Genomic DNA, 113782 nt, shown 5'->3' with positions numbered 1-113782 from the left:
GTGGTCACCCACGTAGACCGCCGCCCCGTGCGCGCGCAGCGCCTCCGCCTTGGCCTCCGCCCACAGCGACCCGACGACGTCGTCCGGCTCGATGCCGAGATGGGCGAGGTGGAGCTTGGCGTTCGGTTCGAACTTCGCGGTGACGACGATCGCCCGGCCGCCCGACGCCTGAACGGCGGCGACGGCCTCCCGCGCGCCCGGCAGGGCCGTCGAGGGGGTGATGGCGAAAGCGGGATAGATCTCCCGGTAACGGTCCCCCACTTCGGCGATCCGGTCCTCGGGGAACCAGTGCGCCAACTCCAGTTCGAGCGGCGGCCCGAGGCGGGTGACCGCGAGGTCGGCGTCGATCGGTACGCCGGTCTCGGCGGAGAGCGCCAGGAACGCGGCGCGGATGCCGGGGCGTGAGTCGACCAGGGTCATGTCGAGGTCGAAGCCGACGGTGAGCGCGGGCGGCGGGGTGAGGGAGGCCATGGGTGCCATTGTGCCCGGCGGTGGATGGCCGGAAAGGGCTGCTTAGACTTAGCCAAGCCTAACCATCCCCAAGCCTCACCCCAGCCCCCTGACCTCAGCCCCGATTGGTTCCGATGCCGGCCGCCGCCCCGCCGACCCCCCGTACCGGACATGCCCTGGTCACCCGCCGTATCGGCTGGACGGCCGCCGCCGTCGTCGCGCTCCTCCTCGCGGTCCTGCTGAGCCTCGCGGTCGGCGCCCGCGCCATCGCCCCCTCCACCGTCCTCGACGCGCTGCTGCACGGCGGGCACAGCGACGACGCCGAGGTCGTACGGCACCTGCGCGTGCCGCGCACGCTGATCGGGCTGATGGTGGGCGCCGCGCTCGCCCTCGCGGGCACCGTCCTCCAGGGCATCACCCGCAACCCCATCGCCGACCCGGGCATCCTCGGGATCAGCCAGGGCTCGTCGGTGGGTGTGGTCCTGGCCATCTCGGTCGTCGGCGTGCACACCCTCTCGGGGTACGTGTGGTTCGCCTTCGCGGGCGCGGCGCTGGCGTCGGTCGCGGTGTACGCGATCGCGTCCAGCGGCCGGGGCGGCGCCACGCCCGTCAAGCTCGCCCTCGGGGGCGCCGCCATCAACGCGCTGCTGGTGTCGGTGACCCAGGGGGTGCTGACGACGGACGCGGCGACGCTGGACGAGTTCCGCTTCTGGCAGGTCGGGTCGCTCGCCGGACGGGACACCGGCGTGGTGAACCAGATCTGGCCGTTCCTGCTGCTCGGCGCCGTGCTGGTGGTGTCCGTGGCCCGTGGCCTGGACGCGCTCGCGTTGGGCGAGGACGTGGCGAAGGGCCTGGGCCAGAACGTCGCGGCGGTACGGGTCCTGGGCGGGCTCGGCGCGACCGTGCTCACCGGCGCGGGGGTGGCGGCGGCAGGACCGATCGCGTTCGTCGGGCTCGCCGTGCCGCACATCGCCCGTGCGATCGTCGGGACGGACCACCGCTGGCTGCTGCCGATGGCCGCGCTGATCGGCCCGGTGATGCTGCTGGTGTCGGACGTGATCGGGCGGATCGTCTTCCCGCCGGGCGAGGTCCCGGCGGGGGTGATGACGGCGCTGCTCGGCGTGCCGTTCCTGGTCGCTCTCGTACGCCGGAAGGCGGTGCCGGCATGACGGCGGTCGTGGAGAAGGCCGGCCCTCGGGTCAGCCCGGCGGGGTACGTGGTCGTACGGGCCGGCCGCGGCTCGTTCCTGCTGCACCGGCGGGCGGCCGGGGCGGCCGTGGGGCTGGCCGTGCTGCTGGCGGTCGTCTGCGTGACGTATCTGAGCGTGGGCGAGAGCTTCGTACCGCCGTCCGAAGTCCTGAAGGTGGTCCTCGGGCAGCCGTCGCCGGACGAACTGGTCGTCGGGACGCTGCGGTTGCCGCGCATGGTGACGGGGCTGTTCGTGGGGCTGGCGTTCGGGGTCGCCGGCGCGCTGATCCAGACCGTCGCGCGCAATCCGCTGGCCAGTCCGGACATCATCGGCATCAGCCAGGGCGCGGGCGCGCTCACGGTCGGGGCGATGACGTTCGGCGTGACGTCGTACGCAGCTCTCCCCTACCTGTCGGTCGTCGGCGGGATCGCGGCGGCGGCGCTGGTGTACGTCTTCGCGTGGCGCGGCGGTCTGCACGCGACGCGCTTCGTTCTGATCGGCATCGGGTTCGCGATCGCGCTGCGGTCGGTGACGACGCTGTTCCTGACGAAGGGCGACTATCTGGTCGCCCAGCAGGCGCAGGTGTGGATGACCGGTTCGCTCAACGGCCGGGGCTGGGAGGAGGCCACGCCGCTCGGCTGGGTGCTGCTGGCACTGCTGCCGGCGGTGGCGTGGGCGGCATACGTGCAGCGGTCGGTGTCCTTGGACGACGACACGGCGTCGGCGCTGGGGGTACGGCTCGGGGGCACCCGGCTCGGCCTGGTGCTGCTGGGCGTGGTCCTGGCGTCGGTGGCGACGGGGGCGGCGGGGCCGGTGGACTTCGTGGCGCTGCTGGCGCCGCAGATCGCGCGGCGGACGACCCGTACCGCGCAGATCCCGCTGGTGTGCTCGGCGCTGACGGGCGCGGTGATCGTCGTCCTGGCGGATCTGCTGGCCCGCAAGCTGTTCTCGCCGACGGAGCTGCCGGTGGGGGTGCTGACGGCGGCGGTGGGGGCGCCGTACTTGATCTGGTTGATCGTTCGAAGCCGTACCGCAGGAGGCACCGCATGAGCAGGCTCGTCGCCCGGGATCTGACACTCGCGTACGAGGACCGTACGGTCGTCCACGAGCTGGAACTGGCCGTCCCCGACGGGCGGGTGACGGTGATCGTCGGCCCGAACGCGTGCGGCAAGTCCACCACGCTGCGGGCGCTGGGGCGGCTGTTGAAGCCCCGGGGCGGGGCGGTGCTGCTGGACGGCGAGGAGCTGTCCCGTATCCCGACGAAGCGGATCGCGCAGTCGATCGGCCTGCTGCCGCAGTCACCGGTCGCGCCGGAGGCGATCACGGTCGCGGACCTGGTGTCGCGCGGCCGGCAGCCGCACCAGGCGTGGTGGCGGCAGTGGTCGGACGCGGACGAGCGCGCGGTGACGGACGCGATGGAACGTACGGACGTGACGGCGCTCGCGGACCGGTCGGTGGACGAACTGTCGGGCGGCCAGCGGCAGCGGGTGTGGATCGCGATGGCGCTGGCGCAGGAGACGGACCTGCTGCTCCTGGACGAACCGACGACGTTCCTGGACATCGCGCACCAGGTGGAGGTCCTGGACCTGGTACGCCGCCTCAACCACGAACAGGGCCGCACGGTGGTGATCGTCCTGCACGACCTGAACCAGGCGGCCCGGTACGCGGACCACCTGGTGGCGATGAAGGAGGGCCGCGTGGTGGCGGAGGGCGAGCCCGGCGCGGTGGTGACGGCGGAGCTGGTACGGGAGGTCTTCGGCCTGGAGTCGGTGGTGGTCCCGGACCCGGTGACGGGTTCGCCGCTGGTGGTGCCGGGGGCGCCGTACCGGCCGGAGGGTCCGGACCGGACGGAGGGTCCGGACCGGGCGGAAGCTCAGGGTCGGGCGGACACCCCCTAGGACAGTCCGGGCGTCATCCGGGGGAAGGCCCGGCGGTAGTCGCTCGGCGACACCCCGATCTGTTTGAGGAAGTGGTGGCGGAGGTTGTTGGCCGTGCCCAGGCCGCTCAGCTCCCCCACCTTCTCGACCGGGAGGTCCGTCGACTCCAGCAGGCCCTGGGCCCGCGCCAGGCGCTGGTTGAGGAGCCACTGAAGGGGAGTTGTCCCGGTGGCCGCCTGGATCCGCCGGTAGAACGTCCGCCGGCTCATCGCGGCCCGCTGCGCCAGGTTCTCGACGGTCAGAGGCTGGTCCAGGCGGGCCCGCGCCCAGTCCAGTACGTGGCCCAGGCCCTTGTCGTCGCTGGGGGGAACGGACAGGTCGATGAACTGGGCCTGACCGCCGGTCCGGTGGGCCGGCACCACCATCCGGCGGGCCAGCTGGTTGGCGACGTGCGCGCCGAGGTCACGGCGTACCAGATGGAGACAGAGGTCGAGCCCGGCGCTCAGCCCGGCACTCGTGAGCACGTCGCCGTCGTCCACGTACAGCACCGAGTCGTCGACGCGTACCTTCGGGTAGCGCTCGGCCAGTTGGGCCGTGTGCATCCAATGGGCCGTGGCCCGGCGTCCGTCGAGCAGCCCCGCCTCGGCGAGGGCGAAGGCGCCGGTGCACAGGGAGACCATGCGGGCACCCGCGTCGGAGGCGTCGCGCAGGGCCGCGATCAGCGCCGGGGACAGCGGTTCGCCCTCCTCCACGCAGGAGTCGGGCACCGACGGCACGATGACCGTGTCGGCGCCGACGAGGTCCGCGAGCCCGTAGCGGGTCCGCAGCGCGATCCCGGCGTCGGCCGGTACGCCGTCCTCCGTTCGTTCCCCGATTCCGCACAGCCGCAGGTCGTACCAGGTGTCGGCCAGGTCGGGCTGCGGCTTCCCGAAGACGGTGCAGGCGATGCTCAACTCGTACAGGTCCCAGGACGGAACCCTGATGTCCTCGATCACGATTACTGCAACAGAACCGGCGGTCACGCTCCGGAGTCTGGCATGAATTTGGCGGCGGGCGTCATCGGTGTCACTGTTTCCGGCCGCCGCACCCTGCCAATGTGGCTCGTACGTGATCAAGCGTCACGGACAGTACATACAAGGGAGTTAGGCATGAACGCTGATCGCCAAGCCGTGAGCGTGGTCGGACTGGGCTCGATGGGCTCGGCGCTGGCCGCCGCGTTACTGGACCACGGCCACCCGACCACCGTGTGGAACCGGTCGGCGGAGAAGGCCCGGCCGCTGGTCGGCCGGGGGGCCGTCCTCGCCGCGACACCCCAGGAGGCGGTCGCGGCGAGCCCGCTCACCGTCGCCTGCGTACTGGATTGCCAGGCGCTGCGCGCCGTCCTCGACCCCGTGGCCGGCTCCCTCCGCGGCAAGGCGCTGGTCAACCTCACCTCCGGCACCCCGGAGCAGGCCGACGAGACCCTCACGTGGGCCCGGTCCCACGGCGCCGACTACCTCGACGGCGCCGTCATGACCACCCCGCCGGGCGTCGGCAGCCCGGAGGTGATGTTCCTGTACAGCGGTTCGCGCGCCGTCTTCGACACCTACCGTCCGGCCCTGGCGGCCTTGGGTGATCCGCTGTACCTGGGTGCCGACGCCGGTACGGCCTCCCTCCACGACGCCGCTCTGCTCGGCCTCATGTGGTCCACCATGACCGGCTGGCTGCACGGCACCGCGCTGGTGGGCGCGGAGAAGACCCCGGCCACCGCCTTCACCCCGCTCGCGCTGCGCTGGCTGAGCACGGTGTCCGGTTTCCTGAGCACGTACGCGTCCCAGGTGGACGCGGGCCACTACCCGGGGGACGACGCAACCGTCGACGTACAGATCGCGGCCGTCGACCACCTCATCCACGCAGCGGCCGCCCGCGGCCTCGACAACGGCCTGCCGGAACTCCTGAAGGCCACCATGGAGCGGGCCAGGGCCGCGGGCCACAGGTCCGACAGCTACGCAAGCGTGATCGAGGTGCTGAGGAACCCGGCGGACGACAGGTAACCACCGGGCCGCCGGCGGGGATCGCGGCGGGCGGGGGTGCCGCGCCCCTCACAGCTGTCTGCGGGAGCGCCACAGCAGGTAGAGCGCCGAGGCGATCGCCGCCGTGCGTATGACCACCGGGGTCGCGTCCGAGATCGCGGCGTTCCAGCCGCCCTCCGGGATCGCCTCGCCCCAGCGGCCGTTCGCGCGGCCCCAGAGCCAGAGCAGGCCGCCGGCCACCGAGATGCCCGGGAGGCCGAAGACCGCCCACTTCGCCGCCGCCCGGGAGAGCGCGCGGGAGGCGTACGCCAGGAGCCAGCCGCCGGCCAGGGCCAGCCAGGAGCCGAGGAACGCGCCCACGAGCAGAAGTCCGGCGGCGAGAAGCAGCAAGGGGTGGGAGAGGCGGACGGGCCTGCCGGTCGTCTCGGGTTCGGCCGCCTCCACGGCGGCCTCGGCGCCGGTCTTGGCGCCGGTCTTGGCGCCGGTCTTGGCGCCGGCCCCTCGCCTCAGCAGTGCCCGCCACGCGCGGCCGCCCTTGGTCTCCGTCTCGGTCGCGTCACCGGCCTCGTCGTCCGCCTCGTCCTCCGGCTTCGGCGGCGGGACCAGTATCTCGGGGATCTCCACCCCGCCCACAAAACCCGGCACGCCGATCCCGCCGCCCGTCGGGCCGTTGCCCATAGGTCCCGGTTCGATCCGCCACCAGTCGGTCCTGCCGTTCGAGGACCCCACCTCGTCCATCCCCGCCAGGTGCGGTCCCCGGGATCCGGAGGAGGCGGGGGATGCGGGTGGGCCGGACGACTGGGTCGGGATCTGGGCGCCCGGACCAGGACCCGTACCCGTATCCGAGTCCGCGCCCTTGCCGCCCCGGCCACCCGCCTTGCTCAGCCACCCGCCGCCACGCCGCGTCCGCTGCTCCGGCACGACCGGTGCCGGGGGCGGCGGCGCGTACCCACCACCCGTGTCGCCGGACCCGGCCCCCGCCCCGCTCGACGCCGCCCGCACCACCGCGTTCGGCTCCCCCATGCGCCCGAGGATGCGCCGTACCGCCGCCGGGCTGTCGCCGCCGAACTTCCCGCGCTGCCGGTCGATCTCGTTGCGCAGCGTCGAGACCAGCCTCATCCGGTCCCCGGACGCCAGCTGCTGCTGCCGCGCCGCGTCGCCGACCCGGCTCAGGTAGTCGTAGACGAGCTGATCGCTCTCGATCCCCACACGTTCCTCCCACAGGTACACGCAGGTGCACGCACGCGATGGTGTCGGAGTCATACCCGTACGTCCAGTACGGACAAGCCAGCCCGGCGGCCCCGCGCCCGCTGCGCGGGCGGTACGCGACGGTCCGCCCGTATCGTCCGGAACAGGCCGCCCGCACGGGCCGAACACGTCCGCCGGGACCGTACGAACGAGCCCGCGCACCCCGTACGAACAAGGCGCGCACCCCGTACGAACAAGCCGCACACCCGGTACGAAGAAAGCCTCCCCCGCCCCTCCCCGCCCGCCCTCCTCCGCCCGGGGGCGCGGCAGACCGCTCCTCAGGGGCTAACGTGGGACGGATGGGGACCCGCGAAGCCTGAGCAGGAGGCGCACGTGCCAGATGGAACCGGCGGTACGCCACCGCGCACACTCGCGGAGGCCCTGCGCACCCGGGGCGACGACTCCCTCACCGCGCTGCTCCGCGCCCGACCCGATCTGCTCAACCCCGTACCCAACGACCTCTCGCAGCTCGCGACCCGCGCGGGCACCCGCGCCTCTGTCGTCCGGGCGCTGGAGCGGCTCGACCGCTTCACGCTCCAGACGGCGGAAGCGCTCGCTGTCGCCCCCGAGCCCGCGCCGTACGACGCGCTCCGCGCGCTCCTCACCGGCGACGAGGGCGACCCGCGCATCGAGCGCGCCCTGCCCGGCGCCGTGGGACGGCTGCGCGACCAGGCGCTGATCTGGGGCAGTGACACCCGGCTGCGGCTGGTCCGTACCGCCCGCGAGCTGCTCGCGCCCTCGCCGACCCACCCGTCCCCCACCGGCCTCGGCCCGACCGTCGCCGAGGCCACCGCCGGGATGTCGCCGGGCCGGATCCAGGAGATCCTGACGGCCGCCTGGCTGCCGTCCACCCACGACCCGGTCTCCGCCGTCGCGTCCCTGACCGAGCTGTTCACGGACCGCACCCGCATGGCCGCCCTGCTGGACACCGCCCCCATGGAGGCGCTGTCCGTGCTGGACCGGCTGGTGTGGGGGCCGCCGTACGGCGAGGTCACCTCCAGCCCCACCCCGCCCGTGCAGTGGCTGCGCGACCGGGGCCTGCTGCTGCCCGCGACGACGCGCACGGTCGTCCTGCCCCGCGAGGTGGCTCTCCATCTGCGCGCGGGGCGGGCGCACCGCGTGATCGAGCCGGTCGCTCCGCCCGTCGCGCCCCGGACGAGCGAGCCGGGTTCCGGTTCCCGTCCACAGCTTGTGGACAGTACGGCGGCCGGGCAGGCGTACACCGCCCTCGCCACCGTCGAGGAGCTGGCCAAGGACTGGAACGAGGGCGGCCCGAGCGTCCTGCGGGCCGGCGGTCTGTCCGTACGGGACCTGAAGCGCACCGCCGCCGCCCTCGGCGTCACCGAGCCGATCGCCGCCTTCTGGGTCGAACTGGCCTACGCGGCGGGGCTGTTGGCGGCGGACGGCGAGGCCGACGAACGGTACGCGCCGACCCCCGCGTACGACGAGTGGGAGGAGCTGTCCTCCCCCGAGCGCTGGGCACGGCTCGCCGTCGCGTGGCTGACCGCGACCCGTACGGCCGGTCTGGTCGGCGGCCAGGACGCCAAGGGCCGTACGCTCGCGGCCCTCGGCCCGGACCTGGACCGGGGCCCCGCGCCCGAGGTCCGCCGCCGCATCCTGGACCTCCTCGCCACGCTGCCCGAGGGCACCCCGCCCGACCCCGAGTCGCTGATGGCCCGGCTGCGCTGGGAGCGCCCGCTGCGCGGCGCCTCGGCCGCCGGCCGCCCCGACGACCTGCGCGGGCGGCTCGCTGCCTGGACGCTGAACGAGGCGGAGATGCTCGGCCTCACCGGCCGGGGCGCGCTCTCCACGCACGGCCGGGCGCTGCTCGACGCGCTGGGCGACCCCGCCGAGGGGATCACCACCACCCCCGCCGAACTGGCCGCCGCCGGTCTGCGCGCGGCGGAGGCCCTCAGGCCGCTGCTGCCCGAGCCGCTGGACCACGTACTGCTCCAGGCGGACCTCACGGCCGTGGCCCCGGGCCCGCTCCTGCGGCCGCTCGCCGAACTGCTCTCCGTCGCCGCCGAGGTGGAGTCGACGGGCGGGGCGACGGTCTACCGCTTCACCCCCGCTTCCGTACGGCGGGCCCTGGACGCCGGGCAGTCGGCCACCGGGCTGCACGACTTCCTCAGGGCCCACAGCCGTACGCCGGTGCCGCAGCCGCTCACGTACCTGGTGGACGACGTGGCCCGCAAGCACGGTCATCTGCGGGTCGGTTCCGCCAACGCGTACGTGCGCTGCGACGACGAGGCGGTGCTGGACGAGATCGTCGCCGACCGGCGGTCGCAGGGCATGCGGCTGCGGCGGCTGGCGCCCACGGTCCTGGCGGCCCAGGCCGACCCGTCGTCGCTGCTGGAGGGGTTGCGGGCGATGGGCTTCGCGCCGGCGGCGGAGTCCGCCGACGGAGACGTCCTGATCACCCGGGCCCACGCGCACCGGACCCCTCCCCGTACGGCGCCCGCGCCGGTGCCGGACGGTCCGCCGGTGCCGGATACGACGCTGCTGGGGGCGGCGGTACGGGCGATCCGGGCGGGGGACCTGGCGGCGACCGTCGTACACAAGACCGTGCCGGAGCCGGCGGGTTCACGGTCGCGGGCGCGGGCGGTGTCGGCATCGGCATCGGCATCGACGGAGGCGTCCAGATCATCCGGGCCTTCACGATCGGGTGACCTGCCGCGTACGACGTCGGCGGAGACCCTGGCCACGGTCCAGGCGGCCGCCATGACCGGTTCGGCGCTCTGGATCGGGTACGTCAACGCGGAGGGCGCGGCGAGTCAGCGGGTGATCGCGCCGGTGCGGGTCGAGGGGGGCTTCGTGACCGCGTACGACCACACGGCGGACGAGGTCCGTACGTACCCGCTGCACCGGATCACGGGTGTGGCGGAACTGGCGGACGACACCGCGTGACGGACACGGCATGAGGGACTCGGCATGACAAGGCGCCGGGCGGGCCGCGAAGCCCGTCCGGCGAAAACCCGTCCCGCGATGGGGACCAACCGGTCCGTGCCAGCGCTACTGGCTCCGACGCCCGAGCCGCACCAGCCGCTCGCTCCAGTTGGCCCGGGGCTTCTCCTGCGACCTGGCCATGGGCGTCAGCTTCGTCCTGTTCACCTTCGGCTTGGTCAGCGTCCGCTTCTTCACCAAGGGGCGGGTCTTCGTCGTCCGCGCGGGGGCCGGCTCGGCCACCACGGGCGCGGGCTCGGACGACACCGGCACCGGCTGCGGTACTCCCAGCGCGTGGAACCGTCGACCGATCCGCCGACCCAGCAGCAGGTAACCGAGCAGCGCGCCCGACGTGTTCAGGATCACATCGTCCACGTCGAAGGCACGGCCCTGGACGATCGAACCCTGCGCCAGCTCCACCAGCGCCATGACCACGGCGGTCAGCACGACAACCCGCAACATCGGCAGCCGGCGCGGCATGAGCACCGGCAGGATCAGCCCGAACGGCATCCCCATCACGATGTTCCCGCCGATCTGCTTGCACGCGGCGAGGAACGTGTAGTCCTCCGCGTACTGCCGCAGCGAGTGCCCCGGCCGCAGGTTGGACCCGGCTATCTCCGCCGAGGCCGGGGAGGGTGTCAGCGTCAGGTCGGCGAGGACCGCCGAGAAGGCCACCAGGGCCAGGAAGGCGACCACCAGAATGATCACCCGCAACAGGGCCCGGCCCCAGGAAATCCGTCGCGGGGCGGCTCTGCCCGGTTCTGCCTTGCGCGTCTCAGCGGTCATAGGAGCCAGGTGCCCAGCCCCGGCCAGGACAGTCCCCCCAGGACCCTCCGGATCGTCCCGCCCCACCGGACCGACCCCGCCCCGCCCCCGCATCAGCCCGATATGAGCGACACTGGTCGTTTGGCACAACGAGTGACGGCCCAAGGAAAGACCGAAAGGGCGCAGCTGTGAACGGACCCCTCATCGTCCAGAGCGACAAGACCTTGCTGCTCGAAGTCGACCACGAACAGGCCGGAGCCTGCCGGCGGGCCATCGCGCCCTTCGCCGAACTGGAGCGCGCGCCCGAGCACATCCACACGTACCGGCTGACCCCGCTCGGCCTGTGGAACGCGCGCGCCGCCGGGCATGACGCCGAGCAGGTGGTCGACGCGCTGGTGGAGTTCTCCCGCTACCCCGTGCCGCACGCCCTGCTCGTCGACGTCGCCGAGACGATGGCCCGGTACGGGCGTCTCACGCTGTCCAAGCACCCCACCCATGGTCTGGTCCTGACCTCCACGGACCGTCCCGTCCTGGAGGAGATCCTCCGGTCGAAGAAGGTCGCCCCGCTGGTGGGCGCGCGGCTCGACCCGGACACCGTCGCCGTGCACCCCTCCGAGCGCGGCCAGATCAAGCAGACGCTCCTCAAGCTCGGCTGGCCGGCCGAGGATCTCGCCGGGTACGTGGACGGCGAGGCGCACGCCATCGAGCTGGTGGAGGACGGCTGGGCCCTGCGCCCGTACCAGAAGCAGGCCGTCGAGGGCTTCTGGCACGGCGGCTCGGGGGTTGTCGTGCTGCCCTGCGGCGCGGGCAAGACCCTGGTCGGCGCGGGGGCGATGGCGCAGGCCAAGGCGACCACGCTGATCCTCGTCACGAACACCGTCTCCGCCCGCCAGTGGAAGCACGAGCTGGTGAAGCGCACGACGCTGACCGAGGAGGAGATCGGCGAGTACAGCGGTACGCGCAAGGAGATCCGCCCGGTCACGATCGCCACGTACCAGGTGCTCACCACCCGCCGTAAGGGCGTCTATCCGCACCTGGAGCTGTTCGACTCCCGCGACTGGGGGCTGATCCTCTACGACGAGGTGCACCTGCTGCCCGCGCCCGTCTTCAAGTTCACCGCCGACCTCCAGGCGCGCCGCCGCCTCGGGTTGACCGCGACGCTCGTACGGGAGGACGGCCGCGAGTCGGACGTCTTCTCGCTGATCGGGCCGAAGCGGTTCGACGCGCCCTGGAAGGAGATCGAGGCGCAGGGGTACATCGCGCCGGCGGACTGTGTGGAGGTACGGGTCAACCTCACCGACAGCGAGCGGCTCGCGTACGCCACCGCCGAGACGGAGGAGAAGTACCGGTTCTGCGCGACGACCGCCACGAAGCGGAAGGTGACGGAGGCGCTCGTACGGAAGCACAAGGGCGAACAGACCCTCGTCATCGGCCAGTACATCGACCAGCTCGACGAGCTGGGCGAGCACCTGAACGCGCCGGTCATCAAGGGCGAGACCAGCAACGCGCAGCGCGAGAAGCTCTTCGAGTCGTTCCGGCAGGGCGAGATCTCGGTGCTCGTGGTGTCGAAGGTGGCGAACTTCTCGATCGACCTGCCGGAGGCGACGGTCGCGATCCAGGTGTCGGGGACGTTCGGGTCACGCCAGGAGGAGGCGCAGCGGCTCGGGCGGGTGCTGCGGCCGAAGGCGGACGGGCACGAGGCGCGCTTCTACTCGGTGGTCGCGCGGGACACGATCGACCAGGACTTCGCGGCGCACCGGCAGCGGTTCCTGGCGGAGCAGGGGTACGCGTACCGGATCGTGGACGCGGACGAGCTGCTGGCGGAGAGCTGACACGGGGCGGCCGTGGATCAGAGGCGTCGCCTGACGACGCCCGCCTCCTCCCAGTACTCACCGAGGACGGCGACGCCGAACGCGGTCGTCACGTACACCTTGGCCGCGCGCAGGGCGTTGCCCAGGTGGTGAGCGGGGTGGGGCACGGCGCCGGTGGCGGTCGCGCCGGAAAGTGGGGCGCCGTGTGGGGCGCGGGGTGGGATGAAGGTCGCTGTACTCATATGTCCATGGTTGCGCGCCGGCCCTCCGAAGCGCGTCGCTCTCCGGAGGGAATCCTGAGCGATGCCTCGTACGACTCGGGATATAGGGGATCCCCTACGGGGGACTACTGGGGGACTACCCTGCGTGCCCCCCGGAGCCGCCCCGTGCCCCCGCTGTACCCACCCCGCGCCCCACGCCCGGGATAAAAGCATTCGCCCCGCCGCCACCCGCTGGCTACACTCTCCCCTCTTGCCCGCCTCCGCCTCCCTCGCGGAGCGCCGCCACCCGGACGGAAACCGGGCGGCTGCCATGACGTGATCCACGCCGACCGGACACCGCCGCCCCGTGCGACCCAGGGCCTGCGGCCCGTCGGCCTGCGTACAGCCCGGAGGCAACACCGTGTCCGCGCACGACCCCGAACCCGACAGCACCCTCACCGCCGTCACCGCCGTCACCGCACACGACGCCGACCGCACCGACCCTGCGGACTCCGGCTCCCCCTCCGACCCGCTGGGGCGCGAGCGGGCCCACCTCAGCTCCTCGCGGGCCGCCCTGCGCGCCATGCGCGAGGACGTCCAGTCGCTCGACATCCGCGACGTCACCGCGAACTGGGTCAACGCCGCCGTCCTGGAGGCCCAGATCCAGGACCGCATCAAGTCGCTCGCCGACCTCTCCCACACCCCGCTCTTCTTCGGCCGGCTCGACTACCTGCACGTCGTCGGCGCGGACCAGGCCGAGGGCGCCGAGGGCGAGCGCTTCTACATCGGCCGCCGCCACGTCCACGACGCCGACGGCGACCCGATGGTCGTCGACTGGCGCGCGCCCGTCTCCCAGCCGTTCTACCGGGCGTCCAAAAAAGACCCTCACGACGTCGGACTGCGCCGCCGGTTCGGTTACACGGCCGGCGAGCTCACCGCGTACGAGGACGAACACCTCTCCGACCCCACCGAGGCCGCGAAGACCAGCAAGCTGCTCCAGACCGAGATCGAGCGTCCGCGCGTCGGCCCGATGCGCGACATCGTGGCGACGATCCAGCCGGAGCAGGACGAGATCGTACGGAGCGGGCTCGGCGGCACGGTGTGTGTGCAGGGCGGCCCCGGCACCGGGAAGACCGCCGTCGGCCTGCACCGGGTCGCGTACCTCCTCTACGCGCACCGGGAGCGGCTCGCCCGCACCGGCACGCTGGTCATCGGGCCGAACGCGTCCTTCCTCCACTACATCGAGCAGGTGCTGCCCGCGCTGGGCGAGCTGGAGGTGAAGCAGGCGACGGTGGAGAGCCTGGTCACCTCGGCCACGGTGGAGGTACGGGGCACGGACCCGGCCGCCGCCGCCGTCATCAAGGGCGACGCGCGGATGGCGGAGGTGCTGCGGCGGGCCGTCCGCTCCCACGTGACGCTGCCGACCGAGCCGGTGGTGGTCGTGCGCGGTTCGCGGCGGTGGCGGGTGCCGGCGTACGAACTGGAGGAGCTGGTACGGCAGTTGCTGGAGCGCGACATGCGGTACGGCGCCGCGCACGAGGCGTTGCCGCAGCGGATCGCGCACGCCGTGCTCGTACGGATGGAGGAGGCGGGCGAGGCGCCCGACGACCGGGTGCAGGACGCGGTCGCCCGTACCCCCGCCGTGAAGGCGGCCGTGAAGGCGATGTGGCCGCTGGTCGACCCGGCGAAGCTGGTGCTGCGGCTGCTGTCGGACGCGGGGTTCCTCGCGGCGCACGCGGAGGGCCTCCTCACGCCGGAGGAGCAGGCGACGATCCTGTGGGCGAAGCCGGCGCGGAGCGTGAAGTCGGTCAAGTGGTCGGCGGCGGACGCGGTGTTGATCGACGAGGCGGGCGATCTCGTGGCCCGCACACACTCGTTGGGGCACGTGGTGCTCGACGAGGCGCAGGACCTCTCGCCCATGCAGTACCGGGCGGTGGGCCGGCGCTGCTCGACGGGTTCTGCGACGGTGCTGGGCGATCTGGCGCAGGGCACGACCCCATGGGCGACGGGGAGTTGGGCGGACGCGCTCCACCACCTGGGCAAGCCGGACGCGGTGGTGGAGGAGCTGACGGCCGGTTTCCGCGTACCGCGCGAGGTGATCGCGTACGCGTCGCGGCTGCTGCCGCTGATCTCGCCGGGGCTGGCGGAGGTGGAATCGGTACGGGAGTCGCCGGGGTCCCTGTCGGTACGGCGCGTCTCCGACGAGGTGTTGTCGGCGGCGGTGGTCTCGGCGTGCGAGGAGTCGTTGGCGCACGAGGGGTCGACGGGCCTGATCGCGGCGGACGCGCGGATTCCGTTGCTGGCGTCCGCGTTGTCCGCGGCGGGGTTGCGTTTCCTCTCGCCGGGCGAGGAGACGACGGCGGAGGCGCGCCTCACGCTGGTGCCGGCGTCGCTGGCGAAGGGCTTGGAGTACGACTACGTGGTGCTGGACGAGCCGTCGGCGGTGGTGTCGGGGGAGCCGGATGAGCGTACGGGGTTGCGGCGTCTGTACGTGTCGCTGACGCGAGCGGTCTCGGGCCTTTCGGTACTGCACGCGCTGCCCCTGCCGACCGCGCTGGCCTGAGGCCCTGGTCCTTGGCCTGGCGGCCGCGCTTTTGTCCTCAATCGCCGGACGGCTTTGTTCGTGCGTCTGCCCGGTGCGCGGGTGCGGGTTACTGATTGTCCTCAATCGCCGGACGGGCTTGGTTGTGCCCGCTGCGGGCCGGTTGCGTATGCGCGGGTTGTTGCCGGGGGCCGGGCAGGGGTCGTGTCCTGCACTGCATGTTTTACGTCGCGTTCGGGACCTTGTTTGGTTCGGGTTCGCCACGCGACACAAAACACGCTCTACGTTCCGGACACGACCCCTGCCCGTCCCCCTTCCACGCCCGCGTCAAGGCAAATCAAGCCCGTCCGGCGTTTGAGGACGCGGTAACCCGCACCCGTCACCGGGCAGAGGCCAAATCCAGCCTGTCCGGCGTTTGAGGACATCGGTAAGCCGCGCTCGCGCACCGCGCAGGGGCACACTCCAGCCCGTCCGGCGTTTGAGGACGTTGGTAAGCGGCACTGTCCACCGGGTGGAGGCGAGGCTCCCCGGACCGGCGGGGTCGTTCAGCTCACCCTCGGCGTGAGGGGGGTGGGGTCGGAGGAGGTGCGTGTGTCCGGACGTAAAGCGTGTTTTGTGGCGCATGACTACCGGTGAACCAAACGAGCCCCTGAGGCGCCGTAAAACATGCAGTCCGGACATACGTACCTCCGCAGGCCCCACCCCCCGCCACCACGACAAACCCAGCCCGTCCGGCGATTGAGGACATCAGTAACCCGCGCCCGCGCACCGGGCAGACGCCACAAACCAGCCCGTCCGGCGCTTGAGGACAAACAGATAGGCGCAACGCACACCGGGGAAGACGCTACGCGTCAAGCGCGGCGCGCCACGCCCTCACCGCCGAAGGCGAAACCGCCCCCGCCCACCCGAAGGGCCTCGCCGCCCCGCCAATGTGAAACGCGTCCAGGCCGCCCGCCCGCAGCGCAGGCACGTGATCCAGACGCAGGCCGCCGCCCACCAGCAGGCACGCCCCGTAGCCGGGCTCCCCGCGCCCGGAAGCGGAAGACTCGGCCAGGAGCGTCGGCAGGCCGCTGTCCACGCCGTCCGGCGACCCCGCCGTGAGGAACGTGTCCAGCCCCGGCAGGTCCGCTAGCTGCTTACGGAGCGCGTCGCGATCCGCCGCGCGGTCGATCGCGCGGTGGAACGTCCACCGGCACCCGTCCAGCTCCGCCACCAGCCGTTCGAGGGTCACCAGGTCCGGCGTCCCGTCCGCGTCGAGGAAGCCGAAGACGAACTCGTCCGCGCCCTCGGCCCGCAGCCCCCGCGCCGCGTCCACGAGCGCGTCCACCCCGTCCGCGCCGCCCGCCGAGAAGCCGTCGGACAGCCGCAGCATCACCCGGAGGGGGATGTCGACGGCGTCCCGGATCTTCGCGAAGGTCTCCCGGGGCGGGGTCAGGCCGTCGGCCGCCATGTCGGTGACGAGTTCGAGCCGGTCCGCGCCCCCGCTCCGCGCGGCGACCGCGTCCTCCGCGTCGAGAGCGATCACCTCCAGGACTGCACGCTTGCTCATCAGGCCCCATTCCTAGATAGGTGGATAGGTCTAGTCCAATCTCCAGCCTAAGGGGCGGCCCCTCCTCCGCGCATCACCGCATCACGCCATCCGCACCCGTATCTCCCGCATCGTGGCCCCCATGCGGAGCGGGCTCGTGCGATTCCCGCGCCCCACCCTCCAGCGGCCCCACCGCCGCGCCGACCCCGTACGCGACCCCGAACGACGCCGCCAGCGCCAGCGCGAACGCGGCCACCCTCACCTTGGTACTCATCGTGATGTTCATGACCGAGAAAATACCCCTCAGGGGTATCCCCTGGATAGGGGTAGGGGGTATACATGAAGAGAGATACGCGTCCGCCGACGACCAAGGAGCCGCCCTCATGAACCTCGCCCAGGGCAGGAACCCGGACACGGCGACCGACACAAACACCGCCGCCCCCACGCCTGCACCCTCCTCCGTCGAACTCCTCATCGGCGGCATGACCTGCGCCTCCTGCGCCGCCCGCGTCGAGAAGAAGCTCAACCGCATGGACGGCGTCGAGGCCACGGTGAACTACGCCACCGAAAAGGCCAAGGTCAGCTACCGGGGCGCCGGCCTCTCCGTACGCGATCTCATCGCCACCGTCGAGGCCACCGGCTACACCGCCCAGGAGCCCGCCCCCGAGCCGCCAGCCGACACCGGAGGACGGGAGGACGGACCGGAGGACGGACCGGAGGACAGCGCGGCGGAAAGCACCAGGGACGCCGAGGACAACGCCCTGCGCCCCCTCCGCGCCCGCCTGATCACCGCCGTCGTCCTCTCCCTCCCCGTCATCGCCATGGCGATGATCCCCGCGCTCCAGTTCACCAACTGGCAGTGGCTCTCCCTCACCCTCACCGCCCCCGTCGTCACCTACGCCGCCTGGCCCTTCCACCGCGCCGCGTGGACCAACGCCCGGCACGGCGCCGCCACGATGGACACGCTCATCTCCCTCGGCACGTCGGCGGCGTTCCTCTGGTCGGTGTGGGCCCTGTTCTTCGGTACGGCGGGCATGCCGGGGATGACCCATGCCTTCGAGTTCACCATCTCCCGCTCCGACGGCGCCGGGAACATCTATCTCGAAGCCGCCGCCGGTGTCACCGCGTTCCTGCTGGCCGGCCGCTACTTCGAGGCCCGCGCCAAGCGCAAGGCCGGGGCCGCCCTCCGTACGCTGCTGGAACTGGGCGCCAAGGAAGTCACCGTCCTGCGCGAAGGCCGCGAAAGTGTCATCCCCACCCGGCAGTTGAGGGTCGGCGACCACTTCCTCGTACGGCCCGGCGAGAAGATCGCCACCGACGGCACAGTGGTCGAGGGCTCCTCGGCCGTGGACGCCTCGATGCTGACCGGCGAGTCCGTCCCGGTGGAGGTCTCCGCCGGCGACCCCGTCACCGGCGCGACCCTCAACGCCGGGGGACGCCTGGTCGTGGAGGCCACGAAGGTCGGCTCCGACACCCAACTCGCCCGTATGGCACGGATGGTGGAGGACGCCCAGAACGGCAAGGCCGCCGCCCAGCGCCTCGCCGACAAGATCTCCGCCGTGTTCGTCCCGGTCGTCATGGGGCTCGCGCTCGCCACGCTCGGCTTCTGGCTCGGCGCGGGAGCCGGCGCGACCGCCGCCTTCACCGCCGCCGTCGCCGTGCTGATCATCGCCTGCCCCTGCGCGCTGGGCCTGGCCACCCCGACCGCCCTCATGGTCGGTACGGGACGCGGCGCCCAGCTCGGCATCCTCATCAAGGGCCCCGAGGTGCTGGAGTCGACGCGCCGCGTCGACACGATCGTGCTCGACAAGACGGGCACGGTCACCACCGGCCGGATGACCCTCCTCGCCACCCACGCGGCGGACGGTACGGACGAGCGCGACGTCCTGCGTCTGGCGGGCGCGCTGGAGCACGCCTCCGAGCACCCCCTCGCCCGCGCCGTCGCCGAGGCCGCCACCGCACGCGCCGGTACGCTGCCCACCCCCGAGGACTTCGCGAACCTCCCCGGCCTCGGCGTCCAGGGTGTCGTCGAGGGCCACGCCGTCCTCGTGGGCCGGGTGAAGCTCCTCGCCGAGTGGGAGATCCACCTCCCCGAGGCGCTCGACGCGGCCAGGAAATCGGCCGAGGCGGCGGGCCGTACGGCGATCGCGGTGGCCTGGGACGGCGAGGCGCGCGGCCTCCTGGAGATCGCCGACGCGGTCAAGGAGACCAGCCCCGAGGCCGTACGGCAGCTCCGCGCCCTCGGCCTGACACCGATCCTGCTCACCGGCGACAACCAGGCCGTCGCGGAATCCGTCGCCGCCCAGGTGGGCATCGACCAGGTCATCGCCGAGGTGATGCCCGAGGACAAGGTCGACGTCGTCAAGCGGCTCCAGGCGGAGGGCAGGACCGTCGCCATGGCCGGCGACGGGGTCAACGACGCCGCCGCGCTCGCCCAGGCCGACCTCGGCCTCGCCATGGGCACGGGCACCGACGCGGCCATCGAGGCCGCCGACCTCACTCTCGTACGCGGCGACCTGCGGGCCACCGCCGACGCCGTCCGCCTCGCCCGCCGCACCCTCGGCACGATCAAGGGCAACCTGTTCTGGGCCTTCGCCTACAACCTCGCCGCGCTGCCGCTGGCCGCCGCCGGACTCCTCAGCCCGATGATCGCGGGCGCGGCGATGGCGTTCTCGTCGGTCTTCGTCGTCGGCAACAGCCTGCGGCTGCGCAACTTCAAGACCCTGTCACGCACCTCGTAACAGACGCGCGGCGCCCGGGCCCGTATCGTCGCCCCATGCCCGACCTCGACCACGGCCCGGACTCCGCGCCGGGCCCCGCCCTCCGCGACCGCTTCGCCACCGCCCTGCGCGACGCGGCGCGGGAGGCGGAGATCCGCGACCCGTACCCCTACGCCGACCAGCTGCTCACCCGCTGGTCGGAGCCCCAGCGGCGCTACCACACCGTCGACCACCTCCGCGCGGTCCTGGACCACATCGACACACTGGTGCGGTACGCCGACGATCCGGACCTCGTCCGCCTCGCCGCCTGGTTCCACGACGCCGTCTACCGCCCCGACCGCTCCGAGAACGAGGAGCGCTCCGCCCGCCTCGCCGAACTCGCCCTCCCCGAGGCCGGGTTGAGCCAGGAGGGTACGGACGAGGTCGCCCGGCTCGTCCGCCTCACCACCACCCACGCAGCCACCGACGACGACCGCAACGGCGCCGTCCTGTGCGACGCCGACCTCGCCGTCCTGGGCTCGGCCCCGGAGGAGTACGACGCGTACGCCGCCGCGGTGCGCGAGGAGTACGGCTTTGTCCCCGAGGACGGCTTCCGGGCGGGCCGGGCCGCGATCCTGGAGCAACTCCTGGACCTGCCACGCCTGTTCCGTACCCCCCACGGCGAACTGGAGTGGGAGGCCCGCGCCCGCAGGAACCTGGCGGCGGAGCTGCGCACCCTGACCTCGTAGGTCCCGTCCGCCGCGCGGAGGACCGCCCGGGAATGCGACGGACCGTCCCCGCGTTGGCACCTGCCGTGCCCAAGCCCCGTATGCCGATAGCCGTCCACACCCTGGGGCTGTCCGTCTTCGCCCTCGGGACGAGCGAGTTCATGCTCTCCGGCCTCCTGCCGGACCTCGCCGACGACATGGACGTGTCCATCCCCACGGCGGGACTCCTCATCTCCGCCTTCGCGATCGGCATGGTCGTCGGCGCGCCCCTGCTCGCCGTGGCGACCCTCCGGCTGCCGCGCCGCGCCACCCTCGTCGCCCTGATCTCGGTCTTCGGCCTCGGCCAGGTCGCCGGAGCCGTGGCCCCGACGTACGAGATCCTCTTCGCGTCGCGCGTCGTGAGCGCCCTCGCCTGCGCCGGGTTCTGGGCGGTCGGCGCCGGGGTGGCCATCGCGATGGTCCCGGTCACCGCACGCGCCCGCGCCATGTCGGTGATGATCGGCGGGCTCTCCATCGCCAACGTGCTCGGCGTCCCCGCCGGCGCGTTCCTCGGCGAACACCTGGGCTGGCGCTCGGCGTTCTGGGCGGTCGCCGCGGCCTCCGCCGTCGCGCTCGTCGGCGTCCTGACCCTGATCCCCCGCATCCCCCTCCCCGCGGAGAAGCCCCTGGTCCGGCGCGAACTGTCCCTCTACGCCGACCGCCAGATCTGGCTGGCGATCGTCCTGACGGCGCTCGCGGGCGGGGGCATCTTCTGTACGTTCTCGTACCTCGCCCCGCTCCTCACCGACGTCTCCGGCCTGGACAGCGGCTGGGTCCCGACCGTGCTGGCCCTCTTCGGCATCGGCGCACTGGCCGGTACGACGTCCGGCGGCCGCCTGGCCGACGCCCACCCCTTCGGTGTCCTCCTGGGCGGCATAGGCACATCGACGATCCTCCTCATCACCCTGGCCCTCACCGCCTCGCACCCCGCCGTCGTGGTCCCCCTGGCCTTCTTCCTCGGCTTCTCGGCCTTCATCACGGCCCCGGCCCTCAGCGCCCGCATGTTCAACCTCGCGGCAGCGGCCCCCACCCTGGCCAGCGCCACCTCCACGGCCGCCTTCAACCTGGGCAACACCAGCGGCCCCTGGCTCGGCGGCCGAGTGATCGACGCGGACCTGGGCTACGCCGCGACAGCCTGGGCGGGCGCCTCCATGACCGCCCTGGCGGCGGCCCTGACCGTCGTGTCCCTGCGCCACCACCGCCGTACGACCAGCAAGGTCGTCGCAGGCTCGCGTCCGACTGCGGCCGAAGAGAGCGCGCGTACGAACCTCGCCACCTGACCGACGGAAACCGGTGTTCCGGTTCTTGTTGTCGGGGTGGGGGTTCGGGCCGTCTCCGATACGGGGGGTCCGTCGGGGCCCCCGTATCGGCGAGTGGTGGAAGGTACGGCGATGGCGAGAACGCGGCACCGGGCGAAGCGGACCCGGGGCGGGCGGGGCTGGTGGGCGGGGGCCGGGGTTGTCGCGGCGGGGGTCGCCGTCGTGGCGCTGGTGTGGCCCTCACTCTTCGGGGCCGCGGCGGACGTGGACTCCGTACGGACCGCCGGTGTGCCCGAGGTGTCCCCGACGGTCGTTCTGCCCTCTGTCCCGCCCCCCGCTCCCTCCGTCTCGGCCAGTCCCTCCGCGTCCGCGTCCAGCAAGCCGAAGCCCAAGAAGAAGCGGGCCGCTGTCCGGAAGAGTCGGGGCGCCGCCCCTACCCCGGCCCGGGGTGGGAGTGCGGCGGGCGTCACCGACCGGCGCGGCACCGCCGACACCCGGATCGTCTCCTTCGTCAACAACGAGAGCCGGACCGTCTGGGTCGCCGCCCTCGGCAGCCCCGAGCACCCCCTCGCCGCCACCGGCTGGAAGCTCACCCCCGGGCAGCGGGTCGCGGTCGAGGTGCCGAGTGGCTGGATCGGGCGGTTCTGGGGCCGTACCGGCTGTTCCTTCGACTCCGCCGGGAACGGGCACTGCGAGACCGGCGACTGCGCGGGCGGCTTCCAGTGCACCGGGAGCGGCGCGACCCCCGCCACGCTCGCCGAGTTCGCGCTCAGCGCGCCCAAGCCCGGGGCCATGGACTTCTACGACGTGAGCATGGTCGACGGCTCCAACCTGCCGATGTACATCAACATCACCCGCGGCGACACCACCGACCCCGTCAGCGCCTCCGGATGCTCGGCCGGCGGCTGTACGAAGCGGGTCGCGTGCCCGGACAAGATGCGGTTCACGGCCGGCGGGCGGGTGGTCGGCTGCACGAACCCGTGCACGGCGTTCGGCGGCAAGACGTACTGCTGCGAGGACGAGTGGGCGGGGCGCGAGAACTGCGTACCCTCGCGCTGGCCCGTCGACTACACGCAGGTGTTCAAGCGGGCCGAGCCGTACGCGTACTCCTACGCCTTCGACGACTCCGCGACCATGCCGTGCAAGGGGGCCTGCGACTACCGCGTGACCTTCGGCGTCACCGCCTGAGGTGGCCTCCTGGTGCCCGCTGTCCGCGCGACGCCCGGTGAGGGGCGGGCTAGCGTGGGAGGGGTACGTACGAGGACGGGGGCCCGCGTCACCGGGAAGGGTGCTGGTGCCCCATGCGTCTGCTCTTCACCTCCGTACCGGTCCAGAGCCACCTCGCACCCCTGCTCCCCCTGGTGACGGCCGCGCGGGACCGGGGGCACGAGGTGCTCTTCGTGACCGGTCCCGACGGGGTGCGGCATCCGGAGGCGCTCGGCCTGCCCGCCGTCGCCGCGGGGCCGCCCTTCGCCGAGTCGGCCGGGCGCTACCGGCGCGCGTACCCGGCCGACGTGCTCTCGGGGCTGTCGGCGGAGGAGCGGGTACGGCATCTCCTCGTCCACGGCCTGATCGAGATCGCGGCGGCCGAGATGGCCGAGGACGTGGCGGAGGTGGTACGCGCCTGGCGCCCCGACCTGGTGGTCGCGGGCCCCGCGGAGCGGGCGGGGGTGATCGCCGCCGCGTCGGCCGGTGTCCCGTACGTACTGGAGGACTTCGGACCGCCCCGCTCCGCCGCGTTCGCGGAGCCGGGCTGGCGGGCGGTGGAGGAGGTGGTGGGCCGCGGGGGGCCGGGTCGTGGCCGCCGCCTTGACCGTGTGCCCTGCTTGGAGATCTGGCCCGCGAGCATGCGCCCCGACGGCACGGTGGCGGGTGGCGCGGGCGAGTGGGAGTTCACCGAGCGCTGGCCCCTGCGGGCCGATCACGTCACGCCGGAGCCGGCGCAGGACGCCCAGCCCGCGTTGCTCGACGGGCTGCCGTTCGAGAAGACGGTGTACGTCACCCTCGGGACCGGCCACGGCAACCTGCCGGGCGTCCTGGAGACGATGATCCGGGCGCTGCACGGCGAACGGGTCAACGTCGTGGTGACGCTCGGCACGAACGGCGATCCGGCGCGCTTCGCGGGGCAGCCGCCGTACGTACGGATCGAGCGGTACGTACCGCAGAAGCAGCTGCTCCCCTACGTGGACATGGTGATCTGCCACGCGGGCGCGGGGACGGTCCTCGGGGCGCTCGCCCATGGGGTGCCGCTGGTGGTGGCGCCGCTCGCGGCGGACCAGTACGACATCGCGGCGCAGGTCGTCCGCGCGCGGGTCGGGCTGCTGGCGGATCCGGGGGAGGCGGCGAGCGGGGGCGGGCTGTCCGCGGATGCCGTGCGCCACGCGTTTCGTACGGTCGCGGGGGACGAGGGGTTTCGCGAGCGCGGTGTGGTGGTGGCCGGGGAGATCGCGGCGATGCCTTCGCCTGGGCGGGTGGTTGACCGGCTGGTGGCGTACGCGGCGCGCTAGCTTCTGCCCCGGTGTTCGTTGCGCTTACTGCTTGTCCTCAATCGCCGGACGGGCTGGGTTTGTCGTGGTGACGGGGGGCGGGGCCTCCGGAGGTACGTATGTCCGGACTGCATGTTTTACGGCGCCTCAGGAACTCGTCCAGTTCACCGGTAGCCACGCGCCACAAAACACGCTTTACGTCCGGACACACGCACCTCCTCCGACCCCACCCCCCTCACGCCGAGGGAGAGCCGAACGACCCCGCCGGCCCGGGGCGCCTCCCCTCTGCCCGGTGGACGGTGCCGCTTACTGATGTCCTCAAACGCCGGACGGGCTGGAGTGTGCCCCTGCCCGGTACGCGAGCGCGGCTTACCAATGTCCTCAAACGCCGGACAGGCTGGATTTGGCCTCTGCCCGGTGACGGGTGCGGGTTACCGCGTCCTCAAACGCCGGACGGGCTTGATTTGCCTTGACGCGGGCGTGAAAGGGGGACGGGCAGGGGTCGTGTCCGGAACGTAAAGCGTGTTTTGTGTCGCGTGACTACCGGTGAACCAAACAAGTCCCCGAACGCGACGTAAAACATGCAGTGCAGGACACGACCCCTGCCCGGCCCCCGGCAACAACCCGCGCATACGCAACCGGCCCGCAGCGGGCACAACCAAGCCCGTCCGGCGATTGAGGACAATCAGTAACCCGCACCCGCCCGCACCGGGCAGACGCACAACCAAGCCCGTCCGGCGATTGAGGACAAAAGCCCGGTCAGGAGGACGCGCGGCCCTTTGGGCGTCGGAGGCCCGCCTCTGTGATCCGGCGTACCAGCTCCTTCGAGCCCACCCGCACCGCCCCCGCCCCCACCGCGTCCTCGTACCGACTCGCGGGCACGTCGTAATGGTCCCGTTCGAACGCCCGCGCCGGGCACCCGATCGACGCCGCGAACGCGTGCAGCTCCTCGAACGACACATCGCTGACCAGGTGCGACCACATCCGCCCGTGCCCGGGCCACGTGGGCGGGTCGATGTAGACGGTCACGGGGTGTCGCCCCCGTCGGCGGGGCCGCCGAACGGCTCGTCGAACGGCTCCTCGAAGGCGCCGCCCAAACGCCCGCCGAAAGGCCCCCCGCCCGCGCCAGCCGGCAGCCCTCCCACCGGCGCCACCACCACCGCCTCCTTCGCGCACACCCAGTGCGGATCCGCCCCCAGCTCCGGCTCCACCTCCAGGGCGTGCGGCTCGACCGTCACGCAGACCGGGCAGAGCGGCCAGCGGCCGTACCGTTCCAGCAGGGCGTCCTGGACGTCCTGCGCCACCAGCCCGGCCACGAACCCCACGCCCGCCGGCCACTGCTCGACCCACCAGCGGCGGTGCGACACCGCGTCCTCCACCAGCGACACGATCTCGGCCTCCGCGACACCGGACGCGACGAGGTCCGCCAGGACCAGGGCCCTGGCACCGTGCAGCGCCTGCTCCAACGCGTTGTCGTTGTTCACTTCGTCCATCCCCACATTGTCCCTCCCCGGGCTTGACCGCCGACAGCGTCCGAAAATATCTTTCAGCCATGACCCAGGACGTGAAGGAAAGTTTCAGCGCGGCCACAGGAACGAGCGCCCCGCCCGCACCCGCGGCCCTGGCCGCCAAGGTACGGACCCTCGCGCCCTCCATGACCCGGTCCATGCAGCTCGTCGCCGAGGCCGTGGCCGGCGACCCGGCCGGCTGCGCGGCGCTGACCGTCACCGGTCTCGCGGAGCTGACCGGCACGAGCGAGGCGACCGTCGTCCGCACCGCCCGTCTCCTCGGCTACCCCGGCTACCGCGACCTGCGCCTCGCGCTCGCCGGCCTCGCCGCCCAGCAGCAGTCGGGCCGGGCGCCCGCCGTCACCGCCGACATAGCCGTGGACGATCCCCTCGCGGACGTCGTCGCCAAGCTCGCGTACGACGAACAGCAGACCCTCGCGGACACCGCCGCCGCCCTCGACACCGTCCAGCTCGGGGCCGTCGTCACAGCGGCCGCCGCCGCCCGCCGGATCGACATCTACGGTGTCGGCGCCTCCGCGCTCGTCGGCATGGACCTCGCGCAGAAGCTCTCCCGTATCGGCGTGATCGCCCAGGCGCACAGCGATCCACACCTCGCCGTCACCCACGCCGTCCAGCTCCGCGCCGGTGACGTGGCGATCGCGATCACCCACTCGGGCTCCACCTGGGACGCGATCGAACCGCTGCGGGTCGCCTTCGACCGCGGCGCGACGACGGTCGCGATCACCGGCCGCCCGGACGGCCCCGTCTCGCAGTACGCCGACCACGTCCTGACCACCTCCACGGCCCGCGAGAGCGAGCTGCGCCCGGCGGCGATGTCCAGCCGTACAAGCCAACTGCTCGTTGTCGACTGCCTGTTCATAGGCGTGGCGCAGCGTACGTACGAAACGGCGGCGCCCGCGCTGTCCGCGTCGTACGAAGCCCTCGCCCACCGCCACAGCCCGCGCACCGCCCGCTGACCGCTGCGGGGAAGCCTCCCGGCCCCGCACTCCCCCTCCCGTACTCCTCCACCCGAAGAAAGCCGCTTCTTCATGACCTCGACCCCCGGCACGCACGGCATGTACGGCGAACTCCGCGCGCAGCTCGACGCCCTCACCACCGAGGCGTTCCGCCCCGAGCTGGCCGAGATCGACCAGCTGCCCACGCTCGACATCGCCCGGATCATGAACCGCGAGGACAGCACCGTCCCCGACGCCGTCGCCACCCAACTGCCCCTGATCGCCGCCGCGGTGGACGCGGTGGCCGAGCGCGCCGCGCGCGGCGGCCGGCTGATCTACGCGGGTGCGGGCACGGCGGGACGGCTGGGTGTCCTGGACGCCAGCGAGTGCCCGCCCACGTTCAACACCGCCCCGGAGCAGGTCGTCGGCCTGATCGCGGGCGGGCCCGGCGCGATGGTGACGTCCGTCGAAGGCGCGGAGGACTCCAAGGAGTTGGCCGCCGCCGACCTGACCGCGCTCAAGCTCACCGCGGACGACACGGTGGTGGGTGTCTCCGCGTCGGGCCGGACCCCGTACGCCGTCGGAGCCGTGGAGTACGCGCGCGGTCTCGGCGCCCTCACCGTCGGCCTGTCGTGCAACGCGGACAGCGCGCTGGCGGCCGCCGCCGAACACGGCATCGAGGTGGTCGTCGGTCCCGAACTGCTCACGGGGTCGACCCGCCTCAAGGCCGGTACGGCGCAGAAGCTCGTCCTCAACATGATCTCGACGATCACGATGATCCGGCTCGGCAAGACGTACGGGAATCTGATGGTCGACGTCCGCGCCTCGAACGAGAAGCTGCGGGCCCGCTCGCGGCGGATCGTCTCCCTGGCCACGGGTGCGTCCGACCCGGAGATCGAGGCGGCGCTCGCCGCCACGGACGGTGAGGTGAAGCCCGCCATCCTCACCATCCTGGGCGAGGTGGACGGCCCCCGGGCCGGGTCGCTCCTCGCGGAGTCGGGGGGGCATCTGCGCGCGGCTCTGAAGGCGGCCCGCGCCACCTGAGGCCCCGCCCGGACGCCCCCACCGGACGCCCGCCCCCGCACGGGGAAGTATGAAACCATGCCATAAGAGACATGTGCGGGCGGATGGGATCTCACTGATGGTCGATGCCGAGGGCGATGCCGGAGCAGCGGTGCCCGGTGCCGACGGCCGCCCGGTGGCGTCCGGTCCTACGCGGGGCGGCCCCGCAGGTCCCGCCCAGGCCGCCCTCGACATGGCCGGGGCGGCCGTGGCCGTGATCGACGCGCGCGGGACCGTCATCGGCTGGACCCGGACCGCGGAGGAGCTGCTCGGCTACCGGGCCGCGGACGTGGTGGACCGTTCCGCCACCCGTCTGCTCCACTCCCCCGAAGCAACGGGCCCCAGCACAGCCACCCCCGCCACCTCCCCCCTCGTCCCCGCCTGGCCCGCCCGTGTCCGGGCCGGCGAACCCTGGTCGGAGCTGGCCGAGCTGCGCCACCAGGAGGGGCACGGCGTCCACGTCACCCTCCAGGCCTCCCCGCTGGCCGGCCCTGACGGCCGTACCGACTGGTTCCTCTCCGCCGCCCCGCTCTCCGAGTCCTCCGTACGGCCCACCATGAACGGCGTGGTGGTCAGGTCACTCCTGGAGGGCGCCCCCATCGGCCTGTCCATCTGGGACGTCGACCTGCGCTGCGTCTGGCTCAACAGCACGGTCGAGCGCCAGAGCGGCGCCCTGCGCCACGAGCGCCTCGGCCTCCGGGTGACCGAGTCGCTGCCGGGGTTCGACACGGACGCGGTCGAAGCGGCGATGCTCCAGGTCCTCAGGACCGGCACCCCCGTGATCGACCACGAGTTCCGCTGGATCGCCCAGGACCTCCACCAGGAGCGGGTCTTCTCGTCCTCCTTCTTCCGCCTCGACGGGATGGACGGCAGGCCGCTGGGGGTCTGTTCCATCGCGGTGGACATCACGAGCAGTTGGGCGCGCGAGCGGCTCTCCGTCCTCAGCGAGGCGGGTACGCGGATCGGCACGACGCTCGACGTCATGCACACCGCCCAGGAGCTGGCCGACGTCGCCGTGCCGCTCCTCGCCGACTACACCAGCGTCGATCTCGCCGAGGCCCTGCCGCTCGGCGGGGAGCCCCTCGAACGGCTGGAGTCCGAGGACGGCACGATCCCGGTCTTCCGGCGCGGCGGGGTGGCGTCCATCCACGAGGGCAACCCCGAGTCCCTGTGGTCCATCGGGGAGGCCGTGTACGTCCCCAGGGTCTCGCCCTTCATGTCCGCCATGACCACGGGGAAGTCCCAGTTCGAGCCGGTCATCAGGACGGGACCCGGCACCTGGGTCGACAACGACCCCGGCCGGCGCAGGGTCATCGAGGAGACCGGGGTCCACTCGATCATCGTGGTCCCGCTGCGGGCGCGCGGCGCGATCCTGGGCGTCGCCGTCTTCACCCGTAACGACACCAAGGCGCCGTTCAGCAGGGACGACCTCCTGCTGGCGGAGGAACTCGCGGCGCGGGCGTCCCTCAGCCTGGACAACGCCCTGCGCTACACCCGCGAGCGCACGGCGTCCCTCGCCCTCCAGCGCAACCTGCTCCCCCGCCACCTGTCGGGCGGCCACGCCGTGGACGTCGCCTCCCAGTACCTCCCGGCGGACCTGCACGACGGGGTCGGCGGCGACTGGTTCGACGTGATCCCGCTGTCCGGCGGGCGGGTCGCCCTGGTGGTGGGTGACGTGGTCGGGCACGGCATCAACGCGGCGGCGACGATGGGGCAGCTCCACACGGCCGTCCACACCCTGGCGGACATGGACCTGCCGCCGGACGAACTGCTCGCCCACCTCGACGACCTGGTCGTACGCCTCACCGAGGAGGACGCGGAGCCCGACGCCGAGGACTACAGCACGCCCGTGATGGGCGCGACCTGCGTGTACGCGGTGTACGACCCCGTCACGCGGCGCTGCACCATGGCGCGCGCCGGCCACCCGCCCCCCGCGATCGTCTTCCCGGACGGCACGGTCACCTTCCCGGAGCTGCCGGCCGGGTCGCCGATCGGCCTCGGGCTGCTGTCCTTCCAGTCGGTCGAGATGGAGCTGCCGGAGGGGAGTGTCATCGCCCTCTACACGGACGGCCTGGTCGAGACCCGCGAGGCGGACATCGACGTCGGGCTGGGGCGGCTGGGCGAGGCCCTGGCCAGGATCGGTGGTAGGGGCGGTCCGCTGGAGGAGGTGTGCGCGGGAGTGGTCGACACGATGGTGTCGACGGCCGCGTCCCAGGACGACGTGGCGCTGCTGCTGGCCCGTACCCGCTCACTGCCCCCGGACCACGTGGTCACCTGGGTGCTGCCCACCGACCCCGCCCTGGTGGCGAACGCCCGCGCCCTGGCTGTCGCCAAGCTCTCGTCGTGGGGCCTGGACCAGCTGGCCGCCACGGTGGAACTCATCGTCAGCGAACTGGTCACGAACGCCATCCGGTACGGCGCCGGCCCCATCCGCCTCCGCCTGATCCGCCACGGCGCCCTGGTCTGCGAGGTCTTCGACTCGGACGACCGCTCCCCGCGCCTGCGCCACGCCCGCGCGGAGGACGAGAAGGGCTGGGGCCTGTTCCTGGTAGCCAAACTCTCCCACCGCTGGGGCACCCGCACGGCCCCCGGCGGCAAGATCGTCTGGGCGGAACTGGAACTCCCGCTGGGCACGGCCGGGGCGTAGCGGGAAAGGCCCTCCCCACCTGGCCAGTTGCGGCCCGGAATCAGACAGACGTTCACCCGCCGTGACCGGATTGCCGCGCACGGTGATCTCGATCTAGCGTGTGACAAACCGCCCACCTGAAAGGACGCCCGTATGACACTTCAGTCCATCCGCCGACACCGGACCGGGGCACCATGGAGGGGAGGAGGCGACGCCATGACCACCAGCCCCGAGGCAGAGCCGCAGATGTCCATCGACGACTTCGAGGAACTCGCCCGCAAGGCCCCGGAGAGCGTCACGCTCGAATTCATCGACGGAAAACTAGAGGTCAAGCCGTTGCCGGATCAGCTCCACGGGGCCATCGTCATGTGGCTGCTGGAGCGTTGCCTCCAACAGCGCCCCGACCTGCGTCTGTACCCGGAGCAGGGCTTGAAGGTGGAGAGCTACCGCAAGGGCCGCGCCCGGGCGGACGGGGCGCTCGCGCCGCTCGACCATTTCGTGCGGCAGGAAGGCGAGTGGGCCGATCCCGACGGTGTCCTCATGACCGTCGAGGTCACCTCGCACGACTTCGACACCGGCCTGCGCGACCACGTCCACAAGCGGGACGGCTACGCGGCGGCCGACATCCCGGTCTACCTCCTGATCGACCGGAACGCGGAGAAGGTCGTGGTCTACACCGACCCCCGCGAGGGCGAGTACCAGACCCGTACGTCCTTTCCGTACGGCGCCACCGTGAAGGTGCCCGACCCGGTCGCCATCACCCTGGAGACGGAAAAGCTCAAGGACTACACCCGCTGACACCGGACCCCGCTCCGGAAACGCCCGAAGGCGGCACCCCCCGGAAGGGGTACCGCCCTCGGTTCAGGAACGCTCCGAGCCGGTGCCGTACAGCCGTACGGCGGCGGGCTCAGAAGTCCATGTCGCCGCCCGGCATGCCGCCCGGGGCGCCGGCGGCGCCGGCCTTCTCCGGCTTGTCGGCGATGACGGCCTCGGTGGTGAGGAACAGCGCCGCGATGGAGGCCGCGTTCTGGAGAGCGGAACGGGTGACCTTCGCGGGGTCGATGATGCCCTCGGCGATCATGTCCACGTACTCGCCGGTCGCGGCGTTGAGGCCGTGACCGATCGGCAGGTTGCGGACCTTCTCGACGATGACGCCGCCTTCGAGACCACCGTTGACGGCGATCTGCTTGAGCGGAGCCTCCAGCGCGAGCTTGACGATGTTCGCGCCCGTCGCCTCGTCACCTTCGAGTTCGAGCTTCTCGAACACCGAGGAAGCCTGGAGCAGAGCCACGCCACCACCGGCGACGATGCCCTCCTCGACGGCGGCCTTGGCGTTGCGCACCGCGTCCTCGATGCGGTGCTTGCGCTCCTTGAGTTCGACCTCGGTCGCGGCGCCGGCCTTGATGACGGCCACGCCGCCGGCCAGCTTCGCGAGGCGCTCCTGGAGCTTCTCGCGGTCGTAGTCCGAGTCGCTGTTCTCGATCTCGGCGCGGATCTGGTTCACACGGCCGGCGACCTGGTCGCTCTCGCCCGAACCGTCGACGATGGTGGTCTCGTCCTTGGTGATGACGACCTTGCGGGCGCGGCCCAGCAGGTCGAGACCGGCGTTCTCCAGCTTGAGGCCGACCTCTTCGGAGATGACCGTGCCGCCCGTGAGGATGGCGATGTCGTTCAGCATCGCCTTGCGGCGGTCACCGAAGCCCGGGGCCTTGACGGCGACGGACTTGAAGGTGCCACGGATCTTGTTGACGACCAGGGTCGACAGCGCCTCGCCCTCGACGTCCTCCGCGATGATCAGCAGGGGCTTGCCCGACTGCATGACCTTCTCCAGCAGCGGAAGGAGGTCCTTCACGTTGCCGATCTTGGAGTTGACGATCAGGATGTACGGGTCGTCCAGGGACGACTCCATGCGCTCCATGTCGGTGGCGAAGTACGCCGAGATGTAGCCCTTGTCGAAGCGCATGCCCTCGGTGAGCTCAAGCTCCAGACCGAAGGTCTGCGACTCCTCGACGGTGATGACGCCTTCCTTGCCGACCTTGTCCATCGCCTCGGCGATGAGCTCGCCGATCTGGGTGTCGGCGGCGGAGATGGAGGCCGTCGAAGCGATCTGCTCCTTGGTCTCCACGTCCTTGGCCTGCTCCAGCAGGGCACCGGAGACGGCCTCGACGGCCTTCTCGATCCCGCGCTTGAGGGCCATCGGGTTGGCGCCGGCCGCCACGTTGCGCAGGCCCTCGCGGACGAGTGCCTGGGCGAGGACGGTCGCGGTGGTCGTACCGTCACCGGCGACGTCGTCCGTCTTCTTGGCGACTTCCTTGACCAGCTCTGCGCCGATCTTTTCGTACGGGTCCTCGAGCTCGATCTCCTTGGCGATGGAAACACCATCGTTGGTGATCGTGGGGGCGCCCCACTTCTTCTCGAGGACGACGTTGCGACCCTTGGGACCAAGGGTGACCTTGACGGCGTCGGCGAGCTGGTTCATCCCGCGCTCGAGACCGCGCCGTGCCTCCTCGTCGAACGCGATGATCTTGGCCATGTGAAGTGGTCCTCCCGGACTGGGGTGGATTGCTCCGGACCGCGCCCGCGCCCGCGACGGACGGCCTGAGAGCCCGGCGGTTCCTTGCTCCACCGGTCCCTCCGGGCCTCACTGACCCGGTCCATAAGTTGTCACTCTCACTTGCAGAGTGCTAACGCCAATGATTAGCACTCGACCCCCGAGAGTGCAAGCTCCTCCCCCGGCCCGGCACCCTCGCGCGGGGGTCCCGTACACGCACGAGGGGCCCGTATCCCTGTATGGGATACGGGCCCCTCGGCGTGAGTGCGTCGGTGGCCGATCGCGCCGGGATCAGACGGCGAGCTTGACCATGTCCGCCTGCGGACCCTTCTGGCCCTGCGAGATCTCGAACTCAACTCGCTGACCTTCTTCAAGGGTGCGGTAGCCGTCCATCTGGATCGCGCTGTAGTGGACGAAAACATCCGCACCACCGTCGACCGCGATGAAGCCGTAGCCCTTCTCCGCGTTGAACCATTTGACGGTGCCCTGAGCCATGCCTTACTCCCCTATTACTGCCGGAACGCTTCGACCGCGGCTGAATGTATCTGCCCAACTGCCCTCTGCAACAGGTCAATCGGACGAGAAATCTGGGCACGACCGAACACACATAGCGACGGATTGACTGCGTTCCGGGGCAAGTCGGGCCGGGCAAAACACACATGTGCCCGCAAAAGTCACCGAGAGTTTGACCCCAGGTTGTCGCGTTCTCGTATGCGCTCGGCACCGGCCGCGAGGGGGTGTTCCCAACTCTACCGCGCTCAACCATAAAGAACGGCCCCCTCCGCTTCCCGTGCGGAGGGGGCCGACTCTTGTACGGACGGGGCCAAGGACACGCGTCAAGCGTCCCCGTGATCCGGCGTCAGCAGCCGCCGGCGACCGCCGGGATGATCGAGATGCCGGCGCCCGCGGGCGTCGCCGTCTGGAGGCCCTGCTCGAACCGGACGTCGTCGTCGTTCACGTACACGTTGACGAAGCGGCGCAGCTTGCCCTCGTCGTCCAGGACGCGCGCGGCGATGCCGGGGTGGCTGGCCTCCAGCGACTGGATGACCTCGGAGAGGGTCTCGCCCTCCGCCGGAACCTCGGCCTGGCCACCGGTGTACGTACGGAGGATGGTGGGGATGCGGACCTTGACGCTCATGGTGGGGTGCCTTCCTTCAGTGATGGGCGGGACGCGGGGACGCGACGCGTGGCTCAGTGGGCCAGGCCGGCGGCGCGGAACGCGTCGAGGCTCGGGCGGATCGTGGCGGTGGGTCCTGTGGTCGGGGCCACGGCGTCCAGCGTCTTGAGACCGTCGCCCGTGTTGAGCACGACCGTCGTCAGCGTCGGGTCGAGCAGGCCGGCGTCGATGAGCTTCTTCGTCACGCCGACGGTCACCCCGCCCGCGGTCTCCGCGAAGATCCCCTCGGTACGGGCAAGCAGCTTGATCGCGTCCACGATCTGCTCGTCGTTCACGTCGTCCACGGCGCCGCCGGTGCGGCGGGCGATGTCGAGGACGTACGGGCCGTCGGCCGGGTTGCCGATCGCCAGGGACTTGGCGATGGTGTTCGGCTTCTGGGGCCGTACGACGTCGTGGCCCGCCTTGAAGGCGGCGGAGACCGGGGAGCAGCCCTCGGCCTGGGCGCCGAAGATCTTGTACGGCTTGTCCGCGACGAGGCCCAGCTTGATGAGCTCCTGGAGACCCTTGTCGATCTTCGTGAGCTGCGATCCCGAGGCGATCGGGATGACGAGCTGGTCGGGCAGCTCCCAGCCGAGCTGCTCGCAGATCTCGTACGCGAGTGTCTTGGAGCCCTCGCCGTAGTACGGGCGGAGGTTGACGTTCACGAAGCCCCAGCCCTCGCCGAGCGGGTCGCCGATCAGTTCGGAGCAGAAGCGGTTGACGTCGTCGTAGTTGCCCTCGATGCCGACGAGTTCACCGCCGTACACCGCGGCCATGACGACCTTGCCCTGCTCCAGGTCGCTCGGGATGAACACGCAGGAGCGGAAGCCGGCGCGGGCGGCGGCGGCGCCGACGGCGCCGGCCAGGTTGCCGGTGGAGGAGCAGGAGAGCGTCGTGAAGCCGAAGGCGCGGGCGGCCTCGACGGCGATGGCGACGACGCGGTCCTTGAAGGAGTGCGTCGGGTTCCCGGAGTCGTCCTTCACGTACAGGCCGCCGGTGACGCCCAGTTCGCGGGCGAGGTTGTCGGCCTTGACGAGCTTGGTGAAGCCGGGGTTGATGTTGGGCTTGCTCGCCACGTCGGCGGGGACGGGCAGCAGCGGCGCGTAGCGCCAGATGTTGTCGGGGCCCTCGGCGATGCGCTTCTTCAGCTCTTCGGGGGTGCCGCTCGGCAGGTCGTACGCCACTTCGAGCGGCCCGAAACAGGACGCGCAGGCGAAGATCGGGCCGAGGTCGAAGCGCTCGCCGCATTCGCGGCACGAGAGGGCGGCGGCGGGTCCGAGATCGACGGCACCGGGGGTGACACCGGGCGTGGGGACGGTCTGCACAGACATGGAGGCGAGGCCCTTTCCTCATCTTCCTCACGACGTACTTCGCCGCAAGACGGAATTGGCACCTTCCCCACCATGACCTCGCGGTCGGCGGGAGGGTTGCCGGGGCTTCAACGGGCCGTTCCCTCTGCCCCTCTGGATGAGCGGTATGGCATCGGATCCGGGGTCGGTCCCGCGATCCGAGCGTTTGTCCACCGGATGACCCCCGACATGCGGTGGTCATTCGTGTTGTTCAAGACTGTAACCGAAGGAGCGGACCGTGGAGATAGTGGTCCGCACCGCGAGATGGATCACTTTCAGGGAGAACCGACCGTGCTGGAAGAGGTGGAACGCTGGCTGACCAGGCGTTCCTGGTCCGTGGCCGACCGTACGCCCGACCGGCTCCTGGCGGCGAAGGCCGCGCGTGGCACGACCGTCAGCGTGGTGCTGCCGGCGCTGGACGAGGAGGAGACGGTCGGCGGGATCGTGTCGGTGATCCGGCGCGAGCTGATGGAGAAGGCGCAGCTGGTCGACGAGCTGGTGGTGATTGATTCCGGTTCGTCCGACGCGACGGCGAAGGTGGCGGCGGAGGCGGGCGCGCGGGTGGTGCGCCGGGACGACATCCTGCCGCGGCTGCCCGCGCTGCCCGGCAAAGGCGAGGTGCTGTGGCGGTCGCTGCTGGTGACGGGCGGGGACGTGGTGTGCTTCGTGGACGCGGATCTGCGGGAGTTCTCGGCGGACTTCGTGACGGGGATCGTGGGGCCGCTGCTGACGGAGCCCGACGTACAGCTGGTGAAGGCGATGTACGACAGGCCGCTGGGGGCGCGGGGGGCCGCCGTGGGCCAGGGCGGGCGGGTCACGGAGCTGGTGGCCCGGCCGCTGCTGAATCTGCACTGGCCGCGCCTGGCGGGGTTCGTCCAGCCGCTCGGCGGGGAGTACGCGGCCCGGCGCACCCTGCTGGAGCGGCTGCCGTTCCCCGTCGGGTACGGCGTGGAGCTGGGGCTGCTGGTGGACGCGCTGCACAGTGTGGGGCTGGACGCGCTGGGCCAGGTCGACGTGGGCACGCGGCTGCACCGGCACCAGGACGACCGGGCGCTGGGGCGGATGGCGGCGGCGATCTACCGTACGGCGCAGCTGCGCCTGTCGCGGTCGCAGCTGGGGGCGCATCTGGTACGGCCCGAGCTGACGCAGTTCGAGCGGGGCGAGAACGGCTTTGAACCGCGTACGTACGACGTGGACACGGAGGAGCGGCCGCCGATGCGGGAGATCGCGGAGTACACGGCCGGCCGCGCGGCGTAACCACCCCCTCTGGTCCTATTTACCTATATTGCGTGCTTATGGAGACTCCTCTGAACTTGTGGTTCCTCGCGGCGGCGGCCACCGGCGTCACGGCCGAGCGGCTGTGGCTGCTGGGCGGGATGGCGGTCGCGCTGACGGGGGCGGGAGTGGTGGCGCTGGCGGCGGCACGGGGACGCAGGGGCGACTGATCCCCGCACGGCTCTCCGTAAGGCTCTCCGTAAGGCTGCTCTCGGTACGGCTCTCCGTACGGCTGCTCTCACTACGGCTGCTCTCCGTACGTTTGAGCGTTTCCCGTACGGGCTAGATTTCGGCACATGGTTTCCGAGCAGGCCGCCCAGGTCCTCGTCGCGTCCAACCGCGGCCCCGTCTCGTACACGCTCCGCGACGACGGAGCGCTGGAGGCCCGGCGCGGCGGCGGCGGGCTGGTGTCCGGCCTGTCGGCCATCGGCCCCGACACGGACGCGGTGTGGGTGTGCGCGGCGCTCGGCGACGGCGACCGCGAGGCGGTACGGCGTACCGGCGGCCGGCTGGACCCGGAGGACACGGGCGGGCAGCGCGTACGGATGCTGGGCATCGCCCCCGACGTCTACGCGGACGCGTACAACGGGGTGGCCAACTCCACGCTCTGGTTCGTCCACCACCTGCTCTACCAGACCCCGCTGGAGCCGTCCTTCGGCGCGGAGTTCCGGGCGCAGTGGGCGTCGTACGAGGCGTACAACCGCGCGTTCGCCGAGGCGCTGGCGGACGAGGCGGGCGACGGCGCGTCCGTGCTGGTGCAGGACTACCACCTGGCGCTGGTGCCCGGCATGCTCCGGGCGCTGCGCCCCGACCTGCGGATCGGCCACTTCTCGCACACCCCCTGGGCCCCGGTGGACTACTTCCGGCTGCTCCCCGACGACATCGCGCGCCAGCTGCTCCGGGGCATCCTGGGCGCGGACCGCGCGGCGTTCCTGACCCACCGCTGGGCGGACGCCTTCACGGCCTGCTGTACGGAGCTGCTGGGCGGCACCGGCAACACCAGGATCGGCGTGCACGGCCTGGGCGCGGACGCGGACTTCCTGCGCGAACGGGCGCACCGCCCCGACGTGGACGATCGGACCGTGTCCCTGCGCGAGGAGATCGGCGGGACCGACCGGCGGACGATCGTCCGGGTGGACCGTACGGAACTGTCCAAGAACATCGTCCGCGGCCTGCTCGCGTACCGGCAGCTGCTGACCGACCGCCCGGAGTGGCGCGAACGGGTGGTCCACGTGGCCTTCGCGTACCCCTCCCGCCAGGACCTGTCGGTCTACCGCGACTACACGGCCGAGGTCCAGCGCGTGGCGGACGCGATCAACCTGGACTTCGGCACGTACGGCTGGCTCCCGGTCGTCCTCCACGTCAAGGACGACTTCGCCCGCTCCCTGGCGGCGTACCGCCTGGCGGACGTGGCCCTGGTCAACCCGATCCGCGACGGCATGAACCTGGTCGCGAAGGAGATCCCGGTGGTCTCGGAGAACGGCTGCGTCCTGGTCCTGTCCCGCGAGGCGGGCGCGTACGAGGAGCTGGGCGAGGACGCGCTGGTGGTGAACCCGTACGACATCACGGCGACGGCCACGGCCCTCCACGAGGCCCTGACGATGCCCCAGGACGAACGCGCGGAACGCACCAAACGCCTGGCGGCGGCGGCCACGGCCCTCCCCCCGTCCCAGTGGTTCCTGGACCAACTGGAGGCGTTGCGCGCCTGATGGCGCGGTGTCAGGCGCGGGCGGGTGGCCGTATCAGGCGCCGGCCACCGCTTGCGCCAGGGCTGCCAGGAAGTCGGCGACCGCGGCGGGGCCCGGGAGGGTGAGGTCGGATCTGGTGGACAGTTCCGGGACCTCCGTGCCGCTGCACACCAGGAGGCCCGGGTGGCCCTTCGCGCGGAGGGTGTCGACCGCCGCGTAGGCGGGGAGGTCGCCCAGGTCGTCGCCCGCGTACAGGACGGTCTCGGCGCCTGATTCCTCTACGTACTTCGTCAGCGCCACGCCCTTGTCCACGCCGGGCGGCCGGAGTTCCAGGACCATGCGGCCCGGTTCCAGGACCAGGCCGTGGCGGGTGGCCAGGGCGGCGAGGGGGGTGCGCAGGGTGTCGAAGGCGGCCTGGGGGTCGGCGGCCCTGCGGGTGTGGACCGCGAACGCCTGGCCCTTCTCCTCGATCCACGTGCCTTGCGCGGTGCCTTGCGCGGCGGATCCGTCTCCGCCGAGGAGGGCGGGGAGTTCGGCGCGGGCCGCCGACACGCCCGGGTGCGGGGCGGGGGCGCGTACGGTGCCGGTGGCCGCGTCCCAGCGCTCGGCGCCGTAGTGGCCGAGCACGACGAGGTGCTCCAGGCCCGGCACCCCCGCGAAGCCGCCGAACCGGACGGCGAGTTCGGCGGGGCGGCCGGTGATCACCACGACGGAGGCGACGTGCGGCGCGAGGGCGGCGAGCGCCGGGACGGCGCGGGGGTGGGCACGGGCCTGTTGGGGGTCGGGGACGATGTCGGCGAGGGTGCCGTCGAAGTCGAGCGCGATGATGGCGTCGGCGGGGCGCGCGAGGAGCGCGGCGAGGCCGTGGGTGCCGGCGGGGGTGGAGGGACTCGGCAGGGGGATCTCGGGGCTGCCCATGTCTCCGACCTTATCGGTTACTGATTGTCCTCAATCGCCGGACGGGCGTTCTGGGGCCGGGGGGCCGCGGGTCTGCCCGGTGCGGGCGGGTGCGGCTTACTGATTGTCCTCAATCGCCGGACGGGCTTGATTGTGCCGCTGCGGCCCGGTGGGCTGGGTGCGGGTTGTTGCCGGGGGCCGGGCAGGGGTCGTGTCCTGCACTGCATGTTTTACGTCGCGTTCGGGGTCTTGTTTGGTTTACCGGTAGTCACGCGACACAAAACACGCTTTACGTTCCGGACACGACCCCTGCCCGTCCCCCTTCCACGCCCGCGTTCAAGACAACCCCCGGCCCGTCCGGCCTTGGGGGCAGTGGGGGGGGGCACACTCCAGCCCGTCCGGCGTTTGAGGACATCAGTAACCCGCGCCCACCACGCTCAACGGCCCTCCCGGCGCGCGGCCCTGACCCGGCGTAGGCGGTTTACCGTGACCGGGTCGTGGGCCAGGGCCCGGGGGTCGTCCAGCAGGGCGCCCAGCACCTGGTAGTACCGGGTCGGCGAGATCCCCAGGTCCTCCCGGATCGCCCGCTCCTTCGCCCCCGGCCCCGGCCAGCCGCGCCGCTCCATCGCCAGCACCGCCCTGTCCCGATCTGAAAGATCGGACACGGGCGGCGCGGGCTCTTCGGGCTCGGGATCCGGCACGCTACTCCGCGGCTTCCGCCGTGACCGCGTCCCGCGCGATCTCCCCCAGCACCGTCGACGGGTTCACACCCGGCTCCACGGCCTTGCCGATGTTCTTCTTGATGCTCTCGCTGACCTTCGCCCACGACGTCTTGCCGACGGGCGGCAGCTGCGACGTCGGCAGCGCCTCCTGGAACTTGCTCAGGGCCGCGTACTCCGGATCCGCGGCCATCGCCTCGTTCGCGCTGTAGGTGACGGGCAGCAGGTCGTACTGGCCCACGAAGTCCAGCACGTTCTTGTCGCTGAACACGAAGTCCAGGAACTTGCCCGCCGCCTCGCGGTGGCCGGGCTGCTTGAAGGCCATCATCCAGTCGGCGACACCCATCGACGACTTGGACGTGCCGTTGATGCCCGGCAGCGGCACCATCCCGACCTTGATGCCGGCCTTCTCGGCCTCCTGCATCAGCGTCGGGTGGCCGTTCAGCATGCCGACCTTGCCCGCGTTGAACGCCGTGAACGCGGCCGCGCGGTCCAGCTTCTCCGGCGCCACGGGCCCGGTCAGCCCGGCCTCGACCATGTTCTTCTGGAGCCACCTGAAGGTGGCCACGTTCTGCGCCGAGTCGATGCTGTACGAGTCGTCGGCGGTCTCCGTGTAGCCGCCCCCGCCGCTCAGCAGCCACATCATCGTCTCGGCCTGCGCCTCCTCGGTCCCCAGCGGCAGCGCGAACGGCGTGGTGACGCCCTTCTCCTTCAGCGCCTTGGAGTCCGACTCGATGTCGGCCCAGGTCTTCGGAGCGCTCAGCCCGGCCTCGTCGAAGAGCTTCTCGTTGTAGAACAGCAGCCGGGTGGACGCGACGAACGGCAGCCCGTACTGGACGCGGTTGACCTTCCCCGCGTCCGACAGCTGCGTCAGGAAGTTCGCCTGGGTGGGGATGTTGAGGAGTTCGTCCGCACTGTAGAGAGCGTCCTGCTTGACGTAGTCGGCGTAGGCGCCGATCTGCGCGATGTCGGGGGCCTCCCCCCGCTTGACCATCGAGGCGACGTCCGCGTCGACGGTCTTCCAGGAGCGGACGTCGACGTCGATCTTGATGCCGGGATTCTTGGTCTCGAAGTCCTTGGCCAGCGCGGACCAGTACTTCTCGGAGCTGTTGGCCGGGCTGTTCCCGTAGTCGGCCGCGACGAGTTTGAGGGTGACGTCGCCCGACGACCCGGTGGCACCGCAACCCGCCAGCGCCATTGTCATGCCCATCGCGGCTATCGCCGCGGTCACTGCCAGGTAGCGCTGCTGCACAGCTCTGTCCCCACCCTTGTTCTTCCGGTGTACGTAAGGTCCCAGTCGGTCCCCAGTGGCGCCCTGTTACAAGGCAGTGATTTTCCCCTATCCGGAGGTTTAAGGTCCACAACTGCGGGGTTTCGCTTCGGCAACGTCTCAACCGGGCATCTCTCAAAGCCGGGACCACGTCAGGGCTTTGTATGGACACGCAACAATCCAGGCCAGTGGACTAGACCTTTCAAGGGTCTACGCGCGAGACTGTTCTTTGTGAGACACGTCATCGCCCTCGATGTGGGCGGCACCGGTATGAAAGCCGCCCTGGTCGGGGCGGACGGCGCGCTGCTGTACGAAGCGCGGCGGGCCACCGACCGGGAGCGCGGGCCCGACGCGGTCGTCGGGACCATTCTCGACTTCGCGGCCGACCTGCGCGCGTACGGCGTCGAGCACTTCGGCGGGAGCGCCGTGGCGGCCGGTGTCGCCGTCCCCGGCATCGTGGACGCCGAAAGCGGAACCGCCGTGTACGCCGCGAACCTCGGCTGGCGGGACGTACCGCTGCGCGATCTGCTCGGCGAGCGCCTCGGAGGCGTACCGGTCGCGCTCGGCCACGACGTACGCACCGGCGGCCTCGCCGAGGGGCGGCTGGGCGCGGGCAAGGGCGCGGACCGGTTCTTCTTCGTGGGGCTGGGCACCGGCATCGCCGGCGCGATCGGCATCGAGGGCACCATCGAGGCCGGGGCGCACGGGTACGCGGGCGAGATCGGCCATGTCGTGGTCCGCCCCGACGGGCCCGAGTGCGGCTGCGGCCAGCGCGGCTGCATGGAGGCGATCGCCTCCGCCGCCGCCGTGACGCGCGCCTGGGCGGCCGCGAGCGGCGACCCGGCGGCCGACGCCGCGGACTGCGCGCGGGCCGTGGACGCGGGCGATGAGGCGGCGGTACGGGTGTGGCTGGACGCGGTCGACGCGCTCGCCGCCGGGCTGGTCACCGCGCTGACCCTGCTCGACCCGCGCACGCTCATCGTCGGCGGGGGGCTGGCCGAGGCCGGGGAGACCCTGTTCGCCCCGCTACGGGACGCGGTGGAGCGGCGCGTGACGTTCCAGAAGGTCCCCGAGATCGTGCCGGCGGCCCTCGGGGACACCGCGGGCTGCCTGGGCGCGGGGCTGCTCGCGTGGGACCTGCTGGCGGGTTCCGGCGGCGGGCAGGACGCGAAGGCAGGCACAGAGACAGGCTCCGCCTCCGGCAACGGCGCCGGCATCGATCATTCCGACGGCTCCGGCCGATCCGACCGTCTCTCCACGGAGGTATCCGCCTGATGGCCGCACGCGCCAAGAGCACCGTTCTGACCGGGGGCAGAGTGGTGCTGCCCACCGGCACCGTGGACGGCGGCCGGGTGATCGTCGAGGGCGGCCGGATCACCGGCGCCGCCCCCGCCGACGCCGTAACGCTTGATCTGTCGGGCCACTGGGTCGTGCCGGGCTTCGTGGACATGCACAACCACGGCGGCGGCGGTGCCTCGTTCACCTCCGGTTCCGTGGACGAGGTCCTCAAGGGCGTCCGTACGCACCTGGAGCACGGCACCACGACCCTCGTCGCCTCCCTCGTGACGGGCGAGGCGGACTTCCTCGCCCAGCGCGCCGGGATCCTCTCCGAGCTGGTCGAGCAGGGCGATCTGGCCGGGATCCACTTCGAGGGCCCGTTCATCTCGCCGTGCCGCAAGGGCGCGCACAGCGAGGAGCTGCTGCGCGACCCCGACCCGGCGGAGGTACGGAAGCTGGTCGACGCGGGGCGCGGCACGGTCAGGATGGTGACGCTCGCGACCGAACTGCCGGGCGGCATCGACTCCGTACGGCTGCTGGCCGAGCTGGGCGTCATCGCCGCGATCGGGCACACGGACGCGACGTACGAGCAGACCGTCGAGGCCATCGGCGCGGGCGCGACCGTGGCCACGCACCTCTTCAACGCGATGCCCCCGATCGGCCACCGGGCGCCGGGGCCGATCGCCGCGCTGCTGGAGGACGAGCGGGTCACCGTCGAGCTGATCAACGACGGGACCCATCTGCACCCGGCCGCGCTGGAGCTGGCGTTCCACCGCGCGGGCGCGGGCCGCGTCGCCTTCATCACGGACGCGATGGACGCGGCGGGCTTCGGCGACGGGCTGTACCAGCTCGGCCCGCTGGCCGTGGAGGTCAAGGAAGGTGTCGCGCGCCTGGTGGAGGGCGGCTCGATCGCCGGGTCCACGCTGACCCTGGACACGGCCTTCAGACGGGCCGCGACGGTGGACCGGCTGCCCGTCGGGGACATCGTCCGGGCGATCTCCGCCAACCCGGCGAAGCTGCTGGGCCTGTACGACCGGGTCGGCTCGCTGGAGCCGGGCAAGGACGCGGACCTGGTCGTCCTGGACGCGGAATTCTCGGTCAAGGGCGTGTTGCACCGAGGCGAATGGGTAATTGAGCCCCAACTGGGCTGATTTAGCGATAAGTCATTACGCGTCATGAGGGAGGCGGTCGGCCCGGGGTCTGGGCCTTCCGCCTTCTTTTTGACATGATCACCCCGGCAATCGACCGGACAGGCGCGTTCTCGGGGGGTATGACAGGTGATTCTGACCGTCACGCTCAACACCGCGCTCGACATCACGTACCGCACGCCCCGGCTGGTCCCGCACGCCACGCACCGCGTGAGCGAGGTGATCGAGCGGCCGGGCGGCAAGGGGCTGAACGTCGCGCGGGTGCTGGCGGCGCTCGGCCACGAGACGGTGGTGACGGGGTTCGCGGGCGGCAGGACGGGCGACGTCCTGCGCGAACTGCTGCCGACCGCTCCCGACCCCCGCGGGCCCGCCTCCGCCGCGTTCGTGTCCGTGGACGCGCCCGGGTCCTTCTCCCCGCCCGTGGACGCGCTCGTGCCGATCGCCGGTGCCACCCGCCGTACGATCGCGGTCGTCGACGAGACGACCGGCGACACCACCCAGCTCAACGAACCGGGCCCGGTCGTCTCGCCCGCCGAGTGGGCCGCCTTCCTGGCCCGCTACGAGGAGTTGCTCGCCGTCGCGGACGCGGTGGCCCTCTGCGGCAGCCTGCCGCCCGGCATCCACGTCGGCGCGTACGCCGACCTGGTGCGCGCGGCGCGGGGCGCGGGGGTGCCCGTCCTGCTCGACACCAGCGGCGAACCGCTGCGGCGGGGCATCGCCGCCCGCCCCGACCTGGTGAAGCCGAACGCCGACGAACTCGCCCGCCTGACCGGCTCCCGCGAGCCCCTGCGCGCCAGCCGCGACGCCCGGCGCCGGGGCGCCCACGCGGTGGTGGCCTCGCTCGGCCCGGACGGCGTGCTGGCGGCGACGGCGGACGGCGTCTGGCGGGCCAGTCCGCCGGCCCCGGCGAAGGGCAACCCGACGGGCGCGGGCGACTCGGCCGTGGCGGGCCTGCTCTCCGCGCTGGTGGAGCGTCTCCCGTGGCCGGCCCGCCTCACGCGCGCGGTGGCCCTGTCCACGGCGACGGTCCTGTCCCCGGTGGCGGGCGAGTTCGACGCGGTGGCGTACGACGAACTGCTCTCGCGGGTACGGGTGACGGAACAGCCCGCGCAGTGAGCCCCCGCACGCGACCCGACAGCTAGGCAGCACCACGTACGACGGGCCCCCGGCCCGGGAAACCGAGGCCCTGTGCCACTCGTCACCACCGGTGAGCTGATCACCGCCGCCGCGACCGCCGGACACGGCGTCGCCGCCTTCAACGTCATCACCCTGGAGCACGCCGAGGCGATCGCCGCCGGGGCCGAGCGGGCCGGGGTCCCCGCGATCCTCCAGATCTCGGAGAACGCGGTGGCGTTCCACGGCGGCCGCCTCGGCGCCGTCGCCGCCGCCGCGACCGCCGTCGCCCGCGCCGCCTCCGTACCGCTGTCGCTGCACCTCGACCACGTCGAGTCGGCGGACCTGCTGCGGTCCGCGCCGGTCGAGGGGTTCAGCTCGGTGATGTTCGACGCCTCGAAGCTGCCGTACGCGGAGAACCTCAAGGCCACCGCCGAGGCGGTGCGGTGGGGTCACGACCACGGCGTCTGGGTGGAGGCCGAGCTGGGCGCGGTGGGCGGCAAGGACGGCGAACCGCCGCGCGGCGCGCACGCCCCGGGTGTCCGTACGGACCCGGCGGAGGCGGTCGTCTTCGTCGCCGAGACGGGCGTGGACGCGCTGGCCGTCGCGGTCGGTTCGTCGCACGCGATGACGGCGCGCACCGCCGCCCTCGACCACACGCTGATCGCCACCCTGCGCGAGGCCGTATCCGTACCGCTGGTCCTGCACGGCTCGTCCGGCGTCCCCGACGACGAGATCCGCCGGGCGATCGCCGCCGGGATGGTCAAGATCAATGTCGGTACGGCGCTCAACTCGGCGTTCACCGCCGCCGTACGGGATCACCTGACGGCTCATCCGGCGACCGTGGACCCCCGGAAATACCTCGCCCCGGCTCGCGAGGCGATGACCGGGACGGTGGCGGGGTTCCTGCGGGTGATCGGCGCGTGACGTCACGTCCGCGCTTGGCGCCGCGTCAGCGGTCGACCTGACCCGCCTTCAGTTCGAGCTGGTCGAGGACGGTCTCGCACTGGTCGCCCTGCTCACAGGAGATCTTGAACGTGTTCGATCCCTTGTCGAGGTCGACGTACGCGTAGGTGACCGTCCAGCCCTTGTCCCAGGCGCCCTCGGGCGCCTTCGCGAAGTTCTTCATGTTGATGTCGCGACGCTCGTCACTGTTGACGAACAGTGAGGTCTTGGCGTCCTTGCCCGGCACGCCGTACGTCACGAAAAGGGTGTACGCCCCCGCCTTGGGCACGTCCACCTTCCACGTCGCCGCCGCGCCGGCGCCGTTCAGCGACACGTACGCGCCGTTCGTTCCCTTCGCGCCGGGGATGTCGGACGCCACCGCCGCCGGAGGGGTGAGCTGGAGGGTCGCGGCGTCCTGCTTGGGCAGTTCCTTCGGCTTGTCCCCCGCCTCCTGGCTGGGCTTCTCGCTGGGCTGCTCCGACTCGCCGACGCTCGGGGCGGCCGTCGGGGCCGCGTCGTTGTTCTTGTCCTCGTCGCCGCCGCTCGACACGAGGGCCGCTGTGATTCCGATCACGACCACCGCGACGACCGCCACGGCGCCTATGAGCAGGCCCTTGGTGTTGGGGCCGTTGGGGCCGCGGCCCCGCCCGCCGGCGCGCTGGAGCGGTACGCGGCTGGTGGATTCGGAGGCGTGCGGAGCCGCCGGGGCGCCGTAGGGGCCGGCCGGCGCGGGGCCGTTCGGCTGCTGGCCGTAACCGGCGTAGGGGGCCTGGCCGTACTGCTGCTGCTGGCCGTACCCCTGCTGCTGAGGGACCTGCGACTGCTGGCCGTACTGGCGCTCGCCCACGGCTCTGACCTGGTTGTACGACGTCCGCGGTACACCTGGCTGGGCTGCGGGACCGGGGTATCCGTACCCCCCCTGGCGTCGCTGATTGGCGGCCGCCGCCTGTCCGTCCTCGTACAGATAGCCGAACGGATCGTCGTCCTCGGGTGTGCTCGCGCCGTTGTTCCCGGCCGTCATCCCTGGGTCACTCCTCACCATCTCGCCAGCGTCGCCGACCGACCGAGCCTACCTCGAATGAACGGGCCCCCCGACGGCGCTCGGCCCGGCGCCAAGCCTTCCGGGCCCGGGTGAACAAAGCATCGCGAAGATGTCCCGGCCTTGTCCCGAACGGCGTCCGGCCACGTGGCGGACCGTGGCACGCGCTCCTCAGCCCGCCCTGCGGTGCACCTTGTTCCGGGACCGCTTCTCGATGTACATGCGCTGGTCCGCCGACTGGAGGACCTCCTCGACCGACATCCCGCAACTCGCCCAGCTGATACCGAAGCTGGCGCCCACCCGGACCGCCCGGCCGTCCACCCGGATCGGCGGGATGATCGCGTTGCGCAGCCGGACGGCGAGGTCGGCGGCGTCGGCGGCGCCCAGGCCGTCGGCGAGGACCACGAACTCGTCACCGCCGAGCCGGGCGACCGTGTCCCCGTCCCGTACGCCCGTGGTCAGCCGGCGCGCGACCTCGATCAGCACGGCGTCCCCGGTGTTGTGGCCGAACCGGTCGTTGATCGACTTGAAGCCGTCGAGGTCGCAGAAGAGGACCGCGAGGCCCTTCGTGCCGTCGTCGGTGCCGTCACCCGCCACATCGCCCGGCGCGATCATGTGCACGTGGTGGTCGAGGGGCGATCCTGGCGGCGCGAAGCCGCCGGCCCGCAGGCCGCCGCGCTCGCCCGCCGTCTCGCTGTAGCCGTCGTACCCCTCGTAGCTCTCGTACGTCTCGTACGGCTCGTACGTGTCCCGCGTGTCCCGGCCGTCGTACCCGTCACTCGCCTCGTAACTGGGCTCGTACCGGACCATGCCGTCGTACCCGCCGTACGCCTTGTCCAGCGCTTCCACCGCGGTCTCGCGCATCGCGTGGGGCCGCGAACAGAGCCGGGCGCTGAGGCGCGCGCGCAGCTCCGCGCTGTTGGGCAGGCCGGTCAGGGAGTCGTGCGAGGCGCGGTGGGCGAGCTGGAGCTCGCGGCTCTTGCGCTCCTCTATGTCCTCGACGTGGGTGAGGAGGAAGCGGGGGCCGTCGGTGGTGTCGGCGACGACGGAGTTGCGCAGCGAGACCCAGACGTACGAGCCGTCGCGGCGCGCCAGGCGCAGCTCGGCGCGGCCGCCCTCGGCGGAGGTACGGAGGAGGGTGCCGATGTCCTCGGGGTGGACCATGTCGGAGAAGGAGTAGCGGCGCATCGCGGAGGCGGGGCGGCCGAGCAGCCGGCACAGCGCGTCGTTGGTCCGCAGCAGCCGGCCGTGCTGGTCCCCGCCCATCTCGGCGATGGCCATCCCGCTGGGCGCGTACTCGAAGGCCTGGCGGAAGGACTCCTCGCTGGCCCGCAGGGCGGCCTGTTCACGCTCCAGGCGGACCAGGGCGCGCTGCATGTTTGCTCGCAGGCGAGCGTTGCTGATCGCAATGGCGGCCTGGGACGCGTACATCTGGAGCGCTTCGCGGCCCCAGGCGCCCGGACGGCGTCCGCCGCGCGGCCGGTCGACGGATATGACGCCGAGGAGGTCGTTGCCGCTGCCCGACGCGTACATCGGCGCGTAGAGCCGGTCGGCGGGGTGCCACTCGTCCTCGAAGCGCGGGTCGGGGCCCTCGGTGTGCCACTGGGGGACGTCGTCCTCCAGCAGGACCCAGCCCTCGGTGTGCGGGATGTACCGCAGGGAGCCCCAGGGCTCGCCCATCACGAGTCGGCGCTCCCAGGAGGCGCGGGAGCCGACGCGGCCGGTGATCAGCGCCTCGGCGGCGGCGCTCCCGGCGAAGGCGGCGACGACGAGGTCACCGTCGGCCTGGACCACGTTCACGCAGGCGAGTTCGTAGCCGAGCCCCTTGACGATGCCGTCGGCGACGGTCTGCAAGGTGTCCGCCAGGCTTCGGGCCGTGTTGAGTTCGGCGACAGCCTGATGCAGCTGACGCAGGGTCGCAAGGCGGACATACGGCTCCGACTCGGTCTCCATCGTTCGCTCTCCCCGAGACCTCGACAGCAACTCCAGGATTCTCATCGGCTCTCGTGTTGCACGGTCCCCAGTCACTGAATCACAGCGAGCTGTGCACCCGGTACACAGGGTCAACAAATACTCACCACTGTGACCCAAGTCACATCATATGACGAACCGGGCGGAGTGCCTGGTAGGGGCGCTCCACTCTTTTCTGATAGCAAATCGCGAGGGTATCCCGACGATCGCGGCGGCCGGGTCCCGATCCTGTCCCGGGCCCGTCACGACGGCAGGTCCGACGACAGGTCCTAGGACCTGGCTGGTCCCCTGGCCCGATGCGGCGGGGGGAGAGCCGAGATTAGCGTCTTCCGCGTGTCCCAGACGACCCCTGCTACGACGCCTCCTGCGGCGGGGCCCGATTCCCGGGCTTCCCGAGCCGTTCCCATCCCCCATCCTGAGGGGGTGAGCAACGACGAGTTCCGCGCCGCCCTGTCCCGGCTCGCGGCGGGGGTGGTGCTGGTGACGGCACACGAGGAAGCACTGAGCGCGGACGGCCCCGGCGGCCAGGACGCGGGGATGACGGCGACCGCGTTCCTGTCCGTGTCCCTGGACCCGCCACTCGTGCTCGTGAGCGTACGGAACGGCTCCCGGATGGACGATCTGCTGGACGAGCAGCCGCTGTGGGGCGTGTCCCTTCTCACGGAGAGCCAGCGGCACATCGCGGGTCGCTTCGCGATGAAGGGGCGGATCAGCGACCGGCTGCTGTTCGAGGACATCCCGTACCGGCGGGGCGAGGTGAGCGGGGCGCCGCTGGTGGGCGGGGCGCTGGCGGTCCTGGAGTGCCGTACGGAACAACGGGTGGTCGCGGGGGACCACACGCTGGTGATCGGGCGGGTGCTGACGGCGGAACTGCCGAGCGTGGAGGGCGGGCCGCTGACGTACTTCCAGGGGAAGTACCGGACGCTGGGGAGGGGGTGAGGGCGGGGTCGGCTGTCGGGTCCGGCTCGGACCACAGGCCCGGCTCGGACCGTCAGGTCCAGTCGCGGCCCGTGCGGCCGCGCTTCGTCTCCGCCCGCTGCTTCTTCTCCCGGAGCCTGCGCTCGTTGAGCCCGCGCGGGATCTTGCCCTTGCGGCGCGCCCGGGGCGGCGGGGCCGTGGCCTCGGCCAGCAGGGCCGTGAGCCGGACGGCCGCCGTCTCGCGGTTGCGCCACTGTGAGCGGTGCTCCGACGAGCGTACGGTGATCACGCCTCCGACCAGCCGGCTCTCCAGCCGCTCCAGCGCCCGCTCCTTCCAGACCGGCGGCAGCGCCTCCGTCTTCGCGAGGTCGAAGCGCAGCTCCACCTGGGAGTCGCTGGTGTTCACGTGCTGGCCGCCGGGGCCCGAGGAGCGCGAGAAACGCCACATGAGCTCGGCCTCCGGCAGGGAGACCGAACCGCGGATGACGTACGAGGGCCCGGACATGCCCCCATGGTCCCGTGTCCGCGGTGGTTCCGTCACCCTCTTTTCGGCGCGGGAACGGGCGGAGGCCCCTCCCAGGGACCCTCCTGGGGACCTTTCGGGTAAAGAAAGTAAAGAGGTGTGGAACCTCCCGGTCCTCTGCCTGCGTTATGCCGGGTGACGGTAACTTCGGGACAGCTCGAAGCCCGCACACGACAACGAAAGGGACATCCCATGGCTGTAAGCCTGTCCAAGGGCGGCAACGTCTCGCTCACCAAGGAGGCACCGGGCCTGACCGCTGTCACCGTCGGCCTCGGCTGGGACGTCCGTACCACCACCGGCACCGACTTCGACCTCGACGCCTCGGCGATCGCCGTCACCGCGGCCGGGAAGGTCGTCTCCGACGGCCACTTCGTCTTCTTCAACAACAAGTCGACGCCGGACCAGACGATCGTCCACACGGGTGACAACCGTACGGGCGAAGGCGACGGCGACGACGAGGCGATCAACGTCAACCTGGCGGGCCTGCCCGCCGAGGTCGACAAGATCGTCTTCCCGGTCTCCATCTACGACGCCGAGACCCGCAGCCAGAACTTCGGCCAGGTGCGGAACGCGTACATCCGCATCGTCAACCAGGCCGGCGGCGCGGAGCTGGCGCGCTACGACCTGAGCGAGGACGCCGCCACCGAGACCGCGATGGTCTTCGGCGAGCTGTACCGCAACGGCGCGGAGTGGAAGTTCCGCGCGGTGGGCCAGGGGTACGCCTCGGGCCTGGTCGGTATCGCCACGGACTTCGGCGTCAACCTCTGACCCGTCTCTCCGTCACGCCCCGGTGGGCCCCCGGCTTCGGCCGGGGGCCCACCGGCGTCGGGGCCACCATGTCCTCGTGCCCGCGCGTGCGTCCGTACGTCCCCGTGGCGGTGGCCGCCGGTAGCCTGCCCGCATGATCGTCGACGTGGTGACGGCCGGTGAGGCCCGCGCCCTGCCCGGGGAGCTGCTGACGGAGCTGGCGGGCTTCTACGCCTCGGACCGCGCGTTCCAGCAGCTCGGCGGGGACTTCCCGGACCCGGCGCGCATCCGCCCCGAGGACGTCGCGGTCTCGCTCGCCGACGATCTTGCGCACCCGGACGCGGAGGTGCTGCTGGCCCGTTCGGCGGGGCGGCTCGTGGCGGTCGCGGTGGTCCTGGCCCACGACCCGGACCAGGTGTCCGGGCCCTCCGGGGCCGGCGCCGTACCGGACCCCGACCCGTGGATCGCCCTGCTGATGGTGCACGGCCGCGAGCGGCGCTCCGGGTACGGGCGGGGGCTGGCCGGACGCGTCGAGGACCGGTTCCGCACGGCGGGGCACAGCGGTGTCAGGCTCTCGGTCGCGGAGGCGAACACCGGGGCCGTCGCCTTCTGGACGGCGCTCGGGTACGAGGAGACGGGCCGCCGCCCGGACCGGAGGCGGGGCCACCGGTGCCGGCTCCTGCGCAAGGCGTTGTGAGCGTCCGCCTTCTACAGGTCGGGCCTGCCGTCCCCGTACAGCCAGCTGTCCCAGACCTCCGACAGCTCCCGTCCGGACTCCTTCTCCACGTACGCCGTGAAGTCGGCGGTGGAGGCGTTGCCATGACGGTGCGTCCGCGCCCAGCCCCGTACGATCCGGAAGAACGTGGCGTCGCCCACCGCGTCCCGTACCCGCTGGAGGACCATCGCGCCGCGCCCGTACACCGGCGGCTCGGAGAGGTCGGCGGCGGTGGGCGGATCGGCGGGCGGGAAGGCCCAGTTCTCCTCGTCGTCGTACGCCTCGGTGAAACTCTCCGCCACCGGCATACCCCCGTGGTCCGCCGCCCAGAGCCACTCCGCGTAGGTCGCGAAGCCCTCGTTGAGCCACATGTCCTGCCAGGACTCGGGCGTCACGGAGTCGCCGAACCACTGGTGGGCCAGCTCGTGGACCAGCGTGCTGACGTCGGTCGGGCCGGGGAGGAAGGGGCGGGTCTGGGTCTCCAGGGCGTATCCGGCGTCGGCCTTGCGCCCGATGATCACACCGGCGGAGGAGAAGGGGTAGGGGCCGAAGGTCTTCTCCTCCCACGTCAAAATCCCGGGCAGCGCGGCGACCAGATCGGCCCCGGCCTTGCCCGCGCCGGGATCGACGGCGGTGTAGAGCGGCAGGGGGCCCTTCACCTCGTGCACGCGGTACGGGCCGATGGCGAGGGTGGCGAGGTAACTGGCCATCGGCTCGGTGCTCCGCCAGCGGAACGCGGTCCGGCCGCCGCTGGTCCGCCGGCCGACCGGCTCCCCGTTGGAGACGGCCTCGGTGCCGGCGGGCACGGTGATGTCGACGTCGTAGGACGCCTTGTCGCCGGGGTGGTGGTTGCCGGGGAACCATGTCATCGACCCGGTCGGCTCCCCCAGCGCGACCACCCGCCGCCCGGAGGCGAGCCAGCCCTCGGCGGACCCGTCGGGGTCGGTGATGCGGCGCGGGACGCCGGAGTACCTGACGACGGTACGGAAGGTCTCCCCGCGCTCCAGTGCCTCACGCGGCCGCACGATCAGCTCCGTACCGTCACGGCCGACGACGGCCCGCCGCCCGTCCACGGTCACGGACGCGACGTCCATCCCGGCGAGGTCGAGGTGGAAGCCGGTGAGGTCCTGTGTGGCCCGCGCGGTGATGACGGCGGTGCCGTCGAGGTGCCGGGTGGCAGGGACGTAGTCAAGCGTGAGCCCATAGTGCGAGACGTCGTACCCCCCATTCCCGAGCCCGGGAAAATACGGATCCCCCACCCCACCGCTCCCGGACACGTCCGGCGCCGCGCTCCCGTTCCCGCCGCCCGCCCCACCACACCCACCGACCACCCCGAACAGGGCGACCGCGGAGACCGAGGAGACCACGTACCGACGCATCCGCCGATGCTAGGCCTTGACGCCTCCGGCTTCGTTTCAGGCGGTCAGAACTCGGCGGTGTCGAGGTCGAAGCCGAAGGGCGCGGGGAGGGGGATCTTCTCGGACAGCTTGTACGGAACCTTGCGCTTGTAGTCCTCGCCCACGGGGATCGTGCACAGCACGGCCTGGTTCGCTTCCCTGTCGACGAGCAGGTAGATGGGGATGGCCGCGCGGGCGTACCCCCGGATCTTCTTCACGCGGTCGTTTTCCGCAGTGGATCGCGAGGTGACCTCGGCGACAAGCAACACGGGTGCCGGGTCGTGGTACTCCAGCTCATCCGCGAAGCTGCCCTTGGGGGCGATGACCAGGTCGGGCACGACCCTGCCTGAATTCCACGCGCCACCCCTGAGGGGCAACCGCACTGAACATGTCGAAGGCGTCTTCCACGGACAGGGCTTCGATCCTGCCCTTGACCAGCCTGGCAATTTTCCTGTGGTCGAGCAGGTCATTCTCTTCTTCGTACAGCTCATTCGGCTCGTACGGCTCGTACTCCGGAACAGGCAGTGCCACGGCATACCTCCTTCGCGCAGTGCGACACTCCCAGCCTAGAGGCGACGGCCGCGAGTGAAACCGTAAGCCGTCACTCGAACGTGTGAGCGGTGACGTTTCTCCGGTGCGGGGCCGGGGTTTCTCGACTCTCCCATCCCGGGGCCGGGTGGGTGAATCGGCGTGACACCATCGGGCGCGTGCTCGACATCGGTTACTCCCTCTCCCGGCGCTTTCCCGATCCTCCGCAGACCGACTACCGCATGGCGGACGTACGGTCGCTGCGGCACGACCTGTTCTGCGGGGACGTCTATCTCGCCGACACCAAGGCGGACCGGGAAGTGTCCACGGCCTGGGGATGGGTGCCGGTGCTCGACTTCGCCTGGGCCCTGTGCGACATCGTCGAGCAGCTCGACCTCGATCCGCGGGGCGCGCGGGCGGCGAAGCCGCAGTATGCCGAGTTGGACTTCACCGAGTCGGCGGACCGGATGCTGTTCGCCCGGCGGTTCGGGTGGGTCGACGTGGAGGCCGACTGGATGCCCGGCGACGAGCCCCCGCTGACTTTCGGGCACCGGCTGCTGCGCCGCGAGGCGCGGGACTTCCTGCACGACCTGATCGCCGATCTGTCCGACCTGCACGAGGGCCTCGCCGACAACCCGATCGTCTGGGACCTCCAGTCGCGGTTCCCCCGCATCTGATCCGGCGGCCGTCGCGCGCTGACCTGGGGCGTCACACCTTCACAACACAGTGCCCACACAGCCCACCCATCGTTTCGCGGATCCGCAGGCGTACATCCCCCCGGGTCGGGCACACGAAGATTGCCGGGGCATTGGCCGGGAAGCAGGCAACCGCTTCCTCCCCCCACCTCAAGGCCGTGTCCTGGGCGCACACCGAAGGCTCCGACTCCTCCCCCCGGGTCGGGGCCTTCGTAATGTCCTGGCACGTCGAGCGGGTTTCAGCGCAGGGACCCGCGCTCGTCCACGCCGTGGGCCGGTTCGCCCAGGAACACCTTGGGCGTCGGGGGGCCGTAAGCGACGTTGAACGTGTCCAGCCGGTAGGTCCAGTTGGTGTTCCCGCCGAAGCGGTAGTTGATCTGCCACCGCGCCCACTCGCCCGGGGCCAGCCGCACGGCCGGACGCCGCCAGTCGCGTCGCGGCACGCCGCCCGGGAGCAGCGTTGGCGGGCCCACCGTCAGGAATCCGTCCGCCTCCTGTTCCTGGAGAGCGATCCCGCACTCCGCCAGGTCCCCCAGCCGAACCTCCGGGCGGAACGAGGCGTACTCCTCCAACGAGACCTCGTGCAGGCCGGAGGACACACCCGTCGGTATCGGGAAGGCCTCCGGCGCCGCGCTCCTCAGGACCGCTCCACGGCCACCCCGGGACTCCTTCGTCCACGACGTGCGTATGCGTTGCACCACGATGTGCGTGAGAGGCGTGAGAGGTGTGCGGGGCGTGATGTGTGTGAGGGGGGTGATGTGCGTGGCTGGCTCCATGGCCTCGATCCGTCATCGGCGTCGTCGCGCTACGACTCCAGCGTGTCCTCCACCCGCACCCCGATCTGCGCCGCGAACGCCGGTGCCAGCTGGAGCAGTTGCGCCGAGCTGATCACGGCCCCCGCCAGCCGGTCCAGCCCCCGCGCGATGTCCAGCTCCGCGACCGTCCGCAGGTCGACGTCCGTCATCCGCACCCCGCTCAGGTCCGCCTGCCGCAGCACGCAGTCCCGGAACTCGACCCGCTCCAGCACCGCGCCCCCGAAATCCGGCTCCGACAGGAAGCAGCCCTCGAACACCACATCCTTGAGGCGGGCGTTGCGCAGGTTCAGGTAGTCGATCTTCCCGCCCCGGAACAGCACCCGCTCCAGCACCGCGCCGTGCAGCTGCGTCCCGCCCAGGCGCGCGTCCAGCACCTCCACGTCCCGCAGCGACGCCCCCGACAGGTCCGTCCCCACCCCCCGTACGCCGCTCAGCACGGAGTCGATAAAACGCGCGCGGGCCAGCTCCGTCCCGTCGAGACCGCACTCCCGCAGCGCGCAGTCCATGAACCGCGAGCCCGGCCCCTCCTGCCCCGCCAGGTCGACCTCCTTGAACTCCAGCCCGTCGTAGTCCCCGTCCGGCTCCAGGCCGCCGCCGCCCTCGGCGTCGTACGGCATCAGCGGCGGCAGCCGTACCTCCGGCCGCCTCGCCACCGGTCCGCTCTTCGTCGCCTTCGCCGTCTTCCGCACCATGCCCCCATGGTGACGCACAGCACTGACAACGCCGATCCCCGATGTCACATCTCGGGGGCCCGCGACCGTCACATCCGTAGGAGGACGCGAAGAACCGAGCAGGACCGAGAACCAGGACCGAGAACGGGGAGCAGCAGCCATGGATCGCATCACTGTCGTCGGAGGCGGTTTCGCCGGACTGACCGCCGCCATCACCGCCGCCGAATCAGGTGCCCGCGTGACCCTCCACGAGGCGCACCACACCCTCGGCGGACGCGCCCGTACCGCCGAGGGCCCCTACCTCACCAACGACGGTCCGCACGCGCTGTACCGGCGCGGGCCGCACCGGGCCTGGCTGGAGCGGCGGGGCCTGCTCGGCCCCACCGCCGGTCTGCCACCCCTGCGCGAGGGTTCCCGTTTCTTCTTCCACCGGGGTGGGGTCCTGCGCAGGACCCCACCCCTCGGGCTGTTCAAGCTCGCCCTCCGTAGGACGGCACACGCTCCGGTGGACGCCGACTTCCTGACCTGGGCGACCTCCGTCGCGGGCCCGGAGGCGGCCCGCGCCGCCGCGCACTATGCCGCCGTCGCCCTCTTCCACCACGATCCCGGTTCGCTCTCCGCCGCGTTCGTCCAGGAGCGGTTGCGCCGGGCCACCGCCGTTCCGCCGGAGGCCCGCTTCCCCGTGGGCGGCTGGGGCCAGGTGGTCGACCGGATGGCGGCGCGGGCCTGGAACCTGGGGGTACGGATCGAGACCGCCGCCCGCGTCGAGGCCCTGCCCGAGGACGGGCCTGTCATCGTCGCCACCTCCATGGACGCCGCCCGCCGCCTGCTCGGTGACGAGAGTCTGCGGTGGACCGGCGGCCGTACGGTCCTGCTGGACCTGGCGCTGCGTACGCGCCGGGGCGATCCGTACATCGTGTCCGGACTGGACGCCCCCGCGTGGCTCGAACGGTTCACGGCCCAGGATCCGTCCCTGGCGCCGGCCGGTGAGCAGCTGCTCCAGGGGCAGTTCCCGGTCGGGCCCGGCGCGTCCAAGGACGAGGGGACGGCACGCGCCGAGCACCTGCTCGACCTGGGGTTCCCCGGCTGGCGCGAGCGGGTCACCTGGCGGCGCGACTCCCTCGCGACCGGGCGTACGGGCGCCGTGGACCTGCCGGGCACGACGTGGCGGGACCGGCCGCGTATCGACCGGGGCGACGGGATCTATCTGGCGGGCGATCAGGTGGCGGCGCCGGGCGTGCTGTCGGAGGTGTCGTTCCACAGCGGGATCACGGCGGCGGCGCTTGCGGTCGAGCGCCTGTCCGTACGGCACACCCTTGACCTCAAGCGCGCTTGACGTCGGAGGCTGGCCGTACCAGGCCACTGGTCGTACCAGAGCACCGGTCGTACCGGAGCACTGGCCGTACCGGATCACTGGCCGTCCCAGACCACCCCCGGCCCCCAGGGAGCCCACCATGCACGCCGTCCGCCTCCACGCCTTCGGCCCGGCCGAGAACCTCACGTACGAGAGGACCGGCGATCCCGTCCCCGGCCCCGGCCAGGTCCGTATCGCCGTCGCCGCCGCCGGGGTGCACCTGCTGGACACGGCCCTGCGCCAGGGCATGCCGGGCCCCTTCCCCGCCCCGGCCGAGCTGCCCACGATCCCCGGCCGTGAGGTCGCGGGTACGGTCGAGTCGCTCGGCGCGGGCGTCGACCCCGGCTGGCTCGGCAGGCAGGTCGTCGCGCACCTCGGCATGGTCCCCGGCGGCTACGCCGAACTGGCCGTCACGGACGCCGCCCGGCTGCACGAGATCCCGTCGAACCTCGACGCGGCTCAGGCGGTCGCGATGATCGGGACGGGCCGTACGACGATGGGCATCCTCCAGTTCACCGACCTGGGCCCCGGCGACATCGCCGTGGTGACGGCGGCGGCCGGCGGCATCGGCACCCTCCTCGTCCAGTACGCGAAGAACCTCGGCGCCACCGTCGTGGGCCTCGCGGGCGGCCCCGCGAAGGTCGCGGCCGTCACGGACAACGGCGCCGATCTCGCCGTGGACTACACGCGCCCCGACTGGCCCGACCGGGTCCGCGGCCGTCTGGGCGAACGCGGCGCCACCGTCGTCTTCGACTCCGTGGGCGGCGCCACCGCCCTCGCCGCGGTCGGCCTCCTCGCCAAGGGCGGCCGGCACGTGGTCTTCGGCTGGTCGGGTGAGGGCCCGCACGGCGGTTCCCCGCTGACCTTCACGGACGAGGAGCTGGCCGCCAGGTCCATCACGTCCGAGTCCGTCCTCGGCCCGGTGATGCTGAGCAGGGCGGGCGGGGACGTACGGGTCCTGGAGGAGCGCTCCCTGGCGGAGGCGGCGGCCGGCCGGCTGCGCCCCGCCGTACAGCGCTTCCCGCTCGCCGAGGCGGCGGCGGCACACCGGGCGCTGGAGACGAGGGCGACGATGGGGAAGGTCGTGCTGGAGCCGTAGGGCGTGTGCGCGAAGCTCGTACCGGCGCCGGTACAGGGGTCCGGCGCCGGTACGTTCGCACCAAGGAGCGAAAAAGGAGCGAAACAGCCCATTTCATGGTGTTCTGAGCTGAGCCATGCCAGCAGAGGTCCACTGCGAAGGAAGATCTCGATGAGCGATCCGTCGACCCCCGGCCCCCCGAGCGACTCATCGAGCGACTCACCGAACGGCTCATCGAGCGACTCACCGAGCGGCGGACCGAGCGACGCGCAGGCCGACGCCGACGCCCCAGGCCCCACCGACGCCTCGGGCGTCCCCGCGGACGAACCGGATCCGCGCCGCTGGTGGGCCCTGGCCGTCATCGCGACCGCGCAGCTCATGGTGGTGCTCGACGCGACGATCGTGAACATCGCCCTCCCCTCCGCCCAGCGCGCCCTGCACATCAGCAACGGGAACCGCCAGTGGGTGATCACCGCGTACACCCTGGCCTTCGGTGGTCTCCTGCTCCTGGGCGGCCGGATCGCCGACCTCGTCGGCCGTAAGCGCACGTTCATCATCGGGCTCATCGGCTTCGCCGGCTCCTCCGCGATCGGTGGCGCGTCCACCGGGCAGGAGATGCTCTTCCTCTCCCGGGCGCTCCAGGGCGTCTTCGCCGCCGTCCTGGCGCCGTCCGCCCTGTCCCTGCTCACCACGACCTTCCCCGCCGGCAAGGAACGCGCCCAGGCCTTCGGCATCTTCAGCGCCATCGCGGGCGGCGGCTCCGCGATCGGGCTGCTGCTCGGCGGCATCCTGACCGAGTGGCTGAGCTGGCGGTGGTGCCTGTACGTGAACGTCCCCATCGCGCTCCTCGCCGTCATCGGCGCCTTCATGCTGCTCAAGGACCGGGCGGGCACCAAGGACGCGCATCTGGACATCCCCGGGGTCATCCTCGGCTGCGGTGGGCTCGTGGCGATCGTGTACGGGTTCAGCCAGGCGGAGTCGGACGGGTGGACATCCACGGAGGTCCTGACGGTGCTGAGCATCGGCATCGCGCTGCTCGCCGCGTTCACGTGGTGGCAGACCAAGTCCCCCGGCCCGCTGCTGCCGCTGCACATCATCAGGGAGCGCAACCGTGGCGGCTCGGTCCTCGTGATGGCGCTGACGACGATCGGGCTGTTCGGCGCGTTCCTGTTCCTGACGTTCTTCCTCCAGAACATCCTCGGGTACTCGCCCATCAAGGCCGGCCTGGCCTTCCTGCCGCTGTCGGCGGGCATCATCATCGGCTCGACGCAGATCTCCGCCCGGCTGCTCCCCCTGGTGCCGCCGCGCGCGCTCCTGGTCCCCGGGCTGCTGCTGAGCGCGGGCGGGATGTACTCCCTGACCTTCATCGACACGCATTCCAGCTACCCGGCGCACATCCTGCCGGGCACGATCCTGCTGGGCTTCGGCCTGGGCCTGACGTTCCTGCCCGTCATCTCGACGGCCACGTCGGGGGTCGCCCAGAGGGACTCCGGCGTCACGTCGGCGACGGTCAACACGGCGCAGCAGGTGGGCGGTTCCATCGGTACGTCCCTGCTGAACACGATCGCGGCGACCAGCACGACGACGTACCTGACGGCCCATCTCGCCGCGGCGGCCCGGAAGGGCGGCCTGACCCCGGCGGAGAGGTCCCACATCGTGGACACGGGCACGGTCCACGGCTTCACGGTGGCCATCGCCTGGGCGGCGATCATCCTCCTGGCGGCGGCGATCATCGGCGCGGTCCTGATCAACGCCAAGTCGCCCCGCTCCATGGGGTCCGACGGCGCGGCGGACGCCCCGGGCGCGGCGGTCTAGGGCCTGTCACCCTCTGGGGGGACTCCAGGAACGACGGCATCGCCCCGGCCGGCAGGATCGCTAGGCTCGTCCCATGACCGCGTTGCCCGACTGGATGCGCCCGCCGCGCGCGGAAGGCTGGTTCGCGGAGGATCTGGACCACCTCCCCGAGGCCCCACGCCACACCGAGCTGATCGACGGAGCACTCGTCTTCCTGTTGTCGCCGCGGCGGTGGTGGCACAGCCGCCTCGTCACCGCGCTCACGGTCGCCCTCATGGACCAGGCCGTCGAAGGTGTCGAGATCGAGCAGGGCATGACGATCCGCCTCGACGCCCGCAACCGTCCCCAGCCGGACGTGCTGGCGACCACCGCCCCGTATGACGCGAACCGCACCTGGTTCGCTCCGGAGGACGTCCGACTCGTTGTCGAGGTCGTCTCCCCCGAGTCCGCCCACCGGGACCGCACGGTGAAACTCCTCAAGTACGCGAAGGCCGGCATTCCGCATCACTGGCGCGTCGAGGACGAGGCCGGATCTCCGGTGGTCCACGTCTACGAACTCGACGAGCCGACCGCCACCTACGTACCCACCGGAATCTTCCGGGACTCACTCCACGTCGCGCTGCCCTTCGAGGTCACCCTCGACCTCGGGAAGCTCACTCCGCCCCGTCGCGCCTGAAAGCCTGACCAGCGCGTCGTCCGTCAGCCGGTTCATGGTCCACCCCGTCATCGACACCGCTCCGAGTGAGCGGTAGAACTCCACGGCGGGCGTGTTCCAGTCCAGGACCGACCATTCGAGGCGTTCGTAGCCGCGGGTCACGCAGATGCGGGCCAGTTCGGTCAGGAGTGCCCTGCCGTGGCCGGTGCCTCGGTGGGTGGGGCGTACGTACAGGTCTTCCAGGTGGATGCCGTGGACGCCCCGCCACGTGGAGAAGTTGAGGAACCACAGCGCGAAGCCGGCCGGTTCGCCGTCGGGGGTTTCCGCGATGTGGGCGAACGCGGCGGGGTGCTCGCCGAACAAGGCCTCGCGGAGTTGGGTCTCGGTGGCGCGGGCCTCGTCGGGGGCCTTCTCGTAGAGGGCGAGTTCGCGGACCATCGTGTGGATCACCGGGACGTCGGCCACTGTGGCGGTACGAATCATGGGGACAGCTTGCCTGGTGGGGGGTGGGCGGGTGGCACTCGGCCCCGCCCGCGTCAGCGGCCCAGCAGGGCGTGCGCCACCGACACCTGGTCCGGGTGGAGGGTCCGCTCGCCGTCCGCCACGTCCCACAGGCTGTTCTGGAGCACGCGGCCCAGCGTCCAGGCCCGGGCCCGCTGCCGGTCCAGGGCCAGGACCTCCGTCATGAGGTCGAAGCGCCACAGCGTCTCGGCCGCGTCGAAGCGGTTGTCGAGCGCGGGCATCAGGTCGAAGCCCGGGTCGCCGGACAGCGGCTTGGGGTCGATCGCCAGCCACGGGCCGCGGGGGTCGCCCGGAAGGGTGGCCAGTACGTTCTCGTAGTGCAGGTCCCAGTGCAGCAGCCGGTCCCCCGGCTCCCCCGCCACCTCGCGCACCGCCGCCGCGCAGTCCCGCAGCAGGGCCCGCTCCGCCGCGTCCGGCAGCCGCGCCGACAGGGCCGGTACGGTGTCCAGCATCCGCGCGGCCACGTCACCGAGGCTCCGTACCTCCGGCGGCGCCGGGACCGCCGTCAGCCGTGCCAGCAGCTCGGCGATGACCCGTACCGCCTCCCGCGACTCCACCCCCGACAGGTCGCGCGTGGAGTCCAGCGCCTCCAGGAGCAGCGCGCCGGTCACGGGGTCGTGGCGCAGCAGCCGTACCGCCCCGGCGCCCTCCCACAGCCGCAGCGCCACCGGCTCGCCCACGGACTCGTCGTCCAGCAGCTGGAGCTTGAGCATCGCGGCCGTGCCGTCCGCCTGCTCCACCGGCAGCACCAGTGCGCACATGCCGTACATGGCGGGGCCCGTGAGGCGCAGCTCCCACCGTTCCACGAAGTCCGCCGCCAGGTCCGGCAGCCCCGCGACGAACGCGCGGCCCGCTTCCCCGTTGGCCTTCGACTGGGTACGGGCCAGCTCCTCCGGGATCTCGATCACGGGGAGAACTCTAGGTGAGCGCGGACAAGCATGGACAAGGGCGACGGCTCAGGCGTATGAACAGCCCCATGAGCACGACGAAGAGCGGCCCGACCGTGAACGGCGGTATCTCCTTCTGGTACGCGGAAGGCGGCGTCCCCGCCCCCCGCGAGCCCCTGCCGGGCGACGCGACCGCCGACGTCTGCATCGTGGGCGGCGGCTACACCGGGCTCTGGACGGCGTACTACCTCAAGAAGGCCGCCCCCTTCCTCCACATCACCGTGCTGGAGGCGAAGTTCTGCGGGTACGGCGCCTCCGGGCGCAACGGCGGCTGGCTCTACAACGGCATCGCGGGCCGCGACCGCTACGCGCGCCTGCACGGCCACGACCAGGCCGTACGGCTCCAGCGGGCGATGAACGACACGGTGGACGAGGTCGTCCGCGCCGCCGCCGAGGAGAAGATCGACGCGGACATCCACCGGGGCGGGGTCCTCGAAGTCGCCCACACGCCCGCCCAGCTGGCCCGTCTCCAGGCGTTCCACTCCGCGGAGACCGCGTTCGGCGAGACCGACCGGGTCCTGCGCGGGGCCCGCGAGACGGCGGAACGTATCCGCGTCACCGGAGCCGTCGGCTCCACCTGGACCCCGCACGGCGCCCGGCTGCACCCCGTCAAGCTGGTCACGGGGCTCGCGGCGGCCGTCGAGGCGCTGGGTGTCACCATCCACGAGTCGACACCGGTGACGGAGATCAGGCCGAAGTACGCGGTCACGCCGTACGGTACGGTCCGCGCCCCGTACATCCTGCGCTGCACCGAGGGCTTCACTGCCGCGCTCAAGGGCTCCCGCCGCACCTGGCTCCCCATGAACTCCTCGATGATCGCCACCGAGCCGCTGTCCGACGAGGTCTGGGACACCATCGGCTGGGAGGGGCGCGAGACGCTGGGCGACATGGCGCACGCGTACATGTACGCGCAGCGCACGGCGGACGGCCGGATCGCGCTCGGCGGGCGGGGGCACCCGTACCGCTTCGGCTCCAGGACCGACAACGACGGCCGTACGCGGCCCGCCACCGTCGAGGCGCTGCGCGAGATCCTGGTCCGCTTCTTCCCGACCACGGCCGGCGTCCACATCGACCACGCGTGGTCGGGCGTCCTCGGCGTGCCCCGCGACTGGTGCGCGACCGTCACCCTGGACCGCGCCACGGGCCTGGGCTGGGCGGGCGGGTACGTCGGCTCGGGCGTCGCGACCGCCAACCTCGCCGCGCGCACCCTGCGAGACCTGGTGCGGCAGGACTCCGGGCAGTCGGGCGCGACCGAACTGACCACGCTCCCGTGGGTGAACCACAAGGTCCGCGCGTGGGAACCGGAGCCGTTCCGGTGGCTGGGCGTCCACGGCATGTACGCGGCCTACCGCACGGCGGACCGCCGCGAGTCGACGGCCCGCAGCACCGCCACGGACCCGATCGCCCGGGTGGCGGACCGGTTGTCGGGGCGGTGAGGGGGCAGCGGATGCGGGGCGGTGAAAGGGGCGGCGGGGGCGGGACGGTGAGAGGCGGTCGGCCTCCGGTGGCGGGACCGTGTGCCCCGCCACCGGACGTACGCCCCCGCTACTCCGTGTCGATCCCGAAGTCCCCCACCAGGCCGCCCAGTCCGCTGCGGTAGCCCTTTCCGCCCGGTACGAAGTCCCAGTCGCCGCCCGCGCGGCGGCGGAACGAGCCCAGAACCAGGGCCGTTTCCCCGGGGCGGCCGTCCGAGACGTCCAGGCGGTCCAGCTCCGTACCCGCGCGGTCCCGTAGGCGGATGCCCGCCTCGATGAAGCCCGACAGGTCCGCTTCCGGGTTCACCACCGGGTCGACCGCCGCCACCATCACCAGCCGGTCGGCGGCCGTCGGGAGGGCGTCGAACGCCACCCGTATCGCGGCCCGGTCGCCCGCCGCCGCGGGGACCATCCGGACCGAACCGTCCGGTGTCCGCTCGTTGTTGAAGAAGACGAAGTGGTCGTCGCTCAGGACCCGGCTCCCCCGGCACACCAGCGCGCACACGTCCAGGGCCACCGTCCCCGCCCATGTCATGCCCAGCGTGTTGAAGTCGTCCGGGTCGGTGGGCGTGTTGGGGGTGGTTCCAGGGCTGTTGTGGGTGGTTCCAGGGGTGTGCGGGGTGGTCCCGGCCGGTGGTGACGTGGTGGTGGACGTCGGTGCGGCACCCCCGTCCCCCAACCGCCCCCGCAGACCGTGCTGGTGGAGCAGGTCCACCAGCTCCGTGCCCGAAATCAGCGTCAGGGGCTTGCCGTTGGCGAAGGTGTACGAGCCCGGCCCGAAGCCCGACGTCGTCACCAGCACGCCCTTGTTCGCACCGGCGCCCTGCACCGTGCCGTACAGGTCGCGTACCGCGCTCGGCGACACCGTCCCGCGATAGCGCTTCACCTGCACGATGATCTTTCCGCCGCTGATCGGGTCCGGGTCGAGGGCGTCCACGTCCACCCCGCCGTCGTTGGAGCGCTGCGTCATCACCGCCCGCATCCCCCGCGCCCGGAACAACTCCGCGACCAGGCTCTCGAACTCCACCGGATCCATCGCCAGCAGATCCGGCTCCTCACCGCCCCCGTGCGACACCACCCCCGAGCCCACCTCGTCCGGCCGCCGCACCGGCCGTACCGCCGCCCGCTGGTCGGGCCGCGCCGACAACTGCCCCCGCAGCCCCTCCGCCAGGCAGTCCACCGCGCTGACCAGCTCCAGGTTCAGGCCGTCGAACGCGTCCCGTTCGGCCAGCACCGACGCCAGGCACACCCGCGCCCGCCGCCCCGTCGCCGGATCGAAGTCGTCCACGAACCCGTTCAGCGCGACCGAACGCACCGTACGGAACTCGTCCGCCGCGAACAGGTCGCGCAGCACCAGCAGCACACACTGCGCCAACACCGCCCGGTACAGCGCCCGTCGCTGCGTCACCGGCCTGGCCGACTCCTTGTCCTGGTCCAGGCTCGGCGCGAACCGCACCGCCTTCACCTCCGGCACCACCGCGTACCCCGGCAGCTCCCAGTCGAGCACCAACTGCCCCGCCCCACGGTCGAAAGCGGCCGACACCTGGCGCGGAAAGTCCTCCGGCCAGCCGGTGGACGCGTAGAGCGCCGCCGAGAAGTACTCCACCACCGTCTCGGGATCCCCCGCCCGCAACGCCTCCACCGTCGCCGCGACCCCCGCGTTGTACGCCCGCACCTCCGCCAGCCGACCCCGCGCCCACGCGTCGTACTGCCGCCGGTACGCGCCCAGTTGCTCCAGCCGCCGCCCCTCCGCCTGCTGCGCCGCGTGCAGATCGTGCGCGTACCTGGCCTGCGCCTCCTGCTGCGCCGCCGCGCGCCGCCCGGCCGTCCAGCCGCCGGCCTGCGGCTGGTAGCGCGCCGGATCCGGCAGCGGCACCGGATACGCCAACTGCCCCGGCGCGAACGGCTCGATCTCCTCCACACGGGTCAGCGCGGACGTACGGAAGGCGGGGGCCCGGCACCCGGCCGCCAGCAAGCCCTCCAACACCGCCACACACGCGTCGAGTTCCTCCGTACGGCGCCGCGCCTCGGCCTCCCGCTGCCGCCGGTACTCCGCCTGCTGCTCCCGGCCGTACCGCGCCACCTCACGTGCGTACGCCCGCTGTTGCCGTTCCGTGTCCCGCTGCTGCCGGAACGCCGCCCGCTCCTGCGCCTCCCGCTGCCGCTGTTGCTGCCGCTGCGCCTCGGCCCAGACCCCGATCAGTCCGCTGGAACGACGACTCATACGGTCACACCCCTCCCCACGGGGCCGCCCGTCCCCGGACCCCGCCCACAAACACCCAGAACACACCCAGAAACCACCAGTCTCCCGGACCTGACGGCTCCGGGACCCGCACCCGTGAAATTTCCCCCGGCGGGATGCGCGGAGAGGCGGGGCTCCCGCCGCGGATGCGGATACGCGGCGGCTGTTCCATGCTGGAAAGGGCGGCTGTCCCATCCCGGACAGGACAGCGTCGATGTCCGTCGAGTCCGAGCGGAGCCCTCGATGCACCACAATCGAGCAGTCGCGGCCCACCTCGTGCGCGATCGGATGAGCCGCGAACCCGTCACCGTCCCGCCGTACATGTCGCTCACGGCGGTGGCTTCCTGCATGCGGGATTCCGATGTCGGCTGCGTCTTCGTCACTTCGGGCGACGAACTGCACGGACTCGTCACGGACCGTGACATCGCCGTACGGATCACCGCCGAGGGGACCCTCGCGGGCGTCGCCACGGCGCTCGAAGCCTGCTCGGGTGACCTGGTGACGGTGACCCCCGGGATGTCGGTCTGCCAGGCGGCGGACCTCATGAGCGCGCACTCGGTCCGCCGTATCCCCGTCGTGGAGGAACGGCGGCTCGTAGGGGTGCTCACGCTGGGAGACATCGCGGACACACCGCACGCCCAGGAGGTGCTGATCGCCCTCAGCCGCACCGAGGCCAACCACTGAGCGAGCACACAAGGCAGTCGAGCAGGGCGGTCAAGCAAGGCACGCGAGCAAAGCAGTCGAGCAAGGCAGTCACCGAGCGAGCGGGAGCGAGGCGAGAGACGTGGCCACGCTGACTTCCATGAACGTCGGCATGCCCCAGGACGTCCCGTGGCACGGCCGTACCGTGCACACCGGAGTCTGGAAGTACCCCGTCGACGGCCCCCGCACGGCACGCCGCCTGAACATCGACGGCGACGGCCAGGGCGACCTGGAGGGGCACGGCGGCGAGCACCGCGCGGTGCTGGTGTACCAGACCGACTCGTACCGCCACTGGGAGAAACACCTGGGCCGCGACCGGATCGAGACCGGGCAGTTCGGCGAGAACCTCACCGTCGACGGGCTGCCGGACGACGAGGTGTGCATCGGTGACCGGTACCGGATCGGCGACGCGGTGTTCGAGGTCAGCCAGCCGCGCGTGACCTGCTACCGGGTAGGCCTGCGGATGGAGGAGCCGCAGATGGCGGCCCTGCTCGTGTCGCACCGGCGGCCCGGCTTCTACATGCGCGTGGTCGTCGAGGGCGAGATCGAGGCGGGGCAGGAGATCGTGAAGGTCGCCGACGGGGCGGAGGGGATGACGGTCGCGGACATCGACTCCCTCCTCTACCTGCCGGGGCACCCGAGGGACGACCTCGACCGCGCCCTGCGCATCTCCTCGCTCAGCCCCGGCTGGCAGGCCTCACTGCGGAGCCTCAAGGAGCAGTCCGCCAAGGAACAGGCCGGCGGCGCCCCGGCGGGCTCGTCCGGCAACACCGGGCTGACCACGGCCGCGAGCAGCCCGCCGCCCGCCTGGTCGGGCTTCAGGCCGCTGCGGGTCGACGACATCAGGGAGGAGAGCCACAGTGTGTTCTCCCTGACGCTGTCGGCCACCGACGGCTCCCGGCTGCCGGCGTGGCTGCCCGGCCAGTCCGTCACGCTGCGGCTGCGTCCCGAGGATCCTGAGAGCCCCGGGGGTGTGGGGTCGCCGCTGATCCGCAGCTATTCGCTCTCCAACGACCCCGGCGACGGCCGGTACCGCATCAGTGTGAAGCAGGAGCCGCACGGCGCCGCCAGCACGCTCATCCACACGACGGTACGGGTGGGCGACACGCTGGACGTGGCCGCGCCGCGCGGCACGTTCTTCCTGACCGACAGCGAACGCCCCGTGGTGCTGGCGTCCGCCGGGGTGGGCGCCACACCGGTTCTCGCGATGCTGCACGCGCTGGCGGACACGGGCGGGGACCCATCCACGGGTACGGATACGGGCACGGGCACGCGTACGGGCTCCCCCCGCGAGGTCTGGTGGCTCCACGGCGCCCGCGAGCGCGCCGAACACGCCTTCGCCGCCGAGAGCCGCGAACTGCTGGACCGGCTCCCCGCGAGCCACTCGTACATCTGCTACAGCCGCCCGGCCGACCACGACCGGCAGGGCGTCGACTACACCACGCCCGGCCACCTCTCCGCCGACACCCTCCGCGGCGTCGGACTGCCGGCCGACGCCGACGCGTACCTCTGCGGCCCGGTGGGGTTCATGGACGACCTCACCGCCGGTCTCAACCGGTACGGGATGGCGCCCGACCGGATCCACGTCGAGACGTTCGGCGCGGGAGCCGCGCTGAACCCCGGGGTGAACCCGACGGAACAACACGACCCGCACGCGCCCGCCGAACCCCCCGCGGCGCCGGGTCCTGACGTGTCGTTCAGCCGCAGCGGTCTCACCGTGCCCTGGGACCCCCGGTACGCGAGCCTGCTCGAACTGGCCGAGGCGTGCGACGTACCCACCCGCTGGTCGTGCCGTACCGGCGTCTGCCACAACTGCGAGAGCGCCCTGCTGTCCGGGGGCGTCGCGTACGACCCGAATCCGGTCGAGCCGCCGGCCGAGGGCGACGTACTGATCTGCTGCTCGCGTCCGAGGGACGCCGTCGTGCTGGATCTGTGACCGGCGGAAACCCCCCTCCCCGGAAACCCACTGCCCTCCTGTCGGACCCGTGCCCTAGGCTGACACCAACCGCTCCCCGCGATCCGCGGGTGACTTGATGCGGTCATTACCTGGGGGGTAATCACCACAGTGCGCACGCGCACCCTCGCGGCCGCGACCTCGCTCGCGGTCCTCTTCAGCTCGGCCGCGCTCGTCGCGGCCACGGCGGCCCCTGCCGCCGCCGACTCCGCCAAGACCCTCTCCCTGAAGTCCGCGGGCGACGTCCTGGTCGACGGTCTCCACCAGCGCGTCTACGTCTCCGACCCGACCAGCGGCAAGCTCGTCGTCACCGACTACGCGGGTACGGTCCAGAAGACCGTCACGGGTCTGCCGGGCGTCGACGGCCTGGCCCTCTCGGCCGACTCGGGTCAGGTGTACGCGGCTGTCGCGGCCTCGAACCGGATCGTGTCGGTGGACACGGCCACGTACACGAAGACCGCCGAGTACACCCTCGGCGACGCCAAGAACCCGCGGAGCCTCGCCGTCGCCGGGGGCAAGCTCTGGTTCGGGTACGGGCTGGACTCCTCCGGCAACCTCGGCTCGCTCGACCTGTCCGGGGCCGAGCCGGTCGTGGCACTCGACCAGGACGGCGCCATGTCGTCGTACCTGCCGCCGCTCCTCGGGTCCGACCCGGCCGCGCCCGGCCTGCTGGCCGTGGGCGAACGCGGGCAGAGCACGGTCGCGCTGTACGACGTGACGTCCGGCAGCGCGGTGCTGCGGGTCCTCGACGGCAACCCGGGCAACGAGGGCAGCAACCTCCGCGACCTCGACATCTCGCCCGACGGCACGGAGGTGGTCACGGCCGCCGGCTATCCGTACTACAACCCGGCCTACTCCACCACCGACCTGCACGAGCTGCGCCGCTACCCGTCCAATGACTACGGCAGTTCGGTCGCGATCGGCCCGAAGGGCGCCGTCGCGTCGGGCACAAGCTCCTGGTACGGCCCGGACCTGCACCTCTACGAGCAGGGCTCCACCACCGCGATCCGTGAGTACGAGTACGGCAACACGGGCAACAGCAGCGGCGGCGACACCCAGGTCGACGGGGCGCTGGCCTGGGCCCCGGACGGCAGCCGCGTCTTCGCCGTCTCGGAGAACAGCAACGGCGTGTACTCGCTGCGGTCGTACACCGACCCCACCAAGTACCTGCCCAAGCTCACCGTCGCCGCCCCCGCCAAGGCGACCCGCGCCAAGAAGCTCACCGTCACCGGCAAGCTGACCTCGGCGAAGGCCCTTCCGGCGGGTACGGCCCTGACCGTCACGCGCACGGACATCGACTCGCCCAAGGGCAAGGTGCTGCCCGGTGTGAAGACGACGGCGAACGGTTCCTTCGCCTTCGCGGACACCCCGCCGGCCGGCGGCAAGGTGAAGTACACGGTGGCGTACGCGGGTGACGCGACGCACACGAAGGTCTCGGCGTCCGACACCGTGGAGGTCTCGCGTACCGCGACGAGCCTCACCCTGAACAACAACGGCAAGCTCTACTCGTACGGCGCGGACGTCTCCTTCACCGCGCACCTCGGCAAGACGTACAAGAGCCGTACGGTCGAGATCTACGCCGACCCGTTCGGCGCGGACAAGCCGAAGCGGCTGGTCAAGTCCGGCAAGGTCAACTCCAAGGGCAACCTGTCGGTCACCGTCGACATGACGCGTGACACCACCCTCACGGCCGTCTTCGCGGGCGACTCGCGCTCGGCGTCCAAGTCGGTCAAGTCGACCGGGTTCGCCAAGGTCAAGATCTCCACGGCCGTCTCCAAGCACTACAAGACGGGCAAGATCGGCTCCACGAAGTACTACTGGTTCCGTGAGACCAGCGACCCGCTCCTGACCACGACCATGAGCTACTACCAGGGCCGCCACCAGCGGTTCGAGCTCCAGGTCTACTCCGGCGGCACGTGGTACCCGGCGGGCGACCCGGAGTACTTCGCGCTGGGCGGCAACGGGAAGTCGGCGGTGAAGCTGGGCGGCCCCGGCAAGGGCGGGGCGGGAATCCGGGCCCGGGTGCGGTCGGCGTACATCAACGCTTCGTCGGGGGACAGTGTGAACTCGTCGACGTACGGGGCGTGGCAGTACCTGTACTTCACCAAGTAGGCGCTCAGCACTGACGCTCAGTACTGACGCTCAGTACTGATGAATGACGGTGTCCCGGACCTCGGAAGGAACGAGGTCCGGGACACTTTCGTCTTCCCGTCAGGCGGAGCACCTCCGCGAAGTTGCCTGGGAGGAGGGGCTGGTCGACGTTGACGACGCCCCGGGCGGGGTACGCCGCGGCGTAGAGCGTTGCCAGGACACCGCCGAGCGAGTGCCCCGCGACGACGGGCGCGTCGAGTCCGGCGCCGGTGACCGCCTCGTGCACGACGGCGGCGATCTCGTCGGAGCGGTAGGAGGCGCGGCGGGGCGAGCCGCCGTGGCCGGGCAGATCGAAGGAGACCACCCGGCGGCCGACCGCCGCTACCCGCCCACCAACCCCCTGATCTCCCGCTCCGTCCACCGCCCGGACACACCGGAACACGCCGCCACGTACGCCACGACCGTCTCCACATCCCACGCACCCGCCGCGAGCAGCCCCCGCCCCAGGAAGGCCAGATACGCGGCGGACGGGGCGTTCGGCTCGACGTCCCCGACCCCCCAGTGCGCCGTGAACGTCACCACCGGCGCCCCGTCGAGCGCCCCCGGGCACACCAGCGTCTCGTAACGCCCCTCACCCCGCACCACCCGCCCGCCGCTCACCACCCCGGCCAGGTCGAGATCGGTGCCCGGCTCCCCGTACATCTCCTGCGCGGCGATGTCCGAGAACTGCCCGGCCGTGACCAGGTGGGCCCTGCCCAGCACGCGCCCCGGGGCGTCGGGATCGTAGAACGCCCGTCCACCGCCCCACACGGGCGACTCGGTGGCGAAGTACACCGCGCCCGCGACCTCCACCGGCACGGACCGTTCCGGCGGCCGTGGGTCGCGGCAGCCCCGGTACGCCCTGGCCGCGCCGGGCGGGCGGCCGCCGGTGAGGTAGTACGCGAGCCGGCCGAGGTCCACGTTGGAGCCGTACGACAGGTACCAGACCTGGCGCGGGGACGCGTGACCGGTGGTCGCCGTCTCCTCGATGACGATCTCCTCGATCACGGTCTCCTCGATGACGCGAAGGCGCTCCATGGGGCTCCCACCGGGTTCAGACTGCGCTGGTGAGAAATCCATACCCCTGCCCCTGCTGCGGCCATCGCGTCCTCGACGAGATGCCCGGTTCCCACGAGATCTGCCCCATCTGCTTCTGGGAGGACGACGGCGTCCAGTTCCGCTGGCCCTCGATGGCCGGCGGTGCCAACCGCATATCGCTGCTGGACGCCCAGCGGAACTTCCAGGACTTCGGCGCGTGCGACGAGCACGGCAAGCGGTACGTACGTCCCCCGGCGGAGAACGAGACGCTCGACCCGGCCTGGCGTCCCATCGACCCGTCGCGGGACTCCTTCGAGGAGTGGGAGGGCCCGGAGAACGTGGCGGCGGAGGACCGTACGCCCTGGCCCGAGGACCGCTCCGTGCTGTGCTGGTGGTTACCGGCCTTCTGGCGCCGCGACCTCCGGCCCGGAGCACACTGACCGACGCGGACTCTCCCACCTGTCGCCCGCCCACGCGGATCACTGCGTTCGGGTCATGACGATCACGACGGTCACGTACGAGTGGCGGGGTGACTTCGACAACGCGGCTCTCGGCGAGCTGCTCGCCGGGGGATTCGGGCCCCGGTGGGAGACTCCGCGGCACGCGGGGCCGAGCGGGCGGCGCCCACCGACTGGGCGCCACGCTGCTGCGGACGGCCGCCGAGCGCGCCCGCGCGGCGGGATGCGACTGGCTGCACGTGGACTTCGAGGAACACCTGCGGTCCTTCTCCTTCGACGCCTGCGGTTTCCGGCCGTCGGCGGCGGGCCTGATCGCCTTGTGACCGGCCTGAAGGCTCGGCCTCCGCGGTGGTACGGCTTCACTCCCCCGGAGAGGAAAGCTGTTCCCGTACCCACTCGACGTCCGGGTTGGTACGGGACCGGCCCGCCACCACCACCGTCGGCACGGTCTCGTCGCCCCCGTTGGCCGCCCTCACCACCGCCGCCCCGTCCGGATCGCGCCAGATATCGACCCAGTGTGCCCGGCGGGCGTCACGGCCCAACCGGAGGCGCAGGCACAGGCAGTACGCGCAGCCCGACCGCCAGAACACGACCGGCCGGCCGTCGGCCGCGCTGCGGCGTCCGGCCTCCAGCGCGCCGACCGACCTCGGGAACACCAGGGGCGAGTGCACGCCCGCGAGCGGCACGAACACCAGCAGGACCGCCGCGGCTCCCCAGGGGCTTCCCCGGAGGGCCGCCGCGGCCGCGACGACCGATCCGCAGAGCACCAGCAGTGTCGGCAGCACCCACGCGCGCATCATGACGACGCAGGCTAGCGACTCGCCGCGCGTTCGTGGGCGCGGGCGTGGCGGCAGCGATGAGTTCCGGCCGGATGGCCAGTCTGTTCCGGTGAGGGTCGTACGGCGTCGTGACCGTCGTGACCGTCGCGACGCCGTGTCGTACAGCACCAGGACCCGGACAGACACCACCCACCCCGGAGGATTCCATGACCACCACCCCCCGCGACCCGGGCAACGACCTCCCGGGCAAGCCGCCCGTCGTCGACCTGGCCACCTGGCAGGCGGCCCGTGACGAGCTGCTGGTCCGCGAGAAGGCGCACACCCACGAGGGCGACGCGATCGCCGCGGCCCGGCGGCGGCTGCCGATGGTGGAGTTCGACGGGTCGGTGGAGGTCGTCGGGCCCGACGGCCCGGTGCCGTTCCTGGACCTGTTCCAGGGGCGCGACGAACTCGTCGTGTACCAGCACATGTGGTACGACGACACACCCCACCAGGGGCAGTGCGAGGGCTGCACCACTACGGCCTGGCACGTGAAGGACGCCGTCTACCTCAACGCGCGCGGCGTCTCGTTCGCCGTGCTGACGACGGGGCGTTGGGAGGAGGTGGCGTCCTTCGTCGCGTTCATGGGGTACACCGAGCCCTGGTACTCGGTGCGCGACGTGGGCGAGCCGGTCGGCGGAGAGATGGGATACCTCACCGCCTTCCTGCGCGACGGCGACCGCGTGTTCCTCACCTACTCCACCACCGGCCGGGGCAACGAGCCGGTCAACGGGTCCCTCGGCCTGCTCGACATGACGCCCTACGGCCGCGGCGAGGCGTGGGAGGACCACCCCGGGGGCCGGCGTGGGGCCGGTGACGTGCACGAGGGGCACCCGGCCGTGGACCACCAGGCCTGCTGGTACTGGCGGTCGGACGCCGACGGCGTCGCCACCTGGGGTCCGACGAGCCGCCCCGTACCCCAGTGGACCCGGCCCGGCGCCACTCCCGTGGAAACCCTCGGCCGGCACGGTCACTACCACTGACGCACCGAGGGACTCCTCACTGACCAGCGAATTGTGAGCGGTGTGACGGGAGTTGACACGCCGGCACCGCAGGACCCACGATGCCTGATGTGCTCCGGGGACCCGACCGTGGTTCCCCGAGCGCCCTCGACCATCCAGCCCTGCGCGGCATCAGTGTGCCCTCCCGAGAGGCTGTGCCCTTCTGGGAGGCGTCGCCTTTCCGCGTGCCCGCGCCGGGCTTTTGTGAAGCCAGGATTGGATTCTTCATGCCCAAAGCGAGTCATGTCACCATGTGGCGTCTGCTGGGGGTCAGCGCCGCGGCCGTCGCCCTGTCCGCCGTGGCCGCCACGTCCGCGTACGCGGGCGACTGCCCGGGCGGCGACGGCTGGGACAAGGGTCACCCCTCGGACTACAAGCCGGGGACGGGCGCCGGTGTGAAGACCGCGACGGACCGTTGTGAGTTCTCCCTCGACGGCGTGGCCTGGAAGGCCTCCGTCCAGGTCGACGACCTCAACCTCAAGCCGTCCGAGGACGGCAAGGTGCACGTGAAGGTCCGCGCCGCCGGCGACGCGGAGTCCTGCACGGCCTCGCTCGCCTCGTACCGTACGTTCGGGGCGACGTGGGCGACCTCCGGCGAGCAGGTCTTCCACGACTTCGACACCGTGAACGTGAAGCAGAGCGTGACCGACACCCTCGACATAGCCGTCCCGGACGTCGGCTGCTTCGCGCAGGTCGACCTCTACCGCGGCAGCGTCAAGTTCGACGGGAAGAAGGACGCGAACGACGGCTTCGAGCACGGCGACCTGCCGATCGGTCCGAGCCGTCCGGTCATCAAGGACAAGCTGATCGCGTCCTGGAACGGCGGTACGAAGGACTGCACCACGCAGACCGTCCCGACTCCCACGCCGACCCCCACGAAGACTCCGCCCGGGACGACCCCGGACACGACCCCGACTCCCACGAAGACTCCGCTCGCGACGACGACCCCGGACGCGACGCCGTCGACCACGGCGCCCGGGGCGGTCTCGCCCACGGAGACCGAGTCGGCGTCCCCGAACGCCTCCACCTCGGCCTCCGCGTCCGAGTCGGCGTCCCCGGTGGTCTCGACGTCCAGCAGCGCCCAGGGCGGACTCGCCGAGACGGGCAGCGGCGACGTCGTGGCGACCGCCACGGGTGCGGCGGCCCTGCTCGCCGTCGGCGGCGGGGTCCTCTTCTTCATGCGGCGTCGCGGAGAGGCCCGCTCGCACTGACGGCAGCGTCCCGGAAGAACACGTGACGCTCACGCGTGACACCGCGGCGTGACGAGGGGTGCGGCGGATGATCCGCCGCACCCCTCGGTGTTCGTACTGTCTGACGAACCGTCAGGCGTCCTGCGCCGCGAAACCCGACCGCCAGGACGCGTACTCGGGTTCCCAACCCCGCGAGCGTGCCAGCTCGTTGGACGCGCCCCGCGCCCAACTCTGCTGTCCCGATACGGGCCCTGGCGCCGGCCGCCCGAGCGCGGCGGCCAGGACCGGCAGCCACGCGCGGCCCCGCGCCGGCTCGTCGTCCACGATGTTCACCGGGCCGGAGGGCCAGTTGAGGGCGTCGACGGCGGCCCGCGCGGCGTCGGCGACGTGGACGAACGAACTCACCGAGAGGTCCGCCTCGATGTTCCCGAGGAAACGCGCCTCCCGGTCACCACCGAGGGCCGCGGACACGGCGCCGCCCGGCTCGTACCAGGTGCCGGGTCCGTACAGGACGCCGTACCGCAGCAGCACCGCGGTGTCGATCTCGGCCGCCGTCTCCTCCAGCACCCGTACCCCGTCCACCATCGCGCCTCGCGGCTCCGCCGCTCCGAGGTCGAGCGGTACGGTCTCGTCGGCCGGCTTGTCCCCGGGCGCGTACACCCAGGCGAGCGAGTGGACGACGATCCGGTGCACGTCGGCGTCGTGGGCCGCGTCCACCAGATTGCGCATGCCTTCCCGGCGCAGCCGGTCGGTCGCCGCGCCGTCGGCGTCCGCCAGGTCGGTGAGCTGGTTGATCACCGCGTCGGGCGCGGCGGCGGTCACCGCCTGCCGCAGACCGCCGGGGTCGAGGGCGTCGGCCTGGACCGCCGACGCGCCCTGCCGCCGTACCCGCTCGGTGCCCGCGAGGGTGCGGGAGACGCCGGTGACCTGGTGTCCGGCGTCCAGCAGAAGGGGTACGAGGAGTCGGCCCACCGCACCGGTGGCACCCGCGACCAAGACACGCATGGTGGATCAGTCCTCTGGTCGGTCCAGCCCGGAAGATCCGCCCGGTCCCGGCCTCACGGCCTCACGGCCGACGACGGGCGGCGCGGTCGCCCATCGTGGCACTGCCGGGGGGCCCGGCACCCCGGTCACCCGGCCGAAGCCGCTGATGACCACCCGAATGCCCACCCGCACGCCCACCCGCTGGAGCGCACACGGCGACGCGTTCACTCACCGCGCGGCGAAGGCGACGCGAAGGCGACGAACATGTCGACGATCGGCTGCGGCGCCCGGTCGTCGAACATCGTGTCCAGGCTCGTCGCGGATTCGCGGGCGGTGCTTTCGCCGCGCGGGAAGAGGGAGGCCTCGTAGGCGGCCAGCGCTGCCTCCACGTCCCCCGGGTGCGCGGCGAGCGCCCGCCCCAGGTCCGCGCCGTCGATCATCGCGAGGTTGGCGCCTTCCCCGGCGAAGGGGGACATCAGGTGGGCGGCGTCGCCGAGCAGGGTGACGCCCGGAGTGCGCTTCCAGTGGTGTGCGACGGGCAGCGCGTGGATGAGCCGGGGCACCAGCGGGGTGTCGGCGTCGGTGACCAGCCGCCGCAGAGCCGGGTCCCAGCCCTCGAAGTGCTCCAGTACGCCGGCCTTGGCCGCGTCCGCGTCGGTGAAGTCGATCGTGGACAGCACGTCCTCGGCGGCGCGCAGGGCGACGTAGATGTGGAGGCTGCCGTCGGTTTCGCGGTGGGCGAGGAACCCCCGGTTGTCGCCGAGGGCGAAGCACATGCCGGCGCCGACGAGCCGGGCGCTCTCGGGGTGGCGGGTGTCGGCGTCGAGGAGGTCCAGCTCGACGAAGGAGATGCCGGTGTAGGCGGGGCGGGCGTCGGAGAGCAGCGGGCGGATACGGGACCAGGCGCCGTCGGCCCTGATGAGGAGGCCGGTGGTGAAGGTGGTGCCGTCGGCGAGGGTGACCTCGTGGCGCCCGGAGTGCTGCCCGGAGCCGAGCGGCCGGGCGCCGGTGACCTTGGCGCCCCAGCGCACGGTCCCCTCGGGGAGCGAGTCGAGCAGGAGGTCGCGCAGGTCACCGCGGTCGACCTCGGGACGGCTGCCCTCGCCGTCGTCCTTCTCCTCCAGTACGAGCCGGGCGTGCCGGTCGAAGACGCGCAGGGTCTCGCCACCGGGGTGGACCCGGGCCAGGAACCCCTCGTACAACTCGGCGGCGCGCAGGGCTGCCTGCCCGGACTCGACGTGGATGTCGAGCATGCCGCCCTGGGTACGGGCGAACCGGTCGGGCTCCAGGTCGAAGACGGCCGCGTCGACGCCGTTCACGTGCAGGACGCGGGCGAGGGTGAGACCGCCGAGGCCGGCGCCGACGATCGCGATGGGGTAATGCGTACTCGTGCTCGTACCCGTACTCGTACTCATGCTGATGCCTCCGTGGTGACCGGGGTGTTCCTGGCCCCGTTGATGACCATGCGGAATATCCACGCCAGGCGCTGCTCGTGGGAGCCGGAGAGCAGCGCGGTGCCGAGGGCGGCGATCCGTGGATGGGTGACGGCACTGACGTCACGCAGCGCGGCGACGAGCTTGTCGTGCTCGACCTCCGCGTCGGCGGCCCGGCCCCGGGTGGACTGCTCGGCGGCGGTCGCGGTGGCGACCTGCAACAACACGTCCACACCCCAGGCGGCCTGCGCGTCGGGCACCTCCCCCTCGTGCAGGAGGGCGAGGATCGCCTCGACGAGGGCGAGGTAGTGGGGCCCGGAGGGCCGCGCCACCAGGGCGGAGCGGGCGAGGCTGGGGTGCTCGAACAGAACCCGCGTGTACGACCCGAGCACGGAAACGAGCCGATCACACCACCCCTCACCCTCACCACCACTACCGACCGGCCCCAGGTCAACGCCCCCCAGCAACTCCTCCAAGATCGCCGCATGAAGCTCGGCGGTGTTGGCCACGTACACGTACAGCGAAGCGGCCCCGGTATCGAGCTCCTGAGCCAGCCGCCGCATGGTGACGCGCTGAAGCCCCTCGGCCCGCATGAGCCCGACGGCGGCGGCGACGATCCCGTCATAGGTAAGAGCGGCCTTGGCGGGCCGCTCACGACGGCTACGGGGCACGGATTCGCGTGAAGTCACACCCCGACCCTAACGAACATGTTCGTCACGAACAAGTTCGTCGCTGTGCCAAGCCCGCCTCGGACTGATTGGTCCCCTTGTCGGGCAGGCTGTTCGTGCCGCTGATATGTCCCAGCTCACCGAGGAGCCGTCATGTCCGAGACTTTCCGCCTTGACCCGGCGAAGACCGCGCTCGTCCTGATCGAGTACCAGAACGACTTCACCAGCGAGGGCGGGGTGCTCAACGGGGCCGTGGCCGGGGTGATGGCGAAGACCGGGATGCTCGCGAACACCGTGGCTCTGGCCGGAGCCGCGCGGGCCGCCGGCGTCACCGTCATGCACGCGCCCATCACCTTCGCGCCCGGCTACGGCGAACTGTCCCGGCACCCGTACGGCATCCTCAAGGGGGTCGTGGACGGGTCGGCGTTCGTCAAGGGCAGTTGGGGCGCCGCGATCGTGGACGATCTCGCCCCGGCCGACGGGGACATCGTGATCGAGGGCAAGCGCGGCCTCGACACCTTCGCGAGTACGAACCTCGACTTCATACTGCGGAACAAGGGGATCGACACGATCATCCTGGGAGGCTTCCTCACCAACTGCTGTGTCGAGTCGACGATGCGCACCGGGTACGAGAACGGCTACCGGGTCATCACGGTGCCGGACTGCGTTGCCGCCACCTCACAGGAGGAGCACGACAACGCGATCACGTACGACTACCCCATGTTCTCCCTGCCCATGACCTCGGCCGACGTCATCGCCGGCCTCTGACCGTCGGTCGCGGATGAGACGGGCGCGGATGAGACGGGCGCGGATGAGACGGGCGCGGGTGAGGCGGGCGCCTCGGCGGCGGGCGTCGGCGGGCCGGCCTTCTGGAGCGGGACCTCGATGACGAAGAGCGACGCGACGAAGGCGAGGGCGCAGATGATCGCGCCGGCCAGGAAGATGTGGCTGGTGCCGTTCGCGACCGCCGTGAGGTAGGCGTCCCGGCCGCCCGTGGGCGGGTGGGACCGGACGGCGCGGGTGAACAGCGAGCCGAAGACCGCGACGCCGAGGGACCCGCCCAGGGTGCGGAAGAGATTGGACGAGCTCATCGCGGCGCCCATGTCGCGCAGGGAGACGCTGTTCTGCGCGATGGTGCCGGCCATCTGCAGGGTGAAGCCCAGGCCGATCCCGACGAGGATCATGTACAGGCTGGTCAGCAGCAGTGAGGTGCCGGTGTCCATGGTGGACAGCAGGCCGAGCCCGGCGGTGAGGAACGCGGCGCCGACGACGGGGAAGATCTTGTAGCGGCCGGTGGCGGACATGACCTTTCCCGCGACGGTCGAGACGATCACGACGGGGATCATCATCGGCAGCATCAGCAGCCCGGAGTGCGTGGCCGAGGCGCCCTGGACGTTCTGCTGGAACAGCGGCAGGTACAGGCCCGCGCCGAACATGACCACACCGGCGGCGAGGGTCAGCGCCATCGCCAGCGGGTAGTTGCGGTGCCCGGTGAACACGGTCAGCGGCAGCAGCGGCTCACCGGCCCGCTTCTCCACCGAGATGAAGGCGGCGAGCCCGATCACGGCGACGGCGCCGAGCGACAGCACCTGCCAGGAGCCCCACGCGTAGGTGCTGCCCGCCCAGGTGGCGGCCAGGACGATCGCCGTGATGGAGAGGGTCAGCAGGCCGATGCCCGCCCAGTCGATCCTCGCCCTGACGCGCGGCGCGGGAACGTGCAGCGTCAGCCACAGCCACACCAGGGCGACCAGGCCGAGCGGCAGGTTGATGTAGAAGGCCCACCGCCAGTCGAAGTGGCCGGTGACGAACCCGCCCAGCAGCGGTCCGCCGATGGTGCCGATCGCCATGACCGAGGCGGTCATGCCCTGGTACGTGCCCCGCTCACGCGGCGGTACGAGCACGCCGATCAGCGCGAACGCGCCCGCGCCGATCCCGCCGGCGCCGACGCCCTGGAGGACGCGGAAGGCGATCAGCTCGCCCATGGACTGCGACGCCCCGCACAGGGCGGACCCGACGACGAACACGGCGATGGACGCGAGATACACGGATTTACGGCCGAACAGGTCACCGAACTTGCCCCAGATCGGGGTGCTGATGGCGGTGATCAGGGTGTACGCGGTCACCACCCAGGAGATGTACTCCAGGCCGCCGAGCTGGCCGACGATCGTGGGCATCGCGGTGCTGACGACCATGTTGTCGAGCATCGACAGCAGCATCGCGAGCATGATGCCGAGCATCACCCAGCGCACGTTCTTCGGCACGGCCGAGGGGCCGGCGGATGCGGAAGGGAGGGATGCGGACGTGGACATGGCTGATCACCCCTTTCGTACAGAGGGGAAGAAGAGACGGGGAAGCGGGACGGTGTTCCGTCGACCGCCACCCCAGAAGACCACGCCGACTCCATAAGTGCAACCGATACACTTTTGAAGTTGCACCACTTTGGAGATAGGATCGTAGGTATGCCACCGACCGACTCCTCCGCCCCGCCGGCACCGATCGGGCGCCGCGAGCGCAAGAAGGCCGCCACGCGCCGGTCCATCAGTGACGCCGCGATGCGCCTGTTCCTGGAGCGCGGATACGACGACGTCGGCATCCGCGAGATCGCGGACGCCGCGGACGTGTCCACCACCACCCTGTTCAAGCACTTCCCCGTCAAGGAGGCCCTCGTCTTCGACGAGGACGCCGATCAGGAGGCCCTCCTGCTCGCCGCCGTACGCGAGCGCCCCCCGGGCCGGTCGATCCCCGCCGCGCTGCGCGACCACGCGCTGCGCCACCGCATGGCCGCCGTGGACGGCGACGCCGGTTTCACCGCGTTCTTCGAGCTGGTCCACACCACCCCGGCGCTGCGCGACTACGTCCAGGCCATGTGGCTGCGCCACACCGGCGCCCTCGCCCGGGTCATCGCGGAGGAGAGCGGCCTGCCCGCGGACGATCCCGCCTGTACGGCCCTGGCCCACTTCGCCCTTGAGGCCCCCCGTACCGCCCGTGGCCACGAAGACCCCCGCCAGGCCGTCGTCCGCGCCTTCGACCTGCTCGAAAGCGGCTGGGGAACGCTCGTCCCCAGCCGCTGAAGAGCCTGCGGTGGTGTCAGCGCCGGGGCTGCCTGGCCCCGCGGCGCCACACCTCGCGGATGGACAGGCTGTCGGAGATCGTGCGGGTGGGGTCGCCGTCGACCAGGAGGAGGTCGGCGCGCAGGCCTTCGGCGATACGGCCCCGGTCCTTGAGGCCGAAGCGGCGGGCCGGTACGGACGTGGCCGCCCGCAGGGCCTGGACGGGCGTGAGCCCCGCCTGGACGAGAAGCTGCAACTCGTGGTGGACGCTGGCGCCGTGGGCGAGTCCGCCGAGGTAGCGCACGGCCACCGAGACGTCCGTACCGACCAGGATGTCCACCCCCGCCTTGTGGAGCGCGAGGACGCTCCCGAGGACGTCCTCGAAGTTGCCCTCCGGGTAGTGGTTGAGGCTGCCGTGGCGCAGGGTGTCCAGCCACTCCTTGCTCAGCCGGGAGCTGACCCGCTTGTCGGCGGCGAAATCGGCGCCCGTCCCGCCCATGATCGACCTGTTGAGGCACAGGCACGCGGTGACGAACACCTTGGAGTCCGCGACCTTGCGCACGATCTTCGCGTCGGCGGGCCGGTCGATGAAGAGGTGGACCAGGCCGTCCATCTTCGCGTCGATCGCCTGCTCGAAGGCCTGCACGGTCAGCGCGTGGGCCACGGCCATCTTGCCGAGCCTGTGCGCCTCGGCCACGGACGCCACGATCGTGTCGTTGCTCAGGGCGGGCAGGCCGGCCGCGCCGAGGACCGAGCCGTCCTCGATCATGATCTTCACGTAGTCGGCTCCGTCCGCGACGACGCGGCGGATCAGCTTGACCGCCTCCCGCGGGTTCGAGACCCCCTCGTCCGGCGGCGGCCCCGACCCGTCCCCGGTGTCCGCGCCCTCCGGCGGGACGCCGGGCGGACCGCCCTCGGGGAACAGTTCGGACGGGTGGCCGCCGGGCGCCCCGACCCCGGTGCCCGCCGAACGGACGTCCGCGATGCTGTCGTTGTTGTCGGTCTTCTCGGGGTCGTGCCCGCCGCCCTGCATCTCCAGTTCGGTGGTCACACCGAAGAGCAGCGCGTTCTTCAGCCCGTCGTCCGAGGTGTGCGTGTGGCCGTCGATGAGGCCGGGCAGCAGGGTGGCACCGGACGCGTCGACGACAGTGGCGCCGCTCGGGGCCTTGCCGCCGACCTGGACGATCTTGTGGCCCTCGATGACGACCGTACGGGCGGTGATGACCCGCTCGCCGTCGAAGATCCGCACGTTCTGGATGGCGGTCGTCCCGGAGGTCTTACGGCCCGGCGACGTGGTGCTGCCCGCCTTGGTGCCGGTGTCGTCGGCGCAGCCGGACAGCAGTACCGCCGCTCCGGCGGCCGCGGCGCCCGCGCCGGCGTTTTTCAGGAGTGTACGGCGATGGATCCCGCACATGGGACAGCCCTTTCGCTTGAGGCCCCGCGGCCGGATCGGGCCGGTGTCGCTGGTGTTTCTGGCGTCGTTCCACTCCCGGGTGGGGGGAACGGTGATCCGCCGGCGGGGGCAGGGGCGCATCGCGGACGCGATGGCAGGCCCTGGTGGTGAGGCGTGTTGGGGCGCGTTTCCGCCCGCGGCCCTGCCTTCACCTTAGGAAGGGGAAGGGGCCGGATACGCGGTACCACGGGGCTGATCAAGTGCCGGGCGCGGTACCGGAGTACCGGGTGCGAGGCGACCTGGGGATGACCCGCCGACCCTGTCTCCCCGTACCCCGTCTCCCCGTACCCCGATGGCGGGTCAGCGGATTCCGACGAGGCCCGCCTCGTACGCGATGATGACGGCCCGGACGCGGTCGCGGGCGCCGATCCTGGCAAGCACCTTGCTGACGTGGGTCTTGACGGTGGATTCGGCCAGCACCAGCCGTGCGGCGATCTCGGTGTTGGTGAGGCCCTGTGCCATCGCCAGCAGGACTTCGCCCTCCCGTTCGCTGAGTCCGGCCAGGCGGGGATCGCCGCCCGCGCCGCCGGCCCGGTCGGCCGGTTGCGGGCCCTGCCGTACGAACGTGTCCAGCAGGCGGCGGGTCAGCGCCGGGGCCGCGACGGCGTCCCCCTCCGCCACCGCCCGGATACCGGCGATGAGTTCGCCCGGCAGGGCGTCCTTGAGGAGGAAGCCGCTGGCGCCGGCGCGCAGGGCGCCGTACGCGTACTCGTCCAGGTCGAAGGTCGTGAGCATGAGGACCCGGGACCGGCCGCCGGACGCCACAATGCGGCGGGTGGCCTCGATGCCGTCCACGCCGGGCATACGGATGTCCATCAGCACCACGTCGGGGCGCAGTTCGGCCGCCTGCCGTACGGCTTCCGCGCCGTTCGCGGCCTCCCCGACGACGTCCGTGCCGGGGTGGGCGTCGAGCAGCATGCGGAAACCGAGGCGTTGCAGCGCGTGGTCGTCGACGATCAGGACCGTGGTCACAGGGGGTTCTCTCCGGGTACGGGCGCGGGCAGCAGGGGCAGGGAGGCGTGAACGAGTCGGCCACCGCCGCCTGTTGGCCCGGCCTCGGCCCGGCCCCCGCACAGGGCGGCGCGTTCGGCGATGCCGACAAGCCCCCGGCTGGTGGGGCGGGTGAGGGCGCCGGGTGTACGGGGCCGGTGTTCGGCCCAGGGTGTACGGGCCGTTGCCCGGCGCACGCGTGGGAGCAGGTGCGGGGCGGACGGCGAGGGACGACGGCCCGGACCGTGCCCGCCGGGGCCGCGCGCTCCGTGCGGCGGTCGCCCGGCGGGGGGCTCAGGCGTGGGTGAGGCGGGTGCCCCGGCGCCAGACGGCCCGGGTGTTGAGGGTGTCGGAGATGGTCGTGGTGGGGTCGCCGTCGACCAGGAGCAGGTCGGCGCGCAGCCCTTCGGCGATACGGCCCCGGTCGGTCAGCCCGAAGCGGCGGGCGGTGACGGAGGTCCCCGCGTGCAGCGCCTCCACCGGGGTCAGACCGGCCCGGACGAGGTACTGGAGTTCGTGGTGGACGCTCGCCCCGTGGGCCAGACCGCCCAGGAACTCGAACGGCGCGGACGCGTCCGTACCCACCAGGATGTCGACACCGGCGTCCCGCAGCGCACGCACCGAGCCGAAGACATCACTGAGCTTGCCCTGCGGGTAGTGGCCGAAGCTGCTGCGCAGCGTCTTCATCCACTGCTCGTCCAGACGCGACGCCACGCGCGGGTCGTCGGCCAGCTCGTCGCCCGTGATGCCCATCATCGAGGCGTTCAGCACCACACACGGCACCACGAACGCCCCGGCGTCGCGGATCAGTGTGATGATCTCCTCGGTGTGCGGGCCCTCCATGAACAGGTGGACCAGACCGTCGACGCCCGCCTCGATCGACATCCGGGTCGCCTCGATGGTCAGCGCGTGGGCGACCGTGAGCATGCCGTGCTTCTTGGCCTCGGCGACACCCGCGTTCAGCGTGGCCCGGTCCAGCATCGGCAGACCCGGGTGGCCCTCCACCGAACCGTCGTCGACCATGAACTTGATGTAGTCGGAGCCGCGTTCGACCAGCTGCGGGATGAACCCCACCGCCTCCTCGGGGGTGGTGGAGAACGGCATCAGGGGCGCCGGTTCCGACGGCTTCGGGCCGCGCGCGCCGGGAGGCGGCCCGGGGCGGAAGCCCTCCGGGAACAGCTCGCTCGGGTGACCACCGGGAGGAGTGATGGCGAACCCGGAGGACCGGATGTCGGCCACCGCGTCGTTCTCCGTGATGTGCGCGCGGTTGCCGGCGGTGTGATTGCCCTGCATCTCCAGCGCCGTGGTCACACCGAACCGCAGGTCCAGGGCGAGAGCCTGCTCGTTGGTGTGGACGTGCGCGTCGATCAGGCCGGGCAGCAGTGTCCCGCCCGCGGCGTCCACGATCTCCGCCCCGGCGGGTGCCTCCCCGCCCACCGCGAGGATCCCGGTGCGGTCGAAGACGACGGTGGTCGCCTCCAGCGGCCGGTCCCCGTCGAAGACCCGCGCGTTGATGATGGCCGTTGTGCTCATGGGGGTGTTTCCCGTCGTTGTCGATCCGTCGCGGTGAACCGGGTCTCCCGGCACCCACCGGTCTCCTGCGAAACGCAGATGCATGCATTGTTGCACGTAATTGTGTTCGGCAGCGACCTGGGACTAAGGTGTCAAAGTGACCAGGGGAAACGAGACCAGGCAGAACGAGACTCCGGACGACGCGCTGCTGGACGCGGTCGGCGCGGCATTCGCCCGGCTGCGGCGCCGTACCGCCCTGGTGGACGTCGACCCGCCGGTCACGCGCAAGGACATGGCGCGGAACCAGGTCATCAACGTCGTCGACGAGGCCGACGGCGAGATGACGGTCGGCGGCGTCGCCTACCAGCTGACCGTCGATTCCTCGGTGGCGAGCCGGATGGTGAGCGACTGCATCACCGCGGGCCTTCTCGTACGGGCCGCCTCCCAGAGCGACGGCCGCCGTACGGTGCTCCTCCTCACCCCCGAGGGCATCGCCCTGCGCGACCGCTTCAGCAGCCAGCACCGCCAGGCCTTCGAGCACATCACCCGCGACTGGCCCCAGGCCAAACGCCTCGAATTCGCCCGGCTCCTGGTCGACTACGCGGAAGCCGCCGCGGAGTTGGGCACGCGTACCCCGTCCTGACCCCAGCTCGGCCGTCCACCGCTCAGCGTCCCCACCCGGTGGGCGGGGTCGGTCAGGTGCGCGAGGTCGGCGAGGGGGTCGGCGTCGAGGAGGAGGGCGTCCGCGACCGCGCCTTCGGTAATCGTCCCCACCGTCGCGTCCTGGCCGATCTTCCCGGCCGCGTGCCGGGTCGCGGCCTCCAGGACCGCCGACAACGGCAGCCCCGCCTTCGCGAGCAGGTGCAGCTCCCGCAGGAAGGCCCGGGGCGGGGAGGGCATCAGCAGGGCGACGTCACTCCCGGCGGCGATCCGCACTCCGGCGTCGTACATCAGCGCGAGCGTGTCCATCGCGTAGTCGAACCGGATACGGGACTCCTCCGCGGAGTGCCGGGGGAACGGCTTCCCGTAGAACGGACGGGCCGTGATCCGCGGGATGTCCGCCTCGGTGAGGATGCCGGCCCCGGCCAGCTCCCGGAGGTAGCTGTCGTCGCCGTTGCGCCCGAGCTGCTCCCAGGTGACCAGCGTCGGGCAGTAGTACGTGTTCGTGTCCGCCAGCATCGCCGCCACGTCGAGGGCCTCCGCCGTGCTGCCGGGGTCGTCGGGCAGGAACGCGTGCTCGATGGCGTCCGCCCCGGCCGCCACCGCCTCTTCCAGTTCGGAGCGGTGGTGGACGTGCGCGAGCACCTTCTTGCCCTTCTCGTGCGCGGCCGTGACGACGGCTTTCAGCGCGGCGAGGGGCAGCTTGTCGGGTGCGCCCGGCTCACCGTCGTATATGCACTTGAGGAAGTCGACCTGGTCGGCGAGGGCCAGGGCCTGGCGGTAGGCGTCGTCGGCGTTGTCGGTCTGGTACGCGAGGGACGCACGGGCCTCCATGTCCAGAACCGGCCACCCTTTGATCCCGGTGAAGACGGGACCCGCGAAGAACAGCCGGGGCACGGGTCCTGAGACCTTCGCGAGGTGGTCGCGCGTCTCGGCCCCGAGGCCGAGGGGACCTCCGAGATCGACGGCACTGGTCACCCCGACGGCCAGGAACTCCGCCATCAGGTTCGCGAGGTGTTCGCCGCGCTCGTTCTCGGGCTTGCCCATGAGATAGCCGCTCAGATGGGTGTGGCTCTCCCACAGCCCCGGGACCAGATAGCCGCCCCGGGCGTCGATCACGGGACCGTCGGCGACCGCCCGCTCTCGCGACGTCGCGGGGAGGACGGCACTGAACCGCCCGTCGGTCACGACGACCTCCGCACCGGTGATCGGGGCGGCTCCCGTGCCGTCGATGACGGTCACATTGTGAATGATCATTTACTGCCTCTCGCTGCGGACGCCGGGTGCCGGATGCCGGGTGCCGGACGCCGGGTGCCGGACGCCGGACGCCCGGATGTAAGGACGTCCGGCCGACAACGTATAGGTACCTATGCATCATTTCAATAGGCACCTATACACTCACGGGCGTGAACGAGCCACCGACCCACGCCACCCCCGCCGCCTCGATCAACATCGCCTCCCGCACCCTGGCCCGCCTCAACGACCGCCGACTGCGCCCGCTGGGGCTGGCCTTCGGTCAGGTGCCGGTCCTGGCGGCCCTCGGCCAGGGGGAGGCGCTCCCGCAGAAGGAACTGGTGAAGCTGGCGAGAATCGAGCAGCCGTCCATGGCACAACTGCTCGCCCGCATGGAACGTGACGGCCTGATCCGCCGTACGCCGTCCACCCAGGACCGGCGGGTCAGCATGATCTCCCTGACCGAGACCGGGCTGGCGACGCTCCCCCAGGTGCTCGCGGCCCTGCACGAGACCAACAGCCACGCGCTGCGAGGCTTCAGCGACCTGGAGACCGAGGTCCTGCAAAGCCTGCTGGACAGACTTCTCGCCAATCTCGACGCGGACCTCGACCGTGGCCCGCAGGAGCCCGACCCCGAGAACTGACCGAACAGGCCGAGCTTCTGACTCAGGGCCGTACGAGGCCCGACTGGTAAGCGATGACGACCAGTTGGGCCCGGTCCCGGGCATCCAGTTTTGCCAGGGCCCGGTGCACGTGGGTCCGTACGGTCAGGGGGCCTAGGCAGAGCCGCGCGGCGATCTCGTCGTTGGACAGTCCCGCCGCCACGTACGCCGTGACCTCGCGTTCGCGTGCGGTGAGGACCTCCAGAGCGGCCGCGGCGGAGCCGGCCCGGCCGCGGGCCGGGCGGGCCAGGAAGTCGCTGATCAGGGACCGGGCCGCGGAGGAGGACAGCAGCGCGTCGCCGGCGGCGACCGTACGGATGGCGTCGAGGAACGTGCCCGCCCCGACGTCCTTGCCGAGAAACCCGCTCGCCCCGGCGCGCAGGGCCTGGGCCACGTACTCATCGGTCTCGAAGGTCGTGAGGATCAGGACCTTGGTGTCCCGCAGTGTCTCGTCCCGGCAGATCTCGGCGGTCGCCGCGAGACCGTCGAGGCCGGGCATGCGGATGTCCATCACGATCACGTCGGGACGGGTGGCCCGTACCGCCGCGACGGCTTCCTCACCGTCGCCCGCGACCGCGATCACCTCCATGTCGTCGCAGGAGTCGATCAGCAGCCGGAACGTCCCGAGAAGCAGGGCCTGGTCGTCCGCCAGGACCACCCGGATGGTCATGGCGTCACGCTTTCTTCTTCGGGCGCGCCGCGCCGGCCCGTGCTGTCGTTCAGCAGGGGCAGTTCCATGGTCACTTCGAAGCCGCCCTGCGGACGCCGCCCCGCCAAGAGCTGCCCGCCGGCGGACCGGGCCCGCTCCCGCATGCCGATCAGCCCGTAGCCGGGGGTCCGGTCCGCCTGTTCGATCGGCTGTCCGTCGTCGGACACAGTGATCGTGAGGTGTCGGCGGGAGTAGTCCAGGTGTACGGCGGCGTCGCCGGTGCCCGCGTGCTTGGCCACGTTGGTCAGCGCTTCCTGGACCACTCGGTACGCCGTCAGATCGGCGCCGGGCGAAAGGGACTGTACGGTCCCCCGCGACGAGACGGTGACCCTCAGCCCCGCCTTCCCGAACGCGGTGACCAGGTCGGGCAGTTGTACGAGGCCGGGGGCCGGCTCCAGGGGAGCGTCCGGGTGATCGGTCCGGCGCAGCAGGCCGAGGGTCGCCTTCAGCTCCCGCAGTGCCGAGGACGTGGTGTCCGTCAGGTGCTCCAGCAGGCGCTGCGCCTGCCCGGGGTTGCTGTGCAGCAGGTGCGCGGCGGTGCCCGCCTGGGCGTGGGCGAGCGCGATGTGGTGGGCGATGACGTCGTGCAGGTCCCGGGCGATCCGCACGCGTTCCTCGCCGACCCGCCGGCGTGCCTCTTCCTCCCGCGTACGTTCGGCCAGTTCCGCCCGCGCCTCCACGGCCCGCACGTAGTCACGCCGGTTGCGGACCGCGTCGCCGATGGCGCCGGCGAGCAGGACCCAGGGGACGAAGCCGAGCCGTTCGTGCCCCAGGATGCCTCCCGTCCCGAACGCCAGCGACGTGACCAACAGCAGGCTCACCGCGGTGACGGAGAAGACCTGGGCCGTACGGCGCTCGGCCTGCTGGGGCAGGAGATACACGGCGGCGAGCACCGGGGCCATCAGCAACGGGGTGAATTCGGCGCCCAGGACTCCCAGGGCGAGGGTGCACAGGGTGGCCAGCACGACCACCGTCCTAGGACGGGCCCGGTGCCACACCGACATGGCACACGCGGGAGCCATGATCACGAGGCCGGAGGGATCGAGGTCGCCGGCCATGGAGAGCCCGGCGACCGCGACACCGTACAGAGCGAGGGCGAGAAGGCAGTCGCCTTGGGTGGGCCGGCGCCCGTCCGGACGGTGCCGGTCGGTGGTGGCGATGGTCATGCTGGACTCTTCCTCCTGGGTCCGGCCGTCGTCGTCGAACTCCTCGGTCCGGCCGCCGTCGGCGACGGAGAGTACGGGGTGGGCCGCGGAGGAAGGCCACGCGTGTCGCCACGTGTGGCCCTCCCGCGCGCGTACGAGACCCGTCAGACGGGACTCTCAGACGTGAACCGCCTCGCGGTCCTGGTCGCCCCGGTGTCCCGGAAGGGCCCGGCCGGGCTGTCCCTGGCCCAGTGCCTCACCCTCCACGTCCACGGGGGGCACGACCTTCTCCAGGCAGTGCGGCATCCACCACGCCTTGTCGCCCAGCAGGGCCAGGACGGCGGGCACGATGGTCATGCGGACGACAAACGCGTCGAAGAGGATGGCGGAGGCGAGCCCCACCCCCATCATCTTGATCAGGGATTCCCCGGACCCGATGAACCCGGCGAAGACAGCGATCATGATGACGGCCGCCGCGACGACCACCCGTGCGCTGTGCCGGAATCCGGTGACGATGGCCTGCCCGGAGCTTTCGCCGTGGGTGTGCGCCTCGCGCATCCGGGTCACGAGGAAGACCTCGTAGTCCATGGCGAGCCCGAAGACCACGCCGATCAGGAAGATCGGCATCATGCTCATCACGGGGCCGGTCTGCTCGACACCGACGAGGCCGGCCAGCCATCCCCACTGGAAGACGGCGACGATCACGCCGAACGACGCGGCCACGGAGAGGTGTCGCCGGACGGGTTGAACAGGGGAGGCGACACGGACACCACACCGTCCGTCGCGGCCAGCTTCTTGCCGACCTCCTCCGCCGCCGCCTTCGGGTCCTTGGCGCCCTTCGCGTCGACGACCACGGTCAGGGGACCGTTGAAGCCGGGCCCGAAGCCCTCCGCCAGCGCGTCGTAGGCACGGCGCTGGGTGGTCGAGGTGGGCTGCGCCTCGTCACCGGGCAGGCCGAGGCGCAGGTCGAGGACCGGCACCGCGAGGATGCCCAGGCCGACGACGCTCAGCAGCAGGACGGGCAGGGGCCGGCCCACCACGAAGCGGGCCCAGCGTGCGCCCATGTTGGGCCCGGCCGCGGGGGCCGGCTCCGTACTTCGGAGCGGCCGCGTGCCCGACGTACCGCCGTCGTCGCCACTGCGCAGGGCTTTGCGCGCCTTGCGGGGGAGGACGGCGTCCGGCCCGAAGCCCAGGACCGCGGGCACCAGGGTCACCGCGATCAGGACCGCGATGACCACCGTCGCCGCCACGGCCAGGCCCATCTTCGTGAGCGTGGGAACGCCCACCACGGACAGTCCCGCGAGCGCGATGACCACGGTGAGCCCCGCGAACACCACCGCGGAGCCGGCCGTTCCGGTGGCGCGGGCGGCCGCCCGCGCGGGATCGTGCCCCGCGCTCCGTTCCGCGCTGTAGCGCGAGACGATGAACAGCGCGTAGTCGATGCCCACCGCGAGCCCCAGCATCAAGGAGAGGGTGGTGGTCGTCGTGGAGAGACCCACGGCGACGATCCCGGACACACCGACGCCGATGCTCAACAGGGCCGTGAGCAGCGGCAGACCCGCCGCCACGAGCGACCCGAAGGTGATGAGCAGCACCACCGCGGCGACGGCCACGCCGATGATCTCGGTGGTCCCGCCGAACTCGGGCGCGACCCCCAGCGCGGACCCCCCGATCTCGACGGTCAGACCCGCCTCACGCGCCTCGTCGGCCGCGTCGGTGAGCACCTTCTTCGTGGCGTCGGTGAGATCTTCGGCCTTGGCGTCGTACGAGATGCTGGAGTACGCCGTCGAGCCGTCCTCGCTCACCGCCTGACCCTCGAACGGGTCCACGGCCGACGCGACCTGCCCGCCGTCGGCGACCGAGGTGACGGCCGCCTCGACGGCTTCCCCGTACCGCGACGCGGTGATCTTCTGGCCGTCCGGCGCGACGAAGACGAGGCGGGCGTCCGCGCCCTCGGAGTTGCCCACGGGGAAGCGCTGGTCCAGCAGGTCGAAGGCGTTCGCGACTCCGTGCCCGGCATCGCGAACCCGTCGTCGGGCGCGGTGGGGGCCTTGACGGCGGCGAAGGCGGTGGCCGCCAGGATCGCCACCCATATCAACGCCACCCACCGCCGTTTCCGGAACGCGAGATGACCCAGTCGGTAGAGGAAGGTAGCCACGAAGAGAGCGCTCCTGTCGGGATCGGGGCACCTGCGCGGCGCCCCGCCCGGAACCGGCCGGCGGACGCCGCGGCCAGCTCCAGGGAATGTGTCCCCATGGTTCATCCCGGGACATGTCATCGTCGTCGTCTGTCGGCAGGCTCCTCGGCGTACGGCAGCCGCTGTATGCGGGTGCCGCGGTACGTGGCGCACCGCCCCGCACCCGGTTAAAATTCAAGGGGGAAAAGCGAGGAGGGATTAATTTGTCCTGGACAGCGCAGAACAATCCCGCCAACCCTGAGAACGCAGCACGTCATGAAGATCTCCTGATCTGCGCCGTTGACCACCGGGCGAGCCTCGAAACCGACCTTTACCAATTGACCGCCGCCCCGACACCGTCGCAGGCGGCGAGGATCGCCGACGGCAAATTGCTGGTGTACGAAGCGGTCCTGGACGCTCTGCCGCATTTCCCGGAATCGACCAGGGCCGGCCTGCTCATCGACGAACGCTACGGGGCGACTGCGGCCGAACTGGCACTGCTGAGCGGGCAGATCGACCTGGCCATGCCGATCGAGGAGAGCGGCCAGGACTGGTTCCATTTCGAGTACGGAGCCGCTTGGCAGCAGCATGCCGAATACTTTCCGGCCGCGTTCTCGAAAGTTCTGGTACGTGATAATCCGGGCTACGAGGAATCCGACCGGAAAGCACAGGCCGCGCGACTGGCACGGGTCGTTTCCTGGGGGAATTCCGCGGGCCGCAGCCTCATCCTCGAACTGCTGGTGCCGGCTACCGAGGCCGACCTCGCGGCGGTCGACGGCTCGGCCGACCGGTACGACAAGGAACTGCGCGGTGCGGCCACGGTACGGGTGATGGAGTACCTCCAGGACCGGGGCGTGGAGCCCGCGATCTGGAAGGTGGAAGGCCTGGAGACCCGCGAGGACGCCGAGGCCGTGGCCCGTACCGCCCGCCGAGGCGGACGAAACGCCCGCTGCATCGTCCTGGGCCGCCACGCCCCCAGGGAGAAGCTGGACCACTGGCTGGAGATCGCCGCACCCGTGGAGGGCTTCATGGGGTTCGCCATCGGCCGGAGCATCTGGTGGGAGGCCCTGGAGAATTACGTCCACGGGAAATCAACCCGCGACGAGACACGCGCTTCCATCACAGAGGCGTACGTCGACTACGCACGGTATTACGTCCGGGTACGGAAGGCCCCTGCGTAAAGCGGTCGACTACTACCTCTTGCGCGCCCTGCTTGCCAGGAACGCTACGCCGACGATGACGACCACGGCGATGGCGATGACCCAGAAGGGTGGCGTGCCCTCCCCGGCTCCCTTGGCCAGGAACTGACCGTAGGACATATTTCCTCCCGTTGATCGGGTCGCCTCCCGCGTAGAGGTAGGCGACGTCCGTGAGGTAGTACATGAGGTACTACTGGCTGCTTCCCCCGGTCCTCGTGGCCGCCAAGGTGCCCGAGGGCTCGCGGACGAAACCGGTGGCGGCGTCGCACGTGAGCCGCCGGGTAGTGGCTCCGGACCCGGTGCGGGCGCCGAGTTGGGACCTGGGAACGGCGAGACGGTCCCGCACCCCGCCGCGCGTGGCCATGGGCTGCGTCAGCCCATGCGAAAGGCCCGCCCACCAGCACTCGGTGGGCGGGGCTCCGCTGTTGCTCAGGACGTGCGTACACCGGCGGGGTGCCGGCCGGGGCTCCCGGTGCCTAGTGGGTGGTGCCCCCTGGGCAGGTCTCGCGGCTCGGGTGCGGCTTCTGGTGCCCTGGCGTCGGCGAGCCGGGCGGTGAACCGACCGACTGCCCGCACGACGGGCACGTCCCCTCGACCCGGGCGGGATCGGACCGTAGTGCCATATCAGCTCCTCCTCGTAAAGGTGGTGCCTGACAGGTGGTGCGCTCCTCCCCGGCCGGCGGCCCGGAGGTCAGATCTTCCGCACGAAAGCGCGCGCCCCGTTGTGGAAGAAGACGGTGAGCCCCGGCGATTCCTTCCCGCCCGCGCTGGTCGACCAGGGCTCGATGTTCGCGATCTCCGGGGACTCCGCCCGCGCGAGCACCGCGGCGAGCCAGCCCTCGTGATCCCCGGCCTTGGGCTCGGTCCAGGTCCCGAACGGGTCACCGTTGACAGGCACATCAGGCTGCTCGTGCTTCTCGCCGTCCGCGAGCTGCCCGATGATCTGCCACCGCGCCTCCCCGTCGCCGGTCGTGATCGCCACTCCGAACGGATGGGTGGTGTCCCCGGCGTCCGCGAGGGTCTGCACCCGGGTCACCCCGGGGGTGTTCTTGGCCAGGTCGAGGGCGAAGTCCTGAAATCGCGCGGGTCGCATTTGTGATCATTCCTTCCGTGGCGGCCGGGTCAGTCTAGGCGTCCCGGGCCGCCTGGGACGGAGCATTGACCCGGCCCCACCCGGAGCCCAGGCGCGGACGCGCCGACCGGGCCCGGGGATCAATGCGAACAAAAAAGCCCAGCTCAGACACTGTCTGAGCTGGGCTTGCAAGTGAGCCTCCTGTCGGATTCGAACCGACGACCTACGCATTACAAGCTGTCCGATCTTGTTCCGTAGTGGTCCATGGGCGTCCGTCAATCGCATCGCGTTGCAGGTCAGGCGACGTGCCGGACGCCCACGGAACAGCGTGTACTTTGCCGGATCGAGCGGCAATCGAGACTGAAACTGAGACTGGTCCCAGCAATACCGGGGTGGAGCGTCGTCACTGTACGAGGCCGATCACGCACCGTCGTGACGTCTGGCCGCATGCTGTCGGGACGCTTCCGCGCGTGACGTGCCCCCGCCCACGCCTCCCCCTACGTAGCCACGGCCCATGCGCCGCTCTTCCAGCGCTCCGCCCGGCTGCTCTACCCCGCGGCTTTACAACTGTTCACACAGTCGCGTGCTGGGGGTCGGCAGGGGTACGCCCAGCAGCCCGGGGGCGGTGCATGCACACCGGCGTACAGCGGCCTCCGGCCGTGTACTGGACCAGAACACGAGCCCGTTAGGGGCTTAGTCTCCTCGCGACGCGCCCACACGGTCGCCGCCCAAGGATCTCGCCGCCGGAACTAGGGTGCATGGGAGATATTTTCGGCGTCGGAGGAAAAGATAAATAAGCAGTTCAGAGCCATTTCTGTGGCTCTGACAGTCGAGGCGGCATGAGGATACTCGCTTGAAAAACCGCGATGCCGCCCTCTACGGTGGACCGTCAGCAGTTAGGGCTGACGTTCGCCAGGGGAGGCACGAGCGGTGACGACGGACGAGACGGCTGAGCGGGTCCTGCCGGCCTGGGACGGTGCGGAGATCGACGCGCTGTTTTCGAGCCGCGAGACGGCGGAGGCATGCCGGTTCCTGCTGAAGCGGCGTGAGGATCCGCCGACCATGGACGAGTGGATCGAGCGGTCCCGGGAGGTCTTCGGGAAGGGGAACGTGCACACCCAGCGCCGCCTGCGGGAGGTGCGTGACCACTTCAAGGTGGACTCCTACCGGCGGGAGGGCGACGGGAAGTGGGTCTACTGGCTTGAGGGGTGGAGCGAGACGCCGGCCAGTGACACGGGGAAGATCAACCCGAAACTCCAGGCAGAGGTGTTCACCGTCAAGGGACGGTTCTGCGCGATGTGCGGCGCTGGGCCAAAGGACGCACGGCTCCAGATCGACCACATCGTGCCGCGGTCCTGGGGAGGCGAGACCGAGCTGGACAACCTCGAACCGCTCTGCCAGGCGCACAACAACGGCAAACGCGCCTTCTTCAAGTCGCTCAACCCTTACGGTGACGCGCTCGGACAGGCCATCCACCGCACAAACCCCTGGGAGCGGATCGGCGAACTGCTCAAAGCCTTCGCTGACAAGGGGGAGGCGACCCCGGCGGAACTCATCCAGATCGTGGCGCGCGATACGCACAAGGGGGATCCGAAGAAGCGGCTTCGGGAGCTGCGGTTCGTCCTCGGATGGGACATCGCCGCGCACCGGGTCAAGGAGAACGGCGTGACCGCGGTGACCTACGAACTGCGTGCCTGGAACCCCTGGCCGGCCGAAGGGGCGCCGGAAGCGGTCAAGGCTTACGAGCGGGAGCGCAAGCGCCGTAAGGGCAGTGAGGACTGAACTCCTCGCACAGCGCCCTGTTCCTGACCATTCTTGAAGGTCTGGCCCGGCATGAAGCCGGGCCAGACCGTCGGCGCAGAGCCGGTCAGAGAGTGCGGTTACCTCTCAGGGAAACTCTGCTGCAGCCAGTCACGCACCGCGGGAACGCTGGTCCGGCCGTGCTGCCGGAGTGCTTCGACGATGTCGCGGCCGCAGACGAGCGCGATCGGGTGCCCGTCTTCCTGTACCTCGCTCTGCACCTGCCGGTTGAAGTAGGACGTGCTGACCAGCACGCCGAAGTTGCGGTGCCGGATGCGGGAGATCAGGCGGGAGACTTCACGGACTCCGACTCCGTTGTCCGGGCTGTAGCACTTGGCCTCAAGGGCAAAGTCAATGCTGATCGGGCTGGCCGGGGGACCGAGCACGTACGCGCCGACGGCGTCGCGTCCTCCGTCGCGGCTCGGGCGGGTCACATCCACCGTGCCGGTGGACGGGGCAATCAGGCGCCATACGGCCACGGCGCATGCCTCGAAGTCGGACTCCCGCCCCAGGAAGTGCTGCCGGATCTCTTCCAGCATTGCCTTGCCCGTCTTGTCTGCGGGCAGCTGGTCCGCGGTGGAGCGGATAGTTGTTGTGGCGGGAGCCAGCAACGGCCGGTAGACGCGGCTTTGCACCCAGGTCTGCCAGACCTCGGGGCACTCTCCTTCGAGCGCGTTTCCACCGTCCAGGACATGGGTGATCCAGCTGCGGGAGACCCTCTCGACGTCCAGCACGGTGAAGCGCGAGCGGTAGTTCTGGAACCTCTTCCCCGCGGTTGACCGCCAGATGGCTGCAAGCTCGTCGTCTGAGGTCAGCGTGGGTCCACCGGGGGCAAGCAAGCCCCGGAAGCGCACGGCTCGCCCTTTGGCCCGGGCCTTCTCGAAGAGAAGGAAGGGCGGCACCTTGGTGCCGCGGTCACCGGCTGTCCCGTGGGAGTGGTCGAAGGCATCCCGCAGAAGGACGTTGCCGTTGCGCGGGGTCTTGTGCAGGCCCTTGCCCGGCGTCTTGTTGTCGCCGTAATAGGTGAACGTCCCTGTCTCGGTGTCCAGGTGGTCGGGCCAGTCCACCTCACCGCCGCTGGTGTATAGGACAGCCAGCCGGACCGTCCCCTTGGCCGGCGAGCCGGCGTACCGGAACCCGCCTTGGTTTCCGGTCCCGGGCAGCAGCCGGGCCAGTGCATCGTCACCGGAGTGTCCTGAAGAGCCGCCGGCGTAGACGGCATCCAACACGAGATCAGCTTCGCCGAGCTGACCGAAGGGAACGTCCTGCCCAGGTGCTTGCGAAGGGATAGCCATACGGCTACACCTATCAACCGCCACTGACAGGACCCGAGCCGACCCTTGAGGTCCCTCTGGGCCGAACGCAGCCGGTGAGAACTGCCCCCGCCTCTCTCCCCAACAACGACCACGACGGCTTTCAAGACCGGCCAGTCCATGCAACGCTCAGGCTTCTGACCTGGATGTATCGCAGCAGACAACTTCCGTGTCTCCATCCCTGGCCGCAGGTTGGCTAGGTCAGTCCCTGTCAGCCTGCCGACCCGCCCCAAGACTTGCGCACCTTCCAACTGATGGAAGAGCTGTTCGCGAGCGCTCATGTACGTCCAATCGGCGAGGGCAGGTGGACGGCGGTGACCACAGGCGGACATGAGCGAAATGAACAAAGAAGCAGGACATTGAGCGACGGTGGCGAGGCTCTTGCCCTGCGGATGATGACCGCACGGCGCCCATCGAAGGATCATACGGTGACATTTGGTAAATATGAGGGCAAAAATAGCTGAGCTTCGGCTGGAATGTCTCAACCCAAATTCCCGGATTCAATCAGACCCCGACCAAGTGACTGTAAGCCCGCTACCCTACCTATCCATGATGACACCAACAGAGGTCGAGGCGTTACTGGCTCAGCCTGAAGGCATGGACCTGGAATTCAAAAGCGCGCGGGTCCCTCCTAGCGCTCTTGGAAAAGCAATTGCCGCATTCGCGAATGCCAATGGCGGCACCGTTATCGTTGGGGTGGATGAGCGTAGTGGTGCTGAAGGGGTGGAGTTGGGAGGGGTCCAACCGCACAACTTCGAGAGGCTCGTACGCTATGCGTGCGCACGTCTCACCCCTCTGCCCGATGTACAACGATTCTGCGTACCTGTCCGTGGTAAGCAAATCGGCGTGATTCAAGTAGCAGCCGAACCCGGATCATACGTCTCCGCCGATGGACAACTAGTGCGGCGCGTTGGGGCTGAAACTCGAACTGTGAGTGCCGAAAGCGCCCGAAGTTCACATGTGCAGCCCAAGTGGAATCGCCGCAGCCGGATCTTGGCCACCTGCCTAGTCGCCGCAGTGCTACCTTCAGCGATTTTCTTGGTTCGCTATTTCCAAGGTGCCGATCCATCATCGCTTACGCCTGGGGCAATCATTACCGGATTGGCTATTCTATTCTCAGGGGTGGCGGGAGAATTTGCGGCGATGCGCGCCGCCGACGAGGGTGTTTCCCCCACCCGAGAGCGTGTGCGACAGGCCGAAGCAGAGCTTGAGGAAGGGCTTAGGTCACGCCATACGGGTGCCCCGGAAGCGGAGGTAGAAGAACAGGCGCGCCTCACTCTCTCCGATCTATGGACCGTCACCCATAGGCGGCTAGACCACTATCACGGAATCGCGCTTGGGCAAGCAGAAAAGTCGTTCCGAAACGCACAGGCGGCCATGATTACCGGCTTCATTCTGCTAATCGGATTCGCGGTAGCGGGTCTCATTGTTGGAACAACAGCCGGCGCTATTGTGGCTGGTGCTCTCGGCGCAGTTTCTGCCGCTCTGGCAGGATTTATCAGTAGCACCTTTGTGAGGTCTCAGGAGGCTGCGGCCGAGCATCTCCGTGCCTACTTCGACCAACCCCTTGAATTCTCTCGATATTTGGCGGCTGAGCGGCTAATTTCTGATGCCAGGCTCAACTCTGAGCAGCGTGCGCAAATCTTGGGAACCCTAGTTCAAGCGATGATTGTAGGGCCGCCGACTGCACCCCAAGACGGCCAGGACCTTCAGCAGTCAGGTCGCGGTGTGTAGTTCGGGACTAGTCACCATTTCAACCCCCCACCGCTTTGGATTCCATCTTCTCGGCCTTTAGCCAAACTCCACCGCATCACGCAAGGATTCGTTATCTTCGCCCGGAAATCACTGGACGAAATTTATGCGCTTTCTAGGTTCCTGCAGGTCGCTAAGAAACAGCGTCGAAGACGCCGAACCAGAGAACTCCCGGGCCAGCCCTGGTCCACTAACTAGATGACTTGTTGTTGCCCCTGCTGAGGCTGGTCAAGTTGTTGTTCTCGCATACGCTGGTCCGCGCGCATATCTTCCACCGTTGTAGCAAAAAGTTCGAGATTCCGCGCTTCTTCAGGTGCATTGTAGGGCGCAATCCCCAATTCAAATGCAGTAGCGTGCTGCTCGATATTGTCGGCCGTCTGTTGCAGATTAAAGGCCCGCTCGCGAGGCTTAAAGTATCCCACGGCCGCCGTAATCACAGTGACGGTGAAGCCAAGACAGATAAGAACCCCCTTGGCGGGCTGGGGAGGGTCAAACCAAGCAGTTACGGCCGAGACTGCAGCCGAACTAATAAAAAGCAGCCATTGCATTAGGAGATGCAGGCGACGATAGTGTCGAGACTCCATGCGCAGCCGAACTATTTCCGACGGAAGTCTTTCCCTGTAGGATGCCTGCCGGTCAGCCGAAGGAGGGGTGCGACTCCTGGCTTCGAGAACATGACGTTCCTCTGCCAGTGAAAGCTCAAGCATAAGCTCTCTAACCGAAGTTCCAGAGTCCTCCCACACCTCCCCACTAAACTCAAGATAGAATTGCACGCCCGAAGCGGCCGCCAGAATTAGCGCGGAAATCACAAAAACGTTAAGAACGGCATTTGGCATTTCTGAATGAAGCCAGAGTAGAACTTTCGAACTCGCCCCCACCATGAGTGTAGACACTAAGAAGATGGGAGTTCCAAACATTCCGAAAACCTGAAGGCGGCGATTTTTGATTCGTTGCTTCAAGTCTGCGATATCGCGGCGGTACTGAATCAGGGAATCCGTTATCGTCCCGCCGCTAGAGTCGCTTATCAACCCTGCCACCTATTACCCCACAATTCGTCCGGCGCCGAATGGTGCGGAAGGTAAGAGCCTCCCGACTCCGGCAGCCCAAAGTTCGGATCAGAGTGCCTGGCGTGGCCCTGATCTTACGTACCGCTTGGACGAAAAGGGGTGGAGTTAGTGCAATCCCACTCCAAGAACCGGAATCTTCCGCACCTGCAATGCCCCCGCAGTGCTCCTTGACGGGTGATGCCCCCTGCCTGTGGCAGGGGGCATCACCCGTCAAGGAGCACTGACTACAGCGGCACTCGCCTCACGCCGCAGGGCGAATTCGTTCGGGAGCGGGGGCCTGTTCCGTGAAGCCGTGATCCGCCGATCGGGCCTCACGCTGCGCGAGCCATCCAGAGACGCGGGGCCCGCCGTTCACAGCACCGCCCTCTCGGACGGTACGCACGTGGCTGAAGCCGTGCGCGAGGTAGTACCGCTGGAGGGCCTCATTCATGGTCCAGGCGTCCAGCCGAAGCCACTCTGCGCCCGCGCGGTGTGCACGATCGCCTGCCCAGTCGAGCAGGCGACCACCAAGATTTTGGCCGGCGTACTCCCGAGCAACGGTGAGCTTATTGACGAACATCGACGGCTCGGTCAGCTCGCTGTCCGACCAGAGCCCCGCTTCAGCGTCCGGGGTGAGAGTAATCGTGGCGGCGGTCGTACGGCCGTCCCGGAGCATGAACACCCTGCCCGCCTCGATGGTGGTCAACAGCTTGTCGGCGGGATACGGACGGCTCCACTGGTCAGATCCGAGCGCCCGCAGCCAGGCCGCCGCTTCTTCGCGGAAGGCGAGCAGCCTAGTCAGGTCGCGTGGTTCCGCAGCCATGATGATCACGCGCTCTCGCTCCGGGCGGACAGGGCGCCAATCTCGTAGTTCATGCGATTCAGGTCTCCTCGAAACGTCGTGATCGTGCATCGGATCGGGCGGTCTGCGGAGTAGCCCGTTCGCATCCAGATCATCACGGGCACTCCAGCTCCGATCTCCAGAAGGCGGCCCTCTTCCGGCGTAGGCATCCGCGCAGCGATCTCGTCGAAGTACCCGACCTGCTCGATCCCGCGCGATGCGAGGTAGCGAGTCGTGCCCTCCTCGATATCTCCCGGCTCGGCCAAGCGCGGCGAGACGTCGATCAACCACGACGGATAGTAGGTGGCCTGCGTGGACCACGGGACGTCGTCAACGTAGCGATGACAAAATCGCAATACGGCCGTCGTACCTGCGGGGACTTTGAGTCGCTCTGCGACATCGTTCGAAGCTGGCAGCATCTCCACGCGGAAGGTCTGATGGGGCCGCCGGCCGGCGTTCATGACGTCTGTGCTGTAGGCGTCCCCGTTCTGCGGGAAGGTCAGGTTCTCGAAACGAGACGCGTTCAGCTCGAACACCTCGTGCGACTTGACCTCGTACCCCAACCCTTGGCTGGACGTGACCAGACCCTCACTGACCAGCAGGCTTAGCCCGTTGCGGACCGTGTTCCTGGACGCGTCGAACCGCTGCTGCAGGTCGTTCTCCGAGGGCAGCCGCGCCCCCGGCGCGTAAGTGCCGTTGTCGATCTCGCGACGCAGGATGTCGGCCACTTGCCGGTACTTCGGCTGCTTGGTCATAGCCCCCATCATGACGCACTCGCGCAACTTGTTGGTACATGTAGGCCGGTTCCTCTTGACGTCTCACTGCCCATGGGGGCAACATCACTGCATCAGCTTGTACCAACAAGCTGAGCAGGTGGTGCAATACCCCTAAGCATGTCCCGCCTGCGTTGACAACTGAACAGCGTGATCCACCGCAGCATCACGGCCGTGACCCTTCCGGCTGAGGCGAGTGGAGACCAGCCGACCGAGAACCGGCCCCCGTCACACCGGGGCCCACACCCCTAACCGGGAACGCCATCGGCTTGCACGACCGCACGGCACAACCTTTGAAGCTGCGACCTCAGACTTCCGGGATTTCGGATCTCCCCGGACCGAGCAGCGCCGTGTGAATCGGAGATCCGACGTACCAGCGCTCACGGTGCCCGGCATCCGGGCCTGCCTCCTTGGCGGGCCGCGATGCCGGGTCGCCGTGGTCGCTCGTAGTCCGCGAACGACCCAAGACGGCGCGAGGCCCCGGTGCTGGAACACCGGGACCTCTGTTCGGGCCGTCCTACCGCAAGGAGAAAACGACCCATGGATCCCATCGTTACTGTTCAGGACGCCGTTACGGCGTTCGAGCCCTGGCTTGAGCCCACGACCGCCGAGCTGGACGCGATCGAGGTGGAGATGCCGCTCATCCGGGCGGAGGTCGAACTCCTCGACGCGCAGATCATGACCCTGGACCGTCCGGCCAACGAGCTGGACACCCGCCGGGTGCGCCGGGCCCGCCGCCGGGTGCTGGCCGCCCGCCGGGAGCTCTCGAACCAGCCCACCACGGTGGGCACGTCCGGGGGTGCCGCGTGAACGCCGACCTGGACAAGAGGCTGAGCGCCGCGCACGCGGAGGTGAAGGCGGAGATCGCCCGCACCGACACGAAGACGTCGCTGCTGCTGGCGTTCATCGGCGCCCTGCTCGCCGGAGTCTGGACGGTCGCCAAAGACGCGCCCGTACCGGTCGCCGGATACGTCGTCGGCGCCGCCGGTGTGGCCCTGCTGCTGGTTGCGGCGGGCCTGCTGCTGCGGGCGGTGCGACCGAACCTGTCCGGCGCGGCGGTGGCTGGCTTCCCGTACTGGGCCCGGCTTACCGCCGAGGAGATCCGTACCGCGCTGGCGGAAGACCGGCGCGGGGCGGACATCGCGAACCTCTCCCGGATCGCCGTGGCAAAGTTCCGCTGCCTGCGCCGCGCGGTCGACCTGACCTGCACGGCCGGCGCCCTGCTGATCCTCGCCGCCGTGATCGCGATCGGGGGTGCGGCATGAACGTCCGTACGGTTGGGCCCGCTGTGGCGATGACGGCGGTGTCGATGGTCCTGACGCTGGCCGTGGTCGTGATGTGGCTGGGCGGTTCGATGCCGGTGGCGGTCGCCGTGGTCGTCGGTCTCGGTCTGGACGGCGGATGGCTGGCGACCCTCGCCTACGAGCGGCGCCTTGCCGCGCAGGGCGACCACTCCACCCCCGTCACGGTCGTCGGCTGGGCCTTCGGTCTCATCGCGACCGGTGTACTGATCGCGCACGCACTGGGTGAGCAGTCGCCCGGCGCGTGGCTGGCCGTGGCGTGGCTGCCCCTCGCCGCGAAGGCTCTGTGGCTGGTCCACGGGCTGTGGGAGCGGACAGCGCTCACCGGTGAAGCGCTGGAAGCGATCCAGGGAATCCAGCAGGAAGCGCGGGACGAAGCGGCGGTAGCCCGCGCCCGGTTGCGGGCCGAAGCGTCCACCGAGGAGACGCGGCTGACGGCCGTGACGCAGGCCGGCGCCCGCGTAGCACGCATCCAGGCACAGACCGCCGAACGCCTCTCCGCCGCATGGTCCACGCTCGCCGAAGCACGGGAAGGGGTGGAGACGGGCAGGGCGCTGACCAGCGTGACGACCCCCGTCACACCCGGTGTCACACCCCGCTGGGAACTGCCCCTGTGGCTGCCCGGGGCCGGCCAGGGGCCGCTGGCACTGGAGTCCTCGGCCCTCTTGTCGGACACCGAACTGGACGCGCTGGTCGACACGATCCGTCACAGCGAATCCCCCGCCCTGTCCTACCGCGAGATGGCCACCCGCTTCCGAGCCGCCGGCCACTCCGCATCCGAGGTCCGCCTCCGGGCCGCCTGGAAGCGCATCGCCGCATGAGCGCCCACTTCTACGACCCGGACGGCTCCCGTCACGGCCTGCCCACCTTCCCCTTCCGCATGGCCCCCGACGGGTACGCCACCCGCCGCCAGCTCCGGGCGCAGGGCCTACGGCCCGGGGGTCAGGCCGTCGCCGCGCAACTGCTCTGGCACTCCAACCGCTACCGCCGCCAGGGCGAACCGCCCGTACGGGTCGCGTACCTGTACCGGCGCGACCGCGCCAAGCCCGTACGCCCCATGACCCCCGGCCGTACCGCCGCGCTCGCCAAGGCCATGCTCGCCCGCCGCACCTGCCCCGAGTGCCGCACCGATCGTGGGTACTGCATCCCCCGCTCGCTCGGCATGTGCGTGCCCTGCGCCACCCCCTCCTGACCGTCACGCCGACGGCCCCGACCACTCACCGGAGGAACCGTGGAACAGCTTCCCGCCCCGCGTACGGTCGTCCAGCTCCCGGACGGCACCCACGCCTACGTCAACCCCGCCCACCTGCCCGCACCGCAGCAGATCGCCCCGCAGGTCGTGCACATCCACCAGGCCCCGCCGGACCGCACCATCCAGCGTCTCGCGCTTGGCTCCGGGGTCGGCGCCGGGACCGTGGCGGCCGGTGTGTACTTCGGCCCATTGCTGGTCGGTGTGCTGACCGCGATGGCCGCGAACCTCGCGCTGCTCGCCCTGATCGCCGCCGTGTGCGCGTGGGGTGTGGTGACCGTCGTGAAGTCCGTCGGCGGTCCGGATGGCAAGGCCGCCGCGAAGAACCTGTCCAAGGTCCGTCGCCGGGGTCGCTGACCTGCCGGTTGCCCGATCCGCCCGGCCCTGTGCCGGGCGGTGAGGGGAGCCGGACAGTCCGGCCCCGGAACGGGAGAACTGTGATGGCCCTCAAGCCCAAGCCCGAACCCCGCCTCACCGCCGGGGAGAAGACCCGCGTCGCCGCCCTGATCGCCCGTATGGCGAAGCGCGGCATCGCGGGGGAGGACGTCCACCTCGGGGACCTGACCAGCCGGGTGGACCACATTTTCGAGGAAGCGGCCGCCCGCAGCGAGCGTGAGAACGACGCCATGACCCGCGAGTTGGAGACCGCCCGGGACGCGGTGGCCGTGGCCAAGACCGCCTCGCGCACCGCCGGCCGCACCACCCGCCCCGCCGCCAGGACGGCGCTGCGGACCGCCGAGGACGCGTTGCGCCGCACCGAGCGTGCCGCCCGCCGCATCGGACTCTGACCTTCCCCCGGACGGCCGTCTACCGGCCAAGGTTCGCCGGCCGCCCGGGGTCCCCCGCCGCTCCATCATCAGAGAGCAGGAGAGAACCATCATGTCCGAGAACGTCATCCACCTGTTCAAAGACCCCGAACCCACCATCCCCCTTACCGCGGTTCCTTCCCCGGCGGCCCCGGCGCCCGCCGTGGTCCCGGCGGTCGAGCAGGTCAAGCCGCTGGTTCCGCTGTGGGTGCGCTCCGGGCGCGCGGTCCGTACGGCCGTCACGCATGAGGGGACCCGTACGGCGGGCCGCCTCGTCGTGCGGCACGGTATGTACGTGGTTGGTGGCACCCGCATCGTGTCCCGCCGTGCGTGGGACGGCCGTACCGCCGCCCGTTACGAGCGGATGCTCCGGGCGGCCGAAGCGGTCGGCAACTACGAGGCCGCCGGCGACTGGGAAGAGCGCCTGCACCGCTACCGGGCCGACCGTCACCGCCGCCGCATGGACCTGCTCACCGCCCCCGAACGCATCGTCAAGGGCGCAGCCATCGGCGCCGGGGGCAGTGTCGGGACCCTCGTTCTGATCGGGGTCGCGCTGGCGGTGGCGAACAAGAACCCTGCCGACGTCATCACGCCCCTGATGGCCCTGGTGGACCTGATCCGTCTGTTGGTCGTCATCACGACCGTGGTGTGGGGGCCGTTGGTCGCCGCCGCCCCGTGGGTGGCCCTGCTCGGTGTGTGGGCTGTTGGCCGCCACCGGGGCGCCGCCCCCCAGTGGGCGCTTCCCACGAACGCGCGTGGTCAGGACGCGGGGGCGCCGATCACCCCGTCCGTCGTGGTCACCGCCCTGCGCGACCTGGGTGTTGCCCCGCTGCGGGCCGCGATCAAGGACATGGGCGACGCGGGGGCCGCGATGCTCGGGCCGATCCGGATCGCCGGATGCGGTGTCGAAGTCGACGTCACCCTCCCCTCCGGTGTGTCCACGAACGAGGTTCAGAACCGGCGCCGCAAGCTCGCCGAGAACCTCGCCCGCCACGAGCACGAGGTGTTCATCACCATCCCCCAGGCCGCCCGGACCGTGCGCCTGTGGATCGCCGACAGTGGCGCCCTGGACGAGCCGATCGGCCCGTCCCCGCTGGTCACGGACGACACCCTGACCGCCGACTACGCCAAGGGCCGCGCCCCCTGGGGTCAAGACCTGCGCGGGGACGCGGCGGCCCTGAGCCTGTACCAGCGCCATCTTCTGATCACGGGCCTCTCGAACCAGGGCAAGACCGCCGCCCTGCGGGCGCTGGCGTTGTGGCTGGCGCTCGACAAGTCGGTGGAGTTCCGTCTCGCCGACCTCAAGGGCGCCGGGGACTGGGCCATGTTCGACGGACTTGCCACCATCCTCATCCAGGGCCCGACCGACGAACACGTCGTTGAGGCCACGGAGATGCTGGAAGGCGGCGTGTCCGAGATGGAGCGGCGGCTCCAGGCCCCGCCCGGCACGGTGTTCTCGCCGCTGGTCCTGCTCGTGGACGAAGCGCAGGTGGCGTTCATGTGCCCCCTCATCGACGCGGACAAGCGGCCTTACGGCGGCTCGAAGGCCACGTCCCGGTACTTCATGGCCGCGCGGAAGATCCACAACCAGGGGCGGGCCGTCAACGTCACCCTCTGGCAGGGCACCCAGGACCCCACCGACCAGAACCTCCCCAAGCTCGTTCGCGAAGGCGCCCACACCCGCGCCTCGTTGGCGCTGGGCACGGAGTCGCAGGCCCGGATGGCGCTCGGGGACAAGGCTGTCGACGGCGGCGCCGCACCGAACCTGCTCCGTCCCGGCCTGGACAAGGGAACCCTCGTGGTGGCGTCCGACGGCATCACCATCGCGGCCGGGCAGGCGTCCATCACGGTCCGCACCCACTACATCGACACTGAGACCGCCGGGCAGATCACCGCCCGCGCCCGGGCGATGCGTGATGGCGTCACCACCCTGCACGTCATCGAACACGGCGACGACCGGGACCCGTTGGCGGACATCGCGTCGGTCATCGCCGACGCGCCGCGCGTCCTCACCCAGGACGTCCTCAAGCGGCTCGCCGTGCTGAACGAGGACGCGTACGGGTCGTGGACCAACAGCGACCTCAAGCGCGTCCTGGACGCCGAAGGGGCCGAGCCGTACAAGTCCGACGGACGCATGCACGTCGGCCGCGACCGCGTCGCCCGCGCCCTCACCAACCGTGGCACCGACAGTTCCGCTTCGGCCGCCGAGTAGAGGGAGCCACACCCCGGCAGGTCAGGGAGACAGGGAGAACTCCCTCGCCCCCTCCCTGACCCACCTCCCTCCACCTGACCTGCACAAACGATGTTCAGGGAGGCAGGGAAGCACCGCAGGTCAGCACCCCCGAAGGGCCCCCTGCGCCTTCCCGGAAGGGGGTGTCTCCACCTCCCTGGCCTCTCTCCCACACGATTCCGCTTGCACGTGAAGGAGACTGTCATCCGACTCCGTATCCGACGCGCCAACTGGGCCCGCCCCACGCTCGTCCTCACCGACACGCCGCGCCCCGACTGCCCTGACTGCGGCGGCGCCGGCGGGCACAGCTACGACTACGGCGACCACGAGACCGGTGAGTACGCGGGCACCGAATGGGCGCCCTGCCGCTGCTGGAACGACACCCGCCATTGGGTCCTGCTCCCGCTGCCTCGCCGCACTCCTCCCGGCGGCTACTCCGACGAACCGCCTTTCTGACGGCCGCCCAGACGCGCCCGGCGTGCGCGCCGGGCGCGGTGGGGAGCCGGACAGTCCGGCCCCGTCGCGAGGAAGGCCGTCATGCCTGAGCAGATCTCACACACCATCCTGACCGGAGTTGCCACCCGGGGAGGAACTGAACCGCCGAACGCGGACGGCGCCCACGTCCACCGCCGGGGCGACCGCGTATGCGCGGCCGTCGTGGACGGAGCAGGGCACCACGAGGACGTCGTTGACCTCGCCACGCACGCCCCCTCCGTCATCGCCCTCATGGGCATGGCCATGGGCGGACTCGTCGCCCTGACCACCGCCGGGCGGCTCGCTGGCGCGTACGACGGCGCGCCGCACATGTCAGCCGTCTACGCGTCAATGGAACCCGGTCGCCCCACGACCCTCCACTGGATCGGCGACTGCCGGGCGTACGGCTGGGACGGCGAGGCCCTGACGCTGTGGAGCACCGACCAGACCATGGGGCAGTGGCTGCGGTGGAACGGCGGCGTACCCATCGAGATCGCAGAAACCCAGGACAACTGGGCTCGCCTCGGGCTCGCGCAGGCGACGGAGATGACCTGCCGCCAACTGGAGATTCCCGAGGATGTCCCGCTCGTGCTGCTCGTCAGTGACGGGGTCTCGGACCAGGTGAGCCCAGAGACAGCAGCGGAGCTGTGCCGGGAGCACGCCGAAAACCCGCAGGCACTCGCGGACGCTCTCGTCGCAGCGGCTCAGCCGGACCCCGACGGCTACCGCGACGACACCACCGCCATCATCCTCATCCGAGCCTAGACACAACCGAGGGCGGCCCCCGTCTCACCAAAGCCTGGGGCCGCCCTCGTCCAGCACAACTCAACAGTGGAACTGGAGACCTCAGCATGACCCAACCCACCCCGATCCGGCGAGTGCGCCGACCCCGGTTGCTGGACGCGTTCTGCTGCCAGGGCGGCGCGTCCGCCGGGTACGAGCGAGCCGGGTTCGACGTGACCGGCGTCGACATCAACCCCCAGCCCCGCTACCCGTACACGTTCATCCAGGCCGACGCCGTGGCGTTCATCCGGGAGTACGGCGCGGACTTCGACGTCGTCAGCGCGTCCCCGCCGTGCCAGCACGACTCCGAGTGCCAGCGCATCCAGGGCAACGCCCACCCCGACCTCATCGGCCCCACCCGTGAGGCACTGGAGTCCACGGGGCGCCCGTGGGTGATCGAGAACGTGAAGGGCGCGCTGCCCAAGCTGCGCGAGCCGGTGATGCTGTGCGGGGCCATGTTCAACATGGCCACCTACCGCCACCGCTACTTCGAAGCGGGCGGCGGACTCACCCTCACCGCCCCGCAGCATCCCGTGCACCGGGCGCCGCAGGCAAAGATGGGCCGCCCAGTCCCGCCCGGCTGGTACGGCCAGTACGTCGGCAACTTTTCCGGCGTCGACCAGGCCCGCCACGTCATGGACGTGCCGTGGATGAACCGCGACGGCATCCGCGAGTGCATCCCGCCCGCCTACAGCCAGTGGATCGGCAACGCCTTCCTCGCCCGCGCCCGTACGGCGGTGGCGGCATGAGCCGGGAACTCCTGACCGCCGCCCTGACGGCCGCCGGCCGCGGCTGGCACGTCTTCCCCCTCCGTCCCGGCGACAAGCGCCCCGCCCTGCACGGCGAAAGTGCCTGCCCCCTCACCGGGGAGTGCGCCGGCAGGCACCGGAAGTGGGAGAGCAGGGCCACCACCGACCCCCGTCGCATCCGCCGCACCTGGGCGACCGGTCCGTTCAACCTCGGCATCGCGACGGGGCCGTCCGGGCTGGTCGTCGTGGACTTGGATATGCCCAAGCCCAACAGCAGTGCGGGCACGCCGTGCGGCGTGACGACCTTCAAGGCGCTCTGCGAGCGCGCCGGGCAAGCCGTCCCCACCACCTACCGCACCCGGACCCCCTCCGGCGGCCAGCACCTCTACTTCACCGCGCCAGGCGGCACCCGCCTGGCCAACACGGCAGGGAAGCTTGGGGAGTTGATCGATACGCGGGCATGGGGCGGGTACGTCGTCGCCCCCGGCAGCACCACCCCCGCCGGCCCGTACACGGTCGCCGATCCGGCACCGGTCGCCCCGCTCCCGGAATGGCTGTACGCCCTCCTGACGGCCCGTCAGGAGTTGCGGGCACTGACGGCCGCCCCGGTGGCGCCGAAGGGGCCTGCGTACGCCACAGCCGCTCTCAAGGCTGAAATGGCGAACGTCGCCACCGCGCAGGAGGGTGTGCGCAACGCGACACTCGTTCGTGCTGCCCGCGCCCTGGGACGGTTCATCTCATCCGGCGCCCTCACCCGTGCCGAGGTCGAAGGCGCTCTTAATTGGGCGGGATTAGCCTCTGGCCTGCGGGAAAGCGAGTGCCGCCCTGCCATCACCAGTGCGCTGAACTGGTCGATCGCCCACAACCCCGGCAGGGCCGCATGACCACCGCCCCGCCCCCCTCCCTTAAGAGCCGTCCCTCCACCCCTACCGGCCCCAGCCTCGCCGAAGCGGCCCCCACCCACCACGGCGCTGGGGCGCCGAAAGTCGTCGCCGAAGGCGTCCCCACATCTGTTCCCCCCGCACCGCGACATGCCGCCCCGCTCCGCGTCGTCGGGGAACTGACCATCCGAGCGCCGTACCGCGCCACGCCCACGGCCCGGTCCTGGTGCGCGTGCGGACGGGACCTGACCGCCACCGGACAAGCGGACGTCCTCGCGCTGGTCGAGGACCACGCGGCACACCGGGACGCCTGCCCCCACCACACCGGCCAGACCAACGTCACCCTGCTGCGCCCGCCGGCCGCCCGCAACACCAGGAGGACCGCCGCATGAGCGTCACACCCCAGACCAACCCGCCCATCGACGGCGCGGTCCTGCTCAACGAGGTGGAGCAGTTCCACCGCCGCTTCAACGTCTTCCCCAGCGAAGCCGCCTACGTGGCTGTGGCCCTGTGGGACGCGCACGCCCACCTGCTCGACTGCTTCGAGTCCACCCCCCGGTTGGCGTTCCTGTCCCCTGAGCCGGGGTCGGGGAAGTCGCGGGCGCTGGAGGTGGTGGAGACCCTGGTGCCCGCACCGATGACGGCCGTCAACGCGTCCGCCGCCGCCCTGTTCCGGTCTGTCTCCAACCCCAACGGGCGCCCCACGATCCTCTTCGATGAGATCGACACCGTTTTCGGGCCGAAGGCGGGGGAGAACGAGGAGCTGCGCGGGTTCCTCAACGCGGGGCACCGACGTACCGGGGTCACCTATCGGTGCATCGGTGACGGCGGGAACCAGACCGTGCAGGCGTTCCCGTCGTATTGCGGGGTCGCGCTGGCGGGGCTGGGCAACCTGCCGGACACGATCATGACCCGCTCGATCATCATCCGCATGCGGCGCCGGGCCCGCAACGAAAGCGTCGAACCCTTCCGCGCCCGCATCCATGAAGCCGAGGGCCACAAGCTCCGGGACCGCCTCGCCGAATGGGCCGAGCACGCCCGGGAGTTCGTCATGGGGGCGTGGCCCGACATGCCCGAAGGGGTCAGCGACCGGCCGGCCGACGTGTGGGAGTCCCTGCTCGCCATCGCGGATGTCGCCGGGGGCGACTGGCCCGGGCGGGCGCGGGAAGCCTGCGTGACGCTGGTGACCGCGTCCCGGACCAACGACAAGGGCAGTCTCGGCATCCGGTTGCTGACCGATCTGCGTGATCACGTCATGGTCGGCATCGACCGCCTGCCGACCGTCGCGATCCTGGACCGCCTCAACGCCCTGGACGACGCCCCCTGGGCGGACCTGCACGGCAAGCCGCTCGACAACCGGCGCCTGTCCAAGATGCTCGCCGAGTACATGACCAGCGACAACGAACCCGTCGCCTCCCGCAACATCAAGACCGCCGGAAGCGTCCTCAAGGGCTACTACGCCGCCGATCTCTGGGACGCGTGGGCCCGCTACTGCCCCCCACCCCCCGGAAGTCCGCTATCTCCGCTACCAGGCACCGAAAACCTGGCTTGACCAGCGGAAACACGGTAGCGGCAACCGGCATCCCCAGCCGCTACCCCACCGCTACCGCTACCCCAGCCGCTACCCCACGCAGGCCCCTGACCTGCGACGTAGCGGCGGTAGCGGAAGTAGCGGCCCTCAGAGAGGCCCCCCGAAGGATCGCCCCGAGGAGTTCCCGCATGAGCATCGTCGCCAGCCCGCCCGCCGATCGCCTGCTCTACAGGCCGAGAGAGGCCGCCGAGGTTCTCAGCGTCGGCCGCTCGACGGTCTACGAGCTGATGGCCCAAGGCGCCCTGGAATACGTCAAGTTGGGCAGGAGCCGCCGGATTCGGCGCAGTGCCCTGGAGGGCTACGTCGCCGCCCTCCCCGCGCAGTCCAGCTGACCGAAGAGCTACCGAGGCGCCCCGAGCACTGCGCTCGGGGCGCCTCTCGCATGGAGGAACACGATGAGCCCCCGCAAGTCGAACCTGGAATCCACCATCTACTTCGGCGACGACGGTTGGTGGCACGGCCGCGTCACCATGGGCGTGCTGCCCGACGGAAGCACGGACCGCCGCCACCGCATGGCCCGCACCGAACCTGCGGTGCGCCGCAAGGTCCGCGAGCTGGAGAAGCTCCGTGACGAGGGACGCGCGACCAAGGCAGGCCGTAAGCCCACGGTCGGACAGTGGATGGAGACCTACCTGACCGACATCGCGAGCCTGAAACTCAAGCCCCGCTCGCTTGACGACTACTGGTCCAAGACCCGCAACGACATCGTCCCGGGGGTTGGCAAGCACCGCATCGACAAGCTTGGCCCCGAGCACCTTGAACGCATGTACGCCGACATGCTCCGCGAAGGACACGCCCCCTCCCACGTGCTGAAAGTCCACCGGATCCTGTCCCGTGCCCTGAAAATCGCCCATCGGCGCCGGATGATCACGGAGAACGTCGCCACCCTCGTGGACCCGCCGACCGTGGACGAGATCGAAGCGAACCCGTTCACCATGGAGGAGGCGAAGGCGTTCCTCCTCGCCGCCGCGAAGCGACCGACGTTCATGCGGTGGCTGGTGGGTGTCGGCATGGGCTTCCGCCAGGGTGAGGCACTGGGCTTGCGCTGGAAGTACGCCGACCTGGAAGCAGAGTTGTTCAACCCGCACTGGCAGCTTCAACGCCTCACCTGGCGTCATGGCTGCACCGACCCCCATGCTTGCGGGGAACGTCTGCACCGCTTCGAAACCTGCCCGCCGGACTGTGCGACGCACCGTACGTACACCCGGGGTTGCCCCCGACCCTGCCCGAAGGACTGCACCCGCCACGCGAGCACCTGCCCCCAGCGCAAGGGCGGCGGACTCGTCTTCACCCGGCCCAAGACCAAGAAGAGCCGCAACGCGGTCCCTATCCCACCGCCGTTCATCCCGGCCCTGCTCGAACACCAGGAACAGCAGAACGAGGCACGTGCCACCGCCGGCGACCTGTGGCAGGAGCACGACGTCCTGTTCTCCCGGCCCGACGGCCGACCGCTCGACCCGCGCCAGGACTGGGAGGAATTCAAGGAGCTGCTGGCCGAAGCGGGCATCAGTGACCGACGCCTCTACGACGGGAGCCGCCACACCGCCGGCACGATCCTCAACGAGCTGGGGGTGGACATGCCCACCATCATGGAGATCCTTCGCCACACCCAGATCAGTCAGACGCGGCGGTACGTCAAGGGGCGGTCCCACCTCTCGAAGGACGCCATGCGCCGCATGGGAGACGCCTTCCTGCCCGCCCCGCAACCGGCGCCAAAGCCCCCGACTGAGACTAGAACTGAGACTGCGGACCGCCGAGCAGCTCGCGCCCGGCGCCGCCGCATCCGTTGAACAAGCGAAAAGGCCAGGTCACGGGCTATGTGACCTGGCCTTGCGGTGAGCCTCCTGTCGGATTCGAACCGACGACCTACGCATTACAAGTGCGTTGCTCTGGCCAGCTGAGCTAAGGAGGCCTTCGCGCACGTCAGGGACGCGCGAGGCGGGGCTCACTCTACACAGCGGGGGTGGGGGGCAGCCACAGGATTGGGGTGGGGGGGAGGAGGAGGGCGGAGGGGGTGTGGGGGTGGGTTTCGGGGAGGGGTGGGGGGAGCGGGGGAAAAAAGGTGGCTGCATCTACTGACATATGCGTGGGCGCGGGGTAGCGTCACCTCAAGTTCACTCAGGTGGACTAGACCCATCCACACCTTTACTCGGATCGTCCGGCACGTTCCTGCCGGTGAGGGGACACATCACCATGGCAACCGTCTCATTCGACAAGGCCACCCGCGTTTACCCCGGCTCCACCAAGCCCGCCGTCGACCAGCTGGAGCTGGACGTCGCGGACGGCGAGTTCCTCGTCCTCGTCGGGCCCTCCGGCTGTGGCAAGTCGACCTCCCTGCGCATGCTCGCGGGTCTTGAGGACGTCAACGGCGGCTCGATCCGCATCGGCGAGCGCGACGTCACGCACCTGCCCCCGAAGGACCGGGACATCGCCATGGTGTTCCAGAACTACGCGCTCTACCCGCACATGTCCGTCGCCGACAACATGGGCTTCGCGCTCAAGATCGCCGGCGTCAACAAGGCGGAGATCCGCAAGAAGGTCGAAGAGGCCGCG

107 protein-coding genes, 1 tRNA gene, 3 pseudogenes and 1 riboswitch (2 of these 112 only partly in view) are annotated in these 113782 nt (G+C 71.0%); of the genes and pseudogenes, 63 read left to right on the top strand and 48 right to left on the bottom strand.

What is annotated here, in order from left to right; translation table 11 throughout:
- Positions 1-480 carry the 5' portion of an HAD family hydrolase gene (locus OG349_RS20925; RefSeq protein WP_442806279.1) on the bottom strand. The gene continues 213 nt to the left of window position 1, outside the view, so 480 of the gene's 693 nt are visible here — the first part of the coding sequence; the start codon lies at positions 478-480; its stop codon lies beyond the left edge, outside the window.
- Between the two features lie 104 nt (positions 481-584).
- Here OG349_RS20925 and OG349_RS20920 point away from each other — a divergent pair, with 104 nt between their 5' ends.
- The 3 genes from OG349_RS20920 to OG349_RS20910 are packed head-to-tail and all read left to right on the top strand — an operon-like array spanning position 585 to position 3537.
- Complete coding sequence (locus OG349_RS20920) at positions 585-1619, top strand: FecCD family ABC transporter permease (RefSeq protein ID WP_327236055.1); 1035 nt, start codon at positions 585-587, stop codon at positions 1617-1619.
- Complete coding sequence (locus OG349_RS20915; RefSeq protein ID WP_327236054.1) at positions 1616-2689, top strand: FecCD family ABC transporter permease; 1074 nt, start codon at positions 1616-1618, stop codon at positions 2687-2689. Before OG349_RS20920 ends, OG349_RS20915 begins: the two co-directional genes overlap by 4 nt.
- Positions 2686-3537: an ABC transporter ATP-binding protein gene (locus OG349_RS20910; protein ID WP_327236053.1), complete on the top strand. Its 852-nt coding sequence runs from the start codon at positions 2686-2688 to the stop codon at positions 3535-3537. Before OG349_RS20915 ends, OG349_RS20910 begins: the two co-directional genes overlap by 4 nt.
- Here OG349_RS20910 and OG349_RS20905 read toward each other — a convergent pair.
- The gene (locus OG349_RS20905; protein ID WP_327236052.1) at positions 3534-4538 is read right to left on the bottom strand and encodes a GlxA family transcriptional regulator; all 1005 of its coding nucleotides are present in this window, start codon (positions 4536-4538) and stop codon (positions 3534-3536) included. The two genes, OG349_RS20910 and OG349_RS20905, sit on opposite strands and share 4 nt — an antisense overlap.
- 126 nt (positions 4539-4664) lie before the next feature.
- Between OG349_RS20905 and OG349_RS20900 the strand changes: the two genes are divergently transcribed.
- Entirely contained in the window at positions 4665-5549 is an 885-nt protein-coding gene (locus OG349_RS20900; protein WP_327236051.1) for an NAD(P)-dependent oxidoreductase, read from the top strand.
- Between the two features lie 48 nt (positions 5550-5597).
- Here OG349_RS20900 and OG349_RS20895 read toward each other — a convergent pair whose 3' ends face one another.
- Complete coding sequence (locus OG349_RS20895) at positions 5598-6737, bottom strand: hypothetical protein (RefSeq protein ID WP_327236050.1); 1140 nt, start codon at positions 6735-6737, stop codon at positions 5598-5600.
- 372 nt (positions 6738-7109) lie between these two features.
- On the opposite strand from OG349_RS20895, the gene OG349_RS20890 reads away from it, so the two are divergent.
- Entirely contained in the window at positions 7110-9683 is a 2574-nt protein-coding gene (locus OG349_RS20890) for a helicase C-terminal domain-containing protein (RefSeq protein WP_327236049.1), read from the top strand.
- A 105-nt stretch (positions 9684-9788) separates the two neighbouring features.
- On the opposite strand, the gene OG349_RS20885 is transcribed toward OG349_RS20890, so the two are convergent.
- Complete coding sequence (locus OG349_RS20885; protein WP_327236048.1) at positions 9789-10505, bottom strand: VanZ family protein; 717 nt, start codon at positions 10503-10505, stop codon at positions 9789-9791.
- 167 nt (positions 10506-10672) lie between these two features.
- Here OG349_RS20885 and OG349_RS20880 point away from each other — a divergent pair, with 167 nt between their 5' ends.
- Positions 10673-12316, top strand: coding sequence for a DNA repair helicase XPB (locus OG349_RS20880; protein ID WP_161310822.1), 1644 nt, complete (start codon positions 10673-10675; stop codon positions 12314-12316).
- A 17-nt stretch (positions 12317-12333) separates the two neighbouring features.
- Here the strand turns inward: OG349_RS20880 and OG349_RS20875 are convergent, their stop codons facing one another.
- Positions 12334-12537, bottom strand: a complete 204-nt coding sequence (locus OG349_RS20875) for a hypothetical protein (protein ID WP_327236047.1) — start codon at positions 12535-12537, stop codon at positions 12334-12336.
- Positions 12538-13027: 490 nt separating this feature from the next.
- Between OG349_RS20875 and OG349_RS20870 the strand changes: the two genes are divergently transcribed.
- On the top strand, positions 13028-15058 hold the full coding sequence (locus OG349_RS20870) for a HelD family protein (RefSeq protein ID WP_327238644.1): 2031 nt from the start codon (positions 13028-13030) through the stop codon (positions 15056-15058).
- Positions 15059-15881: 823 nt separating this feature from the next.
- Here OG349_RS20870 and OG349_RS20865 read toward each other — a convergent pair.
- On the bottom strand, positions 15882-16586 hold the full coding sequence (locus OG349_RS20865; RefSeq protein ID WP_327236046.1) for a copper homeostasis protein CutC: 705 nt from the start codon (positions 16584-16586) through the stop codon (positions 15882-15884).
- Between the two features lie 73 nt (positions 16587-16659).
- Positions 16660-16851, bottom strand: coding sequence for a hypothetical protein (locus OG349_RS20860; RefSeq protein ID WP_327236045.1), 192 nt, complete (start codon positions 16849-16851; stop codon positions 16660-16662).
- A 196-nt stretch (positions 16852-17047) separates the two neighbouring features.
- On the opposite strand from OG349_RS20860, the gene OG349_RS20855 reads away from it, so the two are divergent.
- The 5 genes from OG349_RS20855 to OG349_RS20835 all read left to right on the top strand — a co-directional run bounded on the left by OG349_RS20855 (position 17048) and on the right by OG349_RS20835 (position 23797).
- Entirely contained in the window at positions 17048-19306 is a 2259-nt protein-coding gene (locus tag OG349_RS20855; RefSeq protein WP_327238643.1) for a heavy metal translocating P-type ATPase, read from the top strand.
- 35 nt (positions 19307-19341) lie between these two features.
- Positions 19342-20013 carry an HD domain-containing protein gene (locus OG349_RS20850; protein WP_327236044.1) on the top strand — a complete coding sequence of 224 codons (672 nt, stop codon included), beginning with the start codon at positions 19342-19344 and terminating at the stop codon, positions 20011-20013.
- A gap of 80 nt (positions 20014-20093) precedes the next feature.
- Positions 20094-21311, top strand: a complete 1218-nt coding sequence (locus OG349_RS20845; protein WP_327238642.1) for a Cmx/CmrA family chloramphenicol efflux MFS transporter — start codon at positions 20094-20096, stop codon at positions 21309-21311.
- A gap of 111 nt (positions 21312-21422) precedes the next feature.
- A complete protein-coding gene (locus tag OG349_RS20840) occupies positions 21423-22478 on the top strand; it encodes a thaumatin family protein (protein ID WP_327236043.1) in 1056 nt (351 codons plus the stop codon).
- Between the two features lie 113 nt (positions 22479-22591).
- Positions 22592-23797 (top strand): glycosyltransferase, encoded by a 1206-nt coding sequence (locus OG349_RS20835; RefSeq protein WP_327236042.1) that lies wholly within the window; start codon positions 22592-22594, stop codon positions 23795-23797.
- A 738-nt stretch (positions 23798-24535) separates the two neighbouring features.
- Here OG349_RS20835 and OG349_RS20830 read toward each other — a convergent pair.
- Both OG349_RS20830 and OG349_RS20825 read right to left on the bottom strand, forming a co-directional pair.
- Entirely contained in the window at positions 24536-24805 is a 270-nt protein-coding gene (locus OG349_RS20830) for a DUF4031 domain-containing protein (RefSeq protein ID WP_327236041.1), read from the bottom strand.
- Between the two features lie 104 nt (positions 24806-24909).
- Positions 24910-25269, bottom strand: a pseudogene (locus OG349_RS20825) (hypothetical protein); the annotation flags it as partial.
- A 59-nt stretch (positions 25270-25328) separates the two neighbouring features.
- On the opposite strand from OG349_RS20825, the gene OG349_RS20820 reads away from it, so the two are divergent.
- From OG349_RS20820 to OG349_RS20805, 4 genes are all read left to right on the top strand, one after another.
- The gene (locus OG349_RS20820; RefSeq protein WP_327236040.1) at positions 25329-26261 is read left to right on the top strand and encodes a MurR/RpiR family transcriptional regulator; all 933 of its coding nucleotides are present in this window, start codon (positions 25329-25331) and stop codon (positions 26259-26261) included.
- 72 nt (positions 26262-26333) lie between these two features.
- The gene (murQ, locus tag OG349_RS20815) at positions 26334-27284 is read left to right on the top strand and encodes an N-acetylmuramic acid 6-phosphate etherase (protein ID WP_327236039.1); all 951 of its coding nucleotides are present in this window, start codon (positions 26334-26336) and stop codon (positions 27282-27284) included.
- A 97-nt stretch (positions 27285-27381) separates the two neighbouring features.
- Positions 27382-29949: a SpoIIE family protein phosphatase gene (locus OG349_RS20810; protein ID WP_327236038.1), complete on the top strand. Its 2568-nt coding sequence runs from the start codon at positions 27382-27384 to the stop codon at positions 29947-29949.
- Between the two features lie 195 nt (positions 29950-30144).
- Positions 30145-30726: a Uma2 family endonuclease gene (locus tag OG349_RS20805; protein ID WP_327236037.1), complete on the top strand. Its 582-nt coding sequence runs from the start codon at positions 30145-30147 to the stop codon at positions 30724-30726.
- Between the two features lie 109 nt (positions 30727-30835).
- On the opposite strand, the gene groL is transcribed toward OG349_RS20805, so the two are convergent.
- The 4 genes from groL to thrC form a co-directional block, all read right to left on the bottom strand.
- Positions 30836-32461, bottom strand: coding sequence for a chaperonin GroEL (groL, locus tag OG349_RS20800; protein ID WP_161307490.1), 1626 nt, complete (start codon positions 32459-32461; stop codon positions 30836-30838).
- A gap of 309 nt (positions 32462-32770) precedes the next feature.
- A complete protein-coding gene (locus tag OG349_RS20795; RefSeq protein ID WP_005315736.1) occupies positions 32771-32974 on the bottom strand; it encodes a cold-shock protein in 204 nt (67 codons plus the stop codon).
- 364 nt (positions 32975-33338) lie between these two features.
- On the bottom strand, positions 33339-33617 hold the full coding sequence (locus OG349_RS20790) for a ubiquitin-like small modifier protein 1 (RefSeq protein WP_161307489.1): 279 nt from the start codon (positions 33615-33617) through the stop codon (positions 33339-33341).
- A gap of 53 nt (positions 33618-33670) precedes the next feature.
- The gene (gene thrC, locus OG349_RS20785) at positions 33671-34966 is read right to left on the bottom strand and encodes a threonine synthase (RefSeq protein WP_327236036.1); all 1296 of its coding nucleotides are present in this window, start codon (positions 34964-34966) and stop codon (positions 33671-33673) included.
- 15 nt (positions 34967-34981) lie between these two features.
- Positions 34982-35109, bottom strand: a riboswitch (SAM riboswitch).
- 166 nt (positions 35110-35275) lie between these two features.
- Here thrC and OG349_RS20780 point away from each other — a divergent pair.
- The 3 genes from OG349_RS20780 to OG349_RS20770 all read left to right on the top strand — a co-directional run bounded on the left by OG349_RS20780 (position 35276) and on the right by OG349_RS20770 (position 37968).
- On the top strand, positions 35276-36241 hold the full coding sequence (locus OG349_RS20780) for a glucosyl-3-phosphoglycerate synthase (protein ID WP_327236035.1): 966 nt from the start codon (positions 35276-35278) through the stop codon (positions 36239-36241).
- Positions 36242-36279: 38 nt separating this feature from the next.
- Positions 36280-36429, top strand: coding sequence for a hypothetical protein (locus tag OG349_RS20775; protein WP_327236034.1), 150 nt, complete (start codon positions 36280-36282; stop codon positions 36427-36429).
- Between the two features lie 126 nt (positions 36430-36555).
- Positions 36556-37968 (top strand): alpha,alpha-trehalose-phosphate synthase (UDP-forming), encoded by a 1413-nt coding sequence (locus tag OG349_RS20770; protein ID WP_327236033.1) that lies wholly within the window; start codon positions 36556-36558, stop codon positions 37966-37968.
- A gap of 33 nt (positions 37969-38001) precedes the next feature.
- Here the strand turns inward: OG349_RS20770 and otsB are convergent, their stop codons facing one another.
- From otsB to OG349_RS20755, 3 genes are all read right to left on the bottom strand, one after another.
- Positions 38002-38865 carry a trehalose-phosphatase gene (otsB, locus tag OG349_RS20765; protein WP_327236032.1) on the bottom strand — a complete coding sequence of 288 codons (864 nt, stop codon included), beginning with the start codon at positions 38863-38865 and terminating at the stop codon, positions 38002-38004.
- Positions 38866-39281: 416 nt separating this feature from the next.
- Positions 39282-39545, bottom strand: coding sequence for a DUF3263 domain-containing protein (locus OG349_RS20760; RefSeq protein ID WP_327236031.1), 264 nt, complete (start codon positions 39543-39545; stop codon positions 39282-39284).
- Between the two features lies 1 nt (position 39546).
- A complete protein-coding gene (locus OG349_RS20755; protein WP_442806278.1) occupies positions 39547-40815 on the bottom strand; it encodes an ABC transporter substrate-binding protein in 1269 nt (422 codons plus the stop codon).
- A 249-nt stretch (positions 40816-41064) separates the two neighbouring features.
- Between OG349_RS20755 and OG349_RS20750 the strand changes: the two are divergent.
- From OG349_RS20750 to OG349_RS20735, 4 genes and pseudogenes are all read left to right on the top strand, one after another.
- A pseudogene (locus tag OG349_RS20750) lies at positions 41065-41979 on the top strand (ROK family protein); the annotation flags it as partial.
- Between the two features lie 128 nt (positions 41980-42107).
- The gene (gene nagA, locus OG349_RS20745; protein ID WP_327236029.1) at positions 42108-43262 is read left to right on the top strand and encodes an N-acetylglucosamine-6-phosphate deacetylase; all 1155 of its coding nucleotides are present in this window, start codon (positions 42108-42110) and stop codon (positions 43260-43262) included.
- 126 nt (positions 43263-43388) lie between these two features.
- Positions 43389-44375 carry a 1-phosphofructokinase family hexose kinase gene (locus OG349_RS20740; RefSeq protein WP_327236028.1) on the top strand — a complete coding sequence of 329 codons (987 nt, stop codon included), beginning with the start codon at positions 43389-43391 and terminating at the stop codon, positions 44373-44375.
- Positions 44376-44447: 72 nt separating this feature from the next.
- Positions 44448-45299: a class II fructose-bisphosphate aldolase gene (locus OG349_RS20735; protein WP_327236027.1), complete on the top strand. Its 852-nt coding sequence runs from the start codon at positions 44448-44450 to the stop codon at positions 45297-45299.
- Between the two features lie 25 nt (positions 45300-45324).
- Here the strand turns inward: OG349_RS20735 and OG349_RS20730 are convergent, their stop codons facing one another.
- Both OG349_RS20730 and cdgB read right to left on the bottom strand, forming a co-directional pair.
- Positions 45325-46338: a carbohydrate-binding protein gene (locus tag OG349_RS20730; protein WP_327236026.1), complete on the bottom strand. Its 1014-nt coding sequence runs from the start codon at positions 46336-46338 to the stop codon at positions 45325-45327.
- A 189-nt stretch (positions 46339-46527) separates the two neighbouring features.
- Positions 46528-48309 carry a diguanylate cyclase CdgB gene (gene cdgB / locus OG349_RS20725; RefSeq protein ID WP_327236025.1) on the bottom strand — a complete coding sequence of 594 codons (1782 nt, stop codon included), beginning with the start codon at positions 48307-48309 and terminating at the stop codon, positions 46528-46530.
- A 423-nt stretch (positions 48310-48732) separates the two neighbouring features.
- On the opposite strand from cdgB, the gene OG349_RS20720 reads away from it, so the two are divergent.
- Positions 48733-49266, top strand: a complete 534-nt coding sequence (locus OG349_RS20720; RefSeq protein WP_327238640.1) for a flavin reductase family protein — start codon at positions 48733-48735, stop codon at positions 49264-49266.
- Positions 49267-49318: 52 nt separating this feature from the next.
- Here OG349_RS20720 and arfB read toward each other — a convergent pair whose 3' ends face one another.
- A complete protein-coding gene (gene arfB, locus OG349_RS20715) occupies positions 49319-49750 on the bottom strand; it encodes an alternative ribosome rescue aminoacyl-tRNA hydrolase ArfB (RefSeq protein WP_161306785.1) in 432 nt (143 codons plus the stop codon).
- 210 nt (positions 49751-49960) lie between these two features.
- On the opposite strand from arfB, the gene OG349_RS20710 reads away from it, so the two are divergent.
- Complete coding sequence (locus OG349_RS20710; protein ID WP_161306784.1) at positions 49961-50536, top strand: TerD family protein; 576 nt, start codon at positions 49961-49963, stop codon at positions 50534-50536.
- A gap of 133 nt (positions 50537-50669) precedes the next feature.
- On the top strand, positions 50670-51212 hold the full coding sequence (locus tag OG349_RS20705; RefSeq protein WP_327236024.1) for a GNAT family N-acetyltransferase: 543 nt from the start codon (positions 50670-50672) through the stop codon (positions 51210-51212).
- Positions 51213-51223: 11 nt separating this feature from the next.
- Here OG349_RS20705 and OG349_RS20700 read toward each other — a convergent pair whose 3' ends face one another.
- The 3 genes from OG349_RS20700 to OG349_RS20690 are packed head-to-tail and all read right to left on the bottom strand — an operon-like array spanning position 51224 to position 53158.
- Positions 51224-52609 (bottom strand): M1 family metallopeptidase, encoded by a 1386-nt coding sequence (locus tag OG349_RS20700; RefSeq protein ID WP_327236023.1) that lies wholly within the window; start codon positions 52607-52609, stop codon positions 51224-51226.
- A gap of 44 nt (positions 52610-52653) precedes the next feature.
- Complete coding sequence (locus tag OG349_RS20695) at positions 52654-53010, bottom strand: Uma2 family endonuclease (RefSeq protein WP_327236022.1); 357 nt, start codon at positions 53008-53010, stop codon at positions 52654-52656.
- Positions 52922-53158, bottom strand: a complete 237-nt coding sequence (locus tag OG349_RS20690) for a hypothetical protein (protein ID WP_327238840.1) — start codon at positions 53156-53158, stop codon at positions 52922-52924. The genes OG349_RS20695 and OG349_RS20690 overlap by 89 nt, the downstream gene beginning before the upstream one ends.
- Positions 53159-53334: 176 nt before the next feature.
- Here OG349_RS20690 and OG349_RS20685 point away from each other — a divergent pair, with 176 nt between their 5' ends.
- Positions 53335-53832, top strand: a complete 498-nt coding sequence (locus OG349_RS20685; RefSeq protein ID WP_327236021.1) for a hypothetical protein — start codon at positions 53335-53337, stop codon at positions 53830-53832.
- Between the two features lie 257 nt (positions 53833-54089).
- On the opposite strand, the gene OG349_RS20680 is transcribed toward OG349_RS20685, so the two are convergent.
- Both OG349_RS20680 and OG349_RS20675 read right to left on the bottom strand, forming a co-directional pair.
- Entirely contained in the window at positions 54090-54548 is a 459-nt protein-coding gene (locus OG349_RS20680; protein WP_327236020.1) for a hypothetical protein, read from the bottom strand.
- 107 nt (positions 54549-54655) lie between these two features.
- Positions 54656-55357 (bottom strand): pentapeptide repeat-containing protein, encoded by a 702-nt coding sequence (locus OG349_RS20675; protein ID WP_327236019.1) that lies wholly within the window; start codon positions 55355-55357, stop codon positions 54656-54658.
- A 139-nt stretch (positions 55358-55496) separates the two neighbouring features.
- Between OG349_RS20675 and OG349_RS20670 the strand changes: the two genes are divergently transcribed.
- The 4 genes from OG349_RS20670 (at position 55497) to OG349_RS20655 (ending at position 60238) form a co-directional block, all read left to right on the top strand.
- On the top strand, positions 55497-56672 hold the full coding sequence (locus OG349_RS20670; RefSeq protein ID WP_327236018.1) for a phytoene desaturase family protein: 1176 nt from the start codon (positions 55497-55499) through the stop codon (positions 56670-56672).
- Positions 56673-56790: 118 nt separating this feature from the next.
- Positions 56791-57789 carry a zinc-binding dehydrogenase gene (locus OG349_RS20665; RefSeq protein WP_327236017.1) on the top strand — a complete coding sequence of 333 codons (999 nt, stop codon included), beginning with the start codon at positions 56791-56793 and terminating at the stop codon, positions 57787-57789.
- A gap of 150 nt (positions 57790-57939) precedes the next feature.
- On the top strand, positions 57940-59583 hold the full coding sequence (locus OG349_RS20660) for an MFS transporter (protein WP_327236016.1): 1644 nt from the start codon (positions 57940-57942) through the stop codon (positions 59581-59583).
- Between the two features lie 73 nt (positions 59584-59656).
- Positions 59657-60238: a Uma2 family endonuclease gene (locus OG349_RS20655; RefSeq protein WP_327236015.1), complete on the top strand. Its 582-nt coding sequence runs from the start codon at positions 59657-59659 to the stop codon at positions 60236-60238.
- On the opposite strand, the gene OG349_RS20650 is transcribed toward OG349_RS20655, so the two are convergent.
- Complete coding sequence (locus OG349_RS20650) at positions 60167-60700, bottom strand: GNAT family N-acetyltransferase (protein ID WP_327236014.1); 534 nt, start codon at positions 60698-60700, stop codon at positions 60167-60169. The genes OG349_RS20655 and OG349_RS20650 overlap by 72 nt on opposite strands.
- 53 nt (positions 60701-60753) lie before the next feature.
- On the bottom strand, positions 60754-61647 hold the full coding sequence (locus OG349_RS20645; protein ID WP_327236013.1) for an aminoglycoside phosphotransferase family protein: 894 nt from the start codon (positions 61645-61647) through the stop codon (positions 60754-60756).
- 68 nt (positions 61648-61715) lie between these two features.
- On the opposite strand from OG349_RS20645, the gene OG349_RS20640 reads away from it, so the two are divergent.
- Positions 61716-63122, top strand: a complete 1407-nt coding sequence (locus OG349_RS20640; RefSeq protein WP_327236012.1) for an NAD(P)/FAD-dependent oxidoreductase — start codon at positions 61716-61718, stop codon at positions 63120-63122.
- Positions 63123-63231: 109 nt separating this feature from the next.
- On the opposite strand, the gene OG349_RS20635 is transcribed toward OG349_RS20640, so the two are convergent.
- Positions 63232-65385 (bottom strand): restriction endonuclease, encoded by a 2154-nt coding sequence (locus tag OG349_RS20635; RefSeq protein WP_327236011.1) that lies wholly within the window; start codon positions 65383-65385, stop codon positions 63232-63234.
- Positions 65386-65646: 261 nt separating this feature from the next.
- On the opposite strand from OG349_RS20635, the gene OG349_RS20630 reads away from it, so the two are divergent.
- The 3 genes from OG349_RS20630 to OG349_RS20620 all read left to right on the top strand — a co-directional run bounded on the left by OG349_RS20630 (position 65647) and on the right by OG349_RS20620 (position 70171).
- Positions 65647-66087, top strand: coding sequence for a CBS domain-containing protein (locus OG349_RS20630; protein WP_327236010.1), 441 nt, complete (start codon positions 65647-65649; stop codon positions 66085-66087).
- 100 nt (positions 66088-66187) lie between these two features.
- Positions 66188-68041 (top strand): MOSC and FAD-binding oxidoreductase domain-containing protein, encoded by a 1854-nt coding sequence (locus OG349_RS20625; protein ID WP_327236009.1) that lies wholly within the window; start codon positions 66188-66190, stop codon positions 68039-68041.
- 129 nt (positions 68042-68170) lie between these two features.
- Complete coding sequence (locus tag OG349_RS20620) at positions 68171-70171, top strand: Ig-like domain repeat protein (RefSeq protein WP_327236008.1); 2001 nt, start codon at positions 68171-68173, stop codon at positions 70169-70171.
- Positions 70172-70175: 4 nt separating this feature from the next.
- Here the strand turns inward: OG349_RS20620 and OG349_RS20615 are convergent, their stop codons facing one another.
- Positions 70176-70571, bottom strand: coding sequence for an alpha/beta fold hydrolase (locus OG349_RS20615; RefSeq protein WP_327236007.1), 396 nt, complete (start codon positions 70569-70571; stop codon positions 70176-70178).
- Positions 70532-71227: a histone deacetylase gene (locus OG349_RS20610; RefSeq protein ID WP_327236006.1), complete on the bottom strand. Its 696-nt coding sequence runs from the start codon at positions 71225-71227 to the stop codon at positions 70532-70534. The genes OG349_RS20615 and OG349_RS20610 overlap by 40 nt, the downstream gene beginning before the upstream one ends.
- 29 nt (positions 71228-71256) lie before the next feature.
- On the opposite strand from OG349_RS20610, the gene OG349_RS20605 reads away from it, so the two are divergent.
- Positions 71257-71667: a CPCC family cysteine-rich protein gene (locus tag OG349_RS20605; RefSeq protein ID WP_327236005.1), complete on the top strand. Its 411-nt coding sequence runs from the start codon at positions 71257-71259 to the stop codon at positions 71665-71667.
- Positions 71668-71756: 89 nt separating this feature from the next.
- The gene (locus tag OG349_RS20600; protein ID WP_327236004.1) at positions 71757-72008 is read left to right on the top strand and encodes a hypothetical protein; all 252 of its coding nucleotides are present in this window, start codon (positions 71757-71759) and stop codon (positions 72006-72008) included.
- Positions 72009-72044: 36 nt separating this feature from the next.
- On the opposite strand, the gene OG349_RS20595 is transcribed toward OG349_RS20600, so the two are convergent.
- On the bottom strand, positions 72045-72485 hold the full coding sequence (locus OG349_RS20595; RefSeq protein ID WP_327236003.1) for a hypothetical protein: 441 nt from the start codon (positions 72483-72485) through the stop codon (positions 72045-72047).
- Between the two features lie 185 nt (positions 72486-72670).
- On the opposite strand from OG349_RS20595, the gene OG349_RS20590 reads away from it, so the two are divergent.
- Both OG349_RS20590 and OG349_RS20585 read left to right on the top strand, forming a co-directional pair.
- Complete coding sequence (locus OG349_RS20590; RefSeq protein ID WP_327236002.1) at positions 72671-73486, top strand: DUF899 family protein; 816 nt, start codon at positions 72671-72673, stop codon at positions 73484-73486.
- Positions 73487-73731: 245 nt separating this feature from the next.
- The gene (locus tag OG349_RS20585; protein ID WP_327236001.1) at positions 73732-74715 is read left to right on the top strand and encodes an LPXTG cell wall anchor domain-containing protein; all 984 of its coding nucleotides are present in this window, start codon (positions 73732-73734) and stop codon (positions 74713-74715) included.
- Between the two features lie 111 nt (positions 74716-74826).
- On the opposite strand, the gene OG349_RS20580 is transcribed toward OG349_RS20585, so the two are convergent.
- The 3 genes from OG349_RS20580 to OG349_RS20570 form a co-directional block, all read right to left on the bottom strand.
- On the bottom strand, positions 74827-75699 hold the full coding sequence (locus OG349_RS20580; protein WP_327236000.1) for an NAD-dependent epimerase/dehydratase family protein: 873 nt from the start codon (positions 75697-75699) through the stop codon (positions 74827-74829).
- Positions 75700-75902: 203 nt separating this feature from the next.
- Positions 75903-77093 carry an FAD-dependent oxidoreductase gene (locus OG349_RS20575; RefSeq protein WP_327235999.1) on the bottom strand — a complete coding sequence of 397 codons (1191 nt, stop codon included), beginning with the start codon at positions 77091-77093 and terminating at the stop codon, positions 75903-75905.
- The gene (locus OG349_RS20570; RefSeq protein WP_327235998.1) at positions 77090-77800 is read right to left on the bottom strand and encodes a TetR/AcrR family transcriptional regulator; all 711 of its coding nucleotides are present in this window, start codon (positions 77798-77800) and stop codon (positions 77090-77092) included. The genes OG349_RS20575 and OG349_RS20570 overlap by 4 nt, the downstream gene beginning before the upstream one ends.
- Positions 77801-77932: 132 nt before the next feature.
- Between OG349_RS20570 and OG349_RS20565 the strand changes: the two genes are divergently transcribed.
- Positions 77933-78547 (top strand): cysteine hydrolase, encoded by a 615-nt coding sequence (locus tag OG349_RS20565; protein ID WP_327235997.1) that lies wholly within the window; start codon positions 77933-77935, stop codon positions 78545-78547.
- On the opposite strand, the gene OG349_RS20560 is transcribed toward OG349_RS20565, so the two are convergent.
- Positions 78493-80088, bottom strand: coding sequence for an MDR family MFS transporter (locus OG349_RS20560; protein WP_327235996.1), 1596 nt, complete (start codon positions 80086-80088; stop codon positions 78493-78495). The genes OG349_RS20565 and OG349_RS20560 overlap by 55 nt on opposite strands.
- 150 nt (positions 80089-80238) lie before the next feature.
- On the opposite strand from OG349_RS20560, the gene OG349_RS20555 reads away from it, so the two are divergent.
- Entirely contained in the window at positions 80239-80850 is a 612-nt protein-coding gene (locus OG349_RS20555; RefSeq protein ID WP_327235995.1) for a TetR/AcrR family transcriptional regulator, read from the top strand.
- Between the two features lie 16 nt (positions 80851-80866).
- Here the strand turns inward: OG349_RS20555 and OG349_RS20550 are convergent, their stop codons facing one another.
- The 3 genes from OG349_RS20550 to OG349_RS20540 all read right to left on the bottom strand — a co-directional run bounded on the left by OG349_RS20550 (position 80867) and on the right by OG349_RS20540 (position 84805).
- Complete coding sequence (locus tag OG349_RS20550) at positions 80867-82243, bottom strand: amidohydrolase family protein (protein ID WP_327235994.1); 1377 nt, start codon at positions 82241-82243, stop codon at positions 80867-80869.
- Positions 82244-82582: 339 nt separating this feature from the next.
- Entirely contained in the window at positions 82583-83254 is a 672-nt protein-coding gene (locus tag OG349_RS20545; RefSeq protein WP_327235993.1) for a response regulator transcription factor, read from the bottom strand.
- 312 nt (positions 83255-83566) lie between these two features.
- On the bottom strand, positions 83567-84805 hold the full coding sequence (locus OG349_RS20540; RefSeq protein ID WP_327235992.1) for an amidohydrolase family protein: 1239 nt from the start codon (positions 84803-84805) through the stop codon (positions 83567-83569).
- A gap of 136 nt (positions 84806-84941) precedes the next feature.
- Here OG349_RS20540 and OG349_RS20535 point away from each other — a divergent pair, with 136 nt between their 5' ends.
- On the top strand, positions 84942-85427 hold the full coding sequence (locus tag OG349_RS20535) for a MarR family winged helix-turn-helix transcriptional regulator (protein WP_327235991.1): 486 nt from the start codon (positions 84942-84944) through the stop codon (positions 85425-85427).
- Here the strand turns inward: OG349_RS20535 and OG349_RS20530 are convergent.
- Positions 85382-86686 carry an amidohydrolase family protein gene (locus tag OG349_RS20530; protein ID WP_327235990.1) on the bottom strand — a complete coding sequence of 435 codons (1305 nt, stop codon included), beginning with the start codon at positions 86684-86686 and terminating at the stop codon, positions 85382-85384. The two genes, OG349_RS20535 and OG349_RS20530, sit on opposite strands and share 46 nt — an antisense overlap.
- Before the next feature lie 164 nt (positions 86687-86850).
- Between OG349_RS20530 and OG349_RS20525 the strand changes: the two genes are divergently transcribed.
- Complete coding sequence (locus OG349_RS20525) at positions 86851-87321, top strand: MarR family winged helix-turn-helix transcriptional regulator (protein ID WP_327235989.1); 471 nt, start codon at positions 86851-86853, stop codon at positions 87319-87321.
- 22 nt (positions 87322-87343) lie between these two features.
- Here the strand turns inward: OG349_RS20525 and OG349_RS20520 are convergent, their stop codons facing one another.
- The 3 genes and pseudogenes from OG349_RS20520 to OG349_RS20510 all read right to left on the bottom strand — a co-directional run bounded on the left by OG349_RS20520 (position 87344) and on the right by OG349_RS20510 (position 91351).
- Entirely contained in the window at positions 87344-88009 is a 666-nt protein-coding gene (locus OG349_RS20520; protein ID WP_327235988.1) for a response regulator transcription factor, read from the bottom strand.
- The gene (locus OG349_RS20515) at positions 88006-89214 is read right to left on the bottom strand and encodes a sensor histidine kinase (RefSeq protein ID WP_327235987.1); all 1209 of its coding nucleotides are present in this window, start codon (positions 89212-89214) and stop codon (positions 88006-88008) included. The genes OG349_RS20520 and OG349_RS20515 overlap by 4 nt, the downstream gene beginning before the upstream one ends.
- 156 nt (positions 89215-89370) lie before the next feature.
- Positions 89371-91351, bottom strand: a pseudogene (locus tag OG349_RS20510) (MMPL family transporter).
- A gap of 113 nt (positions 91352-91464) precedes the next feature.
- On the opposite strand from OG349_RS20510, the gene OG349_RS20505 reads away from it, so the two are divergent.
- Positions 91465-92550, top strand: a complete 1086-nt coding sequence (locus OG349_RS20505) for a 2-deoxy-5-keto-D-gluconate 6-phosphate aldolase domain-containing protein (protein WP_327235986.1) — start codon at positions 91465-91467, stop codon at positions 92548-92550.
- A 12-nt stretch (positions 92551-92562) separates the two neighbouring features.
- Here OG349_RS20505 and OG349_RS20500 read toward each other — a convergent pair whose 3' ends face one another.
- The gene (locus OG349_RS20500) at positions 92563-92688 is read right to left on the bottom strand and encodes a hypothetical protein (RefSeq protein WP_327235985.1); all 126 of its coding nucleotides are present in this window, start codon (positions 92686-92688) and stop codon (positions 92563-92565) included.
- Between the two features lie 571 nt (positions 92689-93259).
- The gene (locus OG349_RS20495) at positions 93260-93661 is read right to left on the bottom strand and encodes a hypothetical protein (protein WP_327235984.1); all 402 of its coding nucleotides are present in this window, start codon (positions 93659-93661) and stop codon (positions 93260-93262) included.
- A gap of 909 nt (positions 93662-94570) precedes the next feature.
- Here OG349_RS20495 and OG349_RS20490 point away from each other — a divergent pair.
- Positions 94571-95422 carry an HNH endonuclease gene (locus OG349_RS20490; protein ID WP_327235983.1) on the top strand — a complete coding sequence of 284 codons (852 nt, stop codon included), beginning with the start codon at positions 94571-94573 and terminating at the stop codon, positions 95420-95422.
- A 98-nt stretch (positions 95423-95520) separates the two neighbouring features.
- Here the strand turns inward: OG349_RS20490 and OG349_RS20485 are convergent, their stop codons facing one another.
- Positions 95521-96735 carry a restriction endonuclease gene (locus tag OG349_RS20485; protein WP_327235982.1) on the bottom strand — a complete coding sequence of 405 codons (1215 nt, stop codon included), beginning with the start codon at positions 96733-96735 and terminating at the stop codon, positions 95521-95523.
- A gap of 272 nt (positions 96736-97007) precedes the next feature.
- Between OG349_RS20485 and OG349_RS20480 the strand changes: the two genes are divergently transcribed.
- Both OG349_RS20480 and OG349_RS20475 read left to right on the top strand, forming a co-directional pair.
- Entirely contained in the window at positions 97008-97217 is a 210-nt protein-coding gene (locus tag OG349_RS20480) for a hypothetical protein (RefSeq protein WP_327235981.1), read from the top strand.
- Between the two features lie 85 nt (positions 97218-97302).
- Positions 97303-98487 (top strand): AlbA family DNA-binding domain-containing protein, encoded by a 1185-nt coding sequence (locus OG349_RS20475; protein ID WP_327235980.1) that lies wholly within the window; start codon positions 97303-97305, stop codon positions 98485-98487.
- 212 nt (positions 98488-98699) lie between these two features.
- Here OG349_RS20475 and OG349_RS20470 read toward each other — a convergent pair whose 3' ends face one another.
- The 3 genes from OG349_RS20470 to OG349_RS20460 all read right to left on the bottom strand — a co-directional run bounded on the left by OG349_RS20470 (position 98700) and on the right by OG349_RS20460 (position 101147).
- A complete protein-coding gene (locus tag OG349_RS20470; protein ID WP_327235979.1) occupies positions 98700-99542 on the bottom strand; it encodes a DUF4231 domain-containing protein in 843 nt (280 codons plus the stop codon).
- A gap of 271 nt (positions 99543-99813) precedes the next feature.
- Positions 99814-100383: a GNAT family N-acetyltransferase gene (locus OG349_RS20465; RefSeq protein WP_327235978.1), complete on the bottom strand. Its 570-nt coding sequence runs from the start codon at positions 100381-100383 to the stop codon at positions 99814-99816.
- Complete coding sequence (locus OG349_RS20460; RefSeq protein WP_327235977.1) at positions 100380-101147, bottom strand: GntR family transcriptional regulator; 768 nt, start codon at positions 101145-101147, stop codon at positions 100380-100382. The genes OG349_RS20465 and OG349_RS20460 overlap by 4 nt, the downstream gene beginning before the upstream one ends.
- A 558-nt stretch (positions 101148-101705) precedes the next feature.
- Between OG349_RS20460 and OG349_RS20455 the strand changes: the two genes are divergently transcribed.
- The 15 genes from OG349_RS20455 (at position 101706) to OG349_RS20385 (ending at position 113019) form a co-directional block, all read left to right on the top strand.
- Positions 101706-101975, top strand: a complete 270-nt coding sequence (locus OG349_RS20455; RefSeq protein ID WP_327235976.1) for a DUF6284 family protein — start codon at positions 101706-101708, stop codon at positions 101973-101975.
- Positions 101972-102430, top strand: a complete 459-nt coding sequence (locus tag OG349_RS20450; RefSeq protein WP_327235975.1) for a Pycsar system effector family protein — start codon at positions 101972-101974, stop codon at positions 102428-102430. The genes OG349_RS20455 and OG349_RS20450 overlap by 4 nt, the downstream gene beginning before the upstream one ends.
- Positions 102427-103287 carry a protein spdB gene (locus OG349_RS20445; RefSeq protein WP_327235974.1) on the top strand — a complete coding sequence of 287 codons (861 nt, stop codon included), beginning with the start codon at positions 102427-102429 and terminating at the stop codon, positions 103285-103287. The genes OG349_RS20450 and OG349_RS20445 overlap by 4 nt, the downstream gene beginning before the upstream one ends.
- Complete coding sequence (locus tag OG349_RS20440; protein ID WP_327235973.1) at positions 103284-103658, top strand: RRQRL motif-containing zinc-binding protein; 375 nt, start codon at positions 103284-103286, stop codon at positions 103656-103658. Before OG349_RS20445 ends, OG349_RS20440 begins: the two co-directional genes overlap by 4 nt.
- 39 nt (positions 103659-103697) lie before the next feature.
- Positions 103698-104072 carry a DUF6251 family protein gene (locus OG349_RS20435; RefSeq protein ID WP_327235972.1) on the top strand — a complete coding sequence of 125 codons (375 nt, stop codon included), beginning with the start codon at positions 103698-103700 and terminating at the stop codon, positions 104070-104072.
- Between the two features lie 83 nt (positions 104073-104155).
- On the top strand, positions 104156-104503 hold the full coding sequence (locus OG349_RS20430; RefSeq protein ID WP_327235971.1) for a DUF6257 family protein: 348 nt from the start codon (positions 104156-104158) through the stop codon (positions 104501-104503).
- A 91-nt stretch (positions 104504-104594) separates the two neighbouring features.
- Entirely contained in the window at positions 104595-106733 is a 2139-nt protein-coding gene (locus tag OG349_RS20425) for an ATP-binding protein (RefSeq protein ID WP_327235970.1), read from the top strand.
- Between the two features lie 222 nt (positions 106734-106955).
- A complete protein-coding gene (locus tag OG349_RS20420; RefSeq protein ID WP_442806404.1) occupies positions 106956-107207 on the top strand; it encodes a hypothetical protein in 252 nt (83 codons plus the stop codon).
- Positions 107208-107288: 81 nt separating this feature from the next.
- The gene (locus OG349_RS20415; protein WP_327235968.1) at positions 107289-107990 is read left to right on the top strand and encodes a hypothetical protein; all 702 of its coding nucleotides are present in this window, start codon (positions 107289-107291) and stop codon (positions 107988-107990) included.
- An 86-nt stretch (positions 107991-108076) separates the two neighbouring features.
- Positions 108077-108757 carry an SAM-dependent methyltransferase gene (locus OG349_RS20410; RefSeq protein ID WP_327235967.1) on the top strand — a complete coding sequence of 227 codons (681 nt, stop codon included), beginning with the start codon at positions 108077-108079 and terminating at the stop codon, positions 108755-108757.
- Positions 108754-109641, top strand: a complete 888-nt coding sequence (locus OG349_RS20405) for a bifunctional DNA primase/polymerase (RefSeq protein WP_327235966.1) — start codon at positions 108754-108756, stop codon at positions 109639-109641. Before OG349_RS20410 ends, OG349_RS20405 begins: the two co-directional genes overlap by 4 nt.
- Positions 109638-110030: a hypothetical protein gene (locus OG349_RS20400; RefSeq protein ID WP_327235965.1), complete on the top strand. Its 393-nt coding sequence runs from the start codon at positions 109638-109640 to the stop codon at positions 110028-110030. Before OG349_RS20405 ends, OG349_RS20400 begins: the two co-directional genes overlap by 4 nt.
- Entirely contained in the window at positions 110027-111190 is a 1164-nt protein-coding gene (locus tag OG349_RS20395; protein WP_327235964.1) for a DUF3631 domain-containing protein, read from the top strand. Before OG349_RS20400 ends, OG349_RS20395 begins: the two co-directional genes overlap by 4 nt.
- A gap of 167 nt (positions 111191-111357) precedes the next feature.
- On the top strand, positions 111358-111561 hold the full coding sequence (locus OG349_RS20390; RefSeq protein WP_327235963.1) for an excisionase family DNA-binding protein: 204 nt from the start codon (positions 111358-111360) through the stop codon (positions 111559-111561).
- A 63-nt stretch (positions 111562-111624) separates the two neighbouring features.
- On the top strand, positions 111625-113019 hold the full coding sequence (locus tag OG349_RS20385) for a tyrosine-type recombinase/integrase (protein WP_327235962.1): 1395 nt from the start codon (positions 111625-111627) through the stop codon (positions 113017-113019).
- A 48-nt stretch (positions 113020-113067) separates the two neighbouring features.
- On the opposite strand, the gene OG349_RS20380 is transcribed toward OG349_RS20385, so the two are convergent.
- Positions 113068-113141, bottom strand: a tRNA-Thr gene (locus OG349_RS20380).
- A 281-nt stretch (positions 113142-113422) separates the two neighbouring features.
- Here OG349_RS20380 and OG349_RS20375 point away from each other — a divergent pair.
- Positions 113423-113782 carry the 5' portion of an ABC transporter ATP-binding protein gene (locus OG349_RS20375; RefSeq protein WP_327235961.1) on the top strand. It continues 765 nt past the right edge of the window, so 360 of the gene's 1125 nt are visible here — the first part of the coding sequence; it begins with the start codon at positions 113423-113425; the stop codon falls past the right edge of the window.

Origin of the sequence: Streptomyces sp. NBC_01317 (assembly GCF_035961655.1) — a bacterium.
Taxonomy (GTDB): Bacteria; Actinomycetota; Actinomycetes; order Streptomycetales; family Streptomycetaceae; genus Streptomyces.
The sequence above is the reverse complement of the archived record's forward strand: the minus strand, read 5'-3'. Positions and strand labels throughout refer to the sequence as shown.

Excerpts from the sequence above, each read along its gene's own strand:
- OG349_RS20920 (WP_327236055.1), top strand. The coding sequence starts at position 585 with ATGCCGGCCGCCGCCCCGCCGACCCCCCGTACCGGACATGCCCTGGTC.
- OG349_RS20915 (WP_327236054.1), top strand. The coding sequence starts at position 1,616 with ATGACGGCGGTCGTGGAGAAGGCCGGCCCTCGGGTCAGCCCGGCGGGG.
- OG349_RS20910 (WP_327236053.1), top strand. The coding sequence starts at position 2,686 with ATGAGCAGGCTCGTCGCCCGGGATCTGACACTCGCGTACGAGGACCGT.
- OG349_RS20900 (WP_327236051.1), top strand. The coding sequence starts at position 4,665 with ATGAACGCTGATCGCCAAGCCGTGAGCGTGGTCGGACTGGGCTCGATG.
- OG349_RS20885 (WP_327236048.1), bottom strand. The coding sequence starts at position 10,505 with ATGACCGCTGAGACGCGCAAGGCAGAACCGGGCAGAGCCGCCCCGCGA.
- OG349_RS20875 (WP_327236047.1), bottom strand. The coding sequence starts at position 12,537 with ATGAGTACAGCGACCTTCATCCCACCCCGCGCCCCACACGGCGCCCCA.
- OG349_RS20865 (WP_327236046.1), bottom strand. The coding sequence starts at position 16,586 with ATGAGCAAGCGTGCAGTCCTGGAGGTGATCGCTCTCGACGCGGAGGAC.
- OG349_RS20860 (WP_327236045.1), bottom strand. The coding sequence starts at position 16,851 with ATGAACATCACGATGAGTACCAAGGTGAGGGTGGCCGCGTTCGCGCTG.
- OG349_RS20855 (WP_327238643.1), top strand. The coding sequence starts at position 17,048 with ATGACCTGCGCCTCCTGCGCCGCCCGCGTCGAGAAGAAGCTCAACCGC.
- OG349_RS20850 (WP_327236044.1), top strand. The coding sequence starts at position 19,342 with ATGCCCGACCTCGACCACGGCCCGGACTCCGCGCCGGGCCCCGCCCTC.
- OG349_RS20845 (WP_327238642.1), top strand. The coding sequence starts at position 20,094 with ATGCCGATAGCCGTCCACACCCTGGGGCTGTCCGTCTTCGCCCTCGGG.
- OG349_RS20840 (WP_327236043.1), top strand. The coding sequence starts at position 21,423 with ATGGCGAGAACGCGGCACCGGGCGAAGCGGACCCGGGGCGGGCGGGGC.
- OG349_RS20835 (WP_327236042.1), top strand. The coding sequence starts at position 22,592 with ATGCGTCTGCTCTTCACCTCCGTACCGGTCCAGAGCCACCTCGCACCC.
- OG349_RS20820 (WP_327236040.1), top strand. The coding sequence starts at position 25,329 with ATGACCCAGGACGTGAAGGAAAGTTTCAGCGCGGCCACAGGAACGAGC.
- murQ (WP_327236039.1), top strand. The coding sequence starts at position 26,334 with ATGACCTCGACCCCCGGCACGCACGGCATGTACGGCGAACTCCGCGCG.
- OG349_RS20810 (WP_327236038.1), top strand. The coding sequence starts at position 27,382 with ATGGTCGATGCCGAGGGCGATGCCGGAGCAGCGGTGCCCGGTGCCGAC.
- OG349_RS20805 (WP_327236037.1), top strand. The coding sequence starts at position 30,145 with ATGACCACCAGCCCCGAGGCAGAGCCGCAGATGTCCATCGACGACTTC.
- groL (WP_161307490.1), bottom strand. The coding sequence starts at position 32,461 with ATGGCCAAGATCATCGCGTTCGACGAGGAGGCACGGCGCGGTCTCGAG.
- OG349_RS20795 (WP_005315736.1), bottom strand. The coding sequence starts at position 32,974 with ATGGCTCAGGGCACCGTCAAATGGTTCAACGCGGAGAAGGGCTACGGC.
- OG349_RS20790 (WP_161307489.1), bottom strand. The coding sequence starts at position 33,617 with ATGAGCGTCAAGGTCCGCATCCCCACCATCCTCCGTACGTACACCGGT.
- thrC (WP_327236036.1), bottom strand. The coding sequence starts at position 34,966 with ATGTCTGTGCAGACCGTCCCCACGCCCGGTGTCACCCCCGGTGCCGTC.
- OG349_RS20775 (WP_327236034.1), top strand. The coding sequence starts at position 36,280 with ATGGAGACTCCTCTGAACTTGTGGTTCCTCGCGGCGGCGGCCACCGGC.
- OG349_RS20770 (WP_327236033.1), top strand. The coding sequence starts at position 36,556 with ATGGTTTCCGAGCAGGCCGCCCAGGTCCTCGTCGCGTCCAACCGCGGC.
- otsB (WP_327236032.1), bottom strand. The coding sequence starts at position 38,865 with ATGGGCAGCCCCGAGATCCCCCTGCCGAGTCCCTCCACCCCCGCCGGC.
- nagA (WP_327236029.1), top strand. The coding sequence starts at position 42,108 with ATGGCCGCACGCGCCAAGAGCACCGTTCTGACCGGGGGCAGAGTGGTG.
- OG349_RS20730 (WP_327236026.1), bottom strand. The coding sequence starts at position 46,338 with ATGACGGCCGGGAACAACGGCGCGAGCACACCCGAGGACGACGATCCG.
- cdgB (WP_327236025.1), bottom strand. The coding sequence starts at position 48,309 with ATGGAGACCGAGTCGGAGCCGTATGTCCGCCTTGCGACCCTGCGTCAG.
- arfB (WP_161306785.1), bottom strand. The coding sequence starts at position 49,750 with ATGTCCGGGCCCTCGTACGTCATCCGCGGTTCGGTCTCCCTGCCGGAG.
- OG349_RS20710 (WP_161306784.1), top strand. The coding sequence starts at position 49,961 with ATGGCTGTAAGCCTGTCCAAGGGCGGCAACGTCTCGCTCACCAAGGAG.
- OG349_RS20705 (WP_327236024.1), top strand. The coding sequence starts at position 50,670 with ATGATCGTCGACGTGGTGACGGCCGGTGAGGCCCGCGCCCTGCCCGGG.
- OG349_RS20700 (WP_327236023.1), bottom strand. The coding sequence starts at position 52,609 with ATGCGTCGGTACGTGGTCTCCTCGGTCTCCGCGGTCGCCCTGTTCGGG.
- OG349_RS20675 (WP_327236019.1), bottom strand. The coding sequence starts at position 55,357 with ATGGTGCGGAAGACGGCGAAGGCGACGAAGAGCGGACCGGTGGCGAGG.
- OG349_RS20670 (WP_327236018.1), top strand. The coding sequence starts at position 55,497 with ATGGATCGCATCACTGTCGTCGGAGGCGGTTTCGCCGGACTGACCGCC.
- OG349_RS20665 (WP_327236017.1), top strand. The coding sequence starts at position 56,791 with ATGCACGCCGTCCGCCTCCACGCCTTCGGCCCGGCCGAGAACCTCACG.
- OG349_RS20660 (WP_327236016.1), top strand. The coding sequence starts at position 57,940 with ATGAGCGATCCGTCGACCCCCGGCCCCCCGAGCGACTCATCGAGCGAC.
- OG349_RS20655 (WP_327236015.1), top strand. The coding sequence starts at position 59,657 with ATGACCGCGTTGCCCGACTGGATGCGCCCGCCGCGCGCGGAAGGCTGG.
- OG349_RS20650 (WP_327236014.1), bottom strand. The coding sequence starts at position 60,700 with ATGATTCGTACCGCCACAGTGGCCGACGTCCCGGTGATCCACACGATG.
- OG349_RS20640 (WP_327236012.1), top strand. The coding sequence starts at position 61,716 with ATGAGCACGACGAAGAGCGGCCCGACCGTGAACGGCGGTATCTCCTTC.
- OG349_RS20635 (WP_327236011.1), bottom strand. The coding sequence starts at position 65,385 with ATGAGTCGTCGTTCCAGCGGACTGATCGGGGTCTGGGCCGAGGCGCAG.
- OG349_RS20630 (WP_327236010.1), top strand. The coding sequence starts at position 65,647 with ATGCACCACAATCGAGCAGTCGCGGCCCACCTCGTGCGCGATCGGATG.
- OG349_RS20610 (WP_327236006.1), bottom strand. The coding sequence starts at position 71,227 with ATGGAGCGCCTTCGCGTCATCGAGGAGACCGTGATCGAGGAGATCGTC.
- OG349_RS20595 (WP_327236003.1), bottom strand. The coding sequence starts at position 72,485 with ATGATGCGCGCGTGGGTGCTGCCGACACTGCTGGTGCTCTGCGGATCG.
- OG349_RS20590 (WP_327236002.1), top strand. The coding sequence starts at position 72,671 with ATGACCACCACCCCCCGCGACCCGGGCAACGACCTCCCGGGCAAGCCG.
- OG349_RS20585 (WP_327236001.1), top strand. The coding sequence starts at position 73,732 with ATGCCCAAAGCGAGTCATGTCACCATGTGGCGTCTGCTGGGGGTCAGC.
- OG349_RS20580 (WP_327236000.1), bottom strand. The coding sequence starts at position 75,699 with ATGCGTGTCTTGGTCGCGGGTGCCACCGGTGCGGTGGGCCGACTCCTC.
- OG349_RS20575 (WP_327235999.1), bottom strand. The coding sequence starts at position 77,093 with ATGAGTACGAGTACGGGTACGAGCACGAGTACGCATTACCCCATCGCG.
- OG349_RS20565 (WP_327235997.1), top strand. The coding sequence starts at position 77,933 with ATGTCCGAGACTTTCCGCCTTGACCCGGCGAAGACCGCGCTCGTCCTG.
- OG349_RS20560 (WP_327235996.1), bottom strand. The coding sequence starts at position 80,088 with ATGTCCACGTCCGCATCCCTCCCTTCCGCATCCGCCGGCCCCTCGGCC.
- OG349_RS20555 (WP_327235995.1), top strand. The coding sequence starts at position 80,239 with ATGCCACCGACCGACTCCTCCGCCCCGCCGGCACCGATCGGGCGCCGC.
- OG349_RS20550 (WP_327235994.1), bottom strand. The coding sequence starts at position 82,243 with ATGTGCGGGATCCATCGCCGTACACTCCTGAAAAACGCCGGCGCGGGC.
- OG349_RS20540 (WP_327235992.1), bottom strand. The coding sequence starts at position 84,805 with ATGAGCACAACGGCCATCATCAACGCGCGGGTCTTCGACGGGGACCGG.
- OG349_RS20520 (WP_327235988.1), bottom strand. The coding sequence starts at position 88,009 with ATGACCATCCGGGTGGTCCTGGCGGACGACCAGGCCCTGCTTCTCGGG.
- OG349_RS20515 (WP_327235987.1), bottom strand. The coding sequence starts at position 89,214 with ATGACCATCGCCACCACCGACCGGCACCGTCCGGACGGGCGCCGGCCC.
- OG349_RS20505 (WP_327235986.1), top strand. The coding sequence starts at position 91,465 with ATGTCATCGTCGTCGTCTGTCGGCAGGCTCCTCGGCGTACGGCAGCCG.
- OG349_RS20500 (WP_327235985.1), bottom strand. The coding sequence starts at position 92,688 with ATGTCCTACGGTCAGTTCCTGGCCAAGGGAGCCGGGGAGGGCACGCCA.
- OG349_RS20495 (WP_327235984.1), bottom strand. The coding sequence starts at position 93,661 with ATGCGACCCGCGCGATTTCAGGACTTCGCCCTCGACCTGGCCAAGAAC.
- OG349_RS20485 (WP_327235982.1), bottom strand. The coding sequence starts at position 96,735 with ATGGCTATCCCTTCGCAAGCACCTGGGCAGGACGTTCCCTTCGGTCAG.
- OG349_RS20480 (WP_327235981.1), top strand. The coding sequence starts at position 97,008 with ATGGAAGAGCTGTTCGCGAGCGCTCATGTACGTCCAATCGGCGAGGGC.
- OG349_RS20475 (WP_327235980.1), top strand. The coding sequence starts at position 97,303 with ATGATGACACCAACAGAGGTCGAGGCGTTACTGGCTCAGCCTGAAGGC.
- OG349_RS20460 (WP_327235977.1), bottom strand. The coding sequence starts at position 101,147 with ATGACCAAGCAGCCGAAGTACCGGCAAGTGGCCGACATCCTGCGTCGC.
- OG349_RS20455 (WP_327235976.1), top strand. The coding sequence starts at position 101,706 with ATGGATCCCATCGTTACTGTTCAGGACGCCGTTACGGCGTTCGAGCCC.
- OG349_RS20445 (WP_327235974.1), top strand. The coding sequence starts at position 102,427 with ATGAACGTCCGTACGGTTGGGCCCGCTGTGGCGATGACGGCGGTGTCG.
- OG349_RS20440 (WP_327235973.1), top strand. The coding sequence starts at position 103,284 with ATGAGCGCCCACTTCTACGACCCGGACGGCTCCCGTCACGGCCTGCCC.
- OG349_RS20430 (WP_327235971.1), top strand. The coding sequence starts at position 104,156 with ATGGCCCTCAAGCCCAAGCCCGAACCCCGCCTCACCGCCGGGGAGAAG.
- OG349_RS20425 (WP_327235970.1), top strand. The coding sequence starts at position 104,595 with ATGTCCGAGAACGTCATCCACCTGTTCAAAGACCCCGAACCCACCATC.
- OG349_RS20415 (WP_327235968.1), top strand. The coding sequence starts at position 107,289 with ATGCCTGAGCAGATCTCACACACCATCCTGACCGGAGTTGCCACCCGG.
- OG349_RS20410 (WP_327235967.1), top strand. The coding sequence starts at position 108,077 with ATGACCCAACCCACCCCGATCCGGCGAGTGCGCCGACCCCGGTTGCTG.
- OG349_RS20405 (WP_327235966.1), top strand. The coding sequence starts at position 108,754 with ATGAGCCGGGAACTCCTGACCGCCGCCCTGACGGCCGCCGGCCGCGGC.
- OG349_RS20400 (WP_327235965.1), top strand. The coding sequence starts at position 109,638 with ATGACCACCGCCCCGCCCCCCTCCCTTAAGAGCCGTCCCTCCACCCCT.
- OG349_RS20395 (WP_327235964.1), top strand. The coding sequence starts at position 110,027 with ATGAGCGTCACACCCCAGACCAACCCGCCCATCGACGGCGCGGTCCTG.
- OG349_RS20390 (WP_327235963.1), top strand. The coding sequence starts at position 111,358 with ATGAGCATCGTCGCCAGCCCGCCCGCCGATCGCCTGCTCTACAGGCCG.
- OG349_RS20385 (WP_327235962.1), top strand. The coding sequence starts at position 111,625 with ATGAGCCCCCGCAAGTCGAACCTGGAATCCACCATCTACTTCGGCGAC.